The organism is Streptomyces lomondensis (assembly GCF_014651035.1).
GTDB classification, from domain to species: domain Bacteria; phylum Actinomycetota; class Actinomycetes; order Streptomycetales; family Streptomycetaceae; genus Streptomyces; species Streptomyces lomondensis.
This window is the reverse complement of record NZ_BMWC01000001.1, coordinates 961,581-1,076,923: the sequence shown is the minus strand read 5'-3', so window position 1 is coordinate 1,076,923 and position 115,343 is coordinate 961,581. Positions and strand designations below refer to the sequence as shown.

Below are 115,343 nucleotides of genomic sequence, written 5' to 3'. Positions count from 1 at the left end.
GTTGCTGCGGGACGCCAAGGCCGTGCAGGACGCGGGCGCGTTCGCGGTGGTGCTGGAGCTGGTTCCGGCGGAGCTGGCGGCCGAGGTGACGCGGGTGCTGCACATCCCGACCGTCGGGATCGGTGCCGGGCCCGAGACGGACGCGCAGGTGCTGGTGTGGACCGACATGCTCGGGCTGACCGGTGGGCGCGTGCCGAAGTTCGTGAAGCAGTACGCGAACCTGCGTGAGGTCATGGGGAACGCCGTGAAGGCGTTCGCCGAGGACGTCGTCGGCGGAACGTTCCCGCAGGAGGAGCACTCCGTGCACTAGGCCATCTCCCGCACCACAGTGACGGCCCGCCGATCTTCCCCCGTCGGCGGGCCGTCCCCTTGCCGGGACCGCCGACACCGGCTGTCGGTGATCTGTCGGTGGATTGTCGGTGGGGCCTGAGAGCGTCTGTCCCATGACGCGAATCGACACACGAACCGGCGGCGCCGCTGTCACCGTGCGGGGGCTGGTGAAGCACTACGGGGAGACCAAGGCACTGGACGGGGTCGACCTGGAGGTGCGCGAGGGCACCGTGATGGGCGTGCTCGGGCCGAACGGGGCCGGGAAGACCACCCTGGTGCGGATCCTGTCCACCCTGCTGGCGCCCGACTCGGGGCAGGCGACGGTGGCCGGGTACGACGTCGTACGGCAGCCCCGGCAGCTGCGGCGGGTGATAGGGCTCACCGGGCAGTACGCCTCGGTCGACGAGAAGCTGCCCGGCTGGGAGAACCTGTACATGATCGGGCGCCTGCTCGACCTGCCCCGCAAGGAGGCACGCGCGCGTGCCGACGAGCTGCTGGAGCGGTTCTCGCTGACGGAGGCCGCGAAGCGGCCCGCGAGCACCTACTCCGGCGGTATGCGCCGGCGGCTCGACCTGGCCGCCTCGATGATCGGGCGGCCCGCCGTCCTCTTCCTCGACGAGCCGACCACCGGCCTCGACCCCCGCACCCGCAACGAGGTGTGGGACGAGGTCAAGCGCATGGTCGGCGACGGCGTGACCGTGCTGCTGACCACGCAGTACATGGAGGAGGCCGAGCAGCTCGCCTCCGAGCTGACCGTCGTGGACAAGGGCCGGGTCGTCGCGGGCGGCGGCATCGAGGAGCTCAAGGCCAGGGTCGGCGGACGGACGCTGCGGATCCGGCCGGCCGACGCCGCGCAGCTGCGGCCGCTCGCCGGGCATCTCGACGACCTGGGCATCACCGGGCTCGCGAGCACCACCGTGGACGGCGACACCGGCACGCTCCTGGTACCGATCCTGAGCGACGAGCAGCTGACCGCCGTGGTGGGCGCCGTCACGTCCCGCGGCATCACGCTCGCCGCCGTCACCACCGAACTGCCCAGCCTGGACGAGGTGTTCCTGTCCCTCACCGGCCACCGCGCCAGTGCGCCGCAGGACACCGTGCCCACCGAGGACCGCGAGGAAGTCTCCGTATGAGTGCCGCCACCCTTTCCACACCCGCCGCCGGCGACGACGCCCGCATCACCCTGCGCGGGCATCTGCGGCACACCGGTGCCCTCGTGCGCCGCAACCTGCTGTGGATCCGGCAGGACCCGGAGTCGATGGCCGACGCGCTGCTGATGCCGGTCATCTTCACCCTGCTGTTCGTGTTCGTGTTCGGCGGCTCGATCGGGCAGGCGCTGGGCGGCGGGCAGGACCAGTACGTGCAGTACGTGATCCCCGGCATGATCGCCATGATGAGCATGACCCTGTCCCAGGGCGTCGGCACGGGCTTCAGCCAGGACTTCAACTCCGGTGTCATGGACCGCTTCCGGTCCCTGCCGATCGGGCGCGGTTCGGTGCTCTTCGCGAAGATCTCGGTGGAGCTGCTGCGGATGCTGTTCGCGACGGCCGTGCTGATGATCGTCGCCGTCGCCGTCGGGTTCGAGATCACCGACTGGCCGGGACTGTTCGCCACCGTGGCACTGTCCACGGCGTTCGCCTCGTCGATCATGTGGGTGTTCCTCACCCTGGGCGTGATCCTGAAGAACGCGCAGTCCGTGCAGGCGATGGGCTTCCTGGTGCTGTTCCCGCTCCAGTTCGGCTCGTCGATCTTCGCGCCGACGACGTCGATGCCGGGCTGGCTCCAGGCCTTCACCGACTACAACCCGCTGTCCACGCTCGCGGACGCCGCGCGCGGTCTGATGGTGGGCGGGCCGGTCGCGCACGACCTGTGGGTGACGCTCGGCTGGTCGGTGGCGATCACGGCGGTGATGGCGCCCGTCGCGATCCACAAGTTCCGCACGAAGAGCTGATCCGGCGGCACGGTCCGGGTCAGAGCAGGGCGGCGGCCTCGTCGAGGGAGAGGCCGCCGCCTTCCGCGTACGCGGTCTCGTACGCCGTGTCGCCGAGCACCGCCCGGGCCCGCCGCTCCGCCCGCTCGCGCGCCTCGCGCTCCAGCCGGGCGGCGACGTGGCCGGGCGGCAGCAGGGCGTCGACGGCGCCGAGGCAGCGGGCCGCGTCCGCGGCGCGCTGCCCGCCGTCCAGGGCGGCCAGGGCCCCGGCGCCGACGATCAGGTACCCCGAGCGCATCTGGGGCGCGATGGCCTCGGACAGCGGGTCGGCGGCCCGCTCCAGCGCCTTGCGGATCCGCTCCAGGCACTCCTCGTGCCGTTCCTCGGCGCCGTCCAGCCAGGCCTCCACGCCGAGGATGTGCGCGTCGAAGACGATGAAGTGGGCGATACGGAAGTCCTGGCGCAGCCGCCGGATCTGCTCGCGCGCCTCGCCGGTGCGGCCCGTCATGCCGAGCCAGCCGGCCAGGAACAGGCGGGCGGCGGGCATGGCCCCGCTGTGCGATTCCTCGCGGCGGGCGATCACCTCGCGCAGCAGCCGTTCGCCGCGCTCGCCCTCGCCCGCCTCCAGCAGGGCGCTGCCCAGCCGGGCGGCGAGGACGGCCGACTGGGCCCGGGCGCCGACCTGTTCGGCGTGCGCGATGGCCTCCTCGTAGCCGGCGGCGGCCAGGGCGTGGTCGCCCTTGCGTTCGTGGGCCTCGGCACGGGCGGAGAGGGCCTCGGCGGTGCCCCAGGAGTCGCCGAGGCGCCGGTAGATCTCCAGCGACTCGTCGGCGTCCTGGGCGGCGTCGCCGGCCCAGTCGGCGCGGTTGGCGAGGAAGTTGGCCCGCATATGGAGGCCCGAGGCCAGCTCCCATGCGAAGCCGGGAGTCTGCCGGCAGGTGCGTATGGAGGCGTCCATGATGACGCGCAGCCGGTCCATGTCGCCGGTGAGCATCACGGCGAAGAACCAGAGCAGGCCGGGGAGGCGGCAGTTCTGCGGCAGGCCCGGCTCGTAGGTCCGGGAGATCGTGCGCAGCTTCTGCTGGGACCGGGGGTTCTGCCAGGCCTCCAGTTCCGTGTCCATGCATGCCAGATGCGCCAGATGGATGCCGCGCCGGGCCTCCCACAGGACCTCGCCGGTCATCGGCGGCGGGGCGTCGATGCAGCGCTGCCACACCGGGGCGGCGGGGCGGACGGGCTCGGTGAAGGGGTCGGGGCCGAGGGCCATGACCTCGCGGCACCAGTTGCGGGCCTCGATGCGCAGGTCTCGCATCTGCCAGTACCAGACCAGGGACAGCGCCAGGCACAGCGCCTCCTGCTCGTCGCGCAGGGCGACGGCGTGCCGCAGGGCGGTGCGGATGTTCTCGTACTCCCGCTCCAGCCGGTGGATGGCGGCGAGCTGGCCGGGGCCGCGCAGCAGCGGGTCGGTGGTGCGGGCGAGTTCGCGGTAGTACGTCAGGTGGGCGCGCTCGGCCTCGGCCCGCTGCCCGGCCTCGTCCAGCCGTTCGGCGGCGTACTCGGCGACGGTCTCCAGCAGCCGGTAGCGCATCTCGCCGCCGGCTGCCTCGCCGGGCGGCGCGGCCACGACCAGGGAGCGGTCGACGAGCGAGCCGAGTGCCTCCAGCGCGACCGGCCCGCACACCGCCTCGGCGGCGGGCAGGTCGCAGCCGCCGGCGAACACCGACAGCCGCCGCAGGACGTCCCGTTCGTCCTCGTCGAGCAAATCCCAGGACCAGTCGACGACGGCGCGGAGGGTCTGCTGGCGGGGCAGGACCGTGCGGCTGCCGGAGGTGAGGAGGCGGAAGCGGTCGTCGAGCCGGTCGGCGATCTGGCGGGGCGTGAGCATCCGCAGCCGGGCGGCGGCGAGTTCGATGGCCAGGGGCAGGCCGTCGAGGCGGCGGCAGATCTCGGCGCACGCCTCGGGATCGTCGTCGATCCGGAAGCCGGGCCGGGCCGCCGCGCCCCGGTCGGCGAGCAGCCGCAGCGCGACCGGCTCGGGCAGCGGCTCCACCGGGCGCAGCAACTCCCCCGGCACGCCGAGGGGTTCACGGCTGGTGGCGAGGACGGTCAGGCCGGGGCAGCGCGCCAGCAGTTCCTCGGCGAGCCGGGCGGCGGCGTCGGCGACGTGCTCGCAGTTGTCGAGGATCAGCAGCATGCCGGGGCGGGAGCAGTGCTCGGCCAGGCGCTCGACGGGGTCGTCGAGCCGGTCGGCGACGGCGGCCCGGATGCCCTCCGCGCCGGCGCCGTACAGCACGGTCTCGCGGGCGCCGACGGCGGTGAGCACGGCCTCCGGTACGGCGGCGGGGTCGTCGACCGGGGCGAGTTCGGCCAGCCACACCCCGCCGGGCATGGCGTGCCGCACGGTCTCGGCGGCCTCCTGCGACAGGCGGGTCTTCCCGGCGCCGCCGGGGCCGAGCAGGGTGACCAGGCGGGCCGCGGCGAGATCCGCCCGGATGGTCTCGATGTCGGCCTCCCGGCCGATGAAGGAGGTGAGGCGGGCGCGCAGGTTGCCGGGGGCGGGAGCGGGAGCGGGAGCGGCCGGAGCCTTCACGGGTGGCTCCGCGCCGGCCACGGGTCGGGGACCGCCATCGCCCGGCCCCGTCAGCAACTCCGCGTGCAGCGCGCGCAGTTCGGGGCCCGGGTCGGTGCCCAGCCGGTCGGCGAGGAGGCGTCGTACGTCCTCGAAGGCGGCGAGTGCCTCGGCCGTGCGGCCCGCGTCGCGCAGGGCCCGCAGGCGCAGCGCCTGGAGGGGTTCGTCCAGGGGGTGGCTGTCGCACAGGGCGGTCAGCTCGGGCAGGGACTGCTCGGCCTGGCCGAGGGCGAGGGCGGCGCTGTGGCGGGCCCGCAGCGCGTCCACGCGGCGGGTGTCCCAGCGGGCCGCCTCGGCGGCACGGTCGGGCAGGTCGGCGAGGGCCGGGCCGCGCCACAGGGCGAGGGCGTCGCCGAGAACCACGGCCGCCTTGGCGGGGTCGCCGTCGGCCAGGGCCCGCAGCCCCTCGCCGGCCAGCCGCTCGAACCGGTGCAGGTCGATGTCGTCGGGCTCGGCGGTGAGCCGGTACCCGCCCTCGGCGGAGGCGACCGCGTCCGCCCCCAGCGCCCGCCGCAACCGCCCGACCAGCGCCTGGAGCGCTCCCGGCGCGTCGGCGGGCGGATCGCCGTCCCACACCTCGTCGACGAGCAGCCCCACGGGCACGGCGCGCCCCGCCCGCAGGGCGAGCACGGTCAACAGCGCGCGCAGCCGCGCCCCACCGACCGGAACGACCGTGCCGTCGGTGCGGATCGCCTGCGTGGTGCCGAGGATGCGGTAGCGCACGGGGTTCATTCTCTCCGGTGGCAGGAGGGCGGTCACGACGGTTGGACGGCGCGGCGGGCGGTGACGGGGCCGCGCGGACGCGGCGGCGTTGACGGGCCCGTACGGATGCGGCGGCGTAGACGGGCCCGTACGGATGCGGCGGCGTTGAGGGGCCCGTACGGACGCGGCGGCGTTGAAGGGCCCGTGCGGACGCGGCGGGTGGTGACGGGCCGGCGCGGACGCGGCGGGTTAACGGGCTCGTAGGGACGCGGCGGCGTAGACGGACCCGCGGGGACGCGGCGCACATCAACGGGCCCGCGCGGACGCGCCGGGCGGCGACGAGCCATACGAACGCGGCGGGCAACGACGAGCCCGCACGGACCCGGCGGCGTTGGACCGCCTCCGGCCCGATGCCGGGCTGGTCGACGAGCGCGACCAGGGCGGCCCGGGCGCCCGTGCCGGCGAGCAACCCGGGCCACCGCCAGACCCGCACGGACGCGGCGCACATCAACGGACCCACGCGGACGCACCGGGCAACGACAAGCCCGCACGGACCCGGCGGCGTTGACAGACCCGCACGGACGCGGCGCACATCAACGGACCCACGCGGACGCACCGGGCAACGACAAGCCCGCACGGACCCGGCGGGCAACGACAAGCCCGTACGGACGCGGCGGCGTTGACAGACCCACGCGGACGCGGCGGGCATCGACGGACCCGCGCGGAGGGCGCTGCGGCGCGGAGAGGTGCCGTCGGCCGGGCATGTTCCCCGGCCCTCGCGACCGCCGTCACGGTGTTCAGCCATGTCGGCGTGCCGGTCGGCCCGGGCCCTTCGGCGGGGTCGCCACCGTGCTCAGCCTCTCCAGCAGGGCCGCCAGTTCCGCCGCCGGCAGGCCCTCCGTCTCCGCGCCGGGCCGCGCGCCCTGGTGGGGGATGCCCCGGGCCTCGCGGAGGGCGTGCGAGAGCCGGGAGTCCGTGTCCGGCACCTCCAGGGTCACGACCACCCCGGACTCCTTCCACTGCCGCCCCTGTTCCGCCTCACCCTCGGCGAACCACTTGGGACACCGGTCCACCAGCCGCAACCGCCGCTCCCCCGCCACCGGCATCCAGGTGCGCGAGCCGGGCCCGCTCTCGGCGTAGGCCTGGCTCAGCACCTGCACGGCCCGCACCCGTCCCCGGGCCTCGGGCCACCGCGCGCCGTGCCGCTCGACGGACAGCAGCCCGACCGACCGGCTCCGGTCCCCCGGCTTCGGCCGCCGGTCCTCCTCGTCGTCGGGGTCCACGCCCAGGGCGACCGGCAGGCCGGTCCCCTCGCGCACGACCCGGACGCCGTCCACGTCCTCCACCGGCCCGCAGACCTCGCTGAGCTGGTCGTGCCAGCCGCCGCCGAACACCCGGTCCGCGTCCTCCAGCAGCAGGGGCCAGCTCACCTCGTCCCCCACCGAGAACGGCGTGCCGCAGCACTCCATCTGCCAGTCCACGTAGATCACATGCCAGAGCCCCATGCACCCACCCTCCCCGGAACCGGCCGCCCCACGCGAGACGTTTTCCCCTGCGACCGGTACGGTCGGGCCGTCCCATCGCGTGTTCGAGAGTGCAGGGAGTCCCATGACCACCGCCACCAGCCGCCACAGCGAGCGGCGGATCAGTCCCGTCTTCGTCGGGATCCTGGCCGTGACGGCGGTCACGGGATGGGCGACCTGGACCGGGTTCGCCGAGCAGCCCGGGGTCGCCGTGTTCCTCTTCGTGACGGCGGCGTGGATCGTCTCGCTGTGCCTGCACGAGTACGCGCACGCGCGCACCGCCCTGCACAGCGGCGACATCTCGGTCGGCGCGAAGGGCTACCTGACCCTGAACCCGCTGAAGTACACGCACGCGCTGCTCAGCATCGTGCTGCCGGTGATCTTCGTGATCATGGGCGGGATCGGGCTGCCCGGCGGTGCCGTGTTCATCGAGCACGGGCGGATCCGGGGGCGCTGGAAGCACAGCCTGATCTCGGCCGCGGGCCCGCTGACGAACGTGCTGTTCGCGGTGGTGTGCACGGCCCCGTTCTGGCTGGACGCGCTGGACGGCGTGCCGACCGACTTCCGCTTCGCGCTGGCCTTCCTCGCCCTGCTCCAGGTGACGGCGGCGCTGCTGAACTTCCTGCCCGTTCCCGGCCTGGACGGCTACGGCGTGATCGAGCCGTGGCTGCCGTACAGCATCCGGCGCCAGGTGGAGCCGTTCGCGCCGTTCGGCCTGCTGTTCGTGTTCGCGCTGCTGTGGCTGCCGGCGGTGAACGGCGTGTTCTTCGACGTGATCGACTCGATCCTGAAGTCGCTCGGGATCACCGACCTGGAGACGTACTGCGGTCAGGAGCTGTACCGCTTCTGGCAGGGCAGCAACGAGTTCTGCTCGGTCAGCCCGTGACGGACTTCTGCTGCTTGGCACGCTTGACGTAGTACCAGCACATGTTGGACGACAGGCCCGCCAGCAGCACCCACACGATCCCCAGGAAGCTGCCCCGCGTGAAGGAGACCACGGCCGCGGCCACGGAGAGGACGCAGACGATCAGGGCGTAGAGGGCAAGTCGCCGGGCCGGGTCGGGTGGGAGCAAGAGGGGCATCTCGGTCGACTCCTGTCGGGGGACACTGCGGGCACTGCTGGTGCCGTCCAGTGTCCCCCATGGACCTCACCGGCTCACACGTCGGTGACGCGGAGCCCCGCGTGCGCCTTGTACCGGCGGTTCACGGAGATCAGGTTCGCCACCAGCGACTCCACCTGGTGGGCGTTGCGCAGCCGCCCGGCGAAGATGCCGCGCATGCCGGGGATGCGCCCGGCGAGGGCCTGCACGATCTCCACGTCGGCGCGGACCTCGCCCAGCACCATCACGTCGGTGTCGATCTCGTCGATCTCCGGGTCCTGGAGCAGCACGGCCGACAGGTGGTGGAAGGCGGCCGTGACCCGGGAGTCGGGCAGCAGCGCGGCGGCCTGCTCGGCGGCGCTGCCCTCTTCGGGCTTGAGCGCGTAGGCGCCCTTCTTGTCGAAGCCGAGCGGGTTGACGCAGTCGACGACGAGCTTGCCGGCCAGCTCCTCGCGCAGGGACTCCAGGGTCTTGCCGTGGCCGTCCCACGGCACGGCGACGATCACGATGTCGCTGCGGCGCGCGGTCTCGGCGTTGTCGGCGCCCTCGACGCCGTGGCCGAGTTCCTCCGCGGCGGCCCGGGCGCGGTCGGCCGCCCGCGAGCCGATGATCACCTTCTGGCCGGCCTTGGCGAGCCGGTAGGCGAGGCCCTTGCCCTGCGGCCCGGTCCCGCCGAGCACCCCGACGACGAGTCCGGAGACGTCGGGCAGGTCCCAGGGGTCCTTGGCGGGGGCCTTCTGGGCAGGGTCGGTGGCAGCACTGTCGGTAGAGGTCATGGCCCCGACTCTACGACCGCGCCGCCGCCCCCCATGGCTCAGGTCAGCTCTGCCACCGGCACCCGCCGGAAGGTGATCGTCTCGTAGGCGCTGAAGTCGCCGGTCTCGTACAGCAGCCCCACGGTGCCGGCGTCGACGCGGACCAGGTCCGAGTACGCGGCGGGCAGGCCGTCCACCGTGTACGCCGGGCGCCAGGTGGTGCCGCCGTCGGTGGAGACACGGATCGTCATCAGGGCGCGGAAGCCGGGGTCGGCGGGGCCGGAGTACAGGAGCAGGTCGGGGTCGCGGAGCTGGAGGACGGCGGCCTGGCACACAGGGGCGGTCAGACCGGCCTGCGGGCGGAAGGGCTTCACCAGGGTTTGTCCGCCGTCGGCCGAGTGGGCGTCGGCGCGGGTGCCGGGTGACGGGGAGTCGTTGCGGGTGTTGAAGTAGACGCGGCCGTCGGGGAGTTCGGCGGCGGTGGTCTCGTTGGCGTTGATGTAGCCGTCGGTGTTGTCGTCGACGTAGCCGATGCGCCAGGTCGCGCCGCCGTCGTCGCTGAGCAGGCAGTGGCCGCCGTTGTACCTGCCCTCCGTGCCGTTGTCGGTGCCGGTGGGCGGCAGGGAGTGGTTGGCGGGGACGACGACCCGGCCGGTGCTCAGCTGGATCGCGTGGCCGGGGGTGGTGGCGTACCAGCGCCACTGGGGCTTCTTGGTCTCCTGGGTGATCTCCTTCGGCGCGGACCAGGTGAGGCCCTCGTCGTCGCTGTGCTGCACCCAGACGCGGCGTCCGTCCGCCGCGGCCACCTTGCCGCGCCGGATGGCGTCCTCGGTGGCGAGGGCCGCGTTGCGCACGTGCACGAGCAGGACGCGGCCGGTGTCGAGGACGACGGGCGCCGGGTTGCCGGCGAGGGCGTCGCCGTTGCGCGCGGCGACCTGGAGCGGGCCCCAGGTGCGGCCGCCGTCCGTGGAGCGCTTCAGCACGATGTCGATGTTCCCGAAGTCGTCCCGGGAGCCGACCCGGCCCTCGCAGAAGGCGAGCAGGGTGCCGGTGGCGGTGGCGACGACGGCGGGGATACGGAAGCTGGCGTATCCCTCCCGGCCGGCGCGGAAGGGGACGCTGGTCTCGGTCATCGGCGGGCTCCTCCGGTCGTTCGACGACGGAATGGGTGACCGGTCCGCCTACCCAGGCCGGGCGAATGCGGAGTGAACTCCACGTCACGAGTGACCGGTTCGGGCAGGATGCGGTCCCATGGATGCCGTACGGGTCGCGCTGCTGCGGGAAGTGCTCGCCGGGACGGAGTGGCTGGGGGCCACCCGGCGGTTCGCCGGGGCTCTGCGGGGGTCGGTGGTGTCGCACGGGGGCGGGCTGCTGCTCGTCGGCACGCCGCAGTACGAGCCGTGGCATCTGGCGGCGCACCTGGTGGACGAGGCCGCGTGGTCGGGCACGCCGGAGCTGGCCCCGACGCTGGTACGGCATGACGCGCGCCCCTCGGATCCGGCGCACCTGGCGGTGGGCCTCGGCCGGCTGGAGGCGGCCCGGCGCGGCGAGACACTCCTGGTGGTGAGCCCCGATCCCCCTTGCGCGCCCCTCCTCGAAAGGGTGTCCGGCGCCCGTCGGGCCGGGGCGACGGTCCTGGCGCTGGGCCCCGGCCAGGGCGAGCTGCCCGCGATGGCCCACGAGGCCCTGGCCGTCCCCGACGGCTCGGAGCTGGACCTGGACACCGTCCAGCACCTGGTCAGCGCGGCGGCCGGCGAGAACGCCCTCCCGGCCCCGCCGCGGGGCCGACGCCGCTTCCGGGACCGGGTGTCGAGACTGGCGGAACACCTGACGGCACCGCCGCCGGCACGGTGGTAGCCCGCGGCGGGACCCCTCACGGCGACCGCGCCCGGGGCCGGGCGGGAGCCCGCGAGACAACCATGCCCGGGCCCGGGCCGCCGACCGTGATCGACCACCCCGTCGTCGACCCCGGCCACACCCGGGACCAGACGGGAACCCGCGCGACAACCGCGCCCGGAGCCGGGCCGCCGGCCATGATCAACCACCCCGCCCCCGACACCGGCCACACCCGGGACCAGACAGGAAACCGCACGACAACCGAGGGCCCGGCAGGAACCCGCGCGGGAGCCCTCGCGGCGACCGCGCCCAGGGCCCGGCGGGAACCCGCCCGGCGACCGCACCCGGGGCCCGGCCGCCAGCCATGGTCGACGACCCAGTCACCGGCACCGCCGCCGACGCCCGCACCGCCGTCGACGCCCGCACCGCTGAGCGCGGACGCGACGAACGCCCGGGGCGGCGTCGGCCCCGGGCGTCGCGGTACGTCAGTGCTCCTCGCGGCCGCCCGCCGGGGCGTCGTGCCACCTGGGGTCGTTCTCCCACTGGAGGTTGCGTTCGCGGGCGGTCTCCATCGCGTGCTCGGCCTCCGGGCGGCTCGCGTACGGGCCGAAGCGGTCCTTGCCCGGGCACTCCGGCCCCTCTTCGACCTTCTTGTGCTCCAGGCAGTAGTACCACTCGCCCGGCTTGCCGACCGTCCGCTTCTTGAACAGGGCCATGACCAGCTCCTCTCGCCACCGACATGTTCCCCCACGGCGGCTGGTTAGACTCGCTGGCATGTCTGGCCAGTCGCTGCTCGTCCCGGGGGAGCTGTCCCCCACCCGTTCCGTGCCCGGAAACATCCGCCGCCCCGAGTACGTCGGCAAGCCCGCGCCGACGCCGTACACCGGGCCGGAGGTGCAGACGCCCGAGACGATCGAGGCGATGCGCGTCGCCGGCCGGATCGCCGCCCGGGCGATGGCGGAGGCCGCGAAGCTGATCGCGCCCGGGGTGACCACGGACGAGCTGGACAAGGTCGCGCACGAGTACATGTGCGACCACGGCGCCTACCCCTCGACGCTCGGCTACCGCGGCTTCCCGAAGTCGCTGTGCTCCAGCATCAACGAGGTCATCTGCCACGGCATCCCGGACTCCACGGTGCTGCGCGACGGCGACATCGTCAACCTCGACGTGACGGCGTACATCGGCGGGGTGCACGGCGACAACAACGCCACCTACCTGGTGGGTGACGTCGACGAGGAGTCGCGCCTGCTGGTGGAGCGGACCCGGGAGTCCCTCAACCGGGCGATCAAGGCGGTCAAGCCGGGCCGGCAGATCAACATCATCGGCCGGGTCATCGAGTCGTACGCCAAGCGCTTCGGCTACGGCGTGGTCCGGGACTTCACCGGCCACGGCATCAACAGCTCGTTCCACTCGGGCCTGATCATCCCCCACTACGACAGCCCGCACGCGACGACCGTCATCCAGCCCGGCATGACGTTCACGATCGAGCCGATGCTGACGCTCGGGACGCACGAGTACGACATGTGGGACGACGGCTGGACGGTCGTGACGAAGGACCGGAAGCGGACGGCCCAGTTCGAGCACACGCTGGTGGTGACGGACACGGGCGCGGAGATCCTCACGCTGCCGTAGCCCCGCCGCAGACCGCCGGACGGCCCGCTCTCCTCGGAGGGCGGGCCGTTCCCGTATCCGCACAGGTTTTTTCCGACAAGGCGTCGGGAAGTTTACCGACAACCGGTCGGCAAGGCATTGACCTAGGTAAGGCTAACCATAGAAAGTGGGCCTCATGGAATCCTTCTCGACCCTCATCCGGACCGCTTCCCGCGAGCAGCACGAGGAGGTCAGGGGCTCGACCTTCATGAGCGACCTGCTGGGGCACAAACTGGGGGTCGACGCGTTCGCGCGCTACACGGAGCAGCTGTGGTTCGTGTACGGGGCGCTGGAGTCCGGCGCCGAGCGGCTGGCCGGGGACCCGGTGGCCGGGCCCTTCGTCCGCCCGGAGCTGTTCCGGATTGCCTCGCTGGAACAAGACCTGGAGTACCTGCGCGGCCCGGGCTGGCGGTCGGGGATCAGCGCGCTGCCCGCGACGCTGGAGTACGCGGAGCGGGTCACCGAGTGCGCCCGCACCTGGCCGGCCGGCTACGTCGCCCACCACTACACGCGCTACCTCGGCGACCTCTCCGGCGGGCAGATCATCCGCGACACGGCCGAGAAGACGTGGGGTTTCCCGAAGAAGGGCGACGGGGTCCGCTTCTACGTCTTCGAGGAGATCCCCAACCCGGCCGCCTTCAAACGGAGTTACTGGGAGCTGCTGGACACGGTGCCCGGTGACGAGCTGGAGCGGCAGCGGATCGTGGCCGAGTGCAAGCGGGCGTACGCGCTGAACAACGCGGTGTTCCAGGCGCTGGGCGAGGAGTTCCCGCTGTCGGCGTGAGCGGGCCGGGCCCCCTCGCACGGGGCGAGAGGGCCCGGTGCCGGCTCCGGAGAGCGTCGGACCGTCCTGCTCAGATGTCGAACGGACCGTTGTGGCAGACCGCGCCGCCCCACTCCCTCTCGGCGGTCTCGGCCTCGAGCTCACCGAAGTACGGGCTGCACGCCACGTGGCGGCCGTCGCGGTGGTCCCGGCCGTCGTCGTCGCCGGCGGCGGCGGTGGCCGCACCGGTGGCGGTGACGGCGACGGTCAGGGCGGCTACGGCCAGAGCGGATCGAATGCGCACGAGAATCCTCTCGCGGTGGTACTTGGTCACGCCCACAGGTCCCCGTTCGCCGCCGCGCACACACGCTGTTCCACCCGTACGGGCGCGCGCCGCCCGGGTCAGCGTTCGAGGTGGACCCGGCCGCCGACCTCGGTCCAGCCGCCCGGCTGGGGCGCGGTGAGGATCTGCGAGCCCGCGCCCTGGGTGATGTTGAGGGCCCGGCCCAGCCGGTCGGTGAGCAGCAGGGCGGCGGCCCCGGTCGCCTCGTCCTCGTCGATGCCGTCGTCCCGGCCGGGGAAGGCCCGGGCCCGGATCCGGCCGGCGGGCTCGTCCTCCCACGCCCAGGCGTAGACCCACTCCCCCGGCGGCGGCACGGCCAGGTCGTCGACCTCGGCGGCGGTGGCGTACTGGCGCAGCGTGCGCGGCGGCACCCACTCGGCGCGCGCCTCGATCCAGCAGAACTCCCCGTCCTGCCGGGCGCCGACCACTCCGGCGGGTGTGACCAGCTCGGGCACGTCGAGCAGCCACGCCGTCCCGACACAGGGGTGCCCGGCGAAGGGCAGCCGCAGGGTGGGCGTGTAGATGTCGATCACACCGCGCTCGGGGTCGTCGACGAACACGGTCTCGCTGAACCCGAGTTTCGCGGCCCACGCCTGCCGGTCACTCCGCTCGGGCAGGTGCGAGCCCTCGCGCACGACACCGAGCTCGTTGCCGTACCCGCCGTTCGGCCCGCAGAAGACGCGGAGCACGTCGTAGTCAGTCACGGGGGCATTCAAGCATCGCCCGGGCCAGAGCCAGCCACTAAAGTAAGGCTAACCTAAATTCCACTCACCTCGACCTGAGAGCGGCGCCGATGACCGTACTGGAGAGGCCCACGACGACCACGCCGCCCGACAGCCCGCCCCGAAGACGGCACCCGACGGCCTGGCTGCTGACCGCCGGACTGGCCGCCGCCCTCCTCGTCCTGGTCCCGGTCGCCGCCGGCACCGGCGCCTACCCCGTCCCCGTCGCCGACGTCCTGGCCTCCGGGCTGCACCGGCTCGGGCTCGGCGGCGGCGAGCTGGACCGGGTCGCCGAGTCGGTGCTGTGGAACGTGCGGTTCCCGCGGATCGTGCTGGCCCTGCTGGTCGGCGCCTCGCTGGGCTGCGCGGGCGCGCTGATGCAGGGCGTGTTCGGCAACCCGCTCGCCGAGCCGGGCGTTATCGGCGTCTCCTCCGGCGCCGCCGTCGGCGCGGTCGCGGCGATCGCCCTCGGCCTGAACGTCCTCGGCACCTGGACGGTGCCGGTCCTCGCCTTCGCCTCCGGGCTGCTGACGGTCCTGCTCGTCTACGCGATGGCGCGTTCGGGCGGCCGTACGGAGGTCGTGACGCTGATCCTCACCGGCATCGCGGTGAACGCCTTCGCGGGCGCGCTGATCGGGCTGTTCCTCTTCGTCGCGGACACCGCGGCCGTCAACCAGATCACCTTCTGGCAGCTGGGCTCGCTCTCCCAGGCGACCTGGCCGAAGGTGCTGGCGGTCCTGCCGTGCGCGGTCATCGGCCTGGCCGTGGCGCCCCTGTACGCCCGCCGTCTGGACCTCCTGGCCCTCGGTGAGCGTCCCGCCCGGCATCTGGGCGTGGACGTGGAGCGGCTGCGGATCACGCTGGTCCTCGTCATCGCGCTGCTGACGGCGGCGGCCGTGAGCGTCTCGGGCGTCATCGGCTTCGTGGGCCTGGTGGTCCCGCACCTGCTCCGGATGGCCGCCGGCCCCGGACACCGCTTCCTCATCCCGGGCAGCGCGCTGCTCGGCGCGCTCGTCCTGCTGGCGGCGGATCTCACGGCCCGTACGGTCGCCGCGCCCGCCGAACTCCCCCTCGGGGTGCTGACCGCTCTGCTCGGCAGCCCGTTCTTCTTCTGGCTGCTGCGCCGCACCCGGCGCCGACAAGGAGGCTGGGCGTGATCCGCCTGCGTGCCCGACGCCCCGTCCCGCCCGCCGCGCCCGTGCCCGGCGACGTCCTGGCCGAGACCCGGGGCCTCCATGTCCGGCTCGGCGCCCGCGAGGTGCTGAAGGGCGTCGACCTCACGGTCCGCGCCGGGGAGGTACTGGCCCTGGTCGGCCCCAACGGGGCGGGAAAGTCCACCCTGTTGGGCGCCCTGGCGGCCGATGTCCCGCCCGCGCAGGGGCTGGTCCTGATCCACGGCCGGCCTGCGGCGGACTGGTCCGCACCCGACCTGGCCCTGCGCCGAGCGGTCCTCCCCCAGTCGGCGACGCTCTCGTTCCCCTTCACGGTGGCGGAGGTCGTCCGCATGGGCAGGGCCCCGCACGCCGCCTCCCCTGCCGCCGACGACCGGGCGGTCGCCGCGGCCATGGCCGCCACCGAGGTCACGGCGTTCGCCGCCCGCCCCTTCTCCGCGCTCAGCGGCGGCGAGCGGGCCAGGGTGGCACTCGCCCGGGTCCTGGCCCAGCAGACGCCCCTCCTCCTGCTCGACGAACCGACCGCGGCCCTCGATCTGCGGCACCAGGAGCTGGTGCTGCGCCTGTGCCGGTCCAGGGCGCACGCCGGTGACGCGGTGGTCGTGGTGGTGCACGACCTGGGAATCGCCGCGGCCTACGCGCACCGGGTCGCGCTCCTGTGCGCCGGTCGCGTCGCGGCGGAGGGCACACCCGCCGAGGTCTTCTCCGAGCGAGCGCTGTCCGACGTCTACGGCCAGCCCGTCGAGGTCCTCCCGCACCCGCGGACGGAAACGCCGCTGATCATCCCGAGACGAGACCTTTGACCCTGCTTGGCCGGACCATGGGGGCGATTTTGAGCCACTTGAAGCCCTCCCGCCTGACCCTCACGCTCGGTTTCGGCCCGAGCCTGTTCGGGAAGTTCGGCCTCGCGGACCACCGCCCGGAGGCCCTGGTCGACCTGCCGAAGTTCGCGGGCGACAACCTGGACCGGACCCGCAGCGGCGGCGACCTGTGCGTCCAGGCCTGCGCGGACGACCCGCAGGTGGCGGTCCACGCGGTCCGCAACCTGGCCCGCATCGGCTTCGGCAAGGTCGTCATCCGCTGGTCCCAGCTCGGCTTCGGCAAGACGTCCTCGACGACGCCCGAGGCGCAGACCCCGCGCAACCTGATGGGCTTCAAGGACGGCACGCGCAACATCGCGGGCACGGAAACGGCCCGTCTGAAGGAGTTCGTCTGGGTGGACGAGAAGGACGGCCCGCCCTGGATGACGGGCGGCTCCTACCTCGTGGCCCGCCGCATCCGCATGCACATCGAGACCTGGGACCGCACCTCGCTCCAGGAGCAGGAGGACATCTTCGGCCGGGACAAGGGCGAGGGCGCACCGGTCGGCAGGGCGAAGGAGCGCGACGAGCCGTTCCTGAAGGCCATGAAGCCCGACGCGCACGTCCGCCTGGCGCACCCCGACTCCAACCAGGGGGCGACGATCCTGCGCCGCGGCTACTCCTTCACGGACGGCACGGACGGTCTGGGCCGGCTCGACGCGGGCCTGTTCTTCCTGGCCTACCAGCGGGACGTCCGCAAGGGCTTCATCCCGATCCAGCGCAACCTGGCCGCGGACGCGCTCAACGAGTACATCCAGCATGTGGTTTCGGCGGTCTTCGCCGTCCCGCCCGGCGTCCGCGACAAGGACGACTGGTGGGGCAGCACGCTGTTCTCCGAGGAGACGTGAGGGACCGTGTTCTCCAACTATCTGATCGGTCTGCGCGAGGGCCTGGAGGCCAGTCTCGTCGTCTGCATCCTCATCGCCTACCTGGTCAAGACGGACCGCAGGGACGCGCTGAAGCCGATCTGGGCGGGCATCGGCGTCGCGGTCGCCCTCGCGCTCGGCTTCGGCTGTGCCCTCGAATTCGGCTCCCAGGAACTGACGTTCCAGGCACAGGAGGCGCTCGGCGGCTCCCTGTCGATCCTCGCGGTCGGGCTGGTGACGTGGATGGTGTTCTGGATGCGCCGTACGGCCCGGCACCTCAAGTCGGAACTCCACGGCAGGCTGGACGCGGCGCTCGCGGTGGGCACGGGCGCGCTGGTCGCCACGGCGTTCCTGGCGGTGGGCCGCGAAGGCCTGGAAACGGCCCTGTTCGTCTGGGCGTCGGTCCACGCGGCGAGCGACGGCACGCCCAAGCCCCTGCTGGGCGTCGCCCTGGGCCTCCTCACGGCGGTCCTCCTGGGCTGGCTCTTCTACCGCGGCGCCCTGCGCATCAACCTGTCCAAGTTCTTCACGTACACCGGCGGCATGCTGGTCGTGGTCGCGGCAGGCGTCCTGGCGTACGGCTTCCACGACCTCCAGGAGGCCGACTTCCTGCCCGGCCTCACCGACAAGGCCTTCGACATCTCCGGCACGATCCCTCCCGACAGCTGGTACGGCACCCTCCTGAAGGGCGTCCTCAACTTCCAGCCCGACCCCACCACTCTCCAAGTCACGGTGTGGCTCCTGTACTTGCTCCCGACCCTGGCCCTGTTCCTCGCCCCCACCCCACCCCACCCCCGCCCGACCGCCGGAGGCACCCGGTAGGGTTCGCCTCCGGAAAGGGGAAGGTGAAGGGAACCCGATGACCAGGGATCGCGACCCTCGATCGCTCCGCAGGCACGCCCGGAGCGCCCTCATAGCGGCCTCGGTGACCGCTTTGTCGCTGACCGCCAGTGGTTGTGTCGTCGTGCACGGCGAACGGGAGATCCTCCCGTCCACCACCCGCGCCGAAGCCGCCAAGGCCCTCCAGGAGTTCACGACCGCGTACAACGCGGCCGACAAGGCCTACGACCCCGGTCTGGACGCCGACCACACCACGGGCGCCCTCGCCGACATCGACTCGGCCCGTCTGAAGGCCGGGAAGACGAACAACCCGGGCGGCAACCCCAACCACACGCCCCTGGAGCTGACGGACGCGAAGTTCACGATCCCGAAGAAGGCCGGCTGGCCCCGCTGGTTCCTCGTCGACGCCGCCGGCAACAAGGGCGGCGCCGCCCGCTGGCTCCTCGTGTTCACCCGCAGCAGCCTCGACGACCCGTTCCAGGTGGCGTACCTGACGCTCGTCGCGCCCGGCAAGGTCCCGGAGTTCAGGAAGGACGCCGACGGCTGGGCCGAGCCGGTCCCCGTGAACGCCACGGACCTGGCCGCCGGGCCCGCCGAGCTGAGCCAGACCTACACGACGTACCTGAAGAACGGCGGGGACACCTTCACGGACGGCCCGCACACCAGCCAGTGGCGAACCCTGCGCCAGAAGAACGCCAAGAAGCCGGGCCTGGTCACCCAGTACATCGACGAGCCGCTGACGAACGGCGACTACGCACCGCTGGCGCTGCGCACGGCGGACGGCGGCGCGCTGGTGTTCTTCACCACGCGGCACTACGAGAAGCAGACGGCCTACGCGGGCACGTCGTTCCCCACCCCGAACAAGGACGTCCTCGCGCTGACGAAGGGCGAGATCAAGCAGTCCCTCATGATGGAGTTCGTCTCCAACGAGGTCGCGCTGGACCCGAAGGGCCCGGGCAAGGTGACGATCCTGGGCAGGATCCAGGGCATGACCTCCGCGGAGGGCTCGTAGCCAAGGGCCCCACCGCCTGGTTGAACCAGGGCCTCAGTGCCGCAGCGGCCAGCCCGCCCCGGCATGGTCGGTGCCGTCACCGACGTACCGCCCGCAGACCTCCGTGAGCACCTCCAGCAGGCTCAGCGGATCCGGCAGCTCGTGCTCGGGCCCGCGTACCCACCGCACCGTCTGGTCCTCACCCGGCAGCCGCGCCGGCGGTACGAGGACGTAGGAGCCCCGGCAGTGCCAGCGCAGCCCGGGGTGCTCGTCCATCGTCTCGGGGTGGCAGTCCAGTTCGCACGGCCACCACTCGTCCTCGTCCTCGGGCGTCCCGCGGGTGAGCGTGAAGAACAGCATGCGGCCGTCGTCGCTCTCGGCGACCGGCCCGACCTCGACACCGCCGGCGAGCAGCCGCTCCAACGCGTCGCGACCGGCGTCGAGGGGCACGTCGAGGACGTCGTGCACCATGCCGGTCGCGGTGATGAAGTTGGCCTGCGGCTGGTGGCGGGCCCAGCGCTCGATCTGGCCGCTGTCGGTGGTGGACTGCGTCTGCCAGGCGAAGGACACCGGGTGCCGGGCCGGGGTGGGACAGCCGACGCGGTCGCAGGAACAGCGGTAGCCGAGCGGGTGGGCGGCGGGCGCCAGGGGCAGTCCCGCGCCGGCGGCGGCGAGCAGCAGGGCCTCACGGCCGCCGTCCCCGGCGGTCTCCTTCGGCCGGCGCCCGGCGCGCAGCCACTGGGTGAGTTTGCCCTGAAGGCCGGTCCGGCCGCCGAACTCCGCGCTCATCAATCCCCTCGCCTCGCCGTCGTGCGGAACAGCATGCCCTATGGTCCCATCTTCCCGCGCACCGGGGGGCCAGTGCCCACATCCGGGGCAGGAGGGTCGAGACGGGTACCGGTGGGGCGAGGCATATGCCGCCGGGACGAGGCGCACTCCGCGCACCATCGGGTGTCATTGCCCGCTTTACCAGGACATGGCGTCCTACCGTGGTCGCCATGGTCACAAGGATCGCGCTGACGGGCCTGGCCTCCGTGGCTTCCGTGGTCTCGCTGACCCTCACGGGACACGGCCCCGGCCCGAGCCCGCTGGAGTGGGGCACCGGCCCGCTGACGGTGGCGGCACTCCCCCGGATCACGTACGTCGCCCACCGCGGCGGCGCCCGCGAGGTCCCCGAGAACAGCATGTCGGGCCTGATGACGGCCTACGAGCGCGGTACGGCGCAGGTGCTGGACTTCGACACGCGGCTGCTGCGCGACGGCACGCCGGTGGTGTTCCACGACGAGACCCTGAACCGCACGACCTATCTGGGCGGCGCGGTGCGCGGCCTGGACGCCCGGGAGTGGCAGGGCGTACGGCTGCGCCCGAAGGACGCGCTGCCCGGGAGCTGGCGCTCGGAACGGCCGCCGACGGTCGCGGAGGTGCTGGATCGTTTCGGCGGGCGGATCGTGCTGATGCTGGAGGCGAAGGACCCGCGGAGCCTGGACCGGCTGGCCGGGCTGATCCGGGCCCGCGGGCTGACCCGCTCGGTCTTCGTCAACTCCAACGACCCGGAGGTGGCCCGGCGCGTCCACCGCCTCGGCCTGCTCGCGCAGTTGTGGCGCTCGGCGGAGCAGCTGCGCACGGACCGCCCCGAGCGCTGGCGGTCGTACGTCGATCTCCTGGACGTGGACCACCGGGCGCGCGACGCGGACCTGCTGCGGGCGGTGCGCTCGGGGATTCCGCGGGTGTGGGCGCACACCGTGGTGACGGACGCGCAGCGGGACCGTGTGCTGGCGCTGGGCTGCGACGGCGTCATCACGGACGCGCCGGGACGGCTGGCCCGGGCCGCTCAGCGGGGTGCGAGGCCGTGAAGGGCGTAGTCGACGAGGGTGTCGGTGTACTCGTAGGAGATCGGGCCCGTGTGCTGCAGCCAGCGCTGGGCGAGCGGGGAGATGAAGAACTCCAGGGCGATGCGCGGGTCGATGTCGGCCCGGACCTGCCCGGCGTCCTGCGCGGCGCGCAGCCGGCCGATGTAGAGGTCGAGTGAGAACTGCATCAGCTTGGCCACGAGTTCGCGCCCGAGCTGCTCGTTGACGACGCCCTCGGCGGCCAGGGCGCGGGAGGGCGCCTCGAACCTCGGGTCGCGCAGCTGGTCGACGGTGGCGCGCAGCACGCTCTTGACGTCGGCGGCGATGTCGCCGGTGTCCGGGAAGGCGTACGGCTCCGGCCCCGCTTCCCGCATGGACTGTTCGCCCAGGTCGAGGAAGGCCTCCATCAGCACGTCCGCCTTGGACGACCACCACCGGTAGATCGTCTGCTTCCCGACGCCGGCGCGGGCGGCGATGCCCTCGATGGTGGTCTTCGGGTAGCCGACCTCCACGACGAGCGCCAGGGCGGCGTCGTAGATGGCGCGGCGGGACTTCTCGCTGCGGCGGGTGGCGTCGGGGGCGGGCTTGCCGGGGGCGGACCGGGCGGGCTTCTGGACGGACATGGGTCGAATTTATCAGGTTGACAAGACGGAGCGTCTCGCGGACAGTGGAGAGGTATGCACGAGACGAACCGTCTCGTCGCGGTGAGGTCGCGTCGACGGACGCGGGAAAGGAGCCCGAGATGGCCCGAGGCGGAAACCTGCTGGGTGTCGGAGGATCGCGCCAGAACCTGGGCCGCAAGGCGCTGCGCGGCGGCGGCCGGGGCGGCCGGATCGGCGGCGGACTCGATCCGCAGGCCCAGAAGCGGGAGCTGCTGCGCAAGCTCCAGGAGGAACGACAGCAGCGGGAACAGCGGGAGGGCGGGACGACCGACCGGTCGTCGTGAGTCGTGAGCCTCCCCCGCCCGGGGGAGGCCGTCCCCTCGCGCGCGGGATCCTCCCGGGACGTCCGGCGGATGTACTGAGGCGGTCGCGGCCCCGCGACCGACGGACACCGGGAGGACTCACGATGCGCGTGTGGACGAGACGACGGCTGCTCACCTCGGCGGCCTCGGCGGTCTCTGCGGCGGGCCTCGCCGCCACGGCGGCCGTACCCGCGCGGGCGGCGGCGGCCGGAAGGCCCCGGCCGGGGGACGGCGACATCGTGGCCGCCTTACGGGCGCTGCCCGGACTGCGGCTGATCGAGGAGCGGCAGGACGCCGAACCGGGGTACCGGCACCTCGTCCTGGGCCTGCGCCAGCCGGCCGACCACACGAACCCCGCGGCCGGCACCTTCGAGCAGCGCCTCACCCTGCTGCACACCGCCGCCGACCGGCCCACGGTGCTGTTCAGCACGGGCTACCACGCCGTCCTCACCCCGCGCCGGACCGAACCGGCGGTCCTGCTGGGCGCCAACCAACTCCAGGTCGAGCACCGCTACTTCGGCACCTCACGCCCGGCGGGCCCCGGCTACGCGCACCTCACGATCCGCCAGGCCGCCGACGACCACCACCGTGTCGTCCGCCTCTTCCGCCGGATCTATCCGAGCGCGTGGATCTCCACCGGCGGCAGCAAGGGCGGCATGGCGAGCGTCTACCACCGCCGCTTCCACCCCCACGACGTGGACGGCACGGTGGTCTACTCGGCACCGAACAACGTCGACGACCGCGACGACTCGGCCTGCCTCCGCTTCCTGGACGCGGTCGGCACCCCCGCCGACCGCGCGGCCCTCGCGGCGGCCCAGCGGGCGATCCTGCTGCGCCGCGCCGACCTGGTCGCCCGCTACGAGGCCTGGGCGGCCGGCAGCGGCGACACCTTCCGTATCGTCGGCAGCGCCGACAAGGCTCTCGAAATCGCCGTCCTGCGCGTGCCGTTCATGTTCTGGCAGCGCGGCACGGCGGCCGACGTCGCCGCGATCCCCGGCCCGGGGGCGACGACCGGCGAGCTGTACCAGTGGCTGGACGACACGGCGGGGCTGTCCCTCTACGCCGACGCGGCGGCGCGGCGGTACATCCCGTACTGGTACCAGATCGGCACGCAGCTGGGGTACGGCAGCGTCCCCACCGCCCACCTCGCGGACCTGCTGCGCCACCCGGACGGCATCGAGGCGCGCAGTTTCGTCCCCCGGGACGTCCCCCTGCGCTTCGACCCGGCCGCGATGCCCGACATCGACCGCTGGGTGCGCCGTCGCGGCAGCCGGCTGCTGTTCGTCAACGGCTCCCAGGACCCCGCCGTGGCCGAGCACTTCCGGCCCGGCGGCCCGGACTCGCGGGTCCTGTGGGTGCCGGGCGGCAACCACAACGTCGACATCGCGGACCTGTCCCCCGCCGACCGGGCGTCGGCGCAGGACGCGTTGTTCCGCTGGGCCGGTCAGGTCATGCCCGCCTGACCTGAGGGTCGGAGGGCGGCCAGGGGTCTCCCCAGTCCGCGTCCCGGGCCGCCTTGTACAGGTCGCCGTGGCGTTTGGTGACCGTGGTACGGCGCAGGGACGGTTCGGTCTCGCACAGGTCGAGGAGGACCTGGCCCTTGCGGATCTGGGGGCGCCGGACGATCCGGGAGGGTGCCGGGGCGACGGGGAAGCGGGCGGCGGAGACGTAGCTGAACTTCTCGTCCTCGTAGGCGAGGGAGCCGCCCTTGACCTGGCGGTGCAGGGAGGAGCGGCTGACCCGGGCGGAGAAGTGGCACCAGTCCGTGCCCGGGGCGATGGGGCAGGTGTCGCTGTGCGGGCAGGGGGCGGCGACGTGGAAGCCGGCGGTGACCAGCCGGTCGCGGGCCTCGATGACGCGGGCGTAGCCGTCGGGGGTGCCGGGTTCCACGATCACCACGGCCTGTGCGGCGGCCGCGGCGGCGTCGACGAGGGCGATGCGGTCGGGGGCGGTCAGCTCGTTGAGGACGTAGGAGACGGTGACGAGATCAGTGCTCTCCAGGGTGAGCGCCGCTCCGATCCGAGAGCGCTGCCACCGTACGTCCCGCAGGGCCGGGTCGGCCGCGGCGATCTCCCGGCCCAGGGCGAGGGCGGGCTCGGCCCAGTCGAGCACGGTGACGGGCCGCTCCCCGCCCCAGGTCGCACTCACGGCCCAGGCCGCGGCACCCGTGCCGCCGCCGAGATCCAGGTGCCCGCCGGGCACCCAGCCGGGCACGGCCTCCGCGAACGCCTCCAGCGCCGACCGCACCGCCTCGAAGGTCGCGGGCATCCGGTAGGCCGCGTAGGCGGCGACGTCCGCGCGGTCCCGGAGGATCGGGGCGTCGGTCGGGGTGGCCCCGCGGTAGCTGGCGATGAGCCGCTCGACGGCCTGCGCGGCCTGCCGGGGCGGCAGCCCGTCGAGCAGACCGGCGAGTGCGGCACGGAGGGTTTCGGCCGGGGGTGCGGGGGCGTTCACCCGGTGATTCTACGAGGGACGAGGCGAGAGCACCGCTCTCACCTCCCCCGCAGCGCCCGGGCCACCCGTGACCCCGCCGCCGCCCTCGGGGCGCTGTCCGGTCGGCGGCGGCGGGGGTGGACCGCGTTGGTGAGGAGGATCAGGAACGTGTCCGTGGCCGGGTCGAGGACGAGGGACGTGCCCGTGAAGCCCGTGTGGCCCGCCGCGCCCCGCCCGGCGAGGTCGCCCATGAACCACGGCTGGTCGAGGACGAAGCCGAGCCCCGGTGGGGTGAAGAGGAGGTCGACGAAGTCGGGGCCGAGGATGCGGGCCGGGCCGTAGGCGCCGCCGGCGAGGAGGGCGCGGCAGAACACCGCGAGGTCCCGGCCGGTGGAGAACAGGCCCGCGTGGCCCGCCACACCGCCCAGCGCCCAGGCGTTCTCGTCGTGCACCTCACCCCGCAGCATCCCCCGGTCCGCCTTGGCCCACGGCCGCCGCTGGTCCTCCGTCGCCGCGGCCTCGGGGCAGGGCCCGAACCGGGTCGCCGTCATGCCCAGCGGCCGGGTGATGCCGTCGTGGAAGAGGACGTCGAGCGGGCGGCCGGTGACGCGTTCCAGGACGTGCTGGAGGAGGAGCATGTTCAGGTCGGAGTAGCGGTACGTGCCGGGCGCGCCGACCGGCGGTTCCGCCTGGAGCGCCGCCAGTCGCGCGGCGTCGTCGGCGCAGTCGTACAGCGGGAGTTCGGGCCGCAGCCCGGAGGTGTGGGTGAGCAGCTGCCGTACGGTGATGCCGTGCCGGGCCGCCGCCGTGAAGTCGGGCAGGTATGCCCCGACCCGGGCGTCCATGCCGAGCGTGCCGCGCTCGATCTGCTGCACGGCGGCCACGGACGTGAACAGTTTGGTCAGGGACGCCAGGTCGAAGGGCGTGCCGACGGTCATCGGGACGCGGTCCTCGGGGGGCAGTTCCACGCCGGCGTCGGCGTCCTCGTCGTAGGCCGCGTAGCGGACGGCCCAGCCCGCCGCCTCCTCGACCGCGATCACCGGACCGCGCCCGACGACCAGGACGGCGCCCGGTGCCCAGGGGCGCTGCCCGGTGGTGAGGACGTGGACCTCCCGGACGAGCCGGCGCAGTTCCGCGGGGTCGAGTCCGGCCCGTTCCGGCGTGCCGTCGCGCAGTCTCGGTGCGCTCAGCTGTCCGCTCCCTCCACACTCGCGCGGGCCCTCCAGGGACGGCACATTCCCACGAAGCAGGCCAGTGCCACCAGTGCGGCGGCCAGTTGGACGACGGCCATCGGGAGGGCGGTGTCCTCCCCGGCGACGCCGACGAGCGGGGAGGCGATCGCGCCGACGAGGAAGGACGACGTGCCGAGCAGGGCGGACGCGGAGCCGGCGGCGTGCCTGGTGCGCATCAGGGCGAGGGCCTGGGTGTTGGGCAGGGTGATGCCCATCGCGGACATCAGCACGAACAGCGCGACGGCGACGGGCGCGAGGCCGACCTCGCCGAACACGCCCAGGGACATCAGCAGCAGCGCGGTCGCGGCGGTGATGACGATCGCGAGGCCGGTGCCCAGCACGCGGTCGAGGCTGACCCGGCCGACCAGGACCTTGCCGTTGATCTGGCCGACGACGACCAGCCCGACCGAGTTGACGCCGAACAGCAGGCTGAACGTCTGCGGGGAGGCGCCGTAGATCTCCTGGATGACGAACGGGGACGCCGAGATGTAGGCGAACAGGGCGGCGAAGGCGAAGCCGCCGGTGAGCATGTAGCCGGTGAAGGAGCGGTCGGCGAGCAGGCCGCGCATCGAGCGGAGGGCCTCGCCGACGCCGCCGCTGTGCCGTTCGGCGGGCGGCAGGGTCTCGGGGAGCTTCGTCCAGACCAGGACGCCGATGAGCACGCCGATGACCGTGAGGACGGCGAACACGCCCCGCCAGTCGGTCACGCGCAGGACCTGCCCGCCGATCAGCGGCGCCACGATGGGGGCGACCCCGGAGATGAGCATGAGGGTGGAGAAGAAGCGGGCCATGGCCATGCCGTCGTACAGGTCGCGGACGACGGCCCGCGCGATGACGATCGCGGCGGCGCCCGCGAGGCCCTGGGCGAGCCGGAAGGCGACGAGGAGTTCGACGGTGGGCGCGAGCGCGCACAGGACGGTGGCGACGACGAAGACGGCGAGCCCGGCGAGCAGCGGACGGCGGCGCCCCCACCGGTCGCTCATCGGCCCGACCACGAGCTGGCCGAGCGCCATGCCGGCCAGGCAGGTGGTCAGGGTGAGCTGGACGGTCGCGGCGGGGGCGTGCAGGGCCCGGGTGACCTCCGGCAGGGCCGGGAGGTACATGTCCATCGCCAGCGGGGGTACGGCGGTCAGACTGCCGAGGAGGAAGGTGACGAGGAGACCGGTGCGGCGGTGCGGTGTGCGGTCGGGCCGCTCCGTCCCGGCTGCGACCCCCTGCACGGTGTTCGATATGGACGCCCCACCCTCGGGCATGAGTCCCTCCCTTTTCGAGTCGATCGCCACCTATGCTCTCAGCTCGTACGGAGTGCTCGGGGTCACGAGGCGGAGGCGGGGCGGGAATGACGGCGGACACGGTGCGGTGGGGGATCCTGGCGACCGGAGGGATCGCGGCCGCGTTCACCGCGGACCTGATCGACCTGCCGGACGCGGAGGTCGTGGCGGTGGCGTCGCGGTCGGAGGAGTCGGCGAAGGCGTTCGCGGAGCGGTTCGGGATCCCCCGGGCGTACGGCGACTGGAACACGCTGGCGCGGGACGAGGACATCGATGTCGTCTACGTCGCCACCCCGCACACGGCGCACCGGACCGCCGCCGGCCTGTGTCTGGCGGCGGGGCGGAACGTGCTGTGCGAGAAGCCGTTCACGCTGAACGTGCGCGAGGCGGCGGAACTCGTCGCGCTGGCGCGGGAGCACGGGCGCTTCCTGATGGAGGCGATGTGGATGTACTGCAATCCGCTGGTGCGGCGGCTGAAGGCGCTGGTCGACGACGGCGCGATCGGCGAAGTGCGCACGGTCCAGGCCGACTTCGGGCTGGCCGGGCCGTTCCCGCCCTCGCACCGGCTGCGGAACCCGGAGCTGGGCGGGGGCGCGCTGCTCGATCTGGGCGTGTATCCGGTGTCGTTCGCGCAGCTGCTGCTCGGGGAGCCGTCGGATGTCGCGGCGCGAGCGGTGCTCTCCGAGGAGGGCGTCGACCTCCAGACGGGAGCACTGCTCTCCTGGGAGAGCGGCGCTCTTGGTTCAGTGCACTGCTCCATCGTGGGCGGTACGGCGACCTCCGCCTCGGTCACCGGCTCCAAGGGCCGTATCGACATTCCGCACGGCTTCTTCTTCCCGGACCGTTTCGTGCTGCACCGGGACGGCCGCGACCCCGAGGAGTTCACGGCCGACCCGGCGGACGGGCCCCGCAACAGCCTGCGTCACGAGGCGGCCGAGGTGATGCGCGCGGTGCGCGTCGGTGAGACCGAGTCGCCGCTCGTCCCGCTCGACGGCACGCTCGCCGTGATGCGGACGCTCGACGCGATCCGGGACCGCGTCGGCGTCCGCTACCCGGGCGAGACCCCGGACGAGGACCTCACGGCGGAGCTCACGCCGGCTTGAGCCCCTGCTCCCCCACCTGAGTCACGAAGGACGCGGCCGTCGTGACCGGCGCTCCCTGCCGGGTCACGTACGGCACGGTCTTGAAGTCGGCCCGCGCCGACTCCTGTCCGAGAGCGACGGTGACGTAGCCGCGCCGTCCGTTGAAGAACTTCAGGTGCGGGTTGGCGGACATGTAGGTGTCCCAGGTGGCGGGCTTGTCGGCGCCGTCGCGGCCGCTGGAGATGGAGGTCGCCACGATCTCGGTGCCGAGGGTGGCGGAGTTCTGGTCGTCGAAGTCGTCCTTGATGTCGAAGGCGTAGGCGGCGTGCACGTCGCCGCTGAGCACCATCAGGTTCTCGACGCCGGCGGCCTTCGCGCCGTCGAGGACGCGCCGGCGGGAGGCGCTGTAGCCGTCCCAGGCGTCCATCGACACCCGTGACGGGGTGGTGGCGTCCATGTGCCGCCGGGCGAACAGGACCTGCTGCGGTACGACGTTCCACAGCGCCCGCGAGGCGCGCCAGCCGTCGAGCAGCCACCGCTCCTGCGTCGCCCCGGTCATGGTGCGCGCCGGGTCGTCGGACTCGGGGCCGGGGACGTGTGCCTTGTCGCCGTAGGCCTGGTCGGAGCGGTACTGGCGGGTGTCCAGGACGTCGAACTGGGCGAGGCGGCCCCAGTGCAGGCGGCGGTAGAGCCGCATGTCCGGTCCGGCGGGGCGCTGCGGCTGGCGCAGCGGCTGGTTCTCCCAGTAGGCGCGGTAGGCGGAGGCCCGGCGCAGCAGGAACTCCTCCGGCGGGACGCTGTTCTCGGGGATGTCGTCGGCGTAGTTGTTCTCGGTCTCGTGGTCGTCCCAGGTGACGACGAAGGGGTGCGCGGCGTGCGCGGCGCTCAGGTCGGGGTCGGACTTGTAGAGGGCGTACCGCAGCCGGTAGTCCTCCAGGGTCAGCGTCTCGCGGTCGAACAGGCCGGGCAGGGTGCGGTCGGTGTAGTTGCGCTGGCCGCCGACGGAGTTGACGGCGTACTCGTAGAGGTAGTCGCCGAGGTGGAGGACGAGGTCGACGTCGTCGGCGGCGAGATGGGCGTACGGCGTGTAGTAGCCGTCGTGGTAGGCCTGGCAGGAGACGGCGGCGAGCGTGAGGGCCGGGACGCGGCTGCCGGGGTCGGGGGCGGTGCGGGTGCGGCCGGTGGGGCTGATCCAACGGCCCACGCGGAAGCGGTAGTAGAAGACGCGGCCGGCCTCCAGGTGGCGCGCCTCGACGTGGACGGTGTGGTGGAACTCGGGGTGGGCGGTGGCGGTGCCGCGCCGGGCGATGCGGCGGAACCGCTCGTCGTGGGCCAGCTCCCAGTGGACGGTGACGCGTTCGGCGGGCAGTCCGCTGTCGGCCTGGAACGGGGCGGGCGCGAGGCGGGTCCACAGGATGACCGAGCCGGGCAGCGGGTCACCGGAGGCGACGCCCAGCGTGAACGGGTTCTCGGTGATCCTCGCGGCGTCGAGTTCGGCGGCGGCCGCGACTCCCGGGGACGGCAGGTTGGTCGCGAAGGCCAGCGCGGCGGCGGCGCCGGTGGCGGTGAGGAAGCGGCGGCGGCCGATGTGCCGGGCGGCCGCGCGGAGTTCGGGGGCATGCTGGGACGGGCGTGCTGCGGGTGTCATCCGGTCCTCCCCTGGCGAATGGCTGCACGGGGCATTGGAGTGGCCGGGGACGACTCCCGATTGACACGTACACAGCACGCGCATGACGGACGGATGAGTTCCGGATGGCGGGCCCTCCTCTACGCTGCGAGCCCATGAATGCGAAGGAACACGGAATCGCGGTCGTGACCGGGGCGGGCTCCGGCATCGGCCGCGCGGTCGCCGCGGAACTGCTGCGCGCGGGCTGGTCGGTGGCGCTGGCGGGCCGGCGCGTCGAGACGCTGCGGGAGACGGCGGCCCTTGTGCCCGGGGGCGCGGCTCTCGCCGTACGGACGGACGTGTCACGGCCGGAGGACGTGGCCGCCCTCTTCGCCGCCACCGTCGAGCGGTTCGGCCGGGTCGACCTGCTGTTCAACAACGCGGGCACGTTCGGGCCCGGCGGGGTGCCGGTCGAGGAGCTGTCCTACGAGGCCTGGCGGCATGTGGTGGACACCAACCTCAACGGGGCGTTCCTGTGCGCGCAGGCGGCGTACCGGCAGATGAAGGAGCAGGACCCCCAGGGCGGGCGGATCATCAACAACGGCTCGATCTCCGCGCACACGCCCCGTCCGCACTCGGTGGCCTACACCGCGACCAAGCACGCGCTGACCGGCCTGACGAAGTCGCTGTCGCTGGACGGACGGCCGTACCGGATCGCCGTGGGGCAGATCGACATCGGCAACGCGGCGACCGACATGACGGCCGGTATGCGGACGGGGGCGCTTCAGGCGAACGGCGAGGTCGTCCCGGAGCCGGTGATGGACGTCGCGGACGTGGCCCGCACGGTGCGGCACATGGCGGAGCTGCCGCTGGAGGCGAATGTGCAGTTCGCGACCGTACTCGCCACGACGATGCCGTACGTCGGACGCGGCTGAGCGCGGCACCGGCGGCCGTCAACGCGTCAACCTCTACAAGCGGAATAGCAACGTCCGCACCATTGCGGCCGGTCGGGCGCTTATGCTCAACTCCCCTACACGAAAGCTTCACAGTTGGGGCAGCGAGCTTCCGTCAGGCCACACCCAGGGGGGAGCGGCAGTCGTTCCACGGCACCGGGTGGGGGTGGGCCCCGCGTGGGACCGCGGGGTACGCACCGGTGCGCGTGGAACGACTGCCGCATACGTCAAGGGCAAGGTCCCGTAATGATCAGCGCCCGAGCAGCCGGTCGACCTCGGCCAGTTGCGCGCCGGTCAGCGCCCCCTTCTCCAGCGCCCCCGCGTTCTGCTCCGCCTGGGCGACCGAACGGAAGCCGGGGATGGGGATCGTGCGCGGACTGCGCGCCCACAACCAGGCCAGGGCGCCCTGGGCGAGCGTGCGGCCGTCGCTGGTGAGGACGTCCCTGAGGGCGTCGACGCGGGCGAGCCACTCCGGGTCCGCGCCGGATCCGTCACTGAAACCCTGGAGCCAGGCCGGGGGCCTGCTGCGGATGTCCCCGGCCTCCAGCGGCTGCCCGTCCCGGCGCTTGCCGGTGAGCAGCCCCATGGCGAGGGGACTGCGGTTGATGCTCGCGAGGCCCGCCTCCTCGCACAGCTTCAGCATCGCGGGCGCGTCCTGGAGGACGTTGAGAGCGTGCTGGACGGCGGCGCAGTGCGGCCCCTGCGCGAACACGGCGGCGCGAGCGGGGTCGTCGGTGCTCCACGCGTAGGCGCGTATCAGCCCCTCGCCGACCAGCTTCTCGCACTCGTCCCGGAGCAGGGCGGCCTGCTCGATGTCCGCGTCGGAGAGATGGAACTGGTAGAGGTCGACGTAGTCGCTGCCGAGGCGGCGCAGGGACGCGGTCAGGGCGCGGCGAAGATGGGCCGGGGAGTCGTCGCCGCCGGTGAGGGTGCGGGTGTCCTCGTCGAACACGTTGCCCCACTTGGTGGCGACGACGACATCCGCCCTGCGCTTGCCGAGGGCCCGGCCGAGCACCCGTTCGCTGTGCCCGGCGCCGTAGGTGTCGGCGGTGTCGAAGAAGGTGACGCCCAGGTCGAGGGCGCGCCGCACCGCCCGTACCGACTCCTCGTCGTCGACCTTGCCCCAGCCGAGCGGCTGCCCGTCGGCCGCCTGCCATTCGCCGCCGATCGCCCAGCAGCCGAAGCCGAGGGCGCTCACCTCGATGCCGCTGCGTCCCAGCGGCCGTGTGGTCTCCATGAGCGGGGATGCTAGGAGTTGGAGCGCACTCGAAGGCAAGCCCCGGTGGGGGCTGGGTTTCAGGCCTGTCCGGTCTCGAAGCGCGTGATCCTGCCGTCGTCGTCCACGGTGAAGCTCCACCGGGTGCGCATCTCGCCCCAGGTGTCGTTGCTGTAGCGGGCGATGAGGGCCCGGCCGCCGTTGGACTCCTTGTCGACCTCCAGGTGGCCGTGGGAGGAGAAGATCTCCCGGTCGACCCAGTCGGCGAGGTCGCGGTCGGAGCCGTCGTCCGCCATGGTCGCGCCCGGTGCGAGGAGCGCCATGAAGGCCTCGCGGTCGTGGTTGTTCACGGCGGCCACGAAGGCGCGGACGGCCGGATCGCTGAGGCGCGTGGTCTGAATCGTCATGCGAGTCAGCCTCGTACCGGCCGCCGGGCCGCGCCACCCGTGCCACCCGAACGGCGTCCCGGGCGGGTCCGCCGGGTGTCGCCAGGTGTCGGGAGTGCGACGGTGGAAACGCGAGGAGGAGTGTTCCCCTGTTCCTGCTGTCTGCTCCGGGAGACGACGTGAGGCGTTACCACCGACGTGATCTGGGCCTGCTGCTGCTCCGGCTGGGGACGGGCGGTGTGCTGGCCGCCCACGGCACGCAGAAGCTGTTCGGCTGGTTCGGCGGGCACGGCATCGAGGGCACCGGCCAGTTCATGGAGTCGGTGGGCTATGTCCCGGGCAGGGCGAGCGCGACGGCGGCGGGGCTCGCGGAGACCGGCGGCGGCGCGCTGCTGGCCCTGGGCCTGGCGACGCCGGCCGCCGGCGCGGCGGCGGCCGGGGCGATGGCGGGAGCGGCGGCGGTGCACGCCCCGAACGGGTTCTTCAACCAGAGCGGCGGCTACGAGTACGCGGCGACGCTGGGCCTGACGGCCGCCGGCCTGGCCGTCACCGGGCCGGGGCGGCTCTCCCTGGACCACGCGCTCGGGCACGCGGTGAACCGGAGCTGGATGCTCCCGGCGGCGTTCGCGGCGACGGCGGCGGGGACCGCGCTGGTCGTGGGGGCGCGTGCCAGGCGGCTGCGGAAGGCGAAGGAAGGCGAGCAGGACGCGCTGTTCGAAGAGGAGTACCTGGAGTAGAGGAGTACCTGGAGTAGCGGGACGGGGAGGCCCGGCGCTGTCAGACCCTCGTGGCAGGCTGCCCCCATGAGCGATCACCCGCCGCCCGGGCCCGAGCTGTGGGCCTCCGTCGACGCCCTGTGGAAGTGGCTGGACAGCAACCGCCCGATCGAGGACCGCGAGGGCCTGCTGCTGCGCATCCTGAAGCTGAACGAGGAGGTCGGGGAGGTCGCGGAGGCGGTGATCGGGGCGACCGGCCAGAACCCGCGCAAGGGCGTGACGCACACCTGGGACGACGTACAGGCGGAGCTGTGCGATGTCGTCATCACGGCGCTGGTGGCGCTGCGGACCCTGACGCCGGACGCGCGTGAGGTGTTCACCCGGCATCTGGAGCGGGTGACGGAGCGGTCGCGGACCTCGAGTTGACGGCGGCTTCTCCCGCGGACAGTACCTGAGCTGCGATCCGACGCATTTCCGCCCGCCGGTCGAACACCTCTGCAAGGATCGAACACGCCGCCCGGATCACCGGGTGGCTGCACTGGCCCGACCAGGTCGAGGAGTCCGGTGACGGGGGTGGACTGGAGGTTCCGGTCCCTGGTGGTCGCGCACGCCGTGTCGGCCTACGGGACCTATCTCAACCTGATCGCGCTCAGCCTGTTCTCCTACGAGGTCACCGGTACCGCCTGGGGCGTGGGCGTGGTGATGGCCGTACGGCTGCTGTCCGGTGTCACTGCCGGGCTCGCCGCCGGGGCCGTGTCGGCCCGGGTCACGCGCCGCACGGTCATGGTGGTCACGGACCTCGCCCAGACGCTCGCCATGGTGGTGCTGGCGCTGTGGTCCTCCGGCACACCGCTGGGGGTGCTGCTCGGCGCGGTGGTCGTGCTGGGGGCGGGCAACACGTTCTTCAACGTCGCCCTGCGCAGCGCCGTTCCGGTCATGGTCGGGCAGGACGGCCGGGCCGGGGCCAACGGCGTGCTGGTGACGGCCCGGTCCGTCGCCACGGTGCTGGGCTTCGCCTCGGCCGCGCCGGTCATCGGTCTCGGCGGGTTCGATGTCGCGTTCGCCGTCAACGCGGCGAGCTTCGCGGTGTCCGGTGCCGCCGTGCTGGTGCTCCGGCCGCGCACCGACGACCTCCCGCATGACGCCCCGCCCGGCGACTCCCCGGATGGCGACCCGCCCGGCGACTCCCCGGATAACGCCCCGTCCGACGGCTTCCCGCACAACGCGCCGTCCGACGGCTTCCCGGACGACGACCCGCCCGCCCGGGAGCGGCGCGAGGCCCGAATCCCACCGGCGCGTGGCGGGCGGCTGCGGCGCCGCGTGGCGGGCCTCGCCGGGCCGTTGCTCGGCCTGATCGCGCTGCGCGGCCTGGACGCCCTGGCGTCCGCGTCGCACAACGTCGCCCTGCCGCTGGCGGCACACGCGGCAGAGCCGTCCGAGCCGGCGGTGTTCATGACCCGGTTCTGGTCGGCGTGGGCCGTGGGCACCCTGCTCGCCCACCAGGTCCTCAAACGCCGCTCGCGGGACACGTCGTGGGGCGAGCGCGCCTTCGCCGCGGGCACCTGCGCGATGTCGTTCTGCTTCGTGGCCGCGTTCACCGGACTGCCCGGCCCCGCCCTGATGGCGGCGGCCGTGGCGGCGGGGTTCGCGGACGGCTGGACCGAGATCGTCTACACCTCGCGCCTCCAGGCGGCCCCCGACCGGCAGCGCGGCCGGCTGTTCGGGCTGTCCGCCACCGCCGAGCAGTCCGGGTTCGCCCTGGGCACGGTGGCCGCGGCGGCGGCGCTGGAGGCCCTGCCCGCCCTGGCCGTCGTGGGGGCCTTCCACGGGGCGGCCGTGTGCGGGGCGGTGGTCCTGCTGCTGTTCACCGTACGAAGGCACAACGCGCGCAAGGGCGACGACCGTTCGTCCACCAGTGGAGAAAAGGGAGAGGACACGCATGGAACGTCTACGGGGGCAAGCCGTCTGCCGGGGTCCTGAGCCCGAGCGCACGCAGGACGATCCGGTCGACGCCGTACAGGCGCTGCTGGGCGCTGCCCGGTCCGCTCCCGGCGGAGCCGTCGTCACGGTCGCCGGCGACGGCACGACCGCATCACGGTCGTATCCCGAACTGCTGGACGCGGCACGCCGGATGCTCACCGGCCTGCGCGGCCAGGGGATGCGGCGCGGTGACCCGGTGGTGCTGTGCGGGCTGCCCCTGGACGAGTTCTTCCCCGCCTTCTGGGCCTGTGTGCTCGGCGGCGCCCTTCCGGTCGCCATCGCCGAGCATCCCGCGCCGGGCTCCCCGGCCTTCGAACGCCTGCGGCAGGCCCGCGCGTTACTCGGCGGGCCGCTGGTGCTGACCGACGCGCCGGGCGCGGCGGCGCTCGCCCGCGCCACGCCCGCGCCGCGCGTCGTGCTCGCCCGGGACTGCCTGGACGCGCCGCCCGCCGACGACCATGTCGAGCCGGACCCGTCCGACACGGCCCTGCTGATGCTGTCCTCCGGCAGCACCGGGGTTCCGAAGGCCGCGCGCCTGACGCACGCCGGGCTCGCGGACTTCGCGGCGAGCAGCCGCCGGATCCTCGACGTCCGCCCCGACGACACCCTGGTGAACTGGCTGCCCGTCGACCACAGCGGCGCCTTCCTGCTCTACCACCTGCTCGCGGTCTTCACCGGCTCCACCAACGTGCACGCGCCGACCGACCGGGTGCTCGCCGACCCGCTGCGCTGGCTCGACCTCCTCCACGAGCACCGGGCGCGGCACAGCTGGGCCCCGACCTTCGCCTACCGGCTGGTCGCCGACGCGCTCGCCGAGCGGCCCGACCGCCGCTGGGACCTGAGCGGCCTCAAGTCCCTGCTGTGCGGGGGCGAGCGGGTCGTGCTGCCGGTGCTGCGCCGCTTCCTCGACGCGACCGCCCCGTACGGCGTGCGCGAGGAGCACATCGCCCCGGTGTGGGGCATGGCCGAGACGGTCACGGCCGTCACCTACGGCCGCCTCGACCGGCCGGGCACCGTGCACCGCCTGCTCAAGAGCAGCCTGGGCGGCGATCTGGTCCGGGCCGCCGAGGACGCCCCGGACGCCGACTGCGTCACCTTCGTCGCCTCCGGCTCGCCCGCGCACGGCGTCACCCTGCGCATCGTCGACGACCAGGGCGACCCCGCCCCGCCGGGCCGGATCGGGCGGCTCCAGGTCCACTCGCCCGCGCGGCTCACCCCCGGCTATGTGAACAACCCCGAGGCGGACGCCGCGGCCTACCCGGCCGGACGCGACTGGCTGGACACGGGCGACCTGGCCTTCCTCGACGAGGGCCAGGTCGTCATCACGGGCCGGCGCAAGGACGTCATCATCCTCAACGGCCACAACGTCTACTGCCACGAGGTGGAGGAGACCGCCACCGCCGTCGACGGCGTCCGGCAGGGCGAGGTCGCCGCCTGCGGCATCCCGCATCCGGAGCGGGGCACGGAGGAGCTGGCGGTGTTCTTCGTCAGCCGCGGCGCCGCCGAGGACGCACGGATCGCCGCGGAGGTGAAGGCTGCGCTGTTCACCCGCCTCCGGCTCACCGCCGCGTACGTCCTGCCCGTCCCCGAGGACGAGTTCCCGCGGACCCCGGCGGGCAAGGTGCGGCGCGCCGAACTCCCCAAACGGTTGAGCCGGGACACCGACGCGGTGACTCGTGCCGTCCAGGAGGAACTGGGCGCCGTACTGGGCCGCCCGGCCGAGGCGGACGTGCCGTTCTACGAACTCGGCCTGACGTCCGTCCTGCTGGTGCGGCTGCGCAACCGGCTGGCGGAACGTCTGGGGACACCGATCGCGCAGACGGCCTTCTTCGAGCACCCGACGGCCACGGCCCTCGCCGCGCACCTCGCGGGCCGGCCCGCGGCGGCAGCGGCCCCGGAGCCGGAGAGCGGCGACGGCTCCCCCGACCGCCGCGTGGCCGTCATCGGACTGTCGCTGCGCTTCCCCGGCGCGCACTCGGTGGACGAGTTCTGGGCGAACCTGCGGGACGGCGTGGACAGCGTCCGGGTGTTCGGCGAGCGGGAACTCGCGGCGGCGGGCCTCACCCCGGAGCAGCGCCGCGCGCCCGGCCTCGTGCCCGTCGCCGGAGTCCTCGACGGCGTCGAGGAGTTCGACGGGGACTTCTTCGGCATGAGCCCCAAGGAGACCGGGCTCACGCATCCCGCGCACCGGCTGTTCCTGGAGTGCTGCCACCAGGCCCTGGAGGACGGCGGCCACGCGGCGACCGCGCCGGGCGTCCGGGTGGGGGTGTTCGCCGGGTCGGGCATGAACCTCTACGACCACCAGCAGACCACGGCCGGATCGCCGTACGACCCTGCGGACCCGGCCGCCGGCATGCAGTCGGCCATCGGGCAGGAGCCGGACTTCCTCGCCACCCGGGTCGCCTACCGGCTCGGCCTCACCGGCCCGGCGATCGGTGTGCAGACGGCCTGTTCCACCTCCCTGGTCGCGGTGCACCTCGCGGTCCAGGCGCTGCTGACCGGTGAGGCGGACCTGGCGCTGGCGGGCGCCGCGGCCGTGCACCTGCCGCAGGAGACCGGCTATCACAGCCACCCCGGGTCGATCCTGTCCCCCACCGGACGCTGCCGCGCCTTCGACGCGGAGGCCGACGGCACCGTCGGCGGCAACGGCGTGGCCGCCGTGCTGCTCAAGCGCCTCGACCGGGCGCTGGCCGACGGCGACACCGTGCACGCGGTGATCCTGGGCTCGGCGGTCAACAACGACGGCGCCGCCAAGGTCGGCTTCAGCGCCCCCGGGGTCGAGGGCCAGGCCGACGTCGTACGCCAGGCGCTGCGCAGGGCGGACGTGCCGCCGGAGACGATCTCCTACGTGGAGGCGCACGGCACGGGAACGCGGCTCGGCGATCCGGTGGAACTCACGGCGCTGGCACGGGCGCTCCGCCCGGACCGCGGTGGACGCACCGGCTTCTGCGCCGTCGGTTCGGTGAAGCCGAACATCGGGCACCTCGACAGCTGCGCCGGAATGGCCGGGCTGATCAAGACGGTCCTGATGCTGCGCCACCGCACCCTGGTGCCCACACCGCACCTGACCCGCCCCAACCCTGAACTTCCGCTGCACGGCAGCCCGTTGACGCTCGCCACGGAGCTGCGGCCGTGGGCGGTGCAGGACGGCGTTCCCCGCCGGGCCGGGATCAGCGCGCTCGGCGTCGGCGGCACCAACGCTCACGTGGTCCTGGAGGAGGCCCCGCCGGCACGCCCAGGCCCGGTGCCCGAACTGCCGGTCCTCGTCCCGGTGTCGGCCCGCGACACCGAGGCCCTGGACGCGCTGACGGCCGCGCTCCGCGACCGGCTCCTGGCGCGCCCGGACCTCCCCGCCGCCGACGTGGCCGCCACCCTGGCCCTCGGCAGGCCCCACGGCCCGGCACGCACCGCCGTGACCGGCCGCACGGCCGGCGACCTCGCCCGGGCACTGGAGGAGGGCCGGCACCCCGAGCCGGCCCCGCTCGGCCCCCTCGCCTTCGCCTGCGCGGGCCAGGGCAGCGCCCGCCGCGGCATGGCGAACGGCCTGTACGCCGTGAGCCCGGCCGCCCGGGACACGCTCGACCGGTGCGAGGCGCTCTACGCCGGGGAGTTCGGCGGCAGCCTGCTCGACTCACTGCTGGCCGTTCCCGGCCCGGCCGGCCTCCCGACGGCGGACGAGGTCTGGCCCACCGAGACCGCGCAGGCCGCCCTCTTCGCCCATCAGGCGGCACTGGCGGACGCGTGGCGGGCGGCGGGGATACAGCCCGGGCTGCTGTTCGGCCACAGTGTCGGCGAGTACGCCGCCCTGTACGCGGCCGGCGCCCTGACCCTGGAGGACGGGCTGCGGCTCACCGCCTGGCGCGGGCGTCTGATGCAGCTCCGCTGCCCGGCCGGGGGCATGCTCGCCGTCCGGGCCGACCGGGCCACCGCCGAGCGCCTCGCATCGGCCACTGGTGCGGAGCTCGCCGCGGTCAACGGCCCTCGGGCGCAGGTGCTCTCGGGTCCGCCGCAGGCCCTCAAGGAGGCGGCGCGGCTGCTCGACCAGGAGGGCCTGCGGTGGCGTGCGCTGCCGGTCGACCGGGCGTTCCACTCCGCCGACGTCGACAGCGCCCTGGACGAGTTCCGGAACCATGCGGGCCAGGTGACGTACCGTCCGCTGCACACCCCGCTGGTGACCACGGCCGACGGCGAGCTGCGCCGGCCGGGCTGGACGGCCGACGTGGAGTACCTCTGCCGCCAGGCCCGGCAGCCGGTCCGCTTCGACCTCGCGATGGACGCGGCGGTCGGGCAGGGCTGCCGGGACTTCGTGGAGATCGGCGCCGGGCGGACCCTCACCGGCCTCGGCCGGCACTGCGTACCCGACAGCCGCTGGCTGAGCGGGCAGGGCGAAGGGGACGGGGCCGCCGAGCAGGCGCAGGGGTTCCTGACGGCGCTCGGCTCGCTGTACCGCAGGGGCGCCGACCTGGACTGGGAGGCGCTCGCGGGCGGCGGGGGCCGGGTGCCGCTGCCGGGGCATCCGCTGCGGCGGCGCAGGGTGCCGTTCGAGGCCGTGGCGTCGGCCGGCGTTTCCGAGCAGCCGGAGGTGGCCGGTGAAGTGATCGAGGTGGTCCGGGAGTTGACGGCGGAGAAGCTCGGCCGCCCGGTCGCCGACGTGACACCGGACAGCTCGTTCTTCGAACTGGGCGCCGACTCGCTGTCCCTGATGAGCATGACGACGGAGCTGGAGCAGCGCTATGGCGTCCGGGTCCCGGTCCGGGAGGTGTTCGACACGGCCGACACGCCGCGGAGGCTGGCGGAGCGGGTCGGGCAGTTGCGGGGGGAGGTGCCGGTGGCCCAGGAGACGGTGGTCCAGGAGACGGTGGTCCAGGAACCGGCGGCGCCCCGGGGTGCGGATGCGGACGTCCACGCCCTGTTCGGACAGCAACTGCGCCTGGCCGAGCAACTCGTCGGCCAGGTGGGCGAGATGATCTCCCGCCAGCTGGACGTCCTCGCGACGGCGTCGGGCACCAGGACGGCACCTCCGGCTCCGGCACGCACACCCGCGCCCATCGCCCTCCAGCCCGAGCCCGAGCCCGCCCCCACCCCTGCCACCTCACCGCCCGGAGTGTGCGACTTCAGCCTCTACTTCTTCGGCGACTACCCCCAGGACGGCGACCACGACAAGTACGGCCTGATCATGGCCGCCGCCGACTTCGCCGACCAGCACGGCTTCCACGCCCTGTGGTTCCCCGAGCGGCACTTCAACTCCTTCGGGGCGCTGTTCCCCAACCCGTCCGTGCTGGCCGCGGCCCTCGCCGCCCGGACCCGCCGGATCCGGCTGCACGCCGGGTCCGTCGTCCTGCCGCTGCACCATCCCGCCCGGGTCGCCGAGGAGTGGTCGGTGGTCGACAACATCTCCGGCGGCCGGACGGGCCTGTGTTTCGCGAGCGGCTGGCACGCCACCGACTTTGCGCTCGCCCCGCAGCACTTCGGCCGCCACCGCGAGGTGATGTACGAGCAGCTGAAGACCGTACGGCACCTGTGGTCGGGCGAGCCGCTGAAGACGACGGCGGGCGACGGCACCCCGGTCGAGATCAGCCTGCACCCCCGCCCCGTACAGGACCGGCCGCCGATGTACGTGGCCGTCGTCGGGAACCCGGACAGCTACCGCCGGGCGGCCGCCGAGGACCTCGGCGTGGTCACCAACCTGATGACGCAGACGGTGGAGCAACTGGCCGAGAACATCGCCCTGTACCGGCGCTGCCGCGCCGAACACGGTCTGGACCCGGCGGCCGGGCGGGTGGTGGTGCTGGTGCACACCTACCTGGAGGACGACGCGGAGCGGGCGCGGGCCGAGGCGTACCGGCCGTTCCTGTCGTATCTGCGGTCCTCCCTCTCCCTCTTCGACCAGGTCACCAACAGTCTCGGCTTCCAGGTGGACCTGGAGAACACGCCGGAGGAGGACGTGGAGTTCCTCCTCGGGCGGGCCTACGAGCGCTACTGCGACTCGCGCGCGCTGATCGGCGACGAGCACACGGCCGCGGAGAGCGTACGGCGCCTGCTGGCGGCGGGGGCGGACGAGATCGCCTGTTTCGTGGACTTCGGCGTGCCGAAGGAGAAGGTGCTGGCGGCGCTGCCGGTCCTGGACCGGGTCCGCAGGGGGGCTCCCGACACGAGGCCTCCGGCACCCTCGACACCCCGCCGAGCACCCCTGACCCCCGCCCAGCGCCGCATCTGGTTCCTGGAGCAGCTGCACCCGGGCACCGCCATGTACCACGAGCCCAAGGCGATCCGCCTGGACGGCCCGCTGGACGTCCAGGCCCTGCGCTGGGCGCTGGACCGCGTCGCGGACCGGCACCCGGCGCTGCGTACGGTGTTCGGCGACACGGACGGTGTCCCCTACCAGGAGATACGCGACCGTATGCCGCTCGACTGCCCGGTGGAGGACCACACGGGCGCGACGGAGGAGGAGGCCCTGCGGTCGGTCCTCGCGGACGACCACGGACTCGATCTCGCCTCCGGCCCTCTGGTCGCGGCCCGCCTGCTCCGCCTGTCCCCGGACCGCCACCTGCTCTTCCTCCTGGCCCACCACATCGTCTTCGACTCCTCCTCCACGGCCGTACTGGCCCGCGATCTGGCCGCGTACTACCGCGCCCGGCGCGGCGGAGGCCCCGAACCACGGCCCCTGCCCGAGCTGCCGGCGGCGACCCGGCCGGGCCCCGCGTCCCTCGACTTCTGGCGGCACTACCTCGGCGACGCCCCGGAGCTGACCCTGCCCACCGACCGCCCCCGCCCGCCGGTGAGGTCGGGAGCGGGCGCGAGCCTCACCCACGCCCTGGACGCCGAACTCGTAGGAGGTCTGCGGACGTTCGCCGGGCGGCACCGCGCCACCCTCTTCATGACGCTGACCAGCGCGATCGGCGCGGTCCTCGGCCGGTTCGGCGGGCAGCGGGACGTGGTGATCGGCACGGCGGTGGCGGCCCGCCCCGCCGGCGCCGAGGACCACGTAGGCCTCTTCCTCGACACGGTCCCGCTGCGCCTGGACCTCACCGGCGACCCGGACTTCGCGACCCTGCTGGGCCGGGTCCGCGCGAGCAGCACCGCGGCGTTCGAACACAGCGGCGTCCCCTTCGACGAGCTGGTCGGCGCGCTCAACCCGCGCCGCGACCCGGGCCGCAACCCGCTGTTCCAGGTGATGGTGGAGTACGAGAACGAGGGCGGGGCGGAGTTCGACCCGCCCCGTCTGACGGCCACCCTGCTCGACGTCCCGAGCGCCCGCGCCCCGTTCGACCTCAGCGTCTATCTCACGCACCACGCGGACGGCGTCCGGTTCATGGTCGAGTACGACACGGCCCTGTTCGACGAGGCCACGGTGCGCCGCTTCGTGGACTACGTCGAGCAGGTGCTGCGCCGCGCCCTGGACACCCCGGGCGCGACGCTCGCGGAACTGACCGCCCTCACGGCGGCCGACCGCACCGCGCTGGCCCGTCTGGAGCACACCGGAGAGGGGGCGGACCCCGGCACTCTGCACGGCCTGTTCGAACAGCAGGCGCGCCGCACGCCGGACGCCGTGGCGCTCCTCGGCGACGAAGGCCGGGTGTCCTACGCGGAGTTGGACGCGGCGGCCAACCGCCTGGCCCACCTGCTCCGCACCCGCGGTGCGGAACGCGGACAGCGCGTGGCGGTCCTGCTGCCACGCGGCCCGCAGCTGATCACGGCCCTGCTGGCGGTCCTCAAGACGGGAGCGGCCTACGTCCCGCTGGACCCGTCCCTGCCCGCCCCACGCCTGGCCCTGCTCCTCGCCGACACGACACCGGTACTGCTCCTCACCTCCCGGACAACCGCCCACCCGAACCTCGAACTCCCCGTCCAGCTCATGGAATCGGCGGACGACACACTCCCCTCGACCCGGCTCGCGGACGGCGCCGGCCCGGAGGACCCGGCCTACTGCATCCACACCTCGGGCTCGACGGGTCGGCCGAAGGGCGTCATCGTCCCGCACCGCGGCCCGGCGAACCTGGTCCGCGGCCATCTGGACCGCCACCCCGCCCTCCGCACCCTGCAATGGACGTCACCGGCGTTCGACGTCAGCGTGCAGGAGATCTTCACGACGCTCGCCTCGGGAGCGGCACTCGTCCTGGTCGACGACGCCGTACGGCACGATCCCGCGGCGCTGGCCGAGACGGTACGCCGCCACGAGGTGCAGCGGCTCTTCATGCCCTGCACCCCGCTGAAGTACCTGATGGAGACGGCCCCCCAACTGCCGTCCCTGCACGAGCTGTTCTCGGCGGGCGAGTCGCTCCAGCTCACGGCCGCGTTCCGGCGCTTCCTGGCCGCCCACCCGCACTGCGCCCTCCACAACCAGTACGGCCCCACGGAGACATCGATCATCGTCACGTCGCACCGCGTCGACCCGACCGGCGAGGAGTGGCCCCCGACCGGCACCCCGGTGCCGGGGGCCCGCGTCCTGCTCCTGGACGGCACGGGCCGGCCGGTCCCGGTCGGAGCGGTCGGGGAGATCCACGTGGGCGGGGTGCCGGTGGCGCACGGCTACCACGACCGCCCCGCCGAGACAGCCGCCGCGTTCCTCGACGACGGCGCGGGCGGGGTGCTGTACCGCACGGGCGACCTGGGCCGCTGGCGCACGGACGGCACCCTGGAGTACCGGGGCCGGGCGGACGACCAGGTCAAGATCCGCGGCCACCGGGTGGAACCGGGCGAGGTCCAGGCGGCGTTGATGGCACTCCCGGCCGTCCGGGACGCGGCGGTGCTCCCGCGCCGCGACCGCCACGGCGACACGGAGCTGGTCGCGTACGTGGTGCCGGCCGAGCCGACCCCCTGGCTCCAGGTGCGCACGGCACTGTCCGCCACACTCCCCGACCACCTGGTGCCCCGCCGCTGGGTGACCCTCGACCGCCTCCCGGTGAACGCCTCCGGCAAGCTGGACCGCACGGCCCTGCCCGAGCCGATGGACGAGTCCGCCGACCCCGCGCGGTCCGAGCCGACGACGGCCCTGGAGCGGACCCTGCACGACCTGTGGTGCGAGGAACTGGACACCCGGCCGGTCCCGGTGACGGTCCCCTTCTTCGAGCTGGGCGGCCACTCCCTCAGCGCGATCCGGCTGCTGAACCGGATGCGGGAGACGGCGCACATCGACCTCACGATGGCGGACTTCTTCCTGGACCCGACGATCCGAGGCATCGCGGCCCGCGCCCGGGTCGTGGACACCGCGCCGATGCCCTCCACCCTGCGCCGCCTGTGGCGCCGCCACCACGCGCTCCCCGACCCGAGCGTCTACAACATCGCCCACCGCATGGACCTGCGCGGCGACCTGGACCCCGACGCCCTGCACCAGGCCCTCACGGACCTGGTGACACGCCATCACGCCCTGCGCAGCAGGCCGGTGCGCAGGCAGGACGGACGGTACGAGGTCGAGGTACTGGCCGAAGTCCCCGTGGACCTGCCGATCAACGACCTGCGCGCGCACGCGGGCGACACGGAAGGGACGGTGGACCGCTGGTGCCGCGAACAGGTCTCCGCTCCGTTCGCGATGGATCAGCCGCCCCTCTTCCGCTTCCGCCTGGCCCGCCTTGCCCCGGATCACTGGGTCCTGGTGACGGTGTTCCACCACGCGGTGTGCGACGGCTGGTCCCTGGACCTGATCCGACGCGACCTGGAGACGCTGTACAACGCGCGAAGGTCGGGCACGACGCCCCATTCCCCCACGCCCCAGGCCCAATTCACGGACTTCGCCCGCTCGGAACACTCCCTTCCGGACCACCGAAGGGAAACCCTGGAACGCTTCTGGCGCACAGAACTGGAGAACGTCCCCCTACGCCCGCAACTCCCCTACGACCACCCCCACCCCGGCAAGCTGTCCGGCCGCGGCGCCCTGCACACCTGGACGATCGACGACGACACCCCCACCCGCCTGACCGAAGCGGCAACCCGCCTGGGCACCACGCCCTACACGGTCCTGGCGGCCACGTTCGCCACATGGCTGGCCGACCTGTGCGGCGCACGAAGCGACATCGTCCTGGCGGCGTCCAGCGCGAACCGAGTCCAGCGCGACCGCTCGGACATCGTCGGCATCCTGGGCGACGCCGTACTGCTCCGGGCCCGCCTGTCCGAAGCGGCAACCTTCCCCGACCTGGTGACCCAACTGACCACCACCCTCTTCACGGCCCTGGACCACCAGGAACTCCCCCTGACGGACGTGGTGTCCCTCGTCTCACCGGAGCCGGCCGATGCCTTGTTCCCGACGGTCCTCTTCACAGTGATCACCACAGAGCCACCAGCCCTGCATCTCCATGACGTCTCGACCGCCATACGAGCCCTCCCCATCCAGGGCGTGGCCCGCAACGAGCTCTACGTGGTGATCGCCCCGGAGGCCGACAGGATCACGATCACCTTCGAGTACTCGACGGACCTGTTCACCGGGGAGACGGTCGCGGCGTGGGCGGAGTCCTTCACCGAGGTCCTGAAGCGCGTGACAGCTTCCTCTTGATCACCGCAAGGCAGAGCGGGCGCTGTCTCGATGGATTGCGCCTGTCTCCGTCCAGCGGCACCGCAGACCGGTATGGACGGCGCCAGTATCGACCGGTGGGGAACCCGTTCCGGACCTGCCGGACAAGCCCGTCGCCGACGCCCTGCCCGCGCCGTCAGCCGACCCGCCGGGACAGCACCTGCCCCGGCCAGGACTCGGACAGGAAGCGGTCGGTGGGCGTGAAACCGTTGCGCTCGTAGAACGCGACCAGTTCGCCCCCGCCGCCCGCCCAGCAGTCGACCCGCAGCAACTCCACGCCGGCCCGCCGGGTTTCCTCGGCGGCATGGGCCAACAGCGCCGCCCCGATGCCCAGACCGGCATGCCGTCGGTCGGAGACCAGCAGCCGGACGTACCGCTCGGGTTCCTCGGCTGGCGCGATCGGCATCTGGGGGCTGGGCCCGGAGTCCAGCACCAGGGCTCCGACAGGTGTTCCGCCCAACTCCGCGATGTATGGGGAGTTCTCAGTCATGTACCGCTCGACCCGCGCCACCCCGCCGGGCTTCTGCGAATACGGTGTCGTGCCCCACTGCTCGATGTTGCCGCGATCGTTCATCCAGACCACCGCGGAGTCGAGCATGTCCAGCACGGCCTGTGTGTCAGCCAGGATGCCCGGTCTGATCCGTATGCCGTATGTGGTGTCGTTCACGGCGGAAGCTTAGTCGGGACGTAACGACCTAAGGAGCTCAAGGCATGGCAACAGGTGCCTACGACGGACCGGTTCCGGAACCAGGCGCACGTGGGCAGCGAGTCCTCGACCTGCTGGACAAGGCAATCGACAGCCAGAGCCTACTGGTGCGCAAGAACATCGTTCGGGCCCGCCAGCGGAACCCGGAGGTACGGGAGTCGCACTGGCGCTGTCGGTGGGCGAGACTCTCTCGTCTCTTGAGTTGAGCGCCCTCTTCGCGCTTTCGCTCGCCGAAGTCCACGGAGTCCCCATCGACGAGATCGAGCGCCGCCGAACGATCGTGATGGTTGTCGCCAAGGTTCCGGTCGAGACGTTGCGTCAGATCAACAAGATCTTGGGGAAGAACTTCATCACGAAGTACGGGGACCAAGCAGGGAATCATCGTTCTCGGTCGAGTGGCACCGTTCGGTATCGGCGCCGTGATCGGTGGTGACGCCAACGCTGCCATGGCCACTCTGGCCGTGAGGGCCGGTCGTCGCGCATTCGGCCCGCCACGACGTCGTGGCCGGGGCCGACGTGCGGCGGCACACCGCCAACGTCCGAGAATTCGCCTGGCTGACCCTGGATCAAGCCACTCCGGGCTCATCCGCGTTGCGCCTGCAATGCCAGGTACGTAAGGATGTTCGACGAACTGTGAGTCACACGTGACGTGTGAGTACGCTGCAGTGATCGCGCAAGGCCACTGCGCAACACGCTTACGGGGGTGGGTTGATGAAGTTCGACATGGGGTCGACGACCCTGTCGGATCTCGGGAAGAGCACGGTCGGCTCGAGTGAGGATCTGGGCACGCTGATCAAGTGGTTGATCCAGGCGGCGGAACCGTTGGAGGGGAAGTTCAACGGTGCGGGCAAGGCCGCGTTCGACACCTTCAAGCTGAACGCCGACGAGATCACGGCTGCTCTGAACAGTTCGCTGAGCGCGATCCTGGGCGGCCAGTCGGGCATGGACACCGCGTTCGGGACCGGTGACGTGGAGTTGGAGGACAACGCCCACCAGAACATGGGTGCCGCCAACTTCGACGCGGCTCGCTTCGGCGCACGGTAACCACGGCGGCGCGCAGGCCCCCGGCAGCCGAAGTCACCGTCACCGTTTTCAAGGGGGAATCCGACCATGGGGCAGAACCAGGACCGCCGTTCGTACGACACCGACGCGTCCGGCGAGGTTCAGATCAGCTTGCACGCCGTCATCGGGCAACTGGAACGGGTACTGGCCGACCGCGACCGCGCGGTGAAGGCCGCGATGGCTGACTTCACCGCGGACGGCGTCGCCGACGAGTACCACGGCAAGGAGAACCGCTGGCACAGCGCCGCCGGTGAGGTCCGCGAGGTCATCCGGCTCGTCCGCACGACGATGGAGCAGAACGACGGGACCGCTCAGACGACCCTGGCCAAGGCCCGGGCGGCCGTCGACAACATCGGCTGACGCCGGACGGTCAGCGGGAGCGGGTAGCGGTAGCAGGGAGAGGGAAACGGGGGCTGACGCATGCCGGCGTGGGACATCTCTCCGTCCGGGGTCCAGAGTGTGGTCTCGAACGTGAGCGACGTCATGAAGGTCCTGGACGAGATCATCCAGGCGTACTCGGGTGACGTGCAGGGTGCGGCCACCTCGGCCGGGACGCTCGCTCCGGGTGGGGCGGGCGGTGAGCACAAGGGACAGACCGGGCTGGTTGCCGCCGCCCTCGCGGAGTTCATGGAAGGCACCGCGGACGAGCTGAAGTTCATCGGCGTGCGTGTCGGCAAGTCCGTCAACGGCGCGGTGGAGGCCACGGTGGCGTACCGGGACGGCGACCTGGAGATGGCCGCGGAAGTACAGCGGCGGGCTGCCGGACTGGTCAGGCCCGACATGCCGGACGGCTGGAAGGCCGGCCGCCTGTGATCAAGCCGGAGTCCATTCCGCTGTTCACCGGCGATCTCGCCCAGTTGGAACAGCACACAGACGCCCTGCGGGACGAGGCGGACGGCATCCGCCAGGCCGGGGCGGAGGCCCATCGGCAGTTCCAGGGGCTGTCGGCCTTCTACCAGGCGCCGGAGGCGGAGGATCTCTTCGCCTCCACGAAGCCGGTACGCGACGCCGCCGACAGCTTCGGGGACAAGGTCGCCACGGTGGCCGACGCGCTGCGGACATACGCCGCCGAAGTCGCGCCGATCGCGAAGCGGTTGGAGCAGTTGCAGAGCCAGGCGGCCACGTTCGTGGCGGGGCTGAAGACCAGTAGCGGGGAGTTCGACGAGAACTGGACCGATGACGCGGACAAGGTCTCGGAGCACCAGGCCCTGATGCATGACGTGGCCGTCGCGCAGGCGGCGTTCACCGCAGCCGAGATCGCCTGCAACAACAAGATCACGGCACTGGTGGGCGGTACCCAGTACGTGATGAACACCGGCGCGAAGCAGTTCACGCCGCGAGGCGCGGAGCTCTACGGCTACAGCGCCGAAGTGCTGGACCAGGCCAAGGAGCTGCCCTGGGGCACGCCCGTCACCCAGTCCCACGACTGGTGGGACCCGGACGACCTCGGCTACTACGCCAAGAGCTTCTTCTGGGACGGGATCATCGTCGACAACGTCTGGGGCACCATCGACGGCCTCGCGACCCTCGCCGGGTTCCACGGCTCGGACAGTGCGGGCCAGGCCTGGGAAGGCCTGGTCCGGGCGGTGGTCGGGGCGGAGACCTACCTCATGGAGTCCGGCGGCCGGAAGCCGACCGGGATCTTCGCGTCCGACTTCGCGCAGGACAGCAAGGAGTACGCCAAGGAGTTCGCCAAGGGCTTCGTCGCCTGGGACATGTGGGAAGAGAACCCGTCCCGCGCCGCGGCCACCGTCGTCTTCAACGGACTCACCCTCGGTGTCGGCCCGCTCAAGGCAGCCTCGGCGGGCAAGGCCGGCGCGGCGGCCAAGACCGCTGCCACGGTCGCGAAGGTCGGCGAGATCATCGACCCACTCGGCGCGGCGGTCAAGGTGACCGGGCATGCCGTACCCACCATCGCCCGGGTGACGCACAATCTGCGCGGCGTGAACGACATCCCCGACCTGCGCGCTCCGCACAGCGTTCTGGAACTCGACGACGGCTCCAAGGTCGTCATCGAGAACGGCGAGTTCATCGCCTACGACAAACAAGGCAACGTCGTCAGCAACGCACCGACGCAGGAACGATCCGCCACCTCGCAAGCCACGCCGGAGCAGACGCCTGCGGGGGAGCGTCAACTTGTCGGCGCCGGCAGCAGGGGCCCATCGCCGCAGGCCTCTGCTTCGGGAGGGGGCCGCCCCGCTTCCGGCAGTGGTAACGGATCAGGCGTCGGCGGTGATGCTACGCGCGGGAGCGGAACTGAGACATCACACTTGTCCGGCGGCTCGGGCAACTTGGGCGAAGCCGGTGACGGCGGACGACTCGGCAATGAGGCAGCCAGGTCCGACGGTCACGGAACGGACGGACGTGACAATACCGGCGACCAGGAACTCACTCCCGAGGAGCGGAAGCGTAGACAGGACGAACTCGTCAGGAAGGCCAACGACCCGGACTGGCGCAAGCTGTACTACGACGCCCGCGGACACCGCCTGAGCACGAAAACAAAGGTCAACGGCGTCGAGCTACCGATCATCACGCAGCTCCCCAACGGCGAGTGGATCGCGAAGTACGACATGCCGAGCGGCCCTTCGGAAACCAAGTTCGGGTCAAAGCCCCTCGGGCCTGACACGGTCCCCGAGGGCAATCTGCCAGAGCTCGACGCTGCCGCGAAGAATCGTAAGGTGGCGCTGGACCTCACCAATGCGGAAAAGGCCTACAAGGAGACTCCCACCCCCGCAGCGCACGAGGCCCTCGCAAAAGCACAGAAGGCCTATGCCGACCAACTCGGCGATGTGCCCAACAACAGCAAGATCCCCGAGGCGCTCGGAGAAAAGTCCGCTGATCTCCACGTGGTACCGCACGAGTTTCCCCATGCCAAGGAGATCAAACTCCCGAAGACGCCCACCGGCGCCGACATGTTCGACAAGGTCTACGAGCTCGGTGACGGCCAATACCTCATAGTCGAGGCGAAGGCTCCCTCAGGGGATCTGGACTGGCGCCGAGGTGTCGCCGACCCGGAAGACCCGGCGAACCCCCGCGTCGGTGACGACGGCGGAGCCCAGGGCATGAGGGTCAAGCAAGGCACCAGGCTGTACGTTCGATCGATCCTTGGCCTGATGACACGGCGCGGTGGGCGGGACGCCGAGATCGCGGCAGATCTCCGCCAAGCCCTCAAGACCGGAAAACTGCAGTACGCCCTGGTCAAGGCCCGAAAGCCGGATGGTTCCTCCTACGCTGGTGCTATGTTCGACTACTTCAAGATCTAGCCGGAGGAGAGCTAGTGGTCACCCGCATCCCGCGCCATGACTTTCGCACGGGAGACGTTGCCGAAGCCATCGCTCCCATCGTCAAGAGCGCGGAGGAGGTGCTCGACGAGCTCGAGACGTCGGAGTTCGACCGCTTCGATGCCTTGGACTACACACTGACTGTGGCGAAGTGGCGCTGCCTGACGGACCCCACCGCAGAGACGTTCGCCACATGGGAGGCATGGGTTACCGCCATGCAGGTGGGCTGCGCCCTCTTCGACGCAGGCATGGCGACCCAAGGGCCCGTTACCTGCCGCATCGGCGTGGATGGAGAGGTGAAGAGCCTCCCCGCCACGGGCCCCCAGGAGTACCTGCATGCCGGAAATTGGCTTACCACCTACTATCTGGCGGCGATCTGCAGGGAAAACGATCGCCTCAATCGGCTGGCCCAGGTACCCGTCTCGTTCCTCCGCGCGTCCGGCGTGGAATTCGACGAATACATCTACGCCTGGGTGGAGACCCTGCAGCACGCCTGGTTCCGGCGACGGGAGATGTGGGACACGCTGGTCACCGCCGTGAACGGCACCGCTCCCGACGCCGTGCGGATTGCCGACCAAGAGCTGATGCTGAAGATCCTCTACCCGCCCCTTGAGCTTTTCCATCGCTACCAGCGCCAGGACGCCGCGCAGTTCAACGTGGCGCTGGTCGACGCTCTCACCTGGCACAAGGAGTACTGGACCGCTGACAAAACCCGTTCCCTGAATGGGGACGGTCTGGTGGCGCTGGGCCCTCTCGCCATCGCCTGTATGGCACACGACGCAGGCATACCGATCGAGGTCGAGTCCGAGTACCTGCCCAAGGAGCTTGTGCAGTTCGGCTGGGTGGGCGAGGTCGACACGTGACGGCCCAGGACTACGACAGCCAGCTCCTCGAGTCGGTCTCCGTCCGCCGCCGTCGCCTCCGCGACGCTCTCCTCTTCGGCGGGCAGCGGCAGCGGCGGTCGCTCGACGAGCGGGTGGGGAAGGTGTTCGCCGGGGTAGTGATCGCGGCCGTGGTGTGTGCCGGGTGTGTGGGGTGGTCGTTCGTGTCGCACAGGGTCATCGGGAAGAGCCCGTACGGCGCGTCTGTGCCGTCCTCGGGGCAGGAGGCCCCCACCACTTCCGCCCCTTCTGTCTCTCCTTCTCGGTGATAGGTTCGAACACGTGATGTCCACGGGTCCTTGAGTCGTTCGGCGACCAACAGCCGTACGGCGCTGAGCCGGATCACCCTGGTCGGTGAGCGGCGTCGGGTCGACCTCGTGCTGCCGTCGCGGGAGCCCGTCGGGGTTCTGCTGCCGGAGGTCATGCGAATCCTGGACGACCGGGTGGGGGCCCGGCCCGAGTTGCGGCATCTGGTCACCCCGGAGGGGTCCGCGCTGGCGCACGACAGCACCCTGGAGTCGGCCGGTGTGGCCGACGGTGCCGTGCTGCGGCTGGTGCGGGTGGAGGATGCCCCTTCCGCGCCCGTCGTCCATGACGTCACCGACGAAGTCGCCGACGATCTCGACCTGCGGGTCTGGCGGTGGCGGCCTGCCGTGCGGCGCGTTGTCGCCGGGTGTGCGACCGTCCTGTGGGCCTTGGCCGCCGGAATTCTGGCCCGGGGCCAGTTCGCCTTGTCCGCAGTCGGTGCGGGTCTTCTCGCCGCTGCCCTGGGATGCGCCGTAGCCGGTGTCCTCCTCGGGCGCGCCCGGCGGCACGCGCTCGCCGCCACCCTGATCGTCACGGCCGCCGCACTGGCCGTCCTGGGCACCTGGACCTGTGCCGATGCCTACGGCTGGGACGGTGCGGTGCGGCTGGCGGGTGTCGCGGGTGGCGTGACGCTCGCGCTGTTGCTCGCCGGATGGTTCACGCCGTCGGGGCGTGGTGCGCTGATCGGCGCCGGGGCTGTCGCCGGCTGCCTGGTGGTGTGGGAAGCGGCCCTCGGGCTGCAGGGCGGGGCGCAGACCGCTACCCAGCAGGCGCGGGTCGGTGCGTTGCTCGCCGTCGTCTCCGTCGTCGTCCTCGGGATGCTGCCGCGGCTCGCGCTGATGGCGTCCGGGCTGACCGGGCTGGACGACCGGCGTACGGGCGGGGTGTCGGTGAGCCGATATCAGGTGGGTACGGCGCTCGCGGCCACCCACCGTGGGCTGGTGCTGGCCACCGTTGCTCTCGCCGCCTCCGCGGGTGCGGCCGGCGTGCTCGTCCTGCGCGCGGTGTCGGTGTGGACGGTGTCGCTCGCCATCGTCGTGATGGTCGTGCTCGCCTTGCGGGCGCGTGCCTTTCCGCTCACCGCGGAGGTCGTGGTGTTGCTCGTCGCGGCGGCCGTCGTCGCGGTGCGGCTCGTGGTGGTGTGGGGTGACCACACCTCGGCCGCCGTAGGTCCTGTCGCCGTGCTCGGGTTCGTCGCTGTCGTGCCTCTGGTGGTGCTGGCCGTGGAGCCGGCCGAGCATGTGCGGGTGCGGCTGCGGCGGGCCGGTGACGTGCTGGAGTCCGTGGCAGTGATTGCCCTGTTCCCGTTGGTGCTCGGCGTGTTCGGGGTGTACGGGCGGCTGCTCGGCACCTTCGCCTAGGGCAGGGTGACCGGCGTGGCAGGAGGCGGGGACTGGCAGCGCGACGTGCTGCATGAGCTCAGCGACGGCGTTCCGGGCCCGGTTGCCCCTGCCGTACCCGAGCCGCCGGCAGTCCAGGGTGCTCCCGAACCTGCTCCCGAACCAGCTCCCGAACCCGCTCCCGAACCACCTGCCCCCACGCCTCCCCCGACGCCGGTCTCCCGCCGGACGCGTGCTCCTCACGTCCCCGCCCCGGCCCCCGAATCCCACCCCACTGTCGACCCCCGCCTCGCCATCGCCCTGGGCAGCCCGCAGCACGGTGACTCGGCCGCACGGCGCGCCGGAGCCTCCCTGCGCCGCCTCACCGCCTCCGCCACCCAGGAGGTCGCCGAACAGACCCGCCTCGCACAGGAGTTGCAGCAGCCCGTCACCACCGGGCGGGTCATCGCCGTCACCTCGATCCGCGGCGGTGTCGGCAAGTCGACGGTCTCCGCGCTGCTCGGCCGTACCTTCAACCACTACCGGCACGATCCGGTGCTCACCCTGGAGGCGGACGCGGCCCTCGGCACGCTCCCGGTGCGGATGGGCGCGGACACGGTGCGCTGGTGCTGCGCCGACCTCGCCCGGATCCTGACGCCCGCGATGCAGCTCACGGACATCACCGGCTACCTGGTGCCGGTGGCCGACGGCGGCTGGCTGCTGCCCGCGAGCCAGGGCCGGGTCGGGGCCCCCATGGACCTGCGCACCTACCGGACGGTGACGCTGGCCCTGCGCCGGTACTTCGCGGTGACGGTGGTGGACTGCGAGACCCTGCCCGGCGAGGTGGCGCGTACGGCGATGGACACCGCCCACGCACGAGTCGTCGTCGCCCCGATGACCGCCGAGGGCATCCACGGGACGCGCCAGGTCCTCGACTGGCTGGGCCAGTTGCCGCACTCCGCTCTGGCGACCACCGTGGTCGCCCTCAGCGCGAACGCCCCCGACACCACCCTCGACCCGAAGACGGCCGCCGCGCACCTGCGGGAACCCGGCGTGCCCGTCGTCCTGCTGCCCTACGACCGTCATCTCGCCCAAGGAGGCCCCATCCACACCGCCATGCTGGGCCGGAGCACCCGGGACGCCGCCGTCCGCCTGGCGGCCGAGGCGATGCAGCGGGCGGTGAGGGTGCGATGACCCAGCAGGTGATCCACCGGCCCGCCCGCAGCACCCGGCCCCTCGATCCCGTCGCGCCCCGCACGATCGAGGCGCCCCCGAACCTCCCGGAGGGCAAGGTCGGCAACGCCGCCACGGCGCTGCTGCCCATGGCCGGTGTCGTCAGCTCGGTCGTACTCATGACGGTCATCCGCAACAGCCAGTTCGCCGCGATCGGTGCGATCGTGCTGGTCGTCGCCCTGTTCGGAGCGGTGGCGCTGTTCCTGTCACAGCGCGGCAGGGCACAGCGCACCCGGCGCGTGCAGCGTGAGCGCTATCTGGAGTACCTGGAGGAACTGCGCGAGGAACTGGGCGCCGCCGAGCGGGAGCGGCGGCAGGCGGCGCGCGAGCTGAACCCGCCGCCCGAGGCTCTGTACGACCTCGTCCGGGACCCGGCCAGGTTGTGGGAGCGGCGGCGCCCGGATGCCGACTTCCTCTCGGTGCGGGCCGGCACCGGTGACGTACCGGCTCATGAGCCGGCCATCGAGCAGAACAGCACCGGCGGTGTTCTCACCCCACCGGACCCGTTCATGCTGAACGAGGCCCGCGCCCTGCAGGGCCGCTTCGGCACGGCCACGGACTTCCCGCTCACCGTGCCGCTGGACCGGGCCGGGAACGTCAGCGTCATCGGTGACCGGGACGGGGTCCTCCGGGTCGCTCGTGCACTGCTGCTGCAGACCGCCGTGACGCACGCGCCGGACGACGTCGCCGTCGCCCTCGGCACCCGCGACGAGCCGGAGTGGGCCTGGGCCAAGTGGCTGCCCCACATCCTGGACCCACAGACGTACGACGGACCGGTCCCCGCCCGCCGTATGGCCCCCGACCTGGCCGAGCTGGCCCGGCTGTGCGCCCCGGACCTGCGGCAGCGCGCCGCATACGCGGCCGAGGTGCGCCGCGGACTGTCCGGCCGGACCAAGGACGCACTGCGTCTGACGTCCCGCATGCTCGTGATCAGCGACTCGTACGGCGACACCGCGGCCGAACTCCCGCGCCCCGACTCGGCGATCGGGCTGCCGGACATGGGGGTCACCGTGCTGCACCTGCTTGAGCAGCAGGTGCACGAGCCCGACCAGGTCAGCGTGCGCATCACCGTCGACGGCGACCGGATCGTCATGGACGACCTGCGCGGGAACACTGCCCGTGGGTCGGTCGACGCGGTGACCACCGCCGGTGCGGAGGGCATCGCCCGCATGCTCGCGCCCCTGCGGCTGTCGGCCGAGTCGGCGGCCGAGGGCACGCCCGTGTCCGGTCCGGTCGACTTCCCCGCGCTCCTGGGCATCGACGACCCGGCCGCCCTCGACCTGCGCCGCCTGTGGGCGCCCCGCAGCGAGCGGGAGTTCCTGCGCGTCCCCATCGGCCTCACCGACCGCCACGAGCCGGTGCTGCTGGATCTGAAGGAGTCCTCACAGCTCGGCATGGGCCCGCACGGACTGTGCGTGGGCGCCACCGGCTCCGGCAAGAGCGAACTGCTGCGCACCCTCGTCCTCGCGCTCGCCGCCACCCACTCGCCCGAGGACCTGGCCCTGGTCCTGGTCGACTACAAGGGCGGCGCCACCTTCGCCCCCTTCTCCGGACTTCCCCACGTGGCCGGCGTGATCACCAACCTGGAGAACCAGGCCGGGCTCGTGGAACGCGTCCACGCCAGCCTGGCCGGCGAGGTCAAACGCCGCCAGCAGGTCCTCAAGGACGCCGGGAACATCGCCGACATCGGCCACTACGCCGCACTGCGCGGCAGGCAGCGCCCGGATTCTCGAGCCCCTCCCCCACCTGTTCGTCGTCATCGACGAGTTCGGCGAACTCATCACCGCCAAACCGGACTTCATCGACCTGTTCCCGTCCATCGGGCGTATCGGCCGCTCCATCGGCGTTCACCTGCTGCTGTCGAGCCAGCGCATCGAGGGCGGCAAGCTCAAGGGCCTGGACACCTACCTCTCCTACCGGCTCGGCCTGCGCACCTTCTCCGCCGACGAGTCCCGCACCGTCCTCGACACCACCGACGCCTTCCACCTCCCGCCGCTGCCGGGCTTCGGCTACCTCAAGGTCGACACCTCCACCTATGAGCGCTTCAAGGCCGGATACGTCTCGGGTCCCTACCATGGACCGGCGCAGCGCGACCAGAACGACGACGAGCCACTCACCCGCCTCTATCCGGCGTACAACACCCCTCAGGAGACCGAGGCGGTGGAGGAGCCCGTCGCCACCCAGCGGGAAACCGGCCCGACCGTCCTGTCCGTCATGGTCGGCCAACTCGAAACGGGGGCGCCGCCCGTACGACGCATCTGGCTGCCCCCGCTGCCCGATGCCACCACCCTCGACACGGCCGCGGGCCCCCTCCGAGCCGGCACGGACGGCGTGCGCCTCACCCACACGAGCGGCCCGATGAGCGTCCCGCTCGGCGTCCTGGACGACCCGGCCCGGCAGTGGCAGCAGCCGTGGCAGCTGGACCTGACCGTCGCCGGCGGACACGCGGCCGTCATCGGCGGCCCGCAGTCGGGCAAGACCACCCTCCTGCGCACCCTCGCCCTTTCCCTGGCCCTCACCCACACCCCGTACGACGTCGCCGTGTACGGCCTCGACCTGGCAGGCGGCGGCCTGTCCGCTCTCTCCGGCCTGCCGCACGTCGGCGGCATCGCCTCCCGCGCCGACCGCGAGCGGGCCGCCCGCACGGTCGCCGAGGTGCACGGCATGCTGGCGATGCGCGAGGAGCTGTTCCGCGAGCACGGCATCGACTCCGTCGACCATCTGCGCCGACTGCGCTCGGCAGGGCGGCTGTCCGAGCCGGCCGCCACCGACATCGTGCTGATCGTCGACGGTTTCGGCGCGCTGCGCGACGAGTTCGCCGACCTCGACGACGCGGTGGCCGACCTGCTCAAGCGCGGCGGCGGCTACGGCATCCACGTCGTGGCCGGCATGCTGCGCTGGAACGACGTCCGCATCGCCACCCAGTCGATGTTCGGCACCCGCATCGAACTGCGCCTGAACGACCCGGCCGACTCCTCCATCGACCGGAAACTGTCCGAGACCCTCGCCCCCGACACCCCCGGCCGCGTCCTGACCGACGGCAAGCTGTTCGCGCAGGTCGCGCTGCCTCGCATCGACAACCGGCCGGAGACGGGTGATCTGGGGCCGGTCCTCGAACGCACCGCCCGCACCATCCGCGCTTCCTGGCACGGCGAACTCGCCCCACCCGTACGGGTACTGCCCACGCGCCTGTCCGCAGCCGAGCTGCCCGCGCCGGCCGCCGAACCGGCGATGCTCCCTGTCGGTGTCGACCAGGAGAGCCTCTCGCCTGTCCTGCTGGACCTGTTCGGCACCGACCAGCACCTGCTGATCCTCGGCGACAACGAGTGCGGCAAGACGAACCTGCTGAAGCTCATCGCCACCCAGCTCGTCCGGCGACACAGCGACAAGGAGCTCGTCTTCGGCGTCTACGACCCCCGCCGCGGCCTGCGCGGCGTGGTCCCCGAGCCCTATCGGGGCGGCTACGCCCACAACGCCAGGCTCGCGGGCGCACTGTCCACCGGCATCGCGACAGAGCTGGAGAAACGCCTGCCGGAGACGGCGGATCCCGACACTCCGGAGGCCGGCGAGCCCGCCTTCACCGGGCCCCGCATCGTCATCCTGGTCGACGACTACGACATCCTCACCACGGCCGGCCAACAGCCCCTGGCCCCCTTCCTGCCGTACGTCTCCTCCGCACAGGACATCGGCCTGCACTTCGTCATCGCCCGCCGCGCCGCAGGTGCCTCCCGCGCGCTCTACGAGCCCCTGCTGACCACCCTGCGCGAAACCGGCAGCACCGCACTCGTCATGACCGGCGACCGCACCGAAGGCCAGCTCTTCCCCGGCCTGTACGCGTCCCGGCAGCCGCCCGGCCGGGGCACACTCGTGCGCCGCGGACGCCCGCACCAGCTCATCCAGACCGCCCTCGCAGATGAAGAAGGCCCGTGACCAAGGACGTCATCGCCCTCACCCCCCGGATGCCGGACCTGCCCACCCTGCTCGCGGGCCTCTTCGCCGGCGGCCCCGACCTCGGCGTGAACACCACGGCCGACGGCGCGGTCGTCCAGCTCTGCGGTCCCGACGGCCGTCCCCTCGTCTCGGTGGAGGCGCCCATCCTCGTCCAGGTCCCGGGCGAGACCAGTCGCCTGCTGGACCACGCGGTCGAGGAAGGGCCCGTGTGGTGGACCGAGGCCCGAGCCTCGACCGCCGTCGCCGAAGCCGGACGACTCGCGGGCTCCTTCGCCGGACGCCTGGCCACCGTGCTGGGCGGGACGGTGTGGCCGCCGGAGGCCGCCACCACCGACGTCGTCCCCCTCACCACCGACGTCTCCGCGGTCCCGGCCCCCGCAACCGGCGCTCCTGCCGTGGACGTCCTCACCGCCACCACCGCCGTGGTCATCCAGGACCGCCCCCTGATCGCCATGACCAGCTGGCTCTCGGACGCCCTGCGCGCCGCGACGAGCGCCGACCGCGCCCTGCAGATCGTCACGCCGCCCACCGCACGCCTCACCCTCCCCACCCGCACAGCGCTACGGGGCCTGCCCAACCGCTGGGTCGTCCAGGACCCCGAGCACGGCTACTACGACGGCCTGTCCGGCGCCGTACTCCACTGGAGGAACGGCACGTTCACCCCCGTACCCGGCGAGCAAGGCGCCACCAGGGTCGCCGAGGCATTCACCCCCACCCCCGACACCGGTGACCGCCAGCTGATCCTCACCCTGCGCACCCGTCACCCGGCCGACGAGAACCTCGTCCTCGGCCGCGCCCTCGAAACCGCCTTCCGGCACCTGACCGGCGCACCGCCCGCGGGATGGAGCACCGCCGAGCCGGTCAACCTGCCCTGGTCAACCCGCCAGTTGACCGACCTGGCCCGCGCCCGCGCTCCCCGGCCCACCTGGCTCATCGCCCTCGGACAGCCCGACCGGCCCAGCCTCGCCACCATGCGTGTGCTCCGCACACCGGCAGGAGTCGAGGAGGACATCACCCTCGCGCTCGGCTACGGCTGTGACGAGGCACCGCCCCTGGACGCCGCCGAGGAACTCGCGACCGCGCTCGACGACCGGCACGGCCTCGTCACCCTGCTCACGGCACTGCGCACCGCCCGCCGCGACCTCACGGTTCCGCCGTCCTTCGAGGCCCCGCCCATTCCCGTCGCGTTCACACTCGGCAGCGACGAGGCCGACGCCATCGGTCCGGCCCGTGCCGGACATCCACCTCTCGGCCCCCTGCCCGCCCGGCTCGGTCCCGAAGGCAGACCCGCCCTCCACTACCTCCTGGGCGACGGATCCGACCCCCACGCCTGGAGCGTGTTCCAGCACCTCGTCCAACATCTGAAACGCGGATGAATTGCGGGCTGCCGCGTATGCCGGACTCCGCGCTGCCGGAGGCAACAGCGGCTCCGAGCCAGGAGGGCGAAGCCGCGGGTAGCGGCAGACGAGTCGGGCTGTACGCCGGGGAGAGTCGCCGCAGCGCGGAATCGCACAAACGTGCAGGGAGGGTGCTTCTGTGGCTACCTTGATGGCTACGTAAGGAGACACCCCGCCCTGAAGCGGTCCGGGACGGGGACGTGGTCACTGTTGGGGTCAGACGGTCCGCTCGACGCGCTCGAAGATGTCTCCGCGAAGTGACGGAGCAGTTGGGGCGGGCGTAACGCCTGGCGTCCGTCTGCCGCGGCCTTGGCGGCTTTTCCGATTCAGCCGTCGTGCTGAAAGCGCACCGACTCACGGAGCACCGAGCGGGCGCTCTCGAAGTCGGCCAAGCGGGCCGCCACCGTCGCCACGGCGAGGCGTTCCGGCAGGGCGGCGGAAAACTTGAGGCCGCGTACGGCCCGACGGTCCACGTCAGGCAGGACGAGATTTTCACCGACGTTCTCACGGGCCGCACGCCAGTCCGCCGGAGTGAGGTTCTCGCGCAGGCGCAACCAGCTGTCGGTGGGCCGTTGCAGGGGGGCGGTCACCGACTGGAGGGTGGCCGCCAGGGTGGCGTTGGCGCGGTAACCGGCCCAGGTCCACCAGCGGACGTCGGAGCCGACGCGCGTGATCAGCGTGCCGCCGGGATGCACGGTGCCGGGTGCATCGGTCTCGCGCTGCTCGGCCAGGCACGCCTCCGCACGCCGGGTGAGGGAGACAGGCGGGTCGGTACCCAGCAGCACCTCGCGCATGGCACGTGTCAGGGCGTACGACAGTCCGGCGACGCCGCCGTTCATCCACTTGGCGATGCCGCCGCCGTCGGCGGGCTCGACGAAGACCCGTTTGCGCAGCCAGTCGATGTACGTGACCTGCCAGCTGCGTCCGCCGAGCAGCAGTCGTCGCGGCCCGGGACGTTCCTCGGTGAGCACGCTCGGGTCGGTGCGGCCGATCTCCGTGCGCCCGGACAGGACGGTGAACTGCGGTGGCGCGGTGAAGGACGCGGTGAGTTCGATGAAGTGCCGCTTGCCGAAACGGCGTTCCGCCTCGGGGCCGACGAACAGCATGCCGCCGTCGGTGTCGAGGAACCCCTCGTCGGTGAGGAAGCGCAGGATCGGGGCGGCGGACCGGTCGAAGGGGGCGAGTCCGTTCCACTGCCGGTCCCACAACTGGTCGCCGAGCTTGTGCTGTTGCAGGGTGACGGCGAGCAGTTGCTGGGCCACGAGGTGGCGCGGCTCGGGCGGGGGCACGACCGGCTCCACCCAGCCCCGCGACCACAGCAGCAGCAGACCCGCCGCCTGCAGCAGCGTCTCCTTGCGGGTGGTGAGGAACAGGCAGTTGCGTACGCTGCCGGGGCGTCGGCCGGTGCGGCCGATGCGCTGCAGGAACGAGGCGACGGAGGCCGGTGAGTCGATCTGGATGACGCGGTCCAGGTCACCGACGTCGATGCCGAGTTCAAGGGTGGAGGTGGAGACGATGACGCAGTCGCGTGCCTCGGCGAAAGCCTGCTCGGAACGGGTGCGTTCGTCGACGGAGAGGGAGGCGTGGGACAGGAAGACGGTCACCTCGCGGGCCCGGAGCGCGGCGCCCAGCTCCTCGACCTGGCGGCGGGAGTCGCAGAAGACGAGCCGTTTCTCTCCGCCGTGCAGGGCGGCGATGAGTTTGGCGGCGTTGTCGAGGGAGCCGACGTAGTCGAGTTCCACCTCTCCCGCGGGCCTGCGGAGTCGGGCGGCAGGGGCCCTGTCGGGGTGTCCGGCTCCGTCTGAAGCGGGCGGCAACTGCACTCCCGGGGCGACGACCTGTCCGGCACGGCTTTCGGCACCCGCGCCTTGCAGCCAGTGCAGCAGCTGAGCCGGGTTACCGACGGTCGCCGAGAGCCCGATGCGCTGGATGGGCCGCCCGGTGACCCTCTCCAGCCGTTCGAGCACGGCGAGCAGGTGCCATCCCCGGTCGTCACCCGCGAAGGCGTGCACCTCGTCGACGACGACGGCCCGCACACCGCCGAGCAGGCGAGCGTGGTCGGTCTTGACGCCGATGAGCATCGCCTCGAGGGACTCGGGGGTCGTGAGCAGAATGTCCGGCGCCTCGGTACGGATGCGCTGCCGCTGCGACTCCTTGGTGTCGCCGTGCCAGAGCGCCGCGCGCCGCCCCAGCCACTGGGCGTACGCGTCGACGCGGCCGACCAGGTTGTTGAGAAGTGCCTTGAGCGGGCACAGGTACAGCACCGAGGTACCGGTCCACCCCTGCTCAGCCATGGCCGACAGCAGCGGGAAGCAGGCCGCCTCGGTCTTGCCGCCCGCTGTCGGCGCCAGCAGCACGGCGTCCTGCCCGTCCATGAGCGGCGTGATCGCCGCCCGCTGGAGGGGGCGCAAGTCGGGCCAGCCGAGGGTGTTGACGATGTGGTGCAGGACGACGGGGTCGAGCCGGTCGAGTACGTCGGCCCCGTCCTCACCCGGGCCCGTACCGGCCGGGCTCCCCGCCTCCGCCGCCATCACAGCTCCAGGTCGATGTCGTCGGCCGAGGCAGAGCCGCCGGAGCCACCGGAGACCGTGGCGGCCAGGTTCCGCTCCACGTCGGTGAGTTCGCTGCTCGCGACGGTCAGCCGGTAGTGCTGCCGGGGGTCGAAGTCGTTGAACTGGTCGACGCGGTCGAGCACGTCCCCCACGAGCTTCTTCAGGAACAGGCGGGGAGCCACCCCGACCTTCCCGCCCAGCGCCCCGCCGACGGCCTTCGCGAGGTCCGCGACGTAGGCGTCGTCGACGACCGTCCGCACGCGCTCGGGCGACGCGGCGGCATCCGCGTACAGGTCCCGGATGGTGATACCGAGGCCGACCAGGGACTCCTGGTCGAAACCGGGAAGCCTGATCTGCACTGCGCGGGGGTTGTCGAAGCGGGGGTCGGTGGTGAAGTCGGTGGCGAGCCGCTGGGCGAGCGGGGCCAGCCGCTGCACACCCTGCTGACCGTCGTAGAAGGCGGGCGTGCCCGTGATGACGAGGTACAGGCCGGGGAAGCGGCCCGAGTGCACCTCGTCGATGAGCTGCCGCAGCGCGTTGAGCGCCTTGTCCCGGGCGTCCGAACGGACCCGCTGAAGCGTCTCCACCTCGTCGAGGACGACGAAGAGCCCGGTGTGCCCGGAGTCGCGCAGCACGGTGAGGAGCCCCTGCAGGAAGCCGAGGGCGCCGAAGTGGTCGAGGTCGCCGCGCACCCCGGCGGACCTGCGGGCGGAGGCCGCGACGTGCGGCTGGCCGCCGAGCCACGCCAGGACGGCCGCGGCGGTTGCCTCGTCGCCGGCCGCGAGGGCGGCCCGGTAGCCGCGCAGCGCGGTGGCGAAGGCCGGGGCATGCCGGGACACCTCGGCGAGCCGCGCGACGAGCAGCTTCTCCACCTCACCCGGCAGCTCGTCCTCGGTCGCGCCGGCCGCGAGGGCGTCCTCCTCCAGGGCGTAGAACCAGGCGTCGACCACGGGCCGCAGGGCGCTGGGCGGGAAGCTGGAGGTGGTGAGGCGTTCGGTGAGCCGCCGGTAGACCGTCTCGAGCTTGTGCAGCGGTGTCTCGTTCTCCGAGATCTGGATCTCGGCCACGGCGAAGTTCCGGCGCTTGGCCCGCTCCCCCAGCCAGCGGGTGAAGAACGTCTTGCCGGACCCGTACTCACCCCGCACGGCCTTGAACACGGACCCGCCGGACGCGACGGCGTCCAGCTCCGCGTCGAGGGCCGCTTCGAACCGGCCGAGTCCGGTGGCCAGCAGATCGAGCCCGCTCTCGGGCACGGCGCCGCGCCGCAGCGCGTCGATGACGGTACGGCGGCGGGCGGCGCTGACCTGGGCGGGGCGCTGGGATCCGGTGGTGCTCACAGAAACCAGTCTTCCATTTCCCGGAGCACCGCTGTACGGGACCGGTGCGTTCCGGGCTGCTTCATCGACCACGTGCTGTCCCGGCCGCGCCGCCCTACTTCTGCGAATCGGTTGACGGTTACAGCAAAGCGCTGCTGGAATCACTCTGCGTATAGGAAACAGGGTTAGTTTGGAGTCACATGGCGGCCCTCGACAACGTGAAGCTGAAGGACGTCCTGGCGGATGTCGCCTCGGGTTCCTTGCAACTGCCCGACTTCCAGCGGAACTGGAAGTGGGACGACGACCGGATCCGGGCGATCATCGCGACGGTGACACTGGATTACCCGCTCGGCGTCGTGATGACGCTGCAGACCGGCGGCGCCACCCGGTTCCGCTCCCGGACCCTCACCGGCGCGCGGCCGGACGGGGACCCGATGGCCGACCTCCTGCTACTGGACGGGCAGCAGCGCCTCACCTCCCTCTTCCAGGCCCTGTGGTTGGACGCCCCGGTGGAGACCGCGGACGCCCGGGGCAAGCCCATCCAGCGGTGGTACTACGTCGACATCGCCAAGGCCGTCGGCCCGTCCGCCGACCGCGACGAGGCCATCGTGTCCGTCCCTGCCGACAAGGTGCTCCGGACGGACTTCAACCGCACCGTGGTGTTGGACCTGAGCACCACCGAGGCCGAGTGCGCGGCCGGCCTCTTCCCTCTGCATTTCGTCTTCGACGCCCAGGGCGTGAACGAGTGGAAGAAGGCGTACATCAAGGCGGACGAGGACCGGAACTGGGACCTGTGGGGCCAGTTCGACGAGGCGGTCCTTCAGCAGGTCCGCGCCTTCCAGGTCCCGATGATCCGGCTGGCCGCCTCCACCTCCATGGACGCCGTCTGCGCGGTGTTCGAGCGAGTCAACACGGGCGGCGTGCCCCTGAACGTCTTCGAACTGCTCACCGCGACCTACGCCGGGGACCGCGACTACGTCGAGCGAACCGGGGACTACTACCAGCTTCCCGAGGTCTGGCGGGAGATCAAGCAGGGACTGGCGAGCAAGTACCCGGTCTTCGGCCGTCTGGAGAACGGTCTTGAGAACGGGCTGAGCAGCATCGACTTCCTGCAGGCCATCGCGCTGGTGCGCACCTGGGAGCGCAAGCGGGCGGGCCTCGGGGCCACGGTGTCCTGCAAGCGCCGCGACCTGCTGGACCTCCCCCTGGCCGACTTCGTCCGCCTGGCGCCCAAGCTCGCCGACGCCTTCGCGTGGGTGGGCGACTTCCTGGAACGGCAGTGCATCGTCCGCCCGGCCGACCTGCCGTACAAGACGCAGTTGGTCCCGCTCGCGGCCGTCCGCGCCATCCTCGACACGGCGATGGACGGTCTGGGGGCGGAGGAGAAGACCGAGCAATGGTACTGGTGCGGGGTGCTCGGTGAGATGTACGGCGGCTCCACGGAGACGCGCTTCACCAAGGACGTCGAGCAGCTCGTCCCCTGGATCGCGCAGGATGAGAGGGCGCCCGAGACGGTCGCGGAGGCGTTCTTCTTCGCCGACCGCCTCGACACCCTCACCACCCGCAACAGCGCCGCATACAAGGGCATCTACGCCCTGCTGATCAAGCAGGGGGCGGTCGACTGGCACTACACGGGCGCCCCACTCAGTCCCGGCCGGCTGGACGAGTACGGGGTCGACGTCCGGCAGATCTTCCCCAAGACGTGGTTCCGGCGGGGCAACAGCAACGGTCTGCCCACGAGTTCGATCGTGAACAAGACTCCCTTGTCCTACCGTGCCGCGATGGACATGACGGGGGCGCCGTCGTCGTACCTGTCCACGATGATCGCCGCGTCCGACATGCGTCCCGAGTGGTTCGACGACGTCCTGTCCACCCACCTGATCGACCCGGACGCGTTGCGCGAGAACGACTACGAGCGCTTCTACCGCGACCGCTCCAAGCAGTTGCAGGACCTTGTGCACTCCGCCATGGGCAAGAAGACGATGCTCCGTGACCTGCCGGAGGACGACGCCCGATGACGACCAGGCCGGACGAGCGGGACGTCGCCTCGCTCAAGGGCAGGACCGTGTCAGTGCAGGAGATCCTCGACGTGTTCCAGGTCAGGGTCCGTGACCACCGGACGGTGCACCTCATCTCGCAGGCGCTGACGGACGCCGGGCTGACCACGCTGCCGGACTTCGCCGTCTGCGGTCTGCGCAGCAACGTCGACGTCGTGCCGCTGACGTCCGTTTCCGCGCAGGGAACGCCCGCCGACGTGGACGACGAGGCCGACGCGGCGGACGAGGCGCTGCCTTCGCACGCCCTGCCGCAGCGGCTGTTGCTCGGCGACATTCCGTCGGCGCGGCGCGGCGTGGTGTCCGTGGGTCCCTGCACGCCCCTGTCCCAGACGACTTTCCTCATGCGTACGAAGGGGCTCTCCCAGGTGCCGGTGACCACCGGTATGGCGCAGGTCCACGGGGTCGTCACCTGGGGGTCCGTGGCCAAGATGTACGAGTCGGGGAAGCCGGCCACGCTGGACAACGCGATGGAGAAGGACGCGCTGCCCGTCGCCGACGCCCGCCAGGAGTTCTTCACCGCCCTCCCGGTCATCCGCGAGCACGGCTACCTGCTCGTTCGTGGCGACGACGGCTGCCTGTCGGGCATCGTCACCGCCGCGGACGTCACGGAACGCTTCGAGGGGGCAGCGCGTCCCTTCTTCATCGTGGGCGAGATCGAGTCGCTGCTGCGTCGCTGCCTGGGCGCGGCACTGGACACGGAGGCCATCAAGGCGGTCCAGACGAACAGGAAGCCGGAGCACCGCACCGGTCAGGTGTCGGACCTGATGTTCGGCGACTACCTGAGACTCCTGGACGGCAACCAGACGAAGCCGTCCCTCGCCGAACGGGCCGACCGCAACTGGGAAGCGCTGAAGTGGCCCAACATGCCGCGGGAGCAGTTCGTCGGTCTGCTGAAGCGGGTGAAGGACATCCGCAACCGGATCGCCCACTTCGACGAGAAGCCGCTTCCGCAGGCGATGATCGACGAGCTGACCACCTTCGCGAAGGTGCTGCGGGCGTTCGCGTCGTGAGACTGACGCCGGTGCGGACCGGCGGCCACTGCAGCGACGACATCCAGCCAGCCAACCCAACTTTCTCGGTTGTCAGGGCAGTTGATGAAGTGGTAGGCATCGTAGGTCCGATGCCTACCTTTCTCCGGAGGGCTCATTGACTCGCTCTTCACGCGCATACCAATCAGCAACCGGCTGGTTGCGGGCTCCGTAGAGCTCGTATGCGCATCGCTGGGAAGGGCTGCTCACCTCGGTGAGTCGCGCCCTCTTCCCGCAAGCGAGCCGACAAGTCAATGGAGGAACGGTGTCGACCAACTCGACCCATCAGGCGTGCCACCACCCGGCGCGCGACATCACCATCGTCGCTCTCGTCTCCGGTGTGGTCGCTCTCGGCACTGCCGTCACGACGATGGCGTTCGATGTCAGCCCGTTGGCGACTCTCACGAGTAGTGGTGGCGCGTTCATCGCCGTCCTCAGCGCGGGGATGAACGTGCTCAACCACGTGAAGCGCGACGTGTAGCGCCTTCAGGGGCGGTCTGCTTCCGGCAGACCGCCCCCTGTCTGTCAGCCCGCTACGAGGCCGAACTGCTCGCGGAGCAGCGCCTCGTGGAGCCGTAGGGTGCGGCCGTCCGGCAGAGTTTCCACGACCTGTACACCGTCGTAGTTGAGCAGTTGCCGCAGGACGGCGGCGAAGCCGTCGCCCCGGGTGACGGGCATGCCGGCCCGTTGGGCGAGCGCGGTCACGGGCAAGGTGCCTCCCGCTTCCAGCAAAGCGGCGACCGCCTTGTGGACCTGCTCCTGCTGAGGCTTGCGGGCCAGACCGCCGAGCTGTCCCTGGTACGTCTCCGAGTCGAGCAGCGCCGTCACGAGCGCCTCGGTCCGGGAGACGAGGGTCGGGGTGAGAAGGGCGTCGTCTCCCCCGGTGGTCAGCCCCACGTCGAAGAGCGCCTCGTGCGTGCGCGCGAGTTCCGCCTGCTTCTTCTGGGACTTCCCCGTCGGCCTCTTCGGCACAGAAGGGGTCGCCCCAACCACCAGCTGAGCGGTGCGCTCACTCGGCAGCGGCGCCCTCCCGACCTCCTCCGGAGCCCACCACACCGGCCGCTGGTCCCCCAACTCCCGCCACCCCTTCGGCGGTTCCGCCCCGAACGGCAGGAAGGCGAGCACCGGGATGGTGAACTCGGCGAGGGAGGCCCCGCCGTGGTAGCCGGCCTTGAGGGCGGTGTAGCGGGAGTCGGCGTCCCACAACGCCACGATGGACGCGCCGGGCTCGGGCCACACCACGCGCGGCCCGGAGAGGGCGGTCTCCCGATCGGCGAGCGGACCGTCACCGGGCAGGCGGTGCCGGGCGGACGCGGGCTCGACGGCGGTGTCGACCTTCGTTCCGTGCCGGTCGACGACGTGGCCGTGGTCGCTGGTGAGGATGACGGCCATACCCTGGGCCGCCGCCACCCGCAGCAGGTCGCGCAGGCCGGGGACGTCGTCGACCCGCCAGGCCCCGTCCCCGAGCTTCTGTTCCTTGGCGAGGCGGTCGTCGATGGCGTTGAGGACGACGGCGACATGCGTCCGGCCGTCGGTGAGCGCTTCCGTGAGGGCCGGGCCGAAGGTGTCGCCCGCGGTCTCGGTGCGCAGGTCGTCCTTGTGGAAGACGGCGGCCGGGGCGCCACCCCACAGCTTCAGCGTGGGGAAGAGCCGCTTCTCGTCGGCCTGGGTGCCTTTCATCAGCGTGCCCGCGAACAGCGAGGTCCGGGACACGGCCGTCAGGGTGGGAAGCGCGGCGGCCATCGCCCGACGCTGCGGAGCGTCCTCGGGCAGCGGGTCGAACTCCGCCCAGGACGCGCGCAGTTCCTCGCCGAGTTCGTTCGCTATGGCAGCGCTCATGCCGTCGAGGACAAGCAGTAGCACCCGCCGTTCCTCGCCGCGTCGCACGACCGGCCCGACCACGCGGTCGAGGAAGGTCTCGACGGTGAGCATGCTGCCGGGCTGGGTGCCGGCCTGCGTCCAGGCAGCCAGCGAGCGCGCGAAGAAGGCGTCGATCTGCCGCCGCCGGTCCCTGACGCGCGTGCCAAGAGTGTCGTAGGCGGCCTTGAGGACGGGGTCCGGGTCGCCGCCGGCCTCGATGTGCTCCAGGGCCAGGTCGGCCCAGCCGGTCTCGGCGATGTGCCGCTGTATGGCGTCGGCGACGGTGGGAGCCTCGGTGGGCGGGTCGGTGGCCAGCCAGCGGGCGAGGCGCTGTCCCATGCGGGCGCGTTCGATGCGGGCGGACTCCTCCGGCTCGGCGGCGAGCCGGTGGTCCTCCAGGCGCCGGACGGCGTCCGCCACCATGGCCCTGTCGCCCGCTGCGAGCGACCGTCCGACAGCCGTGAACCGGGCCTCGAGTCCGCCACGCAATACGGGGCTCGCCGCGACGGCCTGCTCCGCGCCGAACTGGCGTGCCAGCGCGGCCGCCCGGTCTAGCACGGTGCCGGAGGTCCGGCGTGCCTCGCGGGCCTGATCCGCGTCGCCGCCGCTGCGGTGTCCGGCCGCCAGCAGCGTCGTCACGTACTCCTCGGCGGACCGGCCGAAGACAGACACCAGGGCGTCGAGCTGTTCACCGACCGCCGGAGGTTGCTCGCCGAAGTAGCGTTCGGCGCGGCCCCGGGCCTGGTACGTCTCGGGGGCGGGCTCGGCGTGCTGCCACAGTGCCGCACAGACGAGTCCGAAGGCGGCGGCGTCCGCGCCGCGTTCGGCGTCGACGAGGGCGAGCAGGGCCCGACCTGCGAGGCCGGCCTGGTCCTCCTCACCGAGGAAGGCGGTCAGCCCGGCACGCTCCGGGCCGCGCAGCCCGAGGAGACGCTCCGGAGCACCAGGGCGGGTCGACCAGTGCAGCAGGGTCTGTGCGTCGAGCCGGTCGTCGCCGGGGCGTCGCGTACCGCCCTCGGTGTCGTAGCGGCCGAGGCGCAGGCGGCGCTGGGCGAGCGCGGTGAGGGCGTACTGGCGGGACAGCCAGCCGCCGGGCACGGGCGGCCAGCCGCCGGGCGGGGTGGCGTCGAGGAGGGCTTCGGCGGCCCAGTTGACGTCCTTGAGGCGCTGGTCGATCTGCCGGGCGCCGAAGGCTTCGCGTACGACGTCCCAGCTGTCGACGGTGTCGATGCGCAGTTTGTGGACGCGGGCGAGGATCGCCGGGTCGAGTTCGTGCTGCTCGCGGTCGGTGAGGACGACCAGCACGGCGGGGCCGGGCCGACGGCCCGCCAGGTGGTCGAGGACGAGTTCGTGGACGGCGAGTGGTGAGGGCGCGACCGCGACACCGGCCGTCCGCCCCTCCGCCCAGACGGGCTCCGCGGGGCCGTCCCACTGGGGCGCGGACCGCAGCAGCACGATCCGGCGCCTGCCCCCGCCGTCTCCTGTCAGGGAGGCGGCGAGGGAGGACTGCGAGGACAGGTACTGGGTGACGGTTGCGGTGTTCAGCCGGACCGCGCCTGGGACGACAGCGACGGTGTCCGTCATTCGACGACCTTCCAGGTGATTTCGATGGTCGCGTCGGGGTGGCGGGCGGCCAGTTCGGACAACTCCGCCTGCAGGTCGGCGGCGGCCCGCGCCACGGTCGTACGACGCCCACCGGAAGTCCGCGCGGGGCCACTCGCCGAGGGACCGGAGGAGGGCGTCTCCTGCGGCGTGTACGGGATGCGAGGGTCGCTCGTCGGCGTGTTCAGGGACAGGTCATCCGCCGTGCGCTGGGGCGCGACCGGAGCAGGCGGCGGGGTGGCGGCGGCCTGGCTGCGCTTCACCAGGGCGACGACCTCGCGCTGGGTGCGGGTCAGGGCGTCCCGCAGGTCCGCGGTGCGCTGGTCGTCACGGGCCACGTTGCGCAGCGAGTCGAGCAGCGCCTCACCCTCGGGGCCGAGTCCGGCGGCGAGTTCGAGGGTGCTCCAGGGCGCGGAGGCGACGGCCTCCGCGACGCTGCGGGCCTGCTTGATGGAGGTGCCGTACCGGTCGGCGCTGGTTTCGCCCAGGTCGAAGGAGGCGAGGGCCTCCACGGTCTTCTTCGCCCCGGCCGCGCCCTTGCCGGCCTCCGCCGTGAGCGCGTCCAGCAGTTGCAGGGAGCGGCGGGCGAGGGCGAGCCGCCCGGTGTCGGCGGTCTGGTCGAGGCCCAGGAAGGAGGCGTGGGCCTCCAGCTGGTGCACCAGGTCGGCCGCGTGGTCCCGGTGGGCGCGGGCGGCCTCGATGATCTGGCGGGCGAACTGGTTGACCATGCGTCCGCGCCGCAGGGCGGGCGCCTTCTGCCCGAAGATCGTTTCGAAGCGCTGCCGTGCGGTGTCCCAGTCGGACTCGGCGGGAAGCGGCTGGCTGCGCAGGGCGTCGTGGTCCTTGATCGCGGACAGTTCCGGCGCGGGGTCGAGGACGGTGCCGCCGCGCACCCACACCCGGTCGTCCATCTCGGCGAATGCGGCGACGACGAGCCGGGCGAGGAAGTCGGGCAGGCCGCGCGGCTCGGGCTTGTCGGTCCAGTCGGTCAGGGTGATCAGGGACAGATCCCCGGTGACGCCCTGGGCACTGGCGAGCTGGCGGAAGTGGTCGGCCCAGTAACGGGACAGCTCGAAGTACGCCTCCTTCTGCTGCCCGAGGCGCAGAGGCCCGGCGATCCGCTGCATGAGCTTGCGGTCCGCGGCCGGGACCTCCACCCGCCCGTCGCGCGCCTCGGCGGCGGCCCGGACGTGGGTGAACACCTTCTTCGTGTCGGCGGGCTTGACCGCGGAGCCGGTGCCGTCGGGGTCGAGGTCGGGATTCGCCGGGTACTGATGGGCGAGCAGCTTGCCCGCGACGTGCCGGATGCCGTCGTGCAGGCTCTGCCCGAAGGACAGGGTGAGGCCGTCGACGTCGGGCAGCGCGACGAGGTGGTCGTCGAAGTCGGGCACGACGTCGGCAGCCTGCTTCTGGGCGAGGCCGTACGCCTGCTTGAAGGCACCCTTGACCTGCTTGAGCAGAGCCTCGCGCTGGGTTTCCAGCAGCCCCTTGGCGCGGCTGCGGTTGTCGGCGTTCAGGTGACCGGCGTACTGGGTGTCGAAACGGTGCTCGTCGGCGAGGGCCTTGTCGATGACGACGAGACGCCGGAAGTCGGAGAAGCGCTGCGCGGACAGATGGGCGGGCAGCCATGCGACGGTACGGGACCGCTCGCCCTGCTGCCGCTCGCGCAACCGCCGGATGCGGTTGACGTCCTCGACGGGCCCCCACTCACCCTCGTCGAAGGGAAGGTCTATGGCGATGCGCCAGCGACCCTCCTCCTGCGGCATGAGGTCGTGATCGGGCAGTTCGTCCTCGTCGGCGACGTTCCCGAAGACGATCTCGGCGGTGCGGGCGGTACCGCGCCAAGTGAAGCTGAGCTGGTCGCTCAACTGACCATGTTCGACACCCAGTTCCTCGGACAGCAGGCGGCGGGCGAGCGCGACCCGGTTGCCGGGGTTGTCGTTGACCTGGGCGTTGGCGATGACGGAGTCCACGTCGACGCCGGACAACTCCAGCCGCACGCCGGGGTTGGCGTCGGTGCCGGTCTCCTTGATCTCGGGGAACCTGGCCGCCCACTCGGCGACCTTGTTCTTGATGATGCCGACCTCAGCGCCCGGGATGGGGGCGAGGACCGACCCGTGGTTGAGCGCGCCGAGCCGCCGGATGGTCAACTCGGACAGGGCGGGCACGCTGGGCGCGAGTGCGGAGAGCAGAAGCGTGCAGACGAGCCGGTTGTCGCCGACGAACAAGCGGCAGCGGTTGGCGCGCTGCGGGTCGGTGATGGCCTCGGGCCGGCCCACGTACTGCTCGACGTCGTCCTCGGTGATGTCGTACGAACTGAGCAGGTACGGCCGCAGTTTCGTCTTGTACAGCTTGTCGGCGGCCTCGAAGACGACCTTCAGACTGTCGGTGAACGGCTTGTCACCGCCCTCCGCGATCACCGGGTAGAGGTCGCCGACGGGGATGAGCTGTCCGAGGCGGATCTCGTTGCGGTGGTCGGCGAGGAGCTGGCCCATCAGCTTCAGACCGGTACGGGAGCGCTGCAACGCGGAGGAGATGTGGACGAGGGTGTCCATGAACGCCGGCGAGAAGGGGTACGTCAGCCGGAACGACTCGGCGTCCGCGCCGGTGGTGCCCTTCTCGGAGCCGAGGAGGGTGTCCCAGACCTGGGAGCCGACCCGCTTGGTCTGCTCGAAGGCCGCGTCGACGAGCCGTTCCGCCTCGGGGTCCTTCGCCTTGAGGAGGCGGGCGTGGGCGATCTGGGGGAGGTTGCGGTCCTCCAGGGTGATCTTGTCGAACCGGCCGGAGGCGAGGTTCAGGGTGTCCTGGATGGACGACTCGGCCGCACCGGACACCTCCTCGCCCACCAGCTCGCGCAGGTCGCGCTGGCGGGCGATGAACGACACGACGGGAATGGCACGACGGGCATCGCCACCCTCCACGAAGTTCGTGATCTTGCTGGCCTCGCGTGCCACGAACTTCTGGTCGTGGATGAGGGTGGCCAGCCACAGGATCAGTTCGTCCATGAACAGGATGAGCCCGTCGTAGCCGAGCGACTTGGCGTGCTCGGCGATGACGGACAGACCGGCGTCCAGGGAGATGAAGCCGTGCTCGTCCTCGGCAGCGTTCCTTGCGAAACCGGGGAGGAGGTTGGTGCCGGCGTCGTTGACCAGCTTGGCGCGCAGTTCGGCCGGGGTGGAGGGGTTGCGGAGGTTGAGCGGGACGCCCCCCTCGTGGTTCTCCTCGGCGGCGAGTGCGGTGTCGAGGAGCTGCGGGGTCCAGCTGAAGCCCTCGCCCCACTCGTCCTCGTCATCGTCGTCCACGCCGGTGCCGAGGCCCCGGATGACGGCCTCGTCGCCCATGTTGGCGCGCATGGCGCGGATGTCGGCGAAGAGGGAGTCGGTCCGGTACACCTGCGGGGTGGGCGCCTCCGGGTGCAGCTTCTTGACGTGGTGTACGTACCCGCCGAGCACGCGCTGTTCGAGGGCCTTCGCGCCGAGCATGTGGTACGGCACGAGCAGGAACTTCTTGCCGTCCGTGCTCAGCCACTCGTGCTTGGTCAGCACCGGGTCGAACTCGGTACGGGCGCGGGCGGCCGGGTTCCCGCTGAGGAGCGCGTACAGCACGGCCATGAAGTGCGACTTACCGGAACCGAACGAGCCGTGGAGGTACGCCGCCTTGGAGCGGTGCCCGTCCAGCGCGGACTTGATGAGGGCCAGCGCCTCGTCGAAGTTGTCCAGCAGCCGCTCGGTGACGACGTAGTCCTCGAGCGCGTGCTCGGCGCCCTCGGGTGTCGTCGCCTCGGCGAGGGACAGCACGAAGTCCGAGGTGGAGACGGACTCCTTGATGTCGATGACATCGCGGAGGAGGGGCGGCTGCTGGGCCATTACAGGTCACGCTCTCCATCTGGTGGCCTCGGCCACCGCTTGTCCTCGATCGTGCGGGATGTCCGCTGCCGGTCCGGCCGACCGACGACAGCGAAGCCGACCGACCACAGCGAAGGCGGGCCGCCGCCCACCCGCGCCGGGAGCGTCCGGCCGCCGGGCAGGCGCTTACTCCCCCTTGCGCTGTATACCTGCCTCCATACCGATCGATCAACCGGCGGCCTTCCCGCCACGGCCCGCCGGATCCGATCAGGACCGTCAGAGACATCCCAGTCTGCGACCTGTACAAGAAAGCCGTACCATTGCCGTACCGTTTTCCAGTACCAGAGAGGGGTGCCGCAGATGACCATAAGCGCCAGCGAGGCCCGCAAGGACCTCTTCCCACTCATCAAGCGCGTCAACGACGACCACACCCCCGTGCGCATCAGCTCCAAGAGCGGCGACGCGGTGCTGATGTCCGCCGAGGACTACGACTCCTGGCAGGAGACCGTCTACCTGCTGCGCTCCCCCGCCAACGCGCGCAGCCTCATGGAAGCCGTCGCACGGGACAGGGCCGGCGAGGCCATGGTCACCAAGACCATGGCAGAGCTGGAAGAGCTGGCGGGTGACGGGTGAGGAGCGTCCACTTCGACCCGGCCGGATGGGAGGACTTCCTCTTCTGGCTCGACTCGGACCGAGCCATGGCCCGCAGGATCACACGGCTGATCGCGGAGATCCAGCGCACCCCCTTCACCGGCATCGGCAAGCCGGAGCCCCTGAAGGGTGACCTGTCCGGCTACTGGTCACGCCGGATCGACGACGAGCACCGGCTCGTCTACCGGGTGGACGAGAAGGAAGTCAAGATCCTCAAAGCCCGCTACCACTACTGAGGCCACCGCTCCCCGTCGCGGCACACGCCGTCATCCATCACGTCATCGGCTCGGCAGGACGCGTCCAGGAGCTGTCGGCCCGCGGCCGTGAAGGGGTGCTCGGGGCCCAGTCCGCGTACACGCCGTGCGACGACGTCGGCCTGCGACCATCACGGACACCGGCCTCCGCTCGCCCAACGCGCGGCTCGGGGGCGGTCACGCCCGGCACCGCGTACAAGCGCCCCCCGCATGCCGCCCACACCCGTCAGTGCATCGCTCCCCTTCGACTACGCGGAGTCCGTGACCGTTTGACCGGGGTCATGGAGTAACCGCGCGAGCGAGGAGCGTCCCGATGTGCCCGGGGTACGGCGCGTCGAGGATCTGTGCGTCGGCCGTGGCGAACCCGGCCCGGGTGAGCAAGCGCTCCCCGACGGCCGGGCGGTAGCCGTAGCGGAAGGTGAACATCGCTTTTTGTAGGTGCGGCGGTGGTCGCCGATCTGTGCCCACATGCGCGCGACGTCCGTCCAGTACCGAGCCTGCCGCTCGGCCGGGGGGAACACAGTCGGCGAGATGCTGCGGGCGTACGCCACGCCTTCGTCCGGCGTGCCCAGGGCGTTGTGGATGCCGATCCGGTAAAGGGCCACCTGCTCCGGGGTGACGTCCACCGTGTACAGCTCGGCGCGGGGGTCGGCGCCGAGTCGGGCGACGGTCTCCTCGGCCTCTCCGGCCAGGCCCAGTGCCGTGCCCCGGTCGCCTGCCTGCGCGGCCGAGTAGGCACCGGTCAAGAGCAGGGATGCTCGTACCGCATGGGCCTGCACCGAGTTCTCGGCGCCGAGCTCGCCCGCCGTGCGGGCGAGAAGGTCCACCGCCGACCCAGCACGGCCGGACCGGCGCATCGTGATCGCCAGGACCCGTGCAGCCTCGCCCAGCGGCGCGGGCCGACCGCTCTCCCGCGCGGCCTTCAGCGCGCGGTCGGCGCTCACCCACGCGACATCGGAGTGCACCTTGACCGCCAACTCACCGGCCAGCACGTACGAGCGCGCCACCACCGACTGTGCCTGCTCTCGGGCAGCGTCAGTCATGGCCTCGCGCGTGGCTTCGCCGGCGGCGATCAGGCTGCCCAGGTCCTCGCCCAGCACCGTGTAGCGGGCAGCCCTGAAGTCCCGGCGTGCGGCGCTGAGAGCGAGTTGCAACCGGGCCAGCGACATGGGCTCCGCCGCCTGCGGTTGGAAGAGAGCGGCTTCCAGCAGACCAGCGGGGTCCGACACCCTGCTGCTCGCGGCGGCCCGCCCCTGGCCGGTGACCATGGCGGCCCCGAGGCCGACTGCTCCCGCGAGTAGCTGCCTGCGTCGCACCGGCTCGTCCTCCTGGCGGTCAGGGTCTGCGTGTCCCAGCACCCTAACGGCCACCGCTCCTGCGGGAGCCGCCCTTGACGCATCACGTCCCGTGGGTAACTCGCCCGGGTGAGGCACCAGTCCCAGCAGTTCGGGGGCGACGCCGAGCGCGGCGGCCAGGCGCAGCAGCGTGTCGCGCGGCGGCACCAACTTGTTCGACTCGATACGGCTCACCGCCGACGCCGAATACCCGCACCGCCGACCGAGTTGGACCTGAGTCATGCGTGCGGCGGCGCGCGCCGCGCGGATGACCGCGCCGAGGTCTGCGGCGGCGGTTGCCGTATCGATTCGAGTCACCGCACCAGTGCCCATGTGGCTCTCCCAGTCTCCCCGCGGTGTCACCCACCGTAGCGCTGACGGTCTGTCATCGGGAGGGCGCACGCACAGCGCTTGCGAATCGCGCACACGGCGTGCGGACCGCGCCGACCCGCCTTCCCGGACGCCCGGCCAGACGCTTCCGTGGTGGAGCAGAACAGGCACACCCGAGCACGAAGGGAGCACCACCATGGCAACCGCCATCGCGCAGAAGACCGAGGTCCGTGACCCGCGTTCGTTCGTCTCGCCGGAGGTGTGGGACAGGGAGATCAAGCTCCTGGTCCGTGACAACCCGTTCGACACCGTGACGGCCGAGCGCGTTTTCGGCCAGGCCATCGCCTACCTCATCACCGCAATGGAGAAATGGGGCCAGGGCCTGGAGATCGGCTGCGGCTACCTGGTGGACATGGGCGTCCACGCCTTCATCCTCGACACCAGCAACTACGCCGACTTCTGCGCCAGGCACTTCGACGGTCGGTTCCTCCACCACATCCCTGAGATCGAACGCAAGAACGACGGCACCGTCATGCGCACCGCCCAGGTCATCGAGAGCAACGGCTTCGCGATCGACTGGCCTCTGTGGGAGAAGGACGCGCTCCAGTGCTCGCCCTGCTCCCCTGGCAGCAACTGCCACTGACCCGGGAACCTACGGACGTCCGTAAGCCGGACGTCGCCGGAGGCCGGCCCCGCATCGCCGAGCCGGCCTCTTCCCGTATGGCTGAAACTCCGACCGTCCGACAGTGATCTGTCCGCCGTGGCCACTACCGTCACGCCCATCCCAGCCGGGACGTCCGTCGCACCGCTGCCAGATGGGAACCACCGCGCCATGAGCCACGACCTCGAGACCTACTGGAACCGGTACGGGGAGGGGGTGAAGGACGAGGAACCGGCCGAGCCGCTGACGTTCGGCTGGACCCAGTACGACGAGCACGGCCCCGGCGAAGAGCTGTTGGAGCAGCCCGACACGACCCTCGAACTCGGCTTCGGGCGCGGCCGCAACGTGGCATACCTGGCCCACAAGGGCGTGCGAGCCACCGGTGTCGACATCTCCGGCGTGCAGTGCGAGCGGGCCCGCGAGCGGTACGGGCACGTCCCCGGCGCCCGCTTCGAACAGGGTGAGGTGTGTCAGTACCTCGCCGCCGCCGACGAGCGGTTCGATGCCATCTACAGCGTGTGGGGCGCGCTGTGGTTCACCGACCCCGAACGGCTGCTTCCGCTGGTCCGCCGGCGCCTCACCCCCCGAGGAGTGCTCGCCTTCTCCAACGCCCCCGCCGTGCCCGGCTCGTACGGCGTCCAGGGCATGTACGGGGCTGGCTTCAACGGCCGCCGGCTATGGATCTACCGGTGGGCCTACACACCGGAGCGCTGGGCCGAGATCCTTGAACAGCACGGGTTCGTGGACGTCGACGCCCGGGTGTTGGAGGCACCGGACCCCGAGAACGTCGGCACGCTCATCGTGCGGGCCCGCGCCCCGCGCTGACGGCACACGGGTCGACGGCCACCCCAGCACAGCCTCACATGGAATCGAGTCTCCATTCGAGCCGGCCGGTACAGGGGCCACCCCCTGGGCTCCGGGTGTCGGCGCCTCAGCGTACGCGGGAAGCGGTCAGGCCCACCACCAAGTACAAGCACACCGCATACGCGTACAGCCCACAGCCGAACGGGAGTGTGCGAGAGACTTCCCCTCCGCCCCGCACAGCAGGGGATCTACGAGGGCCGAGGGTCCTCTGCCGTGTCGGCAGTTCCGTCCGAGGCATGGCTCTCAGCATGTTCCGCGACGAAGGACTCGTGAACTTCATCGGCTTCCACCACCACGACTCGGTGCGTCGGCTTCGCCAGTTCCGAGTCGGAGAGGTGCTTCTTCAGCCGCTTGGCCATGGGGCGATAGGTCGCGAAGGTGAGCCCGCCGGAAACAGCGGCCACGACGACTGGGATGGCCTTCGAGACGCTCTTCGCGAAGGTCTGCTTCGTCATCTCGACGCCGATGTAGGCCGCGACCTTCTTCACTATGGGGTAGATGACGCCTTGGGTGAGTGCCTTCTGGGGCAGCTTCTTGGCGACCTGCTTCGCCATCATTTCGGCGACCTTCCCCACAGCGGCGTTCGCCGACTGGGTACCGAACATCACGCCGAAGAACAGCGTGAGTACCCCCATGGTCGCGTCGTCGACGTCATCGCCGTCGTCGGAGAACAGATCGGGCCAGCTGTAGAGGTAAGCGAGCTTCTGCGCGATACGCAGCATGTGGCCGAAGTACTGGGCCATGTCGGCGGGCACGGTGGCGGGAAGGGCCATGAAACCGGGAAGCCCGGCGGCGGCGGAGAGAGCGCTGACCTTGGTGGTTTCGTAGCGGATGGAGTCGTTGGCCGCTCTGTCCAGAACGTCGAGAGAGATACCCGCCGCTGCGGGGGTCTCTTCGATGGCTATGCGGATCTCGTCCTCGGAGCAATAGCGTGCCAGCGCCTTCCGGAGGTACGCCTCCCTGTGGATACGCACGCCCGGAAGCCTGGCCGCGCTCACCAGTGCTACGGAGAAGCGCGACTCGGGGTTCTCGCTCGCTTTGCCCTTAGTGACCCGAACTTCGCCCGGTCCATCCCGGCCCGCTCCCGGAACAGCTTCAACTGCCGCCCGAAGACGCACAGCATGCCCGCCCCGACCTCGTACTCCGGCTGCTGAACCTCGTCGTCCACGCCGCAGCTCCTCCCGTACGACCATCACGGTCACCCGCCCCCGCCCGCCCAACGCACGGCCCGGAAACCGGTCACGCCCAACACCACGTACAAGCGCACCGCCCACGTGTACAGCCCGCACCCGTCAGCACGTCGCTCCTGGTCAACGCTACGCACGGTCCGCGACCGTTGACCGCATGAAGTCAGCAACTCCCCCGAACGGGCATATGCCACAGCACCCCGCACCCGAACGCGAGTTCACCATGCGCTTCACCTCAACACCACGCGGTGCCCGCCTCGCCCGCCGACTCGTCTCTCACCGCCTGAACGACTGGGGCCACCCCTACACGACCCCGACCAACGAGACGCTGACCCTCATTACGGCCGAACTCACCGCCAACGCCGTACGTCACGGCCACGTCCCAGGCCGGGACTTCAACCTCCAACTCGCCCTGGTCGAGGACACCTTCCGCGTTGAGGTGACCGACACCCGCGCCGAGAAACTGCCCCCCATCCACTCCCCCGACCCCCGACTCCGCATCCGAGTCCGGCCGGGGGCTGCTCCTCGTCGCCGCCCTCGCGGACGACTGGGGTGTCACCCCTCGCCCCGTTGCCCCCGGCAAAACCGTCTGGGCCGAGCTACGCGTACCGACCGGAAGCCACCCACGCACGCACGGGGTGGCCCCTCGACCGGCAGACTCGGCATCGGCGTATGTGCGCGACACCGATTCGTTTCCAGCTACTTCTTCACTGCGGCCCGACGGCCTCGGGTTGCGGCCGGGGGACGCCAGTTCCGGAGGTCGTCGTCCGTGAGTCCGTGCTCGCCCTGCTTCTGCTGGCGGTAACCGGCGAAGAAGTCGGCCGGGGAGCCGCTGTAGAGCATGTCGAACTCGTTGTGCCACTGATACAGCCACGGCTGGAGCTCCAGCAGACCGGCGAGGAACGGGGTGATCTCCTCGGTGGACAACGCGGTGTTGGTGAAGTACGTGGCGAGGGCCTGCGCCTGCTCCCGGTGATCCCAGCCGGCCCACCCGTACAGCTCGGGAGTGGCGGCGTTGCTCTGCCCGTAGGAGATGAACCGCTCCTTGGGAACGTCGAGCTTGCCACGCGCCCTCCAGTAGGAGGGGCGGAGGAAGTCGGCCGAGGTGTACTTCGGCGGCACGGGGATGGAGTCCCGGATCTTCCTCTTGGTCTGCTCGTCGGGCGCGGCGTCCTCCTTGCGCTGGAGGTCCCATACCTCTTCCCAGTCGGCGCGCTTCTTGAGCCCGGAGGGCTTGTAGCGCAGGGCGGAGAGGAATGGCACGTGCTCGTCGGTGATCAGCTCGGCGACGACCTTCGCGAGTTCCTTGCGGGGCGCGTACAGCTTGGCGACAGAGACGAAGTCCTCGTCGCGGGAGAGCGCGTCGGTGAGACGGGCCAGGGTGAGGATGGTGGCCTGGCCGTTCTCGTCGAACCAGAGGTCGCGGGTTTCCATGCGGTCGAGCAGCCAGGAGCGCAGGGCTTTCTCCTGGAGGGCGCCCCAACCCTCGGTGGCCCAACGGCGCTTGTATTCGGGGCGCTCGACCATGCCGATGGCGCGGTTGGACTCGATGGCGTCGATGCGCTTCTGGACGATCTCGCGGTAGGGGGCGGGCCAGTGAGCGGGGATCTCCGTGATGGGGGTGGAGTTGTGCCGCTTGAACCAGTCGTCGCTGGCCTCGCCCGCAGCTACGTGACGGGCGAGGACGATTTCGAAGGCGCGCTCACCGAGGGCGAGTTCCGGGATGTTGGGGTCGTCGGGGTTCTCGGAGACGCGGAGGTCTTCCGGATGGAGGTTGTAGAGGGAGTAGACCTGCCAGTCCAACTCCTCTTGAAGGGCGATCAATCGGGCACGAGTGGACTCCCAGGCGGCGCGAGCCTCGCGGAGGGCTGCGGCGGTTGGCGCGGACGTGTCCGTCACGGCTGCGGGGCCGGTGGAAGCGAGCCGCTGAGCAAAGGCATCGAGGTCAGCGGCAAGGGCAGTGGGATACTCGGCGGGAAGTGGAAACTTCGCAACATTCGTGCCGTTGAACTGATAAAAGTCCTCAAACGGCATGGTGGACTGTCGCGCTCCTTGGACGTCCACAGTGCTGCCCTTATTATGGCAACTCAACTTGAGCCACAGGGCAGCAGTAGAACTATTGAGGAGGCCGAGTAGCCGAAGGTGCTCTTCTTCACTGGCGTCCTCCCGCAGCTTGATCACAGGCGCGGTCTGCTTAAAGACCTTCCCGCCCCGATCCAGCACGAAGTGATTATGTGTAGCTACCTCCGCGAACGTGATCGACAACGGGTTTCGGTAGCGCTCGGAGACCCATCGGTACCATGCCCACCACGGTTTCCCTTGCTCCTGCTGCGTCTTACCATCAAAGTCCGTGGTCGATCGCAAGTGGCTGCGTACCTTCCACAACCATCGTCCCCAAGCACTGGCCTCGTCGTACGGCAGCGGTTTGAGGTCACCACCGTACGGGGCAATTGCGCTCTCAACGGCGTCCACACTCCAGTTGCGCACAACTTCGCCGACAATAAGCGAGCGTGCACACGTGGCTTCGACCCCCTGACGCCCAAGTGCCGAAGGATCGCTGATGAAGGCATCATCCTGGCCTGGGAAGCTGGCGAAGCCGATGTCGCGTGAGAGTTCTGAACGCAGCTGCCCGACGGCATTCTCCTCGATAGACAAGTTCAGTTCCAGGCCGCCGTCAGCCAGGATCCAGGGCTGCTTCCCAAAGTACTTCTTGCGATCCAAGTCGTCTACAGACACCCATCGGCTCACCGAACCGGGCTTGTCGATCTGCTCCACGATGGCCTGCCAGACCAGGCCATCAGCGGCATTGTCCGGCGCGGACGGCTCACCCTGGACACTTCGAACGGTCCGGATGAAGGGCGATCGCCCGTCGCCACCCCGTTGCCTGCCCACGAGAATGACCGTCGGCGTCCCGTGCCCCGGAATGTAGGCACCCGAGGTGTCGATGACCTCGGCCAGCTCCACCGCGTGCCCGAAATACCCCTCGATGAGCTTCGCCCCAAACTCACGCTTCATGAATGAGTTGGCAGTGATCTGCCCGACCATGCCGTAGCCGCGCCCCTCACCATCCCCGCGTTTGGCCAGCTCGAAGAACCGCTGAGCGAACGGCACGGACAGCGCATACTTGCCCGCACACGCCGGATACAGCTCCCGGTAGAGGGCATTGAGCGTCTTGTCCTTGACCGTGATGTACGGCGGGTTACCCACCACCACGTGATACCGCCCCGGTCGCAGGATTTCCGGGTACTCGTGTACGTCCTCCGTGGCGTACTTGAACTCGGCCAACTCGTCCACGAAGTCTTCGTCCACTGCACCGAATAGGTTGCCCTGCTGGGAGCGCCGGGACTTGATCAGCGAGTCGCCTACCGCCAGGGACAGCGGCCAGTCGTACTTCGCGGCCTCCGCCAGCGTCCGCACGCTACCCGCTGCCATTGCCGCAACCAGCAACCGGAACCGGGCAATGGCCACCGCGAACGGGTTGACGTCGACACCGTGCACCGACTTCAGCGCCGCCGATACTCGCTCATGCACGTCCTTCCCCGGCTGCCCCTCCGCCCACAACCTCACCAGCCGCCGAAACGCCCCCAGCACAAAGTGCCCTGACCCACACGTAGGGTCGATCATCTTTAGCCCCTCGTAGCCGAACTCCCGCACCGCCGGGTTCATCGTCCGGTCGAGGATGAATTCCTCCACGAACTCCGGTGTCTGGAGCAACGCATACGTCTTCCGCGCAGCTTCGCTCAGGTCCTGGTACAGATCACCCAGGAACCGCGTGTCCCACCCCTCCGTGCCGTCCTCGTTCAATGGGTCGGTGAAGTCGTGGACGAGGATGCCCGCATCGCCCCTTCCCCGCCAGAACTCCACCAACTCCCGCGCACCGTCATGCGACAGCGGGATCTGGTACAGCGGGTTGTGCCGTTGGTCGAAAAGAAGGCGTCCCGCCTGGCCCTCGCCCAGCTCCTCGAACGCCTTCTCCAACCACCCCCGGTACGTCGGGTTCTCATCCGACTCCACATACGCGTCGTACCGCGACTCCGCCAACTCCCGCCGGTCACCATCTGGCCCCGTCAGGTACGGCTCCGGAATCAACCGGTTGTCCTCGCAGAACCGCACGAAGACAGTCCCCAGCACCCACGCCACCGCGACCTGCGTGACCCGCTCGTCCAGCCACGAGTTCCACGTCGCCGCCGTACGGCCGAGCTTGCGCGCCTGGTCGTACTCGGCCCTCAGCCGCGCGCCGACATCCCCCAGCGCCTTAACCTGTCGCCCGAGGTCAGCCTCGACCGCCTTGACCTGCTGCTTCAGGTCGTCCAACAGAGCCTTGCGGTCGATCACTTGACGTCTCCCTCGACACCACTTGCCACAACCTCACCGGACCCGCGATGGGCATTGCCCACCCACGTGTCCGGAAGCTGGATCCACTCCCCCAGGCCGGCCTGGTACGGCACGGCCACCTGCCCGAGCCGGGGCTCGCGTGACGGATCGGCCTGCGGAACCAGGAGCCACAGCCCCCGCCCGCCCTGCCGGGCCGCCGACGCCAGCCGGTCCAGGACGCCCATCGCGTCGTAGCGCGCGAACACCCCAGCCTCCGTCAGCAGAACAGGACCGGGCCCGCCGCTCCCGCCACCGTTGCGCAGCAGCTCCACGATCCGGGGCTCCACCGAGCCCCACGCCGTCCGCACGTACTCCGCGAACCGCACCGCCCCCTTCGACCCCGGCTCGGCGGCGTCCGCCTTGAGCAGGGTCTCCCAGGTGGGCTTGGTGCCCGGCGTCACCTGCGCGTGCAGGGCCTCAAGGAACAGCTCGGTCACGGACACCGCATCCGCGCCCAGCCGATCGGCCCCCAGCTCCCTCACCGCGTCCCGCACCAACTGCTGCCGTACGGTCAGCACCCGGTACCCGTCCCGGCGGGACGAGGCGAGGAGCCGTTCCTCCGCGCGCACCGCACCCGCGAGCTGCGGATCGTCCGCGTACCGCGTCACCGCACCTGTACGCGTCGACTGCCGCCACGCGCCCGTCGTGAGGTAGCTGGACGCGTCGTCGACCCGCGTCGGCAGGTAGCGCAGCGTGCCCGTGTCCTCGCGCGTGCTCAGCGACAGCTCGAAGCCGGCGTCCCGAAGGGCCTTGGTCAGCGGGCCACCCGTCGGCAGTTCGTGGGTGGCGCCGCCCAGCCCGTCCGGGACGACCAGCTCGGGGAAGCGAGCGCGCACCCGCTCGTGCACGTCCTCGCCGGTCAGGCCGGGCTGCCGGCCCTCAGGTACGCCCGGGATCCAGCGGACGAGCCCGGCCTGGGTGAGGCGCAGCGCCCGTACGAGCGGCAGATCGCGCGGGTAGATCTCCAGGCGCGGGGTGGCGGCGGCATTCGCCGATGCCGCAGCCGCCAGCTCCACCATCCGCCGCTCGTCCCAGTCCACCGCGCCTGGCGGCACCGTCAGCGCGCCCAGCTCGGCCAGCACAGTGGCCGCCGTCGGCAGGGTGTCCAGCTTGGCGAGCCGGTCGGCCGTACGGCCCAGGCGACTCGCGTAGTCCAGCAGGCCGGGCGCGGTCGGGGTGTCCGGGGCGTCGTTCTCCCGCACGTCGAGGGCGAGCAGGCCCGCGCCCAGGGACTCATCCGTCGCCTTGCGGTTCGCCTGGTGCTGGAACTCGGCCTCCTGCGGCACCAGTTGCTCGACCTCGACCACAGCCCGGACAGCCGCCAGTGCCATCGCGCGCCGCTGCTCACGCCCGGCGAGATGCGTTCCTCTGCGCACAGCGAGCGCATCGGCTATCTCCACCGCCGAAGCGACACGCCCCATGCTCACCAGCAGGTCGATGATCTCCTCGCGCAGAGCCTGGACGGCGGGCTCCGCCTTCCAGCGCTTGCGCTCCTCCTTGAGCATCTGCGGGATACGGCCATGGCTCAGGCCGAGCGCGTCCGCGACGTCCTTCTGCTTCGGCCAGACCCCGATGTCCGGCAGGACGCCGTGCTCGTCGGGTAGGCGCAGCAGCAGCCGTACCATCTCGGCCTTGTTGCGGTTGGAGCCGTTGTTGTTGACGGCGGGCACGAACACCGTGGCGAGGGTGTCGAGGCTGACCGAGCGCAGCGTACGCGGCGGCAGGGCGCCCGCCGACTCGCCCGTCACAAGCCGGCCCACCAGGGCCGACTCGGCGGCCGTGAGCTGCTCCAGCTCCTCCTTCGCCTCCGCCCGGCCCTTGGGCGTCAGCGGCGAGACGGGGATCTCACGCAGCCGCTCGCCCCACTCGCGCTGCCGCTGCTGGACCTCGTTACGGGTCTTGGCACCCAGCCCGGGAGCGTTGACGAGCTTGCGGCGGCTGTAGTCGAGGAGTTCACCGACCGTCGTAAGACCCAAGCCATACAGGAACGACTGGGCGGCGGGCGTAAGGCCGGAAACGGTCAGCGGAGTGTCCCGGGTGACATCGGCGGCCAGCCGGTCGCGCTGCTGCTCCGCGGTCTCCGGCTCGACGTCTGCGATCCCCGCGGCGACCTCCGCGGGCGCCCCCTCCTCCGGGGTCGTGGCGGCCGGGTGACGGCTGCGGTGGCTGGACGGGACGGTCTGCGACGCGTCGAGGAAGACCTTGCGCCACGCGTCCCGCATCGGCTTGAGCTCGGGGAACCGCTTGCCCGCGTCGCGGTGCAGGGCCTTCTGGAAGAAGGCCACGAGCCCGTCCCGTACGGCCGGGTCGAAGGCCTCGGCCGCGATGGTCGGGTACGGCCACTCCTTCGGGTCGGTCATGCGGGGCAGGACGCTGCCGTCGCCCCACTTGGGCAGCTCGCCGGAGGCCATCTGGTGCAGGGTGACGGCGACGGCGTACCGCTCGGCGTGCGAGTCGTACGAGCCGCGTGTGATGACGTCGACGAAGGGGTCGAGGTAGCCCTCGGTGCCCGCGTCGGTGTTCTTCGCCGGGTAGCCGGCGAGCGAGAAGTCGATGAGGACGAGTTCGCGGGTGCGGTTGGGGCGGATGCGGATGGCGATGTTGTCCGGCTTGATGTCGCGGTGCCAGACGCCCTCGCCCTCCAGGAAGTCGACGGCACCGAAGAGGTAGTCGCCGTACGCCTCCAGCTGGTCGACCTGGAGACGGCCGTTCTCGCGGAGCTGGCGGGCGACGGTCTCCTCGCGGCGGCGCGGGCGGCCCCCGCCCTCGGCTCCCTGACCGTTCTGCCCGTTGTCGTCACGCTCGTCACCGACGTACTCCAGCGCCAGGACCGTACGTCCGCCGATGTGCAGCGGCTCGGGCTCGACGAGGCGGATGATGCCGGAGTGGGGGCGCAGGCGGCCCATGGCCTCGGCCTCGCGGGCCAGGATCTCGCCTCGGCTGTCGGAGAGGGCGACCTTCAGCACGGCCAGCGGGCGGGTCTTGCGGGCCTCGTGCTCCAAGTCACGGACGAGGAAGGCGCGGCTGGTGGAGCCGGTGCCGAGGCGGCGGCGGATCTCCCACCGGCCGGCAAGCACGTCACCGGCGACGGCCTCCAGTGGGTCCTTGTCGGCGGAAGTTCCGTCCTCCTCGCCGGGCCCCTCCGGGCCGGTGGCCGCCGGGGCCGGGGCGGTCAGGGAGTCCTCGACGACCTCCAGCAGCTCCAGGAACTCGTCCACGCTGGACAGGCGCTGGCCCGGCCGGTACGCGGTGGCGGCCTGCACCAGGTCGTCCACGTCCTCCGACAGCCCGTCCACCAGGGAGCTGGGTCGCAGGCCCTCCCCCGCCTCCAGGCGGGCCAGCAGCTCGGCCTGGCTGGCGGCCGGGGCCTTGCCGGTCACCAGCAGGTAGGTGAGGACGCCGAGCCCGTACACGTCGAGGTAGACCGGGTCGGGGTTGAGGGCGGTGAGTTCGGGGGCGAGGTAGGCGTCGGCGTCGTCGGCCAGGTGCATGGCGGACAGGGCGGTCGGCGCGAACCGGGTCATGCCCTGGCCCTGGGAGGAGTCGCCGCTGCGCTGGGTGGCGATCTGCCAGTCGGAGATCTGGAGCTGCGGGGTGAGCCAGGCTGCTTCCTCCCCGACGGCCCGGCCCTTGCGGCCGCGCGGCCGGGGGACGACATGCACGGAGCGGGCAGCGAGCGCCCGGTGGTGGATGCGGCTGGCGTGCGCGGAGCGCATCGTCTCGGCGAGCTGGCGCACCAGCCTCATCCGGCCGAGGATGTCCAGCTTCTCGCCGTACTGGACCAGGTACTCGTCCAGCTTCAACGTGTCCGGATGGTAGTCGAAGATCAGTGCGGGACCGGCTGCGTGGCCCGAGGGAAAGTACTGCTTGAGCTGGACGACGCCCGGGTGCTTGAACCGGCCCAGCACCGCGGCCTCGCGCCGGGCGGCGTTCTCGACGGACTGCCTCAGCGAAGCGTCCGAGCCGCGCTCGCTGAGGTAGATGCGGACGCGGGCGGCCTCGGGCAGGTCGCTGTGGCGGGCGAGGTAGTCCGCCCAGGTGGGCCCGGAGTCGAAGGACTTCCGCTCCAGCTCGTACGGGCCGACCTTGTACTGCGCGTCGCTCTTGCGGATGCCGATGTTCTTCAGCGCCGCCGCGATCTCGCGAGAGCCGATCGCGGTGATGCGGCGCCGCTCGTCGCGCGGGGGCTGCTTGAGCATCTCGACCAGCTCGGTGACGGTGTAGACGCCGTTCTGGTCGTGGGCGGGCAGCCGTACGCGGAGGCTGTTGTCCGTGAAGCAGACGGCCTCGGCGACCCAGACCCGCTTGGCGCCGGTCTGCGCGAGGAGGCTCGCCAGTTCCTTGGCCTTGCGGTTGACCAGGTGCAGCGGGTTGCCGTGCGTACGGCGGTGGCCGTCAGGCGTGGTCTGCACCCAGGTACCGTTCTCGGAGGTGACCGAGCCGTGCCAGTCCTTCAGCTCGATCATGCACAGGCCGCCGGGAGCGACTACCAGCAGGTCGACCTCACGGACGTGGCCCGTGTTCGCGGTGAAGGTGAAGTTCGACCAGGCACGCCAGGGGTCGGAGTCCGGAAGCTTCTCCCGAATCGCCTCAAGGCCGCGGCGTTCGTGATCGAACTCGGACTCGGTGACCGTGACCCACCGGCCTTCCCGCATGCCTGTTCCCCGCTCCTCGTGTCCCACAAGGGTCGCCGTTCCCCATGGTCAGACCCAGGGTGCAGATCCTAGTCCCTGCCTGTGACCTGAGAAGGGGTGATGAAGAACAGAGCTATGGGACGTACCGCCCGCATGGCGGGAATCGGGCGCTCTGCACCTCACACATCAGAGCGCACACAACGACCAAAAAGGCCATACCAGATGGTAGTGCCCTATGGAAGAAGTCTGCGAAACGCTGCCCCGCCTTTCTCTGTCGAAGCTGCGCCGCCGCCAAGGTGTCGCATGCTCTGTCGCGAGGCCCGTTCGCCCCACGGACGATCGCATAGCGATTGCCCCGTCCTGCCAGCTCAGCGGCCCTCCGGACGACATGAGGAGAGCCCACCGCAACGGATCAGGAACCCTCTGCGGGCATCAGGCCACCCTCCGACTCGATCAAGTCCCCTGCGGCGATCAAGGCGTCGATGTCGCCGGTCAACGCATCCCGGATATCGGCGCCGAGCCGAGCCCACCCGAAGAAGCGGGCGGCCTCCCGCAGCAGGTCCTCACGATGCACGCCCGGTCCTTCGTCGACCACGTTTCTGAGCACGAGCTGCCGCTCCGCCACGGGAACCTCCGCCACTCGTCGGGCGCACCGCTCCGTCGGCGTGCGGGCGAACTCCGTCTCGTGGCCGGGCCTGTCGTAGGCCGTGCCGACGTGGACGATCCTGCCCTGCTTGAGCAGACGGCGAAGAGCTCGGTCGATGCGGTCGCGGACCACTGGGCCGGCTCGTCCGAGGCCCCACGCGAGACGGACCCGGGTGTAGATCACCTCCTTCTCGACGGGCCCCTCCACCTCGACCACACACAGCGCCACGTCCGCCACCACGTCGAGGGCACCGGGGTCCTGCAACTCCACGCCCCACATGCCTCGCTGGCTGCTCGACCTGTCACGTACCTCTGTCAACAGGTCAGGGTCGACCTCCTGGTAGGGACGGCTCCAGGGCGCAGGGCCGACGTCGACCGTCACGAACTCCACTCGCGGGACTGCCGGACCACCCGACACTTCAACAGGCTCCCCGCCCTCCGCGCTCAGGGAGACGTCCACGACCTCTGTTGTCGTACTGCCACCGTCGCCGAGGTCGCCGCCGCTGCCTTCCACCCCCACGGGCGGCGCCACTCGCACCGCATGCGGATCCTCCGCGCACGCCGCCTCCACCGCGGTCCGCAGCCGTGCCATCGCATCCCGCCGGTTCCGGTACCAGTCCGTTCCCCAGATTCGGTGCAGCCTCCAGCCCAGGTCGCGCAGGACCGCCTCCCTGAGCCGGTCGCGGTCACGGGCCGCCCGCGAGGAGTGATACATGGCACCGTCGCACTCGATGCCCAGCGCGTACGTACCTGGCGCGCCGGGGTGCCGTACAGCCATGTCGATGCGGAAACCGGCGACTCCTACCTGCGGCTGGACCTGATATCCCCAGCCGCGCAGGACGTCGGTGACCTCCTCCTCGAAGGGGCTCTCCGGAGCGGCGTCCGGATCGGCGGCCTCCGTCTGGAGGATCGCAGGACCGTGCTGGGCGTACTGCAGGTACCGCTTGAGGTGCTGCACGCTCTTGTTGGCGCTGTCCGGCAGATCCCCTCCGTGGAAGGAGGCGATGACCTCCATGCGGCGCCGGGCGCGAGTCACGGCCACGTTGAGGCGTCGCCAGCCGCCCTCCCTGTTGATGGGCCCGAATGTCGACAGCAGCTTGCCCCGGTGGTCGGGACCGTAGCCGATGGAGAGGATGATGACGTCGCGCTCGTCGCCCTGCACGGTTTCGAGGTTCTTGATGAAGAAACCGTCGAGCCGGCCCTCCGTGAAGTGGTGGTCGAGGTCCGGGCGGGCCGCCCTCGCCTTCTGCACCGCCTCCTCGATTGCCTCCGCCTGCGCCTTCGACAGCGCGACCACGCCGAGGGTGTGCTCGGGGCGGGTGTCGAAGTGGTGGATGACGCGCTGGGCCACCTTGGTGGCCTCGGTCTGGTTGTCGCTGTTCCCGCCGCGGTCGTAGACGCCGTCCGCCTTGATGAACTCCACGCCGATGTCCGGTCCCTGTTCCAGGGCGCCCGGGAACGTGACCATGGAGTTGTCGTAGAAGTCGTGGTTGCTGAAAGCGATCAGGTTCTCGTGCCGGCTGCGGTAGTGCCAGCGCAGGGGTAGCCCGCGCAGGACTCCGCTGGCCTTGCACATGTCGAGGATGGACTCGAAGCCGTCGGTGGCGTCCTCGTCCCAATCGTCGCCGTCGTCGCTGTCGCCGGCCGCGGCGAAGAACGAGGTCGGCGGCAGCTGCTTCTGGTCACCCGCCACGATGAGGGCCTTGCCCCGGTAGACGGAGTTCACCGCGTCCTGGGGCAGCACCTGGGACGCCTCATCGAAGACGACGACATCGAACTCGAAGTCTGGTGGCAGGAACTGGCTGACCGTCAGCGGACTCATCATGAAGCAGGGCTTGACCAGCCGTACGACGTCGCGGGTCTGCTGCAGCAGGTGCCGTACGGGCATGTGGCGGCGCTGTTTCTCGGACTCGCGGCGGAGCACGGCGGCCTGGCCCACCGATGTCCGCCGAGGACGGCGGGAGTTGCAGGCAGCGATGACCGCGGCGTGTGCCGCCGCCACCAGGTCCTGGTCCACCCTCTGGAAGCGTTCCACCAACTGGTCGCGTTCCACGGCCCGCATCGGCTTCAGCCTCTGGTCGGTTGCGAGTTGGTGCTCGACCCACGCGGTGAGCACCGCACGTTCCATGGCGGCGGGGAACTCCTCGGCGGAAACCTCGCGGCGTGCGAGCTGGTCGGGCAGCCCGTCGAGTTGGTAGCGGCGCAGCAGGGTCAGTGCGTCGGCACAGCTGGTCCACGCTTCCGGGCCGAAGGGGTCGCGGTCGAGGCGGGACAGGACGGACTGGGCCGCGGTGAGGGATTCGGCGAGGTCGCGTCGCAGCGCCTCGGCCCGCTCAGGCTCGAAGTGCCCGGCGAGTGCCTCGCGCTGGCGGCTCCAGTCGCCGGCGCGGGCCGCGACGGACGGATCGGCTGACGCGGTCAGCATCAGCCGGGCCGCCGTTTGCGACAGGGGCGCGGAGTGGCCGCCATGTGCGGTTCGACGGACCTTCTGGGCCCAGTCAAGGGCATCCAGAATGGCATCGCGATCTGTCTCGGTGCCCCGGTAAAGGGAACCGAGAAGGCTTCGGTACGTGGCGTCGTTCTCCGCGAAAGAGGACTCGGCGGCGCGGGCGGAGACGACGGCGGCCACCGCTTCCCTGGCCCGCGACAGGGTGAGGCCCGTCTCCTCGTCCATGACGCGGGCCGTTGAGCGGATGAGGTCGGCCGCGTCCTCGAAGGGCTCCACATGCGCGCGGAGCCAGCTCGCCGCCCGTTCGAGGGGGCGGGCGGCAAGTGCTGTGCCGACCGCCGCGACGTGGGGCTGCCCGGTGTACTCCTGCCACAAGTCCAGGTCATGGCGGATCTGGTCGATCTGCGCGAGGAGTTCGCGCGGTTCGGGTCGGCCGTCGGCCAGCACGTCGACGAGGCGGGCCCGGAGCGCTGGTGCTGCGAGCGTGTCGGGTGCCAGACGAGCGATCAGCCGGGCGGAGTCCAGGGCGGTCCGCAAGGCCTCGGTGTGGGGGTGCCCTTCCGGGGCGTACCGGCCCAGCAACTCGCGCTGTTGCTCCGTGGTGTACGGGCCCGGTTGCTGTCGCGTCAGGTCAAGACCGCGGCGCAGGAGCTGACCCATGGGTTCGTAGCCCGTCACACCGTTGGGCGCGGCGTCGTGCAGGTCGTCCGCCTGCGTGTCGACGCCCCGGTACCAAGGGCCGAGAAGGCTGCGGTCGGTTACGGCCTGAGCGGCGAACGCGGCGGTCTCCCGCTGTGCGGCGTGCGCGGCCGTGACCGCCATGCGCGCAGAGGCGAGCGTGTGCTCGGAACCGGGGCCACTGTCCCGGCGACCGACCGAGGCCACGATGTCCAGCAGAGCGACGGCCTGTCCCAATGGGGCGAGGTGGGCGCGCAGCCAGCGGGCGGCGTCGCCGAGCGGCTGCTTGGTGAGGTCGGCCGCATGCGGTGCCAGCGACGGGCTGTTCAAACCCCTTCGCCATGTGGCGAGATCGCTGCGTAGCGCCGTTCCCTGCTCGACGAGTGCGGGTCGCGGCTCTCGGCCGTCGGCCAGGTAAGTGGCGAGCAGACTGCGGCGGTAGGGGTCGGCGACGGTTTCCGGCGCGAGTGCGTGGACCGCTTCGGCGTGCGCGAGTGCCTTGCGCAGTTGCGGGACGTCGGGCAACGCCGTGCCCCGATAACGGCCGATCAGCTCGGCGTGGGTCGTGGCCAGCGACCACAGCTTCCGGTAAGCGGCGCACCAGGCGTCGGCGAGTGGCAGCTTGTCGTACAGTTCGCCGCGCCACGAGCCGCCGTGCGTCAGCCGGGCCACGAGTTTCCGGTCGGCCCGGGTGCCGCTGGACAGCATGCCGGCGAGTCCCTGACGGCCCTCCATGAGCCGGTGGATTGCTGGGGGCAGTTCGGACGTGGAGACGACTTCGGGCAGGAAGGTGTCGCGCGCCGCCTTCTCCGCGGCAGCCAGTTCTTCGGCAGCCGAGGAGATCTCCGCGACGGCTGCCTGGACACCGGGCAGCGCCCGGGGATCGAGCCATGCTTCGAGTGTGCGTTCGGAGGCTGTGGCCAGCTCCACGAGCGTGGCCAGGTCCTCGGCCTCGGACGTCGCCTTCGGCCGGTCACACCCGAGGCGCTCGGCTACCGAGTCGGCGTGCTCGGCGGCCAGCTCAAGGGCGTCGGCGAGCGTGTCGAACCGCTCGGTCAGCTCCGTGGCCTCGCGGCCGGTCAACGACGCGATGTCGGCGCCAGGCGGTTCCAGTGCAGCGAGAGCCTGCTCGTTGGCCGGTCGCTCGGCGCTCACTTCCCGATGCAGCTCGGCCCACCCCGGGCCTGTGTGGTCCGTCGCGAGGGCCTGGGCGGAGAGTACCCGGTCCCGTCGTGTGAAGAAGTCTCTCAGTGCGTCGGCGGTGGCCGCGACCGCCGCTTCCTCCGCCCGCACGGGGCCTTCAGGGACCAGCCACTGCTCGCGAGGGCGGTGTTCGGTGCCGGCCACAGCGATCACGTCACACAGATGACGTGCTTCCTCGGGGCTACTCGGATTTGTGAGCCCGGCGAGGTGGCTGACACTGGTGAGGTTTTGCAGGGTCCGCTCCAGCACACCAGCGGTCGCGTCGAACTCCCCAGCGAGCTGTCTCGCTCGTTCCTCCGTAAGCCCGGCGAGGTCGAGGCCGCGCGGCTCCATCGCCGAAAGCCTCTTCTCTGCTTCCACCGGTTCAGCCGTCAGCCTGGTGGACAGCTCCTGCCAACGCTCGCCCACCGCGGCGCGGACGGCAGTGCTCGTACGCTGCACCTTGCGCAGTTCCGCCAAGAAGGCGTCGGCACGATCGTCCACCTCGTCGGCGAAGGCATCCGTGGTCAGCCACGCTTCCGGCACAGGACTCCGCACGTCGAGCAGCCGCAGGAGCGCGATCAGACGGTCGATTCCGCTCTGGTCCGTGACGGACACTCCCCCGGGCGCGAGGTCCCGGTACCGGTCAACCGCCGTCGTGAGCGCGTCCCGCGCCGCCTGCGCCTGCTCCAGCACAGGACGTGGATGCGGCAGGCCGGCTCGCAGGTCACGCCAGGGGAACGACGGATCGGCGACCGCCTCCCAAGCGTCGGAGATGGCTTTCGTCGCCTCGACGATCAGGCGCAGGTCCTCGGCACTGAGCGTCTCCGCGCGAAACGTCGCCTCAGCCCTCGTGGGCGTGTCGTCCCCATGGCTCAGGTAGGCCACCGGGGCTTCGGACAGTTGGCCGACCCGACCGAGCACGTCGTGCAAGGTTCGTCCCAGCGGGTCGCGGACCTCGTTCATCGCTTCGGCGTAGGCGCTGAGCGCGAGGCGTAGTTCCCTGGCCTGGGCCAGGGTCTGCTGTGACAGCTGCGGTGCGCGCGGCTCCTCCGCGAGAGCCCGACCCAGCTCCTGGGCCACCGCTTTACGGCTGGTGTTGTGGCTGTGCAGGGCCAGGGCGTACGAGTCGAGCCCGACCGACTTGAGCCGGTCGAGGACGACGTCGAGGGCCGCCGCCTTCTCACTGACGAACAGCACACTGCGGCCCGCGTGCATCAGACCGGCGATCATGTTCGTGATCGTCTGGCTCTTGCCGGTGCCGGGCGGGCCGTCCAGGACGAACGACTGTCCCGACACGGCCGCGGCGACGGCCTGCCGCTGCGAGGCGTCGGCGTCAAGCACCAGCGGACTGTCCTCGGGCGGGCTCAGTTCGTCGATCCGGTCGAGCTCGATCTCCTCGAAGTCGAAACGGTCGGAGGCGAGTCCGGAGTTCGGACCGAGAGCCATCGCACGTACGAGGTCACTGCCGAGGACGCGGGCCTCGTTGTCCAGCAGGTCCTGGTACATCGACTCCTTGTGGGAGGCGAAGAGTGCGAGCACCACACGGTCGGAGATCTGCCATCCGGCCTTGCCCGCCACCGCGCGAGCCGCGGCGGTGAGCACCGCCTGCATATCCGAAGGGTCCTGTTCGCCAACCGGCGCCCAGTCGATATGGAATTGCTCCAGCTTCACCTTCAGCGCCGGGTTGAGGCGCGGTTCCTCGTCGTCGCTCGCCCTGAGGCGGATCCGGCCGTTGCGCGCGCGCTCGATGACCACCGGCATCAGGATCAGGGGGGCGTCGCTGGCCGATTCAGCTCCGTCCTCGCGCCAGCGGAGCATGCCGACGCCAAGGTTGAGGGTCCACAGGCCGTAGTCGTTGAAGACCTGCGTCGCTTTGGCGCGCAGGCTGTTCAACGCGCGCAGAAGGGAAGGTGCGGTGGTCTTCTGGGTGACGATTCCGTCGGTGCGGTCGTCGCCCTTCTTCGCGAGGACCACATCGCCGGGACGTAGGCCCTCGCTGGCCTCCGGTTCCTCATCCGGGAGCGGCGCAAAGTCCCAGCCGCGGGCCAGGCCTTTGATGAGCTCCTGTGCGGATGGAGTCGAGATTTCCAATGTCGCCGACTTGGTGTGGCGGAAGTTGAGCAGTCGGTTGCGGCCGCTCAGGTCCACCAGAGAGGTACGCCAGCCCTCAAGCATCGCCTTGAGGCGGTCGAGTTCCTGGCTGCCGCCGAAATCGCTCGAGTTCACCACGCTGGGCCCCTGATGTTGTCGCTTCTGGGCCAACGGAGCACCGGCGTCGAAGGCAGTCCCCTCTGCCGCCAACGCAAAGCGCGGCCACAGAGGTCCCTACTGTCCTGGTGGCCGCACAAGTCCCGCTGATCCCCCCTGGAGGCGAATTCTACGGTCAGCGCACCAACGCGTGAAGCGTTAACTAGGGAACGATTTCTCGCTGGTCACGAAACCTTCGGTGTGCCCAGCCGCAGCTCCCCAAGGAACAGCGAAGGGAACACAGCCCACTCCGTCGCGCGGTCCACGACCTCAACAGTCACCCCGTCCAGCGCGGGCGTCTGCCGCAGATACTGGCGCGGCGTTCCATCAGCCGGCCGACCGGCACAGCGACCGCGCTACGGCAGTCGGCACCTTCCAAGGAAGTCGCGAAAGGCTCTGCCGCCGCTGTAAACCTCGTCCGCGTGGCAGCCATGCTTGGCTCAGACACGCAGCCCGGGCGCCGGAGTCCCGTATTAGAGGCCAAGCAACGCCATCGAACCTGCTTCAGTCGGCTTCCGCGGTCCGTCACCCTGGTGCGACCTCCTGCGACGCTGCAACCTATCGCGCAACTGGTCAGGTGATCGTCTGCCACGGGCCGGTTCGCGGGTTCCGGGGTCGTCAGCCCCAGGCGTCTCGTGGGTTCCGAGCGGAAGGGAGGCGCATGGTGGACGTGCTGACGTGGACGATCGAGCGGCGGATGCGACTGACTGAGCGGGCCGAGCTGCTGCGCAAGGAGCTGGCGGAGATTGACGCCGAGCTGGGCCGGCTGGACGAGGCACTACTGTCGCAGCGCCAGGAGAAGCGCGTCACTCTGCTGGTCAACCCTGCCCTGTCCGACGGGCGCCTCAAGGCCGTCTACGAGGCCTGGGGTACAAAGCAGATCGGCCGCCGGCAGCCGTTCGGCGACTCGCCGGTCTTTGCACGATGCTGCGGGGCCCGCTGCTCCCGTAGCCGGAGCCGGTACCCAGAGCACGGCAACGCCTCGGCCAGGTCGAGTGGCTGGTGGCCTGGGCAGGCATCGTGGGCGTGAACGCCTTCCAGGCGGTGAAGATCAGCCCGGAACTCCTCCGTGACCGCCGTCACAGATACGACACCGACGGGAATGACTGAGGGGGCGCCGTAGGCGCCCCCTCAGGGGCGCGGGGCTGTATTGATTGCGGCTCCGCCACGTGGGCGCGACCAGCCCCCACCCCCCACCGGCTCGCACCCGCCACAAGCGTCCGTGGCCTTCGCGGGTGGGCGGACCGGCTCGCCGAGCAGATGGCCCGGCACCAGCCCGGCCTGCTCTAAGCCAACCTCGCCATGCGCGGTCGTAGAGCCGGCCAGGTGCGCTCCGAGCAACTCGCCCCGGCTCTCGCCATGCGGCCCGACCTCGCCACCGTGGTGGCCGGAGCCAACGATGTGCTGCGCCCGAGCTTCGATCTCGAGGAAGTGGCCGGCCACCTGGAGACGATGTTCGCCGCCCTCACCGCTCAGGGCACCACGGTCGCGACCCTCACGTTCCCCGACGTCGGGCCTCGCGGACTTCAAGGTCACCACCGAGACCCACGCGATGCCCGAAGGGCAGCATTCGTTCGTCCTGGGCGCCGGACGCGTACCCGAGGTGAACCAGGCCATCGGGCAGATGGGCCAGTGGCTCCGCAACCACCTCGGCGCGTGAGCGAAAGCCCCGCCTGACGTCAGGTCTGCCCGCCAGGCCGCCGCACCACCGCGATGGGCGGTGACCGGCCCACCGGTCAGCGGCATCTGCTCGACCACTCCGACTGGCATACGGTACGTGTATACGACACCGTTCCGCACGCAGCGGGAGTGAAGAGCGCGTGTGAGGGCCCAGCGACTGAAGCCCCCGGCGCCGGCCTGGCGGTCGTCCAGACCGGCGGACCGGGGCGACGTCACACAGGGACGCCGAGCGGCGGGTGCTCGAGCACGCGGGGCTTGTACTCGACCAGCTGGATGCGGCCGTCGAAGGTGCGGTGCTCGATCATCTCGAGGGCAACGTCCGGATAGCCGTCCTAGATGCGTTCTTTGCCCGTGGCCCCGGTGATCACCGGGAACATCACGACCCGGAAGCGGTCGACGAGTCCGGCTCGTAGCAGGGACCGGCACAGGCTGAGGCTGCCGATCGTGCTGAGGAGCCCTGAGCCACTCGACTTCATGGCGCGGACCGCCTCGACGGCGTCGTCGCGGACGAGCGTGGAGTTGGCCCACGTCAGGGGCTCCTCGAGTGAGGAGGAGAACACCACCTTGGACGCTTGCGTGAGCTCGTCGACGGACGCCTCTTCTTCGGGCCTGAACCCGTCTTGCCCCTTCGGGACCTCGCCTGCGGCGAAGCCCGACATCAGGCGGTAGGTGTTCGCTCCCATCAGGTAAGTGACCTCGGGCTGCTCGCCGAGCCATGCGAGGTACTCCGGGCCCTCGAGGCCCCAGAACCCGGGCCATCCCTCTCCCGATGCGTGGCCGTCGAGGGAGGTGACCGCGTAGCTCCCCTCCCACAGCACCGCATTGGAGAACACCGTCATGAGCAACCCCCTCCCGTCCCGCCGGGCCGTCGTCGGCCTGCTGACCGCGGCGACCGTCGGATCCGTGGCCGGGCCGGCGTCGACCGCCACCGCCTCCCCGCAGACCGCCAAGGCCGAGAAGTTGATCACGTCCACGCCGTCCGCCACGGCACCGAACGCCGCTGTGAGCTCCGCGGCCGCACCCGCCGCCCCGGCAGGCCTTCGCGGGAGTCGCGTGGTCGCCGGCGGCGATACTGCCGGTGTTCGTGTTCGCGCAGCAAGCGCAGTTGCGCCGTGCACATCTCCCGCAGTCCGGCGTCCGCGGGAGCGAGACCGCGTTCCGCCAGCCGCTGATTCGCCGCAGCGGGCGTGCCGAGGAAGTCGGTGAACTGCCCGCCGGGCAGCGCGGTGGCGCTGTTGGCGAAGGCGGGACCGGGAGCCATGGCCTGTACGACGGGCCCTCGGCAGCCCGCCGCAGCTCGTACGCGAAGCGCTGGACGGGACCGGTCTCGGGTCCAAGGGCTTCTCGGGCTGCCCCACAGGACGGCCATCCGAGCGCCGAGGAACTCGCCCACCGCCGCCCCGCCGCGATGGCTGCCGGAGAAGCGGTGGGCACCGGGCTGGCGTCAGACGATGGCGTCGGCGAACATGCTGCCTGCCGGGTCCTTACGCTTACCACCGGTAACCAGCCACCTCGACGCAACCAAATGAGGGCGTGTGACGCATGCCACAGCTTCCGGCCTTTGATGTCATGACAGCGACCTGCCCGTCCCGTACCTCGCTCGCCCGCATCGCCAACAAATGGACGGCCATGGTGGTCATCGCGCTCAGCGCCGACCGAATGCGCTTCCGCGACCTGCGCACCACCGTCGACGGCATCAGCGCAAAGGTCCTCACCGAGACGCTCCGGGACCTGGAACGCAACGGAATCGTCACCCGGCACGTGTACGCCGAGGTCCCGCCCAGGGTCGAATACGAGTTGACCGCATTGGGACACACTCTGCATGGCCCGCTTCAGGCACTGGGCCTCTGGGCCGAGGAACATTTCACCGAAGTACTCGCGGCACGCGAGAGCTACGACGCCCGCCAGCGACCGTGACTGGTCACCAGAGGTAAGCATTTGGCGAAAGGTCGTGAAGATGGGCGCCGAGGCGGCCGCCACGGCCCGCGCGCCCGGAGTCGGGGGATCCTGCCGCCGGTCGCCCGGTAACCACGCCACAAGCCGTCCGGCACGGCACCGCAGTGCCGAACGGCTTCCGTCTGGGACGGATGCGGGCGGCCTACTGTCCCCAGAAGGCGTCCTCGGCCGTCTGGTCGCCGGAGAACAGCCACATCTCGACGATCTTGCCGTCCTTGAGGCGCAGGACATCCACGCCGTCCATGCTCATGGACGCGTCCTCGCGCCGCCCGGCGAAGTGGATCGAGGCGGCCACCATGTCGCCGTTGCCCATGAGGGCGTGGATCGTGTCGATGGCGAAGGAGCCTTGGCTGGCCTCCATCATCCCGCCGAGCATCGCGAAGACGGCGTCGCGCCCCTTGCGCTCACCGGAGAACTGGTTGGCGCCCGGCTGATGCCAGACGATCTCCTCGTCCAGAAGCTCGCCCACCTTGACCAGGTCACCCTTCTGCACGGCCTGGAAGTACTCACGCGCGATATCGACGTTCTTGCTGGTCATGACAACACTCCTTACGCCCCTGACATAGAGGCAGTACGACACTGTTACAGGTTGGATGCGAGGCGCGACGTGCGCGACTCGCTACGGGATCGACGACGCCTGGTCAGGTTTCGGCGGACCCGCCCTCAGGCACTGCCCCAGAACTCGTCCTCGCCCTGCTGGCCCACCGAGAAGAGCCAGACCTCCGCGATGCGCTCGCCCTCGATCCGCAGCAGGTCGACGCCGTTCATCCCCATCTCCACGCCGTCCCGCTCGGCCGAGAAGTGGACGGGTACCGCGACCAGCGAGCCGTTCGCCATGGGCTCCATGGTCGGCTCCAGTGCGAACGTCCCTTCGGTGACCGTCATCATGCCGCCGAACATCTCGCCGATCGCGACCGTGCCGCGATGCCAACCGGAGAAGCGGTTGTCGCCCGGCTGGTGCCACACGATGTCGTCGGCGAACAAGCCCGTGACTGTGGCGAAGTCCTTGGCGGAGACCCCGTCGGCGTACTGCCGGGCGATCCTGAGCGCGGTGGTGGACCCCATGGCCGGCCCTTTTCCTTCGGTGAGTTCGTCCTGCTGCACCGCCATACTCACCATCGGTAACCAGTCACCTCAACATAACCAACGGGATGACATGACGCACATCACACACCGTCTCGGGTTGCCCGGGGGTTACGCGGCCCCGGCGTTCACGGCCCTGCTGTCAGCAGGATGTGAATACCCCCTCTCGGACGGCGTTTTCCGGTGGCCCCAGTAGAAACGGGAGTGCGAGCGGCAGTAGCCGTAGCCCGCCCAGCCGGCCAGGTCGGAGCGTTTGACCGTCTCGCGGGAGCGGGCGCACTCGACGGGCGTGGAGTCCACGATCCACACATCGTCCAGCCACAGGTCGGTATCCGCCGCCAGCGACCGGATGGCTCGCTTGACCAGGGCAGAGCGGCTCGCAGGCGCTTGTTGTAGGCCGGTCGCTGCGGCAGATACGGGAACAGGTAGTGCAGGTGTGTGTGGGCGAAGCGCAGCCAGCGGGCCTCGCAGTGAAAGCCCAGCATCGCCTGGGCCACGGCCAGGGTGACCAGTTCCGCGTCGGTCAGCCGGGGCGGGCGGCCACGCCGCCGCGGGGTCTTCAAACGGTCATCGACATGCACGTACAGTGCCGTCAAGAAGGTGTCTAAATCGGTCGTCACAACCCGATGTTGGACACCCTCCCCACGTTCGTGAACCCCGCAATCGGAACTACTCGTCCAGGGGTGCGTCACCCCGCTTGAAACCAGGGCACTGACCGACGCAGGACCTCGCCCCCGCAGCGTAACCACCCGCTGTCCACGATCACGGGGAACTTCAGCCCTGCCACTCCACCTTGAACACCCACACGTACTGCCCCGCCCTGCGGACCGCTTCGGGTACGTCGATCACGAGCGAGCCGTTGCTGACGGTCCAGGTCAGCGGGCGGTCGTGGCCGAGCATCGTCACCTTGTCGCCTCCGCGGATCGGCACCGAGGCCTCGACAGTGAGCTTCGCGCCCGGCCGGGCCAGCGAGTGGATGTAGAACGCCTCATTCTGGCGGACCGTGAACCGCAGGTCCTCGCCCAGCTGTGCCATGCGGGACCAGTACGTCGTGTCGTATATCGCCTCGCCGTTGGTTCGCAGCCAGCGGCCCGTCTCGCGCAGCCGCGTCTGCATGATCTCCGGGATGGTGCCGTCGGCGCGCGGCCCGATGTCGAGGAGGAAGTTGCCGTTCTTGGAGACGATGTCGACCAGGTTGTGCACGACCTCTTCGGTCGTCATGTAGGCGTCGTCGGGCGTCGCCTGGTTGTAGCCGTAGCTGAAGGGGTCGAGGCCGCGGCTGGACTCCCACTTCGCGACGACCGTGTTCTCGTACGTCGTGTATTCGGGGGTCGTGAAGTCGTGGAAGCCGATGCCCGAGCGGTCGTTGACGGTCACCTCGATGGGCCGGCGGCGGTTCTTGGCGTGGTTGAAGTAGTCCGCGAGCACATGGAGGCTGTCGTTGGCACCGCCGATGTCGCACCAGATGAGCTGCGGGTCGTAGCCGTGGATCAGTTCCAGCATCTGCGGGGCCTGATAGTCCCGCACAAAATCCTTGCCCGCGCTGTAGCCGGTGTACGGCTCCGGCTGAAGGGTGTACGGGTTGCGCGGGGCGTGGCCCATCCACGGGTTGTCGGGGTTGAACCACTCGGGCATGGAGAAGTACAGGCCGCGGTGGAGTTCGGGTGTGTAGCGCTTGGAGGCGTCGAAGAGTTCCTTGATCAGGTCCCGCCGCGGCCCCATCTTCACGGAGTTGCGGTCGGAGACCTTCGTGTTCCACAGGGCGAAGCCCTCATGGTGTTTCGATGTCAGCACGTGGTACTGCGCGCCCGCGTCCCGGAACAGCTCGACCCACGCCCGCGGATCGAACTTCTCCGCCCTGAACATCGGAATGAAGTCGTCGTACGCGAAGTCCTCGCCGTACTTCTCCCGGTGGTAGGCGTGGACGGCGTTCGCCGGGTCCTGCATGTGGTTCCAGTACCACTCGGCGTACTGCTTGCCGACGGGCGACCAGGCGGGCACCGAGTAGACGCCCCAGTGGATGAAGATGCCGAACTTGGCGCCCTGGAACCAGTACGGCGCCTGATGGCCGGAAAGCGAAGCGTCGGTGGGCTGGTAGTCGGCGACGCCGAGGGTCAACTTGCCTTCCCTGGAGGTGACTTGTCCGCCCCGTCCGCTGACGGTCACCGTGCCGTCCCGCGTGGTGCCGGGCGCGGTGCCGGTGCGGTTGCGGATGCCGACGCGGACGCGGGCCTGCTCACCGGGGTCGAGGCGGCGGACGCGGGCGGGCTCGACAGTGCGGGCGCCGGGCACGTCGACGCCCACGGACACGCCGTCGGCCGCCAGGACGGCGACCGTGCCCGCGTTGACGACGGTGGCCTCGACGCTCTGGGCGCCTGTGGACTCCAGCAGCGAGTTCGTGGAGTGTGCGTCCCGCAGGGCCAGCGCCCGTCCCTGGGTGACCGGCTGGAGGGAGAGGGCGAAGACGTGCAGGGACGACTTGCCGGCCTCCGCCGGGTTGGTCTTCGGCAGCGTGAGGGCGATCGCCTCCCGTCGAGGATCCATCCACAACTCCGACGTGCCGATCCCGACGCGGTGCTCGTCCTTGGTGCCGTCCGGCTTGTAGCGGTACGCGGCCGACAGCGAGCCGCCCGTCGAGTACCAGTCGGAACCGCCGAGTCCGGCGGTCGTGCTCGAACCGTCCGCATAGTGCACGGTGGCCGTACCGGAGGCGTTGCCGTAGCTGCCCGCCGTGAGGAACAGGGCCGACAGGTAGCGGCCCTTGGGCAGCTCGATGCGCTGGCCGAGCGCGACCACGTTGTTCTTGGCGCCCGCGGCGGACGACGGGAAGAGGAAGAGGACGCCGCCGACCTCGACCCGGCCGGCGGGGAGTTCCTCACCCGGGAACGTGTAGCCCGAGCCGTCGAAGTCGCCGCCGCGTGCGGTGGCGGTGTCGATGCCGTCGTTGTCGAAGAGGGCGTCGAGCGGGACGGGTATCGGGTCGGGGACGGGAACCCACTGCCCCGCCTGCCCGGCGGTCGGCTCCGCGGCCTGTGCCTGGGTACCCAGGGCGATGGGAAGAGCGGCCACGGCTGTCACACCCGCCGCGGCACCCAGAACCTGACGTCTTGCATACGTACTCACAAGCGGCTCCTATTCATCGGATGTCTGATGGTCCGGTGGGCCGCAAGACGCTGTCAATGGGCCGTTTATTAAAGGACGTTGCGCCAGTGATCGGATGACACGACGCCCAGTGGGCAGCGGTGGGTCACCGCGCGACAAGTCCTAGCGGACCAGGCGGCCACGGGGCGGCAGCCACTCGGGCGGTCAGCCGGCCCGGCATCGCGCCGGTGACCACGGGGCCCGAGCGGGCGAGACCTGACGGCGAACCATCCCGTTCGGCCAGCGTCCGCTTCACGTCTTGCCACCCGTCGTGGCGATGCCCTGGACGAAGAACTTCTGGGCGACCAGGAAGAGCAGGATCACCGGGGCCACGGTGAGGCAGCTGGCCGCCATGAGGGTGCCGTAGTCGGTCTGGTACAGGCTCTGGAAGAAGCGGATACCCACGGGGAGCGTGAACTTCGAGGAGTCCGTGAGGAAGATCAGCGGGCCGAAGAAGTCGTTCCAGGACGCGACGAACTGGAAGAGACCGACGGTGATCAGAGCCGGCTTCGCCAACGGCAGCGCGATGGAGGCGTACTGACGCAGACGGCCGGCGCCGTCGATGCGGGCCGCTTCGAAGAGCTCCTTGGGGATCCCGAGGAAGAACTGGCGCAGCAGGAAGATGTAGAAGGCACACCCCACGCCCAGGAAGCTCGGCACGGTGAGGGGCAGGTAGGTGTCGAGCCAGCCGAGCTGCTGGTAGATGGCGTAGGACGGAATCAGGGTGATGAACGGGGGCAGCATCAGCGTCGCGAGCAGGACGGCGAAGAGCGGGCCGCGAGCGCGCGAGCGCAGGTGAGCGAAGGCGAAGGCGGTCAGCGAGGAGCTCAGCAGGGTGCCCGCGGTGGAGACGACGGCGATGAACAGCGAATTGCCGTAGTAGCGCCACATCGACACTCCCGCAGCCGCGGTGGAGAAGTTGCGGCCGTCGATGTGGCTCGGCCAGAACCGGGGCGGGAACGCGGTGACCTCACCAGGACCTTTGAAGGCGCCGGAGAGCATCCAGAGGAAGGGCAGGACGAAGAAGAAGGCGGCGATGCACAGGGGGACGTAGAGCGGGATGAGCGCCACGCGGCCACGGGTGACGGTCAGCCGGAGGGTGGTGGAGGATGCGTGTGTGCCGGGCACGGGCCGGTCGCCTTTCATGAGCCGAGGTAGTGGACGTGGCGCCGGGAGAACCGCAGAACCACCACGGTGAGCACCACGACGACGAGGAACTGCACCCAGGCGAGCGCGGAGGCGTAGCCGACGTTGGAGTACCAGAACGCCTCGTTGTACAGGTAGAGACCGAGGAAGTACGTCGTGTGCTCGGGACCGCCGCCGGTCATCACATACGGTTCCGCGAACACCTGGAGGGAGCCGATGAGGCCCATGATCACGTTGAACAGGATGACCGGTGACAGCAAGGGCACCGTAATCCTGCGGAACCTCTGCCACCAGCCGGCCCCGTCCACGAGGGCCGCGTCGCGCAGTTCGAGGGGGATGTCCTGGAGCCCGGCGAGAAAGACGATCATCGCGCCACCGGTCGCGGTGAGGCTCATCAGGACCAGCGCCGGAATCGCCCAGGTGCTGCTGGCAAGCCACTCAGGGCCCTGGATGCCCACTTTGCCCAGGAGGTAGTTGAGGACTCCACCGCTGGGGTCGAGCATCCACGACCAGACGACGAACAGCGGCACGCCCGTGACGATGGCGGGCAGGAAAAACACGGTTCGGAAGAACGTGCGGCCGGCGATGCGTGTGTTGACCATGGCGGCGAGCGCGAGGGCCAGGACTGTTCCCAGTGCCACCCGTGCCCCGGCGTACAGGAAGGTATGCCCGAGCGAGGGCCAGAAGTCCAGGTCCGAGGTGAACATCACCCGGAAGTTCTGCAGTCCGATCCACTGCGGCGAACCGACTCCGTTCCACCGTGTGAAGGCCGCGAACAGCGAGAACAGCATCGGCCCGAGCGTGAGGCCGAGGAAGCCCGCCAGCCAGGGCGCGAGGAAGAGCCAGAATGCCGCGGACTCCGAGCGCCTCAGCCGGCGCCAGTACATCGTCACGTTCATGTTCTCCGGTCCCTTCGCCGTCTCAGGCACGCAGGATCTGTGCGCCGCGTTCCTGGACCACGTCCAGTGCCCGGCGGACCGGGACGCCCCGGTTCTCGACCGCCTGCACCTGTTGCCCCAGCACGTCCCAGACCTTGTTGAAGATGCCGCCCTGGTAGGCCACGAGCTGGTGCTCCATGTCCGCGATCATCCGCGCCCAGGGCAGCATGCGGTCCTCGGCCGACAGGCCCTGCTGCCAGCCCTTCAGAGCCGTCCGCAGGGCGGGCGTGCCGACCGGCTCGAGGAGCCGCTGGGCATCGGGGTCGGTGGCGATGAAGGTGGCGAAGTGCCAGGCCTCCTCCTTGCGCTTCGACCCCTCGAAGACCGCCACGTTGTTGTTCTGATAAGTGCCGATCCATTCCTTGGGGTAGGGCACGACCCCCCACTCGAACCTCTCCGCGATCTGCTGCCTGAGGTAGCTGAGCGCGTACCCGAAGAAGAGATCCATCGCGAACAGCCCGCTGGTGAAGTCCACCGCGTACTGCGTCTGACCCGCGGCCGGCATCGCGCGACGCGTGTGGACCAGGTCGTGCATGAGCTGGAGCGCCGAGACCATGCGACCGTCCGTGGCGGTCATCCTCCTGGTCAGCGGGTCGAAAGGAAGTCCGCCATGTACGGTGGCGACGTCGTACGGCTGGTTGGTGCCGAACGCGTTGCGCATGCCCCACGTCCGGCGGACGCCCGAGCCCGAGGTCGCCGCCGCGGCCGTCTCCAGGAAGTCACGTTCGCTCCAGCCGTCCCTGGGCAAGGGGATGCCCAGCTTGTCCAGCAGCGTCTTGTTGTAGGTGACGCCCTTGGGATAGACGATCATGGGCAGGCAGAGCACGCGGCCCTCGATCCGGGCCGGGTTGAGAGACCCCGGAAGCCACTGGTCCTCCCTGACGCCGTCACGTCGGACGAACGAGGAGAGGTCGGCGTAACCGCCGAGCTGGCTCAGGCCGGACACCCAGCTCTCGGCCACGATCATCACGTCGGGCGCGGTGCCGGCCCGGAACATCAACGGCAGCCGCTGGAAGAACCCGAGGGAATCGGCGTACGTATAGCTGATCCGTGCGCCCAGGTTCCTGCGACGGTAGAGCTCGACGATCCGCCGGTAGATCCCGATGGAGACGGTGTCGCCGTGGAAGCCGAAGACCAGCTCGTCCTTGCGCCGGGAGGCACCGCAGGCGGCAGTGCTCCCGGCGATCGCCGCCGACGTCCCGAGCGCGGCACCCGCGCGCAGCACTCTTCTTCGCGTGAGAGGGCGCATGGTCATCGCACCTCTATCGCCAGGCAGTTGACGTAAGGCGTCGGAGGGTGCTCGGGAAGTTCGACCACCAGGTCGCCTCCCGGGTAGATCTGGTGGTACTCGACGGGTCCCGCGCCCAGGAGCCGGACGGAGGTGATCGCGGTCTGCGGACCGAGACTGTGGATGATCGACCGCCGGTCCTCGGGCCAGGCCATCTGGAAGACGTAGACCGTGTCGTCACGCCGGGTGAGACGGTAGTCGGCGTCGGTCCAGGCGACCCGCTCCTCGCGGAAGCCGTCCACGACGACACCACTGGGACCTTCGACGCCCGGTCCGAAAGGCCGGGAACCGTGAATCCCCTCCCCGCACACCTCCATCCAGCCGGCCAGTTCCTTCAGGACGTGGCGGCACTCCTCGTCGAGAGTCCCGTCGGGCAGCTGGGGGACGTTCAGCAGGAGGCTGCCGTTCTTCGCGACGACGTCGACGAGCAGTTCGACCACGTGAGCGGGGCTCTTGTAGACGGCGCGCACGTCGTAGAACCAGCCGCCCAGGCAGGTGTCGGTCTGCCACGGCACGGGCGAGAGCGCCGGTTCCTGGCTGCGTTCCACGTCCAGCACGCCGATCCGGCGGACTTCCGACCACCGTTCCTTCTGGGTGTAGACGGCCTGGTTGCGGCCACCGTGGCGGGCCGCGCTGGTGTTGTACAGGTGCGCGGCCGCTCGCAGACCGGCCTGCATGCCGTGGACGCCGAAGGGCGGTGCCCCGTCGGAGTAGAGCAGGTCGGGCTGGTACAGGTCGATCATCTCGGTGACCAGGTCCAGCCACCGTCCGTGCCAGCCGGGATTGGCGGTGTACCAGGGCGCAACCGGGTCGGTGCGCCGCCCCGGGACGAAGTGCTCGGCGTTGGACAGGTAGAGGTCCTCGAAGGACGGATCCGTGCCGTCGTAGGGAACGCCTGCGTAGGGTCCGGTGGCGTCCGCGCCCTTGTTCACCGACCACCAGCTGAACGCGGCCCCGAGGTGTTCGGACAACCCGAAGCGCAGCCCCCGCGCATGCGCAGCCGCGCTCCACAGTCCGACGACGTCCTTGCCCGGCCCGACCTCCGCTGAGTTCCAACGGTGCAGTTGGGAGGGATAGTTGAGGAAGTTGTCGTGGTGGGACGCAAGGGCGACGAGGTAGCGGGCGCCGGCCCGGACGTACAGGTCCGCCAGCTCGTCAGGATCGAACCTCTCCGCCTTCCACAGCGCGACCAGGTCCTTGTATCCGAAGGTCGACGGGTGACCGTAGGTCCGTACGTGGTAGCGGTACTGGTCGGTCCCCTCGATGTACATGTTGCGGGCGTACCAGTCGCCGTAGCGCGGCACGGACTGCGGTCCCCAGTGCGACCAGATTCCCAGCTTGGCGTCGCGGAACCACTCCGGGCACTCGAACGTCGACAGCGATTCCACGGTGGGCAGGAAAGGGCCCGTCGTTTCCGGTCGTTGGGGCACGGCGACATCACCTCGGCTGGGCAGTCCTGGTCGGTTCCGGGTGAACGTAGATCTCCCGGGAGACAGGAACCAATGGTCAGGAGTGGATATCGCTGGTCCGTTCTCACCCTCTTGATCTACTGCCAGCCCGGGTCTGGCCGGGCGTCCACGCCCCGATGTACGGTCCCGGCATGCCGGACCGGAACTCGACGATCACCTGGAGGGTGCCGCTCACGCAGCCGCCGGTCATCGCGGACCTGGGCATCGGTCTGCACGGCGTCGACAGCCAGGTCGACGACTGGTGCCTGCCCGACCTGTGGTCACTCCACCTCTACGGATACACGGGCGAGCTGGAGGTGTGCGGCACCGTCATTCCGATCGCTCCGGGGCGCGTCAGCCTGGTGCCCCCGGGCGTCGCCACGCGCTACCGCTACCGGGGAGAGTCCCGCCACCTTTTCGCTCATATCCGGCTGCCTGCCCAGGCCGGCGAGGACTGTCCGGAGCTCCCCGCCATGCTGGACTGCGGCGCCGACCTGCCCCGCATTCGCGACCGGTTCCAGACCGCGCTGGAAGCCAGGTCCCTTCTGCCTCAGCTCGCACGCGCCGAACTGTGGAGCCTGCTCTCCCTCTTGTCGGCCCGTCAGTCCTCGCGCTACGACGACGCCTCCGGTCTGCACCCCGCGGTGCGCGCGGCTCTCTCCCACATCGAGGCGCACCTCAACGAGCCCATGAGCGTCGCGTCGCTCGCACGGGGAGTCGGCCTGTCCCACAACCACCTCACGCGACTCTTCCGCGCGCAACTCGGCACCACCGTCGTCGCCCACATCAGGAACCGCCGCATGCACCGTGCCCACCATCTGCTGACGCGTACGGCGCTGTCGGTCAAGTCTGTCGCCCCCATGGTGGGGTTCACCGACCTGCAGACCTTCAACAAGGCGTTCCGCAAGGTGTACGGAGTCGCGCCTCGCTCCATCCGTGACAGGGTCGTGAACCATCCGTTTGAGGAGGACGCAGCACCGGCGGTCGCGCTCGACTTGTCATACTCACAGGGGCGTTGAGTGGGGTCGGGGACTGGCGCGGTGGCTGATGCGTCGCTGGGGCGCTGTCACGTCGTTGGGTGTGTGGGTGTCTGACGGGGTGTCGGGGAGTGGGGCCTGCGCTCAGTCCGTGGTGGACAGACCGGCGGTGTCTGTGACCTGCTCCCAGATGGCGAAGCGGATGGTCATTTTCGGCTCGGTAGTCGGGGGCGGTCATCAGATGGCGGCGAGGCCGGAAGTGCGGTGAGATACTCGACCGCATCGAGTCGCGCTATGACGAGACCGCAAGCCACGACACCGCCCAGCGGGGCCGCGATCAGTCCGCCTCACAGCGAGACACGCCGGACATTACTTTCGATGCGGCCAAGGCGTCCCGGCTCACCGTCCACCGGCTTCCGACTGCGCTCTACCCTCGACAGGACGCCCGTTATATTCCGTCTATCCCCTATGACGAAGACAGGGCGAACAATACGCGGCCCATCCGCCAGGCCCGGATTCGCCCCGGGTTGCTTGTTCAGCGCGGAAATATAGCCTCTGACCTGCGAAAATAAAGAGCGGCAGACGAGTTGGGCTGTACGCCGGGGAGAGTCACCGCAGCGCTATGACCTGCACGGACGTGCAGGTACGGCGCTTCCGTGGCTACCTTGATGGCTACGTAAGGAGACGCCCCTGCCGCGGCGCCGTCCTGAGGGCGCCCGCCCCCAGCTTGGTGACGGACGCTCTTGTGTCGGTAGGTCAGACCGGCAGGTTCCAGGAGCGGCCGTCGGGTGTTCCGAGCCACACGCGTTGGGTGCCGTCGGGGTCCACGGTCAGGCCGAGGTCGGAGTGTGGGGGTGAGCCCGTGTCCTGCCAGACGGTGAGAGCGTCTTCCACCTGATCCCAGAGGCGGAGAGGGCCGTGCTGGTGCACGGTCCAGCCGCTTCTGGCCGGTTCGGTCCACGCCTGTGCCGGTGGTCATGAGTTCGGCGGACGGTGCGGCGAGCTGAGCGAGGAACTGCCCGGTCCAGTCTTGCAGGAGTGCGGGGTTCACGCGGATGGCGCGGGTGTGGCCGGGATGCTGGTGAAAGGTGGGTCTGGGTGGGCGTTCGTGGGGGCGGGCGAGCATGTAGCTGATCTGGTCGGTGTGGAAGCGGCCGGTGGCGGTGCCGTCGTCGTGGACGGTGAGGCGGACGAGTCCGGAGGCGAGCATCCATCCGCTGATGGTGGTGGTGATGGTTTCGCCGGCGCGTACTTGATGGAGCCAGGCTGGGGGGATGTGGCGGACGGCGCAGGTGGCCACGATGTGGTCGTATTCGGCGTCGTCCTTGTGTCCGGCGAGGCCGTCGCCGGTGATCAGGGTGGGGTGATACCCGGCGGCGTGGAGGTAGTCGGCCGCCGCGGCGGCCAAGCCCGGGTCGTACTCGATGGAGTACACGTTCTTGTCGCCGAGGCGGCTGCACAGGATGGCGGTGGAATAGCCGGTGCCGGTGCCGATCTCCAGGACCTTGTGACCCTCGCGGATCCCGGCGACGTCGAGCATGCGCACGATCAGGGAGGGCAGCGTGCTGGACGAGGTGGGGCGGCCGGTGACGGGTCCGGTGGCGTCGGCGGCGGCGGATCACCGTGGACGGCGTCCGCCCGGCCTGACCCAACCCCAGGCGGCACACGTGAGTGAGGCCCGGTGCTGCGCCTCGTCCGACGTGATCGGCGCGGAGCGACCGCGGCTGCCTGCCCGCGCAACGGGGACCCAGTGCCCTTCACGGTTGCCCGGGGAGAGAGCAACGACTGTGTCACCACCGCCCAGGTAAGAACCCCAGTCCTGGACTCTTTACAGGGCTGTGGTGCGCCTGGGAGTGGATCCACCATGACTCGGCCTCACCCACACCACACCACCCCCTGTCGTCTTCCGGAGGATGCCGTGCCAGATCCCGTTTCCGTCACCCTGACCCACCTCAGCGCCCCGGTCGGCGGTTCCAAGCGGCTGACCGGGCATCTCGTCCGGCCGGACGGACCTGGCCCATGGCCCGGAGTCGTGGTCGCGCACGAGGTCATGGGTGCCAATGACGAGATGCTCCGACAGGCGCGGCGGCTCGCAAGCGCCGGATATCTGACCCTGATGCCCGACCTGTACACGGACGGAGGCGCACGCCGCTGCCTGATACCCACCATGCGGGCCGCGCTGTCCGGCCACGGCCGCGCCTACCAGGACATCGCCGCCGCGAGAACCTACCTCGTCGATGACCCCGACTGCACCGGCGCGGTCGGGATCATCGGCTTCTGCATGGGCGGGTCCTTCGCCCTTATGGCGGCAGGCAGCGGCATCTTCGACGCCGCGTCCGCCAACTACGGCCAGCTCCCCAAGGACATGGACCAGGCCCTGGCCGGCGCCTGCCCCATCGTCGCCAGCTACGGGGGGCGCGATCGACAGCTCAAGGGAGCGGCGGCGAAGCTCGACTCCGCCCTCGACAGGCTCGGCGTCGTACACGACGTGAAGGAGTACCCACAGGCAGGGCACGCCTTCCTCAACGACGAACAATTCGGCCCGCGCCTGTTGCACCCGCTGTACCGTGTCGCCGGGCTCGGACCTGTCCCAGAAGCCTCTGTTGACGCATGGCTACGCATTGAGGCCTTCTTCGACTCCCACCTCAAGCACACAACCAAGGCCTGAAACCACCTCAGGATGTCCCCAAAATCCCGCAGTTCATCAGCGAGCTCGTCCACGGGGTCATCAGTCGGTGGCGGACCATGGCTGGTTCGCCGTGGCCGAGGTCGGCAACGACGGCTCTCTGCAACCGCACACCGCGTGACGCCGCGCAGGAACCCGGTCGGCGGCTCGTTCGGTCAACCCGACGAACGTCAGATTCGTCCGACCCGGCCGCTCTGTGGCGGTTGCTTCACGGCATCCTGCTGGCTGATTCCGACCTTGCCAGCAACGAGATTCCGCACGATTGCCGGACGCGACGTGTCTTGTACCGGTCGGCAGGACGCGGTCGCGAAACCGGCCGTGCCGACGACGGCAACGGCGCGGGACGATCACGGATCGGTGTTCGCCGTCATGGCCCCGCGGCCGCCGCGGCCGCTTTGCCGCCTTCAGGACTTGACCGGCTTCACCTTCCTGTCGGCGCCGTTCACCCGCACGGTGATGTTCCCCTGGTTCCGTGCCCGGTCGGCCACGATCTTGTAGGTCGTGACCTTCCCGTCCCGCCATTCACAGCTGACCTCGTAGCCGCCGCGGGCGCGCAGTCCGGTGAAGGAACCCCTGGCTTTCCAGGCGTCGGGCAGGGCGGGCAGCAGGTGGATGACGTCGTCGTGGCTCTGCAGGAGCATCTCCGCGACGGCGCCCGTGATGCCGAAGTTGCCGTCCATCTGGAAGGGCGGGTGGTTGCAGAACAGGTTGGGCAACGTGTTGTAGGTCAGCAGTCCGCGCAGCATGATCTGGGCGCGTTGCCCGTCACCGAGGCGGGCGAAGAGGGCCGCCCGCCAGGGCCAGGTCCATGAGCGGCGGCTGTCACCCGACACCGTCGCGGCCGTGAACGGGACGCCGTCCTTCTCGCCGCACCGGGCCTTGAGCGAGACGAGGGCGGCGGCCGCGAAGTCGGGTGTCTTCGGGGTGATCTGGCGGCCCGGGTAGACAGCGAAGAGGTGTGAGGTATGGCGGTGGATGTCGGTGGGGCTGTCGATGTCCTCCTGCCACTCCTGCAGCTGCCCCCACCTGCCGATCTTGTTCGGCGCGAGGCGTGCCTGCATGTCCGCGACCTTGGCGCGGTAGGCGGGGTCGGCCTCGAGCGCCGCCTCGCAGTCGAGGTAGTTCTGGAACAGATCCCAGATGATCTGCTGGTCGTACATGACGCCGTCCTCGCGCGGCCCGTGCTCGGGGGACCAGCCGTTCGGCGCGACGAGGAGTCCGTCCTCGCGCTCCTTGAGGTGGTCCTCCCAGAACTCGCAGATCTCCTTGATCATCGGGTACGCGACGGCACGGAGGTACTTCATGTCCTGGGTGAACGCCCAGTGTTCGTAGAGGTGTTGTGCGTACCAGGCGCTCGCGACGGTGTTCCACTCCCACGCGTTGCCGCCGAAGATGCTCTGGCTGGTGCGGGCGGTCCAGCCGCGTGTGTCCTTTCCGAAGGCGTTGCGGGTCGCCACTCGGCTGGGCACCGCCACCTGCCTGATGAACTCGATGAGTGCTTCGTGGCACTCTGGCAGGTTCGTCGTCTCGGCTCCCCAGTAGTTCATCTGGACGTTGATGTTGGTGTGGTAGTCGGAGGCCCACGCCGGTGAGTTGCTGTCGTTCCACAGGCCCTGGAGGTTGGCGGGCAGGCCGTTCGGGCGCGAGGAACTGATCAGCAGGTACCGGCCGTAGTCGAACATCGCCTGTTCAAGGGTCGGGTCCTCGCCGCCCGACGCGTAACGCGCCAGCCGGGCGTTGGTGGGCAGGGCGACGACGGCGTCGTCGGAGGTGCCCCAGTCGACGGAGACGCGGTTCATGAGAGCACGTGTCTCGGCGGTGTGCTCCTCGCGCAGTTCCCCGTAGGACCGGGCGGCCGCCTTGTCCAGTGTCCTGGCGATGACCGGTTCGGGATCGGTTCCGCGCCATCCGGCGGCGGCGTCGAGCTTGTAGTCGGTGCGGGCGTCGAGCAACAGGGTCAGGCTTGTGCAGCCGCTGAACCGGAGGGCCGACCCGTCGACGCGGAAGTCGCCGTCGGTGTGCACGACCTGGACGGTGCAAGCGTGCTTGAGGCCGTTGCCCATGACACCGCGGAAGGCGATCCGCCGGGCGGCGGCATCGACGGTCGTCGGAGCCCCCTGCTGCCCGGACGTCAAGGAGATCGCTCCGGACAATCCCCGGTCGCTGTCCGAGGTGTATCGGAAGACCATGACGTCCGCGGACCGGCCGGCGAACGCCTCCCTGAGGACGCGCCGCCCCGGCGCGCCGAACCGGGTGACATGGATACCGTCGAAGAAGTCCAGGGCGCGCTGGTAGTCGACGAACGTGCGCTGCGTGCGCGTGTCGAACCCCCTGCCTTCCAGGGAGACTTCGGCGATCTGGAAGCCGGTGGACGACTCGCCGGGGGTGAACGTGAGCCGGTAGGTGCGGTAGGCGGTGCTGTTGGTGATCCGGAAGGTCCGGCTCTCACCGCGTTTGGCGAAGGGCGCGCCGGGGTTCTGCGTGTCGAGGGTCACCCACGCTCGCCCGTCCTGCGACGCCTCGAGCGTCCATCGCCGTGGGTCGTCCTGCGGACGGTCCGGGGCCGCCGTCAGCGTGTACGCGGTGACGGCGACCGCGCGGGGCAGGTCGGCCTGCCAGACGACCGCGGGGGCGGCAGCGTCGACCCGCCAGACCGTGGCGGGATCGCGGTCCACCGAACACGAGATGTCCATGGCCTGGGCCCCGGCCCCGGCACCCGATCCTTCGGAGTGCCCGCTCGGCGACGACAGGTACAGCGCGGCGCCACCGAGGTCGACGCCGGACAGACCGATCTCGGCCACCTGGAAGTGGCTGACCCCTGCCTTGGGGACGAAGTCGAACCGGTAGAAGCGGTACGACCCGCTGGTGGCGCAGGTGAACTCCTTCGTCTGGAAACGGCTCTCGAAGGGCGCCGGCAAAGTGCGGCTGTCCAGCGTGGTCCAGGTGGCCCCGTCGGCGGAACCGGACAGCGTCCACTCCTGCGGGTCGCGCTGCGGCACGTCGTTGGCACTCGTCAGACGGTAGGAGGCGACCGCGACGGGCTCGGGGAGCTCGACCTGCCACTGCACCCTCGAACCGGGCCCGTCGATGCACCACTTGGTGCCCGCGTTGCCGTCGTACGACTTCTCCACGCCCTCCGACGAGGAGGTGCGGTACGGCCCCCCGGGGGCCGTGACCTTCGCACGGTCGGTGAAGGTGACGACGATGTCGCCGAAGTTCCGGTACGAGCCGAAGCCGGTCATGCTGGTGTCGAACGCGCTGTCGGGCTTGCCCGCGAGCGCGTTGTCGTAGTTGTTGACCCCGCCCCACAGACTCTGCTCGTTGAATTGGATGCGCTCCTGGTCGGGGTCGGCGAACAGCATGGCGCCGAGACGGCCGTTGCCGATCGGCAGGGCCTGCGACTGCCAGTCCAGGGCGGGGACCGAGTACTTCAGCGCCTTGCGCGACAGGGTCGGCCACCGGACGGCCGCCGACGCGGCGGAAGTGGCGGCGAAGGTCGGCCCCGCAGGGGTGCCGCCGGCCAGCTGAGTGATCAGAGGGGTGAGGGCGAGGGCACCGCCGAGCTTCAGGACGCTTCTTCGCTGCGGGTGGGATGCATGGGTCACGGCAAGATCTCCCAGCCATGAGTGTTCGACACGAGGGGAAGTGCAACCTCTTCGAGTCCTCCGAGGGACACGTCATCTTTGCCGCGGTATAGATCGGATGTCTAGAGGGGCTGCAGCACCAACTCGTGTGACTTCCACCGGCAACTCGACAGACCACTCTGGGGTGATGAGAACGAACTTCCCGCATGGCGACTGCGCCCGGAAGCAGCAGAGGACAGCGAGGAGCTTCGCAATACATCGGATGTCAGCCACCTTGACTGACCGTGCCGATGAACGACAGGCGAGCTCGCGACTCCCCCCC

73 protein-coding genes and 11 pseudogenes (1 of these 84 only partly in view) are annotated in these 115,343 nt (G+C 70.9%); 43 read left to right on the top strand and 41 right to left on the bottom strand.

From position 1 onward, the window contains the following. The 3 genes from panB to IE255_RS04625 all read left to right on the top strand — a co-directional run. Positions 1-310, top strand: the final stretch of a protein-coding gene (panB, locus tag IE255_RS04635) for a 3-methyl-2-oxobutanoate hydroxymethyltransferase (RefSeq protein WP_190048792.1). 566 nt of this gene lie to the left of the window's left edge; 310 of the gene's 876 nt are visible here — the last part of the coding sequence; the start codon falls outside the window, past its left edge; its stop codon occupies positions 308-310. A 133-nt stretch (positions 311-443) separates the two neighbouring features. After that, positions 444-1,463 carry an ATP-binding cassette domain-containing protein gene (locus tag IE255_RS04630; protein ID WP_190048791.1) on the top strand — a complete coding sequence of 340 codons (1,020 nt, stop codon included), beginning with the start codon at positions 444-446 and terminating at the stop codon, positions 1,461-1,463. Continuing rightward, positions 1,460-2,281: an ABC transporter permease gene (locus IE255_RS04625; RefSeq protein ID WP_190048790.1), complete on the top strand. Its 822-nt coding sequence runs from the start codon at positions 1,460-1,462 to the stop codon at positions 2,279-2,281. Before IE255_RS04630 ends, IE255_RS04625 begins: the two co-directional genes overlap by 4 nt. 19 nt (positions 2,282-2,300) lie before the next feature. Here IE255_RS04625 and IE255_RS04620 read toward each other — a convergent pair whose 3' ends face one another. Further along, positions 2,301-5,621: an AfsR/SARP family transcriptional regulator gene (locus IE255_RS04620; protein WP_190048789.1), complete on the bottom strand. Its 3,321-nt coding sequence runs from the start codon at positions 5,619-5,621 to the stop codon at positions 2,301-2,303. Between the two features lie 767 nt (positions 5,622-6,388). Further along, a complete protein-coding gene (locus tag IE255_RS04615) occupies positions 6,389-7,096 on the bottom strand; it encodes a DUF6578 domain-containing protein (RefSeq protein ID WP_190048788.1) in 708 nt (235 codons plus the stop codon). Between the two features lie 103 nt (positions 7,097-7,199). Here IE255_RS04615 and IE255_RS04610 point away from each other — a divergent pair, with 103 nt between their 5' ends. Beyond that, positions 7,200-8,000: a site-2 protease family protein gene (locus tag IE255_RS04610; RefSeq protein ID WP_190048787.1), complete on the top strand. Its 801-nt coding sequence runs from the start codon at positions 7,200-7,202 to the stop codon at positions 7,998-8,000. On the opposite strand, the gene IE255_RS04605 is transcribed toward IE255_RS04610, so the two are convergent. The 3 genes from IE255_RS04605 to IE255_RS04595 all read right to left on the bottom strand — a co-directional run bounded on the left by IE255_RS04605 (position 7,990) and on the right by IE255_RS04595 (position 10,102). Continuing rightward, the gene (locus tag IE255_RS04605) at positions 7,990-8,196 is read right to left on the bottom strand and encodes a hypothetical protein (RefSeq protein ID WP_190048786.1); all 207 of its coding nucleotides are present in this window, start codon (positions 8,194-8,196) and stop codon (positions 7,990-7,992) included. The two genes, IE255_RS04610 and IE255_RS04605, sit on opposite strands and share 11 nt — an antisense overlap. A 74-nt stretch (positions 8,197-8,270) precedes the next feature. Then, positions 8,271-8,990, bottom strand: coding sequence for an NADPH-dependent F420 reductase (gene npdG, locus IE255_RS04600; protein ID WP_190048785.1), 720 nt, complete (start codon positions 8,988-8,990; stop codon positions 8,271-8,273). 38 nt (positions 8,991-9,028) lie between these two features. Next, positions 9,029-10,102, bottom strand: a complete 1,074-nt coding sequence (locus IE255_RS04595; RefSeq protein WP_190048784.1) for a sialidase family protein — start codon at positions 10,100-10,102, stop codon at positions 9,029-9,031. A 118-nt stretch (positions 10,103-10,220) separates the two neighbouring features. Between IE255_RS04595 and IE255_RS04590 the strand changes: the two genes are divergently transcribed. Then, positions 10,221-10,826: a hypothetical protein gene (locus IE255_RS04590; RefSeq protein ID WP_190048783.1), complete on the top strand. Its 606-nt coding sequence runs from the start codon at positions 10,221-10,223 to the stop codon at positions 10,824-10,826. A 464-nt stretch (positions 10,827-11,290) separates the two neighbouring features. On the opposite strand, the gene IE255_RS04585 is transcribed toward IE255_RS04590, so the two are convergent. Next, positions 11,291-11,521: a hypothetical protein gene (locus IE255_RS04585; RefSeq protein WP_190048782.1), complete on the bottom strand. Its 231-nt coding sequence runs from the start codon at positions 11,519-11,521 to the stop codon at positions 11,291-11,293. Between the two features lie 58 nt (positions 11,522-11,579). Between IE255_RS04585 and map the strand changes: the two genes are divergently transcribed. Further along, a complete protein-coding gene (gene map / locus IE255_RS04580; protein WP_190048781.1) occupies positions 11,580-12,437 on the top strand; it encodes a type I methionyl aminopeptidase in 858 nt (285 codons plus the stop codon). 154 nt (positions 12,438-12,591) lie between these two features. Then, positions 12,592-13,239 carry a biliverdin-producing heme oxygenase gene (locus tag IE255_RS04575; RefSeq protein WP_190048780.1) on the top strand — a complete coding sequence of 216 codons (648 nt, stop codon included), beginning with the start codon at positions 12,592-12,594 and terminating at the stop codon, positions 13,237-13,239. 70 nt (positions 13,240-13,309) lie between these two features. Here IE255_RS04575 and IE255_RS04570 read toward each other — a convergent pair whose 3' ends face one another. Together IE255_RS04570 and IE255_RS04565 are read right to left on the bottom strand one after the other, a co-directional pair. Further along, positions 13,310-13,552, bottom strand: coding sequence for a hypothetical protein (locus IE255_RS04570; RefSeq protein ID WP_190048779.1), 243 nt, complete (start codon positions 13,550-13,552; stop codon positions 13,310-13,312). Between the two features lie 68 nt (positions 13,553-13,620). Further along, positions 13,621-14,265: a PhzF family phenazine biosynthesis protein gene (locus IE255_RS04565; protein ID WP_190048778.1), complete on the bottom strand. Its 645-nt coding sequence runs from the start codon at positions 14,263-14,265 to the stop codon at positions 13,621-13,623. Between the two features lie 89 nt (positions 14,266-14,354). Between IE255_RS04565 and IE255_RS04560 the strand changes: the two genes are divergently transcribed. From IE255_RS04560 to IE255_RS04540, 5 genes and pseudogenes are all read left to right on the top strand, one after another. Further along, positions 14,355-15,440, top strand: a complete 1,086-nt coding sequence (locus tag IE255_RS04560; RefSeq protein WP_190048777.1) for a FecCD family ABC transporter permease — start codon at positions 14,355-14,357, stop codon at positions 15,438-15,440. Then, a complete protein-coding gene (locus IE255_RS04555; RefSeq protein ID WP_190049352.1) occupies positions 15,440-16,258 on the top strand; it encodes a heme ABC transporter ATP-binding protein in 819 nt (272 codons plus the stop codon). The genes IE255_RS04560 and IE255_RS04555 overlap by 1 nt, the downstream gene beginning before the upstream one ends. Further along, positions 16,216-17,163, top strand: a pseudogene (gene efeB / locus IE255_RS04550) (iron uptake transporter deferrochelatase/peroxidase subunit); the annotation flags it as partial. The gene IE255_RS04555 and the pseudogene efeB, both read left to right, overlap by 43 nt. A 6-nt stretch (positions 17,164-17,169) precedes the next feature. Continuing rightward, positions 17,170-18,078 (top strand): annotated as a pseudogene (gene efeU / locus IE255_RS04545) (iron uptake transporter permease EfeU); the annotation flags it as partial. Then, complete coding sequence (locus IE255_RS04540) at positions 18,041-19,033, top strand: SCO2278 family lipoprotein (protein WP_190048775.1); 993 nt, start codon at positions 18,041-18,043, stop codon at positions 19,031-19,033. The pseudogene efeU and the gene IE255_RS04540, both read left to right, overlap by 38 nt. Before the next feature lie 33 nt (positions 19,034-19,066). On the opposite strand, the gene IE255_RS04535 is transcribed toward IE255_RS04540, so the two are convergent. Continuing rightward, positions 19,067-19,801: a bifunctional DNA primase/polymerase gene (locus IE255_RS04535; protein ID WP_190048774.1), complete on the bottom strand. Its 735-nt coding sequence runs from the start codon at positions 19,799-19,801 to the stop codon at positions 19,067-19,069. A gap of 209 nt (positions 19,802-20,010) precedes the next feature. Between IE255_RS04535 and IE255_RS04530 the strand changes: the two genes are divergently transcribed. After that, complete coding sequence (locus IE255_RS04530) at positions 20,011-20,865, top strand: glycerophosphodiester phosphodiesterase (RefSeq protein ID WP_190048773.1); 855 nt, start codon at positions 20,011-20,013, stop codon at positions 20,863-20,865. Here IE255_RS04530 and IE255_RS04525 read toward each other — a convergent pair. Further along, complete coding sequence (locus IE255_RS04525; protein WP_190048772.1) at positions 20,844-21,485, bottom strand: TetR/AcrR family transcriptional regulator; 642 nt, start codon at positions 21,483-21,485, stop codon at positions 20,844-20,846. The two genes, IE255_RS04530 and IE255_RS04525, sit on opposite strands and share 22 nt — an antisense overlap. A gap of 119 nt (positions 21,486-21,604) precedes the next feature. On the opposite strand from IE255_RS04525, the gene IE255_RS04520 reads away from it, so the two are divergent. Both IE255_RS04520 and IE255_RS04515 read left to right on the top strand, forming a co-directional pair. Beyond that, positions 21,605-21,808, top strand: a complete 204-nt coding sequence (locus IE255_RS04520; protein ID WP_190048771.1) for a DUF6243 family protein — start codon at positions 21,605-21,607, stop codon at positions 21,806-21,808. Between the two features lie 122 nt (positions 21,809-21,930). Further along, a complete protein-coding gene (locus tag IE255_RS04515; protein ID WP_190048770.1) occupies positions 21,931-23,289 on the top strand; it encodes a S28 family serine protease in 1,359 nt (452 codons plus the stop codon). On the opposite strand, the gene IE255_RS04510 is transcribed toward IE255_RS04515, so the two are convergent. The 3 genes from IE255_RS04510 to IE255_RS04500 are packed head-to-tail and all read right to left on the bottom strand — an operon-like array spanning position 23,276 to position 26,744. Continuing rightward, positions 23,276-24,280 (bottom strand): small ribosomal subunit Rsm22 family protein, encoded by a 1,005-nt coding sequence (locus IE255_RS04510; protein WP_190048769.1) that lies wholly within the window; start codon positions 24,278-24,280, stop codon positions 23,276-23,278. The genes IE255_RS04515 and IE255_RS04510 overlap by 14 nt on opposite strands. 38 nt (positions 24,281-24,318) lie before the next feature. Further along, a complete protein-coding gene (locus IE255_RS04505) occupies positions 24,319-25,494 on the bottom strand; it encodes a serine hydrolase domain-containing protein (RefSeq protein WP_190048768.1) in 1,176 nt (391 codons plus the stop codon). Continuing rightward, positions 25,446-26,744 carry a multidrug effflux MFS transporter gene (locus IE255_RS04500; protein ID WP_190048767.1) on the bottom strand — a complete coding sequence of 433 codons (1,299 nt, stop codon included), beginning with the start codon at positions 26,742-26,744 and terminating at the stop codon, positions 25,446-25,448. The genes IE255_RS04505 and IE255_RS04500 overlap by 49 nt, the downstream gene beginning before the upstream one ends. 86 nt (positions 26,745-26,830) lie before the next feature. On the opposite strand from IE255_RS04500, the gene IE255_RS04495 reads away from it, so the two are divergent. Continuing rightward, a complete protein-coding gene (locus IE255_RS04495) occupies positions 26,831-27,865 on the top strand; it encodes a Gfo/Idh/MocA family protein (protein WP_190048766.1) in 1,035 nt (344 codons plus the stop codon). On the opposite strand, the gene IE255_RS04490 is transcribed toward IE255_RS04495, so the two are convergent. Next, entirely contained in the window at positions 27,852-29,492 is a 1,641-nt protein-coding gene (locus tag IE255_RS04490) for an alkaline phosphatase D family protein (RefSeq protein WP_190048765.1), read from the bottom strand. The two genes, IE255_RS04495 and IE255_RS04490, sit on opposite strands and share 14 nt — an antisense overlap. A gap of 134 nt (positions 29,493-29,626) precedes the next feature. On the opposite strand from IE255_RS04490, the gene IE255_RS04485 reads away from it, so the two are divergent. Then, the gene (locus IE255_RS04485; RefSeq protein ID WP_190048764.1) at positions 29,627-30,385 is read left to right on the top strand and encodes an SDR family oxidoreductase; all 759 of its coding nucleotides are present in this window, start codon (positions 29,627-29,629) and stop codon (positions 30,383-30,385) included. Positions 30,386-30,653: 268 nt separating this feature from the next. On the opposite strand, the gene IE255_RS04480 is transcribed toward IE255_RS04485, so the two are convergent. Together IE255_RS04480 and IE255_RS04475 are read right to left on the bottom strand one after the other, a co-directional pair. Continuing rightward, positions 30,654-31,640: an aldo/keto reductase gene (locus IE255_RS04480; protein ID WP_190048763.1), complete on the bottom strand. Its 987-nt coding sequence runs from the start codon at positions 31,638-31,640 to the stop codon at positions 30,654-30,656. A gap of 59 nt (positions 31,641-31,699) precedes the next feature. Then, positions 31,700-32,026 carry a nuclear transport factor 2 family protein gene (locus IE255_RS04475; protein WP_190048762.1) on the bottom strand — a complete coding sequence of 109 codons (327 nt, stop codon included), beginning with the start codon at positions 32,024-32,026 and terminating at the stop codon, positions 31,700-31,702. 158 nt (positions 32,027-32,184) lie between these two features. On the opposite strand from IE255_RS04475, the gene IE255_RS04470 reads away from it, so the two are divergent. From IE255_RS04470 to IE255_RS04455, 4 genes are all read left to right on the top strand, one after another. Further along, positions 32,185-32,742: a DoxX family protein gene (locus tag IE255_RS04470; protein WP_190048761.1), complete on the top strand. Its 558-nt coding sequence runs from the start codon at positions 32,185-32,187 to the stop codon at positions 32,740-32,742. Between the two features lie 66 nt (positions 32,743-32,808). Further along, on the top strand, positions 32,809-33,147 hold the full coding sequence (locus IE255_RS04465; RefSeq protein ID WP_190048760.1) for a MazG-like family protein: 339 nt from the start codon (positions 32,809-32,811) through the stop codon (positions 33,145-33,147). A gap of 138 nt (positions 33,148-33,285) precedes the next feature. Further along, the gene (locus tag IE255_RS04460; protein ID WP_190048759.1) at positions 33,286-34,701 is read left to right on the top strand and encodes an MFS transporter; all 1,416 of its coding nucleotides are present in this window, start codon (positions 33,286-33,288) and stop codon (positions 34,699-34,701) included. Further along, entirely contained in the window at positions 34,661-45,187 is a 10,527-nt protein-coding gene (locus IE255_RS04455) for a non-ribosomal peptide synthetase/type I polyketide synthase (protein ID WP_190048758.1), read from the top strand. The genes IE255_RS04460 and IE255_RS04455 overlap by 41 nt, the downstream gene beginning before the upstream one ends. Before the next feature lie 154 nt (positions 45,188-45,341). Here IE255_RS04455 and IE255_RS04450 read toward each other — a convergent pair whose 3' ends face one another. Further along, positions 45,342-45,872, bottom strand: a complete 531-nt coding sequence (locus IE255_RS04450; protein ID WP_190048757.1) for a GNAT family N-acetyltransferase — start codon at positions 45,870-45,872, stop codon at positions 45,342-45,344. 750 nt (positions 45,873-46,622) lie between these two features. Here IE255_RS04450 and IE255_RS04445 point away from each other — a divergent pair. The 10 genes and pseudogenes from IE255_RS04445 to IE255_RS04405 all read left to right on the top strand — a co-directional run bounded on the left by IE255_RS04445 (position 46,623) and on the right by IE255_RS04405 (position 59,320). Beyond that, entirely contained in the window at positions 46,623-46,955 is a 333-nt protein-coding gene (locus IE255_RS04445) for a hypothetical protein (protein ID WP_190048756.1), read from the top strand. Positions 46,956-47,021: 66 nt separating this feature from the next. After that, positions 47,022-47,333 (top strand): pore-forming ESAT-6 family protein, encoded by a 312-nt coding sequence (locus IE255_RS04440; protein WP_190048755.1) that lies wholly within the window; start codon positions 47,022-47,024, stop codon positions 47,331-47,333. 60 nt (positions 47,334-47,393) lie between these two features. Beyond that, complete coding sequence (locus IE255_RS04435) at positions 47,394-47,786, top strand: DUF6507 family protein (protein WP_267974779.1); 393 nt, start codon at positions 47,394-47,396, stop codon at positions 47,784-47,786. Beyond that, positions 47,783-50,236, top strand: a complete 2,454-nt coding sequence (locus IE255_RS04430; protein WP_190048754.1) for a hypothetical protein — start codon at positions 47,783-47,785, stop codon at positions 50,234-50,236. Before IE255_RS04435 ends, IE255_RS04430 begins: the two co-directional genes overlap by 4 nt. A 14-nt stretch (positions 50,237-50,250) precedes the next feature. Continuing rightward, on the top strand, positions 50,251-51,117 hold the full coding sequence (locus IE255_RS04425) for an immunity 49 family protein (RefSeq protein WP_190048753.1): 867 nt from the start codon (positions 50,251-50,253) through the stop codon (positions 51,115-51,117). Then, positions 51,114-51,404, top strand: a complete 291-nt coding sequence (locus tag IE255_RS39035; RefSeq protein ID WP_229906279.1) for a hypothetical protein — start codon at positions 51,114-51,116, stop codon at positions 51,402-51,404. The genes IE255_RS04425 and IE255_RS39035 overlap by 4 nt, the downstream gene beginning before the upstream one ends. A 30-nt stretch (positions 51,405-51,434) precedes the next feature. After that, positions 51,435-52,802 (top strand): type VII secretion integral membrane protein EccD, encoded by a 1,368-nt coding sequence (gene eccD, locus IE255_RS04420; protein WP_190048752.1) that lies wholly within the window; start codon positions 51,435-51,437, stop codon positions 52,800-52,802. A 15-nt stretch (positions 52,803-52,817) separates the two neighbouring features. Further along, the gene (locus IE255_RS04415) at positions 52,818-53,954 is read left to right on the top strand and encodes a CpaE/TadZ family protein (RefSeq protein ID WP_190048751.1); all 1,137 of its coding nucleotides are present in this window, start codon (positions 52,818-52,820) and stop codon (positions 53,952-53,954) included. Beyond that, positions 53,951-57,923 (top strand): annotated as a pseudogene (eccCa, locus tag IE255_RS04410) (type VII secretion protein EccCa). Before IE255_RS04415 ends, eccCa begins: the two are co-directional and overlap by 4 nt. After that, positions 57,920-59,320, top strand: coding sequence for a DUF6177 family protein (locus IE255_RS04405; protein ID WP_190048750.1), 1,401 nt, complete (start codon positions 57,920-57,922; stop codon positions 59,318-59,320). The pseudogene eccCa and the gene IE255_RS04405 overlap by 4 nt, the downstream one beginning before the upstream one ends. 347 nt (positions 59,321-59,667) lie before the next feature. Here the strand turns inward: IE255_RS04405 and IE255_RS04400 are convergent, their stop codons facing one another. Together IE255_RS04400 and brxD are read right to left on the bottom strand one after the other, a co-directional pair. After that, complete coding sequence (locus IE255_RS04400; protein ID WP_190048749.1) at positions 59,668-61,872, bottom strand: DEAD/DEAH box helicase; 2,205 nt, start codon at positions 61,870-61,872, stop codon at positions 59,668-59,670. Continuing rightward, positions 61,872-63,230, bottom strand: a complete 1,359-nt coding sequence (gene brxD / locus IE255_RS04395) for a BREX system ATP-binding protein BrxD (RefSeq protein WP_190048748.1) — start codon at positions 63,228-63,230, stop codon at positions 61,872-61,874. Before brxD ends, IE255_RS04400 begins: the two co-directional genes overlap by 1 nt. Before the next feature lie 179 nt (positions 63,231-63,409). Between brxD and IE255_RS04390 the strand changes: the two genes are divergently transcribed. The 3 genes from IE255_RS04390 (at position 63,410) to IE255_RS04380 (ending at position 66,775) form a co-directional block, all read left to right on the top strand. Then, positions 63,410-65,227 (top strand): DUF262 domain-containing protein, encoded by a 1,818-nt coding sequence (locus IE255_RS04390; RefSeq protein WP_190048747.1) that lies wholly within the window; start codon positions 63,410-63,412, stop codon positions 65,225-65,227. Continuing rightward, positions 65,224-66,276, top strand: coding sequence for a CBS domain-containing protein (locus IE255_RS04385; protein WP_190048746.1), 1,053 nt, complete (start codon positions 65,224-65,226; stop codon positions 66,274-66,276). The genes IE255_RS04390 and IE255_RS04385 overlap by 4 nt, the downstream gene beginning before the upstream one ends. Before the next feature lie 283 nt (positions 66,277-66,559). Then, positions 66,560-66,775 (top strand): hypothetical protein, encoded by a 216-nt coding sequence (locus IE255_RS04380; protein WP_190048745.1) that lies wholly within the window; start codon positions 66,560-66,562, stop codon positions 66,773-66,775. A gap of 44 nt (positions 66,776-66,819) precedes the next feature. Here IE255_RS04380 and pglZ read toward each other — a convergent pair whose 3' ends face one another. Both pglZ and pglY read right to left on the bottom strand, forming a co-directional pair. Next, positions 66,820-69,738, bottom strand: a complete 2,919-nt coding sequence (gene pglZ, locus IE255_RS04375) for a BREX-2 system phosphatase PglZ (protein WP_190048744.1) — start codon at positions 69,736-69,738, stop codon at positions 66,820-66,822. Then, on the bottom strand, positions 69,735-73,622 hold the full coding sequence (pglY, locus tag IE255_RS04370) for a BREX-2 system ATPase PglY (RefSeq protein WP_190048743.1): 3,888 nt from the start codon (positions 73,620-73,622) through the stop codon (positions 69,735-69,737). Before pglY ends, pglZ begins: the two co-directional genes overlap by 4 nt. A gap of 339 nt (positions 73,623-73,961) precedes the next feature. Between pglY and IE255_RS04365 the strand changes: the two genes are divergently transcribed. Beyond that, positions 73,962-74,234: a type II toxin-antitoxin system Phd/YefM family antitoxin gene (locus IE255_RS04365; RefSeq protein WP_181802248.1), complete on the top strand. Its 273-nt coding sequence runs from the start codon at positions 73,962-73,964 to the stop codon at positions 74,232-74,234. Further along, on the top strand, positions 74,231-74,488 hold the full coding sequence (locus IE255_RS04360; RefSeq protein WP_190048742.1) for a Txe/YoeB family addiction module toxin: 258 nt from the start codon (positions 74,231-74,233) through the stop codon (positions 74,486-74,488). The genes IE255_RS04365 and IE255_RS04360 overlap by 4 nt, the downstream gene beginning before the upstream one ends. A gap of 297 nt (positions 74,489-74,785) precedes the next feature. On the opposite strand, the pseudogene IE255_RS39030 reads toward IE255_RS04360, so the two are convergent. Then, a pseudogene (locus tag IE255_RS39030) lies at positions 74,786-74,938 on the bottom strand (SAM-dependent methyltransferase); the annotation flags it as partial. 1,022 nt (positions 74,939-75,960) lie between these two features. Next, positions 75,961-76,173: pseudogene (locus IE255_RS39870) on the bottom strand (helix-turn-helix domain-containing protein); the annotation flags it as partial. Between the two features lie 193 nt (positions 76,174-76,366). On the opposite strand from IE255_RS39870, the gene IE255_RS04350 reads away from it, so the two are divergent. Further along, positions 76,367-76,813 (top strand): glycine-rich domain-containing protein, encoded by a 447-nt coding sequence (locus IE255_RS04350; protein WP_190048741.1) that lies wholly within the window; start codon positions 76,367-76,369, stop codon positions 76,811-76,813. Positions 76,814-77,002: 189 nt separating this feature from the next. Then, entirely contained in the window at positions 77,003-77,656 is a 654-nt protein-coding gene (locus IE255_RS04345; RefSeq protein WP_190048740.1) for a class I SAM-dependent methyltransferase, read from the top strand. A gap of 227 nt (positions 77,657-77,883) precedes the next feature. On the opposite strand, the gene IE255_RS04340 is transcribed toward IE255_RS04345, so the two are convergent. From IE255_RS04340 to IE255_RS04325, 5 genes and pseudogenes are all read right to left on the bottom strand, one after another. Then, positions 77,884-78,696, bottom strand: coding sequence for a hypothetical protein (locus IE255_RS04340; RefSeq protein ID WP_190049350.1), 813 nt, complete (start codon positions 78,694-78,696; stop codon positions 77,884-77,886). A 23-nt stretch (positions 78,697-78,719) separates the two neighbouring features. Then, a pseudogene (locus tag IE255_RS39020) lies at positions 78,720-78,863 on the bottom strand (transcriptional regulator); the annotation flags it as partial. A gap of 718 nt (positions 78,864-79,581) precedes the next feature. Then, positions 79,582-83,217, bottom strand: a complete 3,636-nt coding sequence (gene pglX / locus IE255_RS04335) for a BREX-2 system adenine-specific DNA-methyltransferase PglX (RefSeq protein WP_190048739.1) — start codon at positions 83,215-83,217, stop codon at positions 79,582-79,584. Further along, positions 83,214-87,911: a BREX system serine/threonine kinase PglW gene (gene pglW, locus IE255_RS04330; RefSeq protein WP_190048738.1), complete on the bottom strand. Its 4,698-nt coding sequence runs from the start codon at positions 87,909-87,911 to the stop codon at positions 83,214-83,216. Before pglW ends, pglX begins: the two co-directional genes overlap by 4 nt. A gap of 391 nt (positions 87,912-88,302) precedes the next feature. Further along, entirely contained in the window at positions 88,303-95,073 is a 6,771-nt protein-coding gene (locus tag IE255_RS04325) for a DUF3320 domain-containing protein (RefSeq protein ID WP_229906278.1), read from the bottom strand. A 682-nt stretch (positions 95,074-95,755) separates the two neighbouring features. Between IE255_RS04325 and IE255_RS04320 the strand changes: the two genes are divergently transcribed. Beyond that, positions 95,756-96,124, top strand: coding sequence for a hypothetical protein (locus IE255_RS04320; RefSeq protein WP_190048737.1), 369 nt, complete (start codon positions 95,756-95,758; stop codon positions 96,122-96,124). 119 nt (positions 96,125-96,243) lie between these two features. Next, positions 96,244-96,609: pseudogene (locus IE255_RS39015) on the top strand (GDSL-type esterase/lipase family protein); the annotation flags it as partial. A 377-nt stretch (positions 96,610-96,986) separates the two neighbouring features. Here the strand turns inward: IE255_RS39015 and IE255_RS04310 are convergent. Further along, positions 96,987-97,613 (bottom strand): annotated as a pseudogene (locus tag IE255_RS04310) (dihydrofolate reductase family protein). 125 nt (positions 97,614-97,738) lie between these two features. Next, positions 97,739-98,035, bottom strand: coding sequence for an ABATE domain-containing protein (locus IE255_RS04305; protein ID WP_190049372.1), 297 nt, complete (start codon positions 98,033-98,035; stop codon positions 97,739-97,741). Positions 98,036-98,316: 281 nt separating this feature from the next. Between IE255_RS04305 and IE255_RS04300 the strand changes: the two genes are divergently transcribed. After that, complete coding sequence (locus IE255_RS04300) at positions 98,317-98,691, top strand: winged helix-turn-helix transcriptional regulator (protein WP_190048736.1); 375 nt, start codon at positions 98,317-98,319, stop codon at positions 98,689-98,691. Positions 98,692-98,872: 181 nt separating this feature from the next. On the opposite strand, the gene IE255_RS04295 is transcribed toward IE255_RS04300, so the two are convergent. From IE255_RS04295 to IE255_RS04265, 8 genes and pseudogenes are all read right to left on the bottom strand, one after another. Continuing rightward, a complete protein-coding gene (locus IE255_RS04295; protein WP_190048735.1) occupies positions 98,873-99,268 on the bottom strand; it encodes a nuclear transport factor 2 family protein in 396 nt (131 codons plus the stop codon). Between the two features lie 125 nt (positions 99,269-99,393). Further along, entirely contained in the window at positions 99,394-99,795 is a 402-nt protein-coding gene (locus IE255_RS04290) for a nuclear transport factor 2 family protein (RefSeq protein ID WP_190048734.1), read from the bottom strand. Positions 99,796-99,993: 198 nt separating this feature from the next. Next, a pseudogene (locus IE255_RS39010) lies at positions 99,994-100,433 on the bottom strand (transposase family protein); the annotation flags it as partial. A gap of 154 nt (positions 100,434-100,587) precedes the next feature. Then, positions 100,588-102,936 (bottom strand): alpha-L-fucosidase, encoded by a 2,349-nt coding sequence (locus tag IE255_RS04285; protein WP_190048733.1) that lies wholly within the window; start codon positions 102,934-102,936, stop codon positions 100,588-100,590. Positions 102,937-103,206: 270 nt separating this feature from the next. Then, on the bottom strand, positions 103,207-104,082 hold the full coding sequence (locus IE255_RS04280) for a carbohydrate ABC transporter permease (RefSeq protein ID WP_190048732.1): 876 nt from the start codon (positions 104,080-104,082) through the stop codon (positions 103,207-103,209). 14 nt (positions 104,083-104,096) lie between these two features. Further along, positions 104,097-105,029, bottom strand: coding sequence for a carbohydrate ABC transporter permease (locus IE255_RS04275; RefSeq protein ID WP_190048731.1), 933 nt, complete (start codon positions 105,027-105,029; stop codon positions 104,097-104,099). Further along, positions 105,022-106,287 (bottom strand): ABC transporter substrate-binding protein, encoded by a 1,266-nt coding sequence (locus IE255_RS04270; protein WP_190048730.1) that lies wholly within the window; start codon positions 106,285-106,287, stop codon positions 105,022-105,024. Before IE255_RS04270 ends, IE255_RS04275 begins: the two co-directional genes overlap by 8 nt. A 2-nt stretch (positions 106,288-106,289) precedes the next feature. Then, positions 106,290-107,756 carry an alpha-L-fucosidase gene (locus IE255_RS04265; protein WP_190048729.1) on the bottom strand — a complete coding sequence of 489 codons (1,467 nt, stop codon included), beginning with the start codon at positions 107,754-107,756 and terminating at the stop codon, positions 106,290-106,292. 170 nt (positions 107,757-107,926) lie between these two features. On the opposite strand from IE255_RS04265, the gene IE255_RS04260 reads away from it, so the two are divergent. Continuing rightward, a complete protein-coding gene (locus IE255_RS04260) occupies positions 107,927-108,793 on the top strand; it encodes an AraC family transcriptional regulator (RefSeq protein ID WP_190048728.1) in 867 nt (288 codons plus the stop codon). 102 nt (positions 108,794-108,895) lie between these two features. Here IE255_RS04260 and IE255_RS39005 read toward each other — a convergent pair. Both IE255_RS39005 and IE255_RS04255 read right to left on the bottom strand, forming a co-directional pair. Continuing rightward, positions 108,896-109,028: pseudogene (locus IE255_RS39005) on the bottom strand (IS6 family transposase); the annotation flags it as partial. Between the two features lie 479 nt (positions 109,029-109,507). Continuing rightward, a pseudogene (locus IE255_RS04255) lies at positions 109,508-110,363 on the bottom strand (methyltransferase domain-containing protein); the annotation flags it as partial. A 252-nt stretch (positions 110,364-110,615) separates the two neighbouring features. Here IE255_RS04255 and IE255_RS04250 point away from each other — a divergent pair. Beyond that, positions 110,616-111,419: a dienelactone hydrolase family protein gene (locus IE255_RS04250; RefSeq protein WP_190048727.1), complete on the top strand. Its 804-nt coding sequence runs from the start codon at positions 110,616-110,618 to the stop codon at positions 111,417-111,419. Positions 111,420-111,841: 422 nt separating this feature from the next. On the opposite strand, the gene IE255_RS04245 is transcribed toward IE255_RS04250, so the two are convergent. After that, complete coding sequence (locus tag IE255_RS04245; protein ID WP_190048726.1) at positions 111,842-115,042, bottom strand: glycosyl hydrolase family 95 catalytic domain-containing protein; 3,201 nt, start codon at positions 115,040-115,042, stop codon at positions 111,842-111,844. Positions 115,043-115,343 lie beyond the last annotated feature (301 nt).

Excerpts from the sequence above, each read along its gene's own strand:
- IE255_RS04630 (WP_190048791.1), top strand. The coding sequence starts at position 444 with ATGACGCGAATCGACACACGAACCGGCGGCGCCGCTGTCACCGTGCGG.
- IE255_RS04625 (WP_190048790.1), top strand. The coding sequence starts at position 1,460 with ATGAGTGCCGCCACCCTTTCCACACCCGCCGCCGGCGACGACGCCCGC.
- IE255_RS04620 (WP_190048789.1), bottom strand. The coding sequence starts at position 5,621 with ATGAACCCCGTGCGCTACCGCATCCTCGGCACCACGCAGGCGATCCGC.
- IE255_RS04615 (WP_190048788.1), bottom strand. The coding sequence starts at position 7,096 with ATGGGGCTCTGGCATGTGATCTACGTGGACTGGCAGATGGAGTGCTGC.
- IE255_RS04610 (WP_190048787.1), top strand. The coding sequence starts at position 7,200 with ATGACCACCGCCACCAGCCGCCACAGCGAGCGGCGGATCAGTCCCGTC.
- IE255_RS04605 (WP_190048786.1), bottom strand. The coding sequence starts at position 8,196 with ATGCCCCTCTTGCTCCCACCCGACCCGGCCCGGCGACTTGCCCTCTAC.
- npdG (WP_190048785.1), bottom strand. The coding sequence starts at position 8,990 with ATGACCTCTACCGACAGTGCTGCCACCGACCCTGCCCAGAAGGCCCCC.
- IE255_RS04595 (WP_190048784.1), bottom strand. The coding sequence starts at position 10,102 with ATGACCGAGACCAGCGTCCCCTTCCGCGCCGGCCGGGAGGGATACGCC.
- IE255_RS04590 (WP_190048783.1), top strand. The coding sequence starts at position 10,221 with ATGGATGCCGTACGGGTCGCGCTGCTGCGGGAAGTGCTCGCCGGGACG.
- IE255_RS04585 (WP_190048782.1), bottom strand. The coding sequence starts at position 11,521 with ATGGCCCTGTTCAAGAAGCGGACGGTCGGCAAGCCGGGCGAGTGGTAC.
- map (WP_190048781.1), top strand. The coding sequence starts at position 11,580 with ATGTCTGGCCAGTCGCTGCTCGTCCCGGGGGAGCTGTCCCCCACCCGT.
- IE255_RS04575 (WP_190048780.1), top strand. The coding sequence starts at position 12,592 with ATGGAATCCTTCTCGACCCTCATCCGGACCGCTTCCCGCGAGCAGCAC.
- IE255_RS04560 (WP_190048777.1), top strand. The coding sequence starts at position 14,355 with ATGACCGTACTGGAGAGGCCCACGACGACCACGCCGCCCGACAGCCCG.
- IE255_RS04540 (WP_190048775.1), top strand. The coding sequence starts at position 18,041 with ATGACCAGGGATCGCGACCCTCGATCGCTCCGCAGGCACGCCCGGAGC.
- IE255_RS04535 (WP_190048774.1), bottom strand. The coding sequence starts at position 19,801 with ATGAGCGCGGAGTTCGGCGGCCGGACCGGCCTTCAGGGCAAACTCACC.
- IE255_RS04530 (WP_190048773.1), top strand. The coding sequence starts at position 20,011 with ATGGTCACAAGGATCGCGCTGACGGGCCTGGCCTCCGTGGCTTCCGTG.
- IE255_RS04525 (WP_190048772.1), bottom strand. The coding sequence starts at position 21,485 with ATGTCCGTCCAGAAGCCCGCCCGGTCCGCCCCCGGCAAGCCCGCCCCC.
- IE255_RS04520 (WP_190048771.1), top strand. The coding sequence starts at position 21,605 with ATGGCCCGAGGCGGAAACCTGCTGGGTGTCGGAGGATCGCGCCAGAAC.
- IE255_RS04515 (WP_190048770.1), top strand. The coding sequence starts at position 21,931 with ATGCGCGTGTGGACGAGACGACGGCTGCTCACCTCGGCGGCCTCGGCG.
- IE255_RS04500 (WP_190048767.1), bottom strand. The coding sequence starts at position 26,744 with ATGCCCGAGGGTGGGGCGTCCATATCGAACACCGTGCAGGGGGTCGCA.
- IE255_RS04495 (WP_190048766.1), top strand. The coding sequence starts at position 26,831 with ATGACGGCGGACACGGTGCGGTGGGGGATCCTGGCGACCGGAGGGATC.
- IE255_RS04490 (WP_190048765.1), bottom strand. The coding sequence starts at position 29,492 with ATGACACCCGCAGCACGCCCGTCCCAGCATGCCCCCGAACTCCGCGCG.
- IE255_RS04485 (WP_190048764.1), top strand. The coding sequence starts at position 29,627 with ATGAATGCGAAGGAACACGGAATCGCGGTCGTGACCGGGGCGGGCTCC.
- IE255_RS04480 (WP_190048763.1), bottom strand. The coding sequence starts at position 31,640 with ATGGAGACCACACGGCCGCTGGGACGCAGCGGCATCGAGGTGAGCGCC.
- IE255_RS04475 (WP_190048762.1), bottom strand. The coding sequence starts at position 32,026 with ATGACGATTCAGACCACGCGCCTCAGCGATCCGGCCGTCCGCGCCTTC.
- IE255_RS04465 (WP_190048760.1), top strand. The coding sequence starts at position 32,809 with ATGAGCGATCACCCGCCGCCCGGGCCCGAGCTGTGGGCCTCCGTCGAC.
- IE255_RS04455 (WP_190048758.1), top strand. The coding sequence starts at position 34,661 with ATGGAACGTCTACGGGGGCAAGCCGTCTGCCGGGGTCCTGAGCCCGAG.
- IE255_RS04445 (WP_190048756.1), top strand. The coding sequence starts at position 46,623 with ATGAAGTTCGACATGGGGTCGACGACCCTGTCGGATCTCGGGAAGAGC.
- IE255_RS04440 (WP_190048755.1), top strand. The coding sequence starts at position 47,022 with ATGGGGCAGAACCAGGACCGCCGTTCGTACGACACCGACGCGTCCGGC.
- IE255_RS04435 (WP_267974779.1), top strand. The coding sequence starts at position 47,394 with ATGCCGGCGTGGGACATCTCTCCGTCCGGGGTCCAGAGTGTGGTCTCG.
- IE255_RS04400 (WP_190048749.1), bottom strand. The coding sequence starts at position 61,872 with ATGGCGGCGGAGGCGGGGAGCCCGGCCGGTACGGGCCCGGGTGAGGAC.
- IE255_RS04390 (WP_190048747.1), top strand. The coding sequence starts at position 63,410 with ATGGCGGCCCTCGACAACGTGAAGCTGAAGGACGTCCTGGCGGATGTC.
- IE255_RS04385 (WP_190048746.1), top strand. The coding sequence starts at position 65,224 with ATGACGACCAGGCCGGACGAGCGGGACGTCGCCTCGCTCAAGGGCAGG.
- pglZ (WP_190048744.1), bottom strand. The coding sequence starts at position 69,738 with ATGACGGACACCGTCGCTGTCGTCCCAGGCGCGGTCCGGCTGAACACC.
- pglY (WP_190048743.1), bottom strand. The coding sequence starts at position 73,622 with ATGGCCCAGCAGCCGCCCCTCCTCCGCGATGTCATCGACATCAAGGAG.
- IE255_RS04365 (WP_181802248.1), top strand. The coding sequence starts at position 73,962 with ATGACCATAAGCGCCAGCGAGGCCCGCAAGGACCTCTTCCCACTCATC.
- IE255_RS04350 (WP_190048741.1), top strand. The coding sequence starts at position 76,367 with ATGGCAACCGCCATCGCGCAGAAGACCGAGGTCCGTGACCCGCGTTCG.
- IE255_RS04345 (WP_190048740.1), top strand. The coding sequence starts at position 77,003 with ATGAGCCACGACCTCGAGACCTACTGGAACCGGTACGGGGAGGGGGTG.
- pglW (WP_190048738.1), bottom strand. The coding sequence starts at position 87,911 with ATGCGGGAAGGCCGGTGGGTCACGGTCACCGAGTCCGAGTTCGATCAC.
- IE255_RS04320 (WP_190048737.1), top strand. The coding sequence starts at position 95,756 with ATGGTGGACGTGCTGACGTGGACGATCGAGCGGCGGATGCGACTGACT.
- IE255_RS04305 (WP_190049372.1), bottom strand. The coding sequence starts at position 98,035 with ATGGCTCCCGGTCCCGCCTTCGCCAACAGCGCCACCGCGCTGCCCGGC.
- IE255_RS04300 (WP_190048736.1), top strand. The coding sequence starts at position 98,317 with ATGCCACAGCTTCCGGCCTTTGATGTCATGACAGCGACCTGCCCGTCC.
- IE255_RS04295 (WP_190048735.1), bottom strand. The coding sequence starts at position 99,268 with ATGACCAGCAAGAACGTCGATATCGCGCGTGAGTACTTCCAGGCCGTG.
- IE255_RS04290 (WP_190048734.1), bottom strand. The coding sequence starts at position 99,795 with ATGGGGTCCACCACCGCGCTCAGGATCGCCCGGCAGTACGCCGACGGG.
- IE255_RS04270 (WP_190048730.1), bottom strand. The coding sequence starts at position 106,287 with ATGCGCCCTCTCACGCGAAGAAGAGTGCTGCGCGCGGGTGCCGCGCTC.
- IE255_RS04260 (WP_190048728.1), top strand. The coding sequence starts at position 107,927 with ATGCCGGACCGGAACTCGACGATCACCTGGAGGGTGCCGCTCACGCAG.
- IE255_RS04250 (WP_190048727.1), top strand. The coding sequence starts at position 110,616 with ATGACTCGGCCTCACCCACACCACACCACCCCCTGTCGTCTTCCGGAG.